Here is a 100,913-nt window from a genome sequence, read left to right as displayed (position 1 = left end):
GGACAATCTGTCGGCGCTTGGCAGCGCCCAAATCAACAAGCTGTCCAGCACCCAGGTCCAGGCCCTGACCTCGGACCAGCTGAACACGCTGACCACGGATGACGTGCGGGAGTTCACCTCAAGCCAGCTGTCGGCCCTGACCACCGATCAGTTGTCCAACCTGGCGTCGGGCAACCTATCGGCCCTGACCAGCACGCAGATCAAGGGCCTGGGTGGAGCCCAGGTGCAGTCCTTGACCAGCGGCCAGTTGAACGCCTTGAGCACTGGGGACCTGCGCGAGTTCACCTCGGCGCAAATCGGCGCGTTGACCACGGACCAGGTGTCCACGCTGGGCACCGTCAATTTCTCCGCCCTGTCGACCGCGCAGCTGGCCGGCCTCACCACCGATCAGGCAGCCGCCGTGACCACCAGCCAGGTCGGGTCGCTGAGCACCCTGCAGGTGGCGAAACTCAGCACCGCCCAGGTCCAGGCCCTGACCAGCGATCAGCTGAACGCGCTGAACACCGACGACGTGCGTGCCCTGACCACCGCCCAGGTCCAGGCGCTAACGACGTCCCAGCTGTCCACCCTGGCGTCGGCCAATCTTTCGGCGCTCGGCAGCGCGCAGATCGTCCGCCTTTCCAGCAACCAAGTGCAAGCGCTGACCAGCGACCAGCTGAACGCGCTGAGCACGGCCGACGTGCGGGAGTTCACCTCCACCCAGCTGTCCAGCCTGACGACCGACCAGCTGTCGGCGCTTGTCACCGCCAATTTCTCCGCCCTGTCGACCACCCAACTGGCGGGCCTGAGCGGAACCCAGATCACGGCACTGACCACGGACCAAACCTCCGCCCTGGGCACCGGGCAGGTGGCGAAACTGTCGACCACCCAGGTCCAGGCATTGACCAGCGACCAGCTGAACACGCTGACATCGGCCGAGATCCAGGCGCTGACCACGGTGCAGCTGGCGGCCCTGACCACCAGCCAGTTGACCCAACTGGGTACCAGCGCGCTGGCGGCGCTGACCACCCTGCAGGTCGCGAGGCTGTCCACCACCCAGGTCTCGCTGCTGAACACCGATCAGCTGAACGCGCTCAATACCGACGACATCCGGGCGCTGAGCAGCGCGCAACTGCAAGCGCTCGGCACCGATCAGCTATCGGCGCTCAACACCGCCGCCACCGCCGCCCTGACCAGCGCCCAGGTGGCCAAACTGACCACCGACCAGGCGCACGCGCTGACCAGCGACCAGCTGAACGCCTTGAACACTTTGGATATCCGCTCGCTGACCTCGGCCCAGCTGGCGGTGCTGACCAGTGATCAGTTGTCCGCCCTTGGCTCTGATAACCTGTCGGCGCTGTCCAGCGCTCAGATCGGCACCCTTTCCAGCGGCCAGGTGGGGTCGTTGACCAGCGACCAGCTGAACGCCCTGACCACGGCCGACATGCGCGAGTTCACCTCGGCGCAGCTGGGAACGCTGAGCACGGAGCAGATCTCGACGCTGGTCACCGCCAATTTGGCCGCGCTGACGACGACGCAGCTGGCCGGCCTGGGCACGGCCCAAGTGGCGGCGCTGACCACCGATCAGGTGGCCGGCCTGACCACCGCCCAAGTGGCGAAACTGTCCACGGCGCAGGTCCAGGTGCTGAACAGCGATCAGCTGAACGCCCTGACCACCGCCAATATCCGGACGCTGAGCACCACCCAGCTGTCGGTCCTCGGCACCGCCCAGCTGTCGGCGCTGACCACGGACAACACCGCGGCCCTGACCACCACGCAAGTGGCAAAGCTGAGCACCGCCCAAGTCCGGGCGCTGACCACAGACCAGCTGAACGCGCTCAACACCGCGGACGCCCGTGCCCTGACCACCGGTCAGGTCGCGGCACTCAGCACCACTCAGGTGGCCGCCTTGGGCACCGTCAGCATCGCGGCGCTGACCACGGCCCAAGTGACGACACTCGGTACGGACCAGGTGGCGGCGTTGACCTCCGACCAGCTGAACGCCCTGACCACGACCAACGTCCGCGCCCTGACAACGGCTCAGGTGAGCACGCTCAGCACCGACCAACTGTCCATGCTGGTCAGCACCAACTTGGCCGCGCTGAGCACCGCGCAGCTGAACGTGCTGACCACCAGCGAAGTGGGCGTGCTGACCACCGACCAGGTGTCGGGGCTGACCACAGCCCAGGTGGCGGGGTTCAGCACGGCGCAAATACAGGCGCTGAGCAGCGACCAGTTGAACGCCCTGACCTCAACCGCCGTCCGCGCGCTGACCAGCGTCCAGCTGGCCGCCCTGTCAACGGCGCTGGTGACCTCGCTCAGCACCGACGCCGTTGCGGCACTGACCACCGCCCAGGTTTCCAGGTTAACCACCGATCAGGTGCGGACGCTGAGCAGCGACCAGTTGAACGCCCTGCCCTCAGCCGATGTGCGCGCCCTGACCACCGCCCAGATCCAGGCCCTCGCCACAGCGCAGCTTGACGGACTGTCCACCGATACCGTGCAACGGCTGGCCACCAACCAGGTGACGGCGCTGACCACCAGCCAGCTGGTGAGCTTGAGCACCGGCACCCTGTCGGCCTTGACCAGTGCGCAAGTTGCACGTCTGTCAACAAGCCAAGTGCGGGCCCTGACCACCAGTCAAGTGCAGGCCCTGACCACCGACGACGTGCGGGAGCTCACCACCACCCAGGTGGCGGCGCTGACCACCGCCCAGGCCGCGGCGCTAACCACCGGTCAGCTTTCCACAATGGGGCATACCCTGGCGGTGGCCATCACCGCCACCCAGATCGGGGTCTTTACCACCGACCAGATGAATGCCTGGCTGAACAGCTTCCTGAGCGCGTCCAATTAGTGCCGGACGCTACCGCGCTTGACAGCAGCGGGCGGCAATCGCCGCCGATGCCAGGCGATGATGAGTTTCACCCATCGCGGCCTGACAAAACTGGTCAAGACGCATTAAAAGTGGCTGTCGTGTACGGCATAACATTAATATTGCCGCCAACCAGATCGTAAAGCACAGCGTTCCCCAAGAGGAATTGGATGCCAGTGTTGATGTATCCGGCGGGATCATTGTTCGACGGCCCTGGCGCCACGTTGACCCCGTCATAGGGAGCGCCCGGGTACGTTACCATTGTTGATCTGAGCCGCCGTCGCTGTAAGTGATTTGACGTGCGACGGCGGATCGCTCATCGCGGTTCCCGGGTGCACGGTGGTAACCGCCCCGGTATCAAAGCAAATTCCAACGCCATCATAAGGGAGCGCGCCTCAGCAGCCTCCCCACCTCCGTCGCCGGACGGACCTGAAAGCCGCCCGCGCCCTTGACCACCAGGGGCACACCGGCCAGAGGACCATTTTGCGGGAGCGTCTGCCGGGCCATTGGGGCTGTCCCAGCGAGGCAACGGCCTGGCGGAACTGGGTGGTCCGTTCCACTGCATGACGCCAAACCGGCCGAGCTGGCGGCTGGCGCCGGCCTCCACCCGCGAGAACGCGCCTATGCTGGGCGTACCAATGAAAACGGCCGCCCCTGGGGGCGGCCGTTCCATGTACTCAATCGTCTAATCCAGGCACTCAATCGCCTGGCGAACCGGGCCCGAAAGAAATCAGGCTCAAGCGGCCTTGCCGCTCTTCGCCACGATTTCGTCGGCCACGTTCTTCGGCACCGGCTCGTAGTGCGAGAACTCCATGGTGTAGGAGCCACGACCCGAGGTCATGCCGCGCAGCTGACCGATGTAACCGAACATTTCGGACAGCGGCACGTGGGATTCGACGGCGATGTTGTGGCCACGCTCAAGCTGGCCCAGCACCGTGCCGCGACGACGGTTGATGTCGCCGATCACATCACCCAGGTAGTCATCGGGAACCACGACCTCGACCTTCATCACCGGCTCCAGCAGGATCGGACCAGCGGTCCGGATGCCTTCGCGGAAGCAAGCCTTGGAGGCGATTTCGAACGTCAGGGCGTTCGAGTCCACTTCGTGGTACTTGCCGTCCAGCAGGGTGGCTTCGAAGTCCACGGTCGGGTAGCCGGCCAGGACGCCGTCTTCCTTCTGAACGGTCAGGCCCTTTTCCACCGACGGGACGTATTCGCGCGGCACGGTGCCGCCGACGACCTTGTCGGTGAACTTGAAGCCCTCGCCGCGCTCCTTCGGCTCGAAGCGGATCTTCACTTCGGCGAACTGGCCCGAACCACCGGTCTGCTTCTTGTGGGTGTAGGTGTATTCGACGGTCTTGGTGATCGTCTCACGATAGGCCACCTGCGGACGGCCCATCACGCCTTCCACGCCGAACTCCGTGCGCATACGGTCGAGCGTCACTTCCAGGTGCAGCTCGCCCATGCCGCGCAGCAGGGTCTGGCCGGTGTCGCGGTCCGTTTCCAGACGCAGCGACGGATCCGCGCGGACCATCTTGCCCAGGGCGGCGCCGAACTTGTCCTGGTCGATACGGTTCTTCGGCTCCACCGACACGCTGATGACGGGGTCGGGGAAGCGCATGCGCTCCAGCACCACCGGGGCGGTGGGGTCGGACAGGGTGTCACCGGTATCCGTCTCGGCCAGCGAGACGAAGGCCACGATGTCGCCCGCGCGCGCCTCGTCCAGGTCGTTCGCTTCCTTGGCGAACATTTCCACGATACGGCCGATGCGCTCACGCTTGCCGCGGGTGGTGTTCAGGAGCGAGGTGCCCTTGGAGACAACGCCGGAGTAGACGCGCACGAAGGTCAGGGCGCCGTACTTGTCGTTGATGACCTTGAAGGCCAGGCCGGAGAAGGGCTCGTCGTCCGACGACAGACGCTCGCCGTTCGGGTTGCCGTCCGGGTCCACGGTCTTGATCGCCTCGACTTCGGTCGGCGACGGCAGGTACCAGATCACCGCGTCCAGCAGCTGCTGCACGCCCTTGTTCTTGTACGAGGAACCGCAGAGAACCGGGGTGAAGACGGCCTGGAGGGTGCCCTTGCGCAGGCATTCCTTCAGCACGGCGGCCGACGGCTCCTCGCCGCTCTCCAGATACTGCTCCATGGCGGCATCGTCGAGCATCAGGCAGGTGTCGATCAGCTCGGCGCGGTACTCGGCGACCTTGCCCAGCAGCTCACGGTCATAGGCGTTGGTGATCTTCAGCTTGTCGGCCAGGTCGTCGGTGACGTCCCAGACTTCCCACTGGCTGTCCTTTTCCTCGGAGAACCAGACGTAAGCCTTCATCTCGACGAGGTCGATCATGCCACGGAAGTTGTCTTCCGAGCCCAGCGGCAACTGGATGATGGCCGGGGTGGCACCCAGGCGCTTGCGGATCATGTCCACGCAGCGGCCGAAGCTGGCGCCCGAACGGTCCATCTTGTTGACGTAGCACATGCGCGGAACGTTGTAGTTGTCCGCCAAGCGCCAGTTGGTCTCGGTCTGCGGCTCCACACCGGCCACACCGTCGAACACCACCACCGCACCGTCGAGCACGCGCAGGGAGCGGTTCACCTCGATGGTGAAGTCCACGTGGCCTGGGGTGTCGATCAGGTTGATCTTCTTGTTCTTCCAGAAGCAGGACACGGCCGCGGACTGGATGGTGATGCCGCGCTTCTGTTCCTGTTCCAGATAGTCGGTCGTGGTCGACGACTTCAGGTCCTTGGTGTCATGGATGTCGACGATCGTGTGCTTGCGACCCGTGTAGTACAGGATGCGCTCGGTGGTCGTCGTCTTGCCGGCATCGACGTGGGCGATGATGCCGATGTTGCGAATATCGTCCAGCGGTGTGCTGCGGGGCATAAGGGGGCTCCGTCGTCCAACGTCCGGTGCAAAGATATGAAGCCGGCGCGGGGGAAGTTCAAAAACGAGCGCGGGCCCGAAGGGACCCGCACGAAAAAAACCGGGGGGTCGACGGCACGCCGCTTTACCTCCCGGGCGGCCGGATATCTAGCGCGTTCCGCCACGTTTTCCAAGGGCTCATGCGGCATGTCACCCCTGAGCAGGGGAGATTTCGACGCATGGCGGCCCTTTCGGCCAAAGGGACCGCCGCGCGGGCCGGGGTCCACCATAAGGGCGCAGCCCGACTCCATTTGCGCGCGCCCTTGCCCACAGTTACCCTGTTACATCATTAATACCGAGGACGGCGCCCCTTCCCGCTCAGAATCCCGAGGCAGCATGGCCGAAGCACTGAACCGCATCCTCTATGTTGATGACGAGCCCGACATCCGTGCCATCGTGGAACTCAGCCTGCGCCATGTCGGCGGCTTCGACGTGCGGATGGCGGAATCCGGCGCCCGGGCGCTCGAACTCCTGGAGGACTGGACGCCGCAGCTTGTCCTGCTGGACGCCATGATGCCGGTCATGGACGGTCCCGCCACCTTGGCCGCCCTGCGCCAGCGCCCTGCCCTGGGGGCCATTCCCGTCGCGTTCATGACCGCCAAGTCGCAGCCATCGGACGTGGCGTGGTTCAAGTCGCTGGGTGCCGTGGGGGTCCTCGCGAAGCCCTTCGATCCCATGGGCCTACCCGACACCGTGCGCGAGCTATGGAACGGCATCGGCTAGACATGAGCACCGACACCTTCTCCGATATGCCGTCGACGGCATCCCTACCCGAGGAGTTGCTGGCGCGGGTGCGGAAGATCCGCCAGGACTTCACGGCCGGCCTGCCCGATCGCCTGGCGCAGATACGCCAGGCCGCGAAGGCGGTCACCGATCCGGACACTGACGCCACCCAGCGCGCGCGCATGGAAATGGCGCGCATGGCCCATGCCCTGGCGGGGTCTGGCGCCACGTTCGGCCTGCCGGAACTCACTGTAGCCGCCCGGGCGCTGGAAGGGGTGGTGAACCAACCGGGGGGCATCCCCCCCACCGCCCTGTGGGAGGCCATCGCCGGACTGGAGCGGTCGGTGACCGCCGCCGCCCCCCCCGCCCCGGTCGAATCCCTGCCCACCGCCCCAACCCCCGCCCCGCACGGCACGTTGCGCACCGTCTATCTGATGAGGGGGCATGGCGAGGAGGCTGGCGACCTGGGTGAGATCCTGGCCGCCTACGGCTATGAGATGACCATCTTCCAGGACGCCGCGGGGCTGGCGGCGGCGGCGGGCCGATCGGCGCCGGAAGCGGTGATCCTGGATGTGAACCCACATGACATGGCGCCGGGCTCCGCCCAACTGGCCGACGCCAGGGGCCGCAAGATACCGACCATCGCGCTTTCGTCGGCCACGGGCTTTGCCGCCCGCCTGGCGGCGGCGCGGGCCGGCTGCGACGCCTATGTCGTGAAGCCGCCCGACGCCAACGCCCTGGTTGATCATCTGGATCGCCTGACGGAGCGCGAACCGGACCAGCCGTTGCGCATCCTGATCGTGGACGACGACGCCACCCTGGGCGCCTATTATGAGACGGCGCTGCAGTCGGCCGGCATGCACACCCGGCTGGTGACCGATCCATTACAGGCGGTGGAGGCCTTGTACGACCACAACGCCGACCTCATGGTCACCGACCTGATCATGCCCCAATGCACGGGTTTCGAGCTGGCGTCGGTCTTGCGCCAGTATGACGCCCTGCTGGCCCTGCCCATCGTCTTCCTCACGGCGGACCTGGACGCGGAAACGCAGCGCTACGCCGTGCGCACGGGCGTCGACGCCTATCTGACCAAGCCGGTCGACCTGGGCGACCTGGCCGAAACCGTGCGCGCCCGCGCCCGCCGGGCCCGCCAGTTGAAGGCGCTGATGGTACGCGATGGCCTGACCGGCGCCTACAATCACCCCATGATCCAGGATCTGCTGGCGGCGGAGGTCGCGCGCGCTCAACGCGACGGGACGAACCTGTCCTTCGCCATGCTGGATATCGACCATTTCAAGAAAGTCAACGACAGCTATGGCCACAGTGCCGGCGATCGCGTGATCAAGGGGCTGTCCCGACTGCTGCAACAACGGCTGCGGCGCACCGACATGATCGGACGCTATGGCGGCGAGGAATTCGCCGTCTTGATGCCCCACACCAATGCCAAGGACGCGGCGGAACGGCTGGACCTGTTGCGCCAGCAGTTCAGCGAAATCCCCTACGTCCACGGCGACACCCAGTTCCAGGTGACGTTCTCCGGCGGCGTGGTGGGGTTGAGGCCCGGACTGGACGCCAAGGCCCTGAACCTGGCGGCCGACGCGGCGCTCTACCGCGCCAAGAACGCCGGCCGCAATCGCATCGAGCTGGGGTGACCGTCAGCGGACGGGTGCCGTGACCACCTTGGCCGTGGTGCTGACCGCCGTGCCGGCCACATCCGCCGCCGCGCCCACGGCCGTGCCGGCGGCATCGACCACCACGCACCCGCTCAGGGCGCCCAGCGCCAGCCCCACGGCCAGCACGGTCTTGCCCACCCGGCAAATCTTTCCCTGGAAAACCGATACCCCCGTCATGGCGGAACCCCTTGGCTTGCCTGGCCCTCACAGGGACCTGGGCGTACATGGGGACCGGCCGCCGGCCCCCTTAGCCTTATACGAAAGCAAGGGGCGGGCCAGGGTGGTCTCTGTCAGGCTATGCCTTCCGGGGCAGTCATGTCGAAACCGATGGGGGTGATGGATATCAGGCCGTGCTTCAGGGCGCCGGCGTCGGTGTCCGGGCCCAGGATGGGCATATGGCGGCGGAAGGACATCCAGTAGTAATTGCCACCGCGCAGATCGGTGCGGGCCTCGACATCGATGCGATCCAGCGTGCCCCGGCTCTGCCGCGTCACCACGACGTCGCCGACATCGGCCGCGTCCAGATCGGGGAAGTTGACGTTCAGCACGGCGTTGCCGGCCACGCGCAGGCCGAGCGCATGATCCAGCGCCCGGGGCAGCAAGGCCCGGGTCGTGTCCCAGCGCACATGCGTCCGGTCGGTGACGACCTGGCTGAAGGCGATGGCGGGGACACCCAGCAGGCGGGCGGTCAGAGCGGCCGCCACGGTGCCGGAATAAGGCACCTCGTCCCCGACATTGGCGCCTCGGTTGACACCGGACAGTACCAAATCCGGGGCTGAGTCCTTCAGCAGGTGGCGCAGGCCAAAGATGGCGCAGTCACTGGGCGTTCCGGTCACGGCGTAGCGGCGGGGCCCCCGCTCCTCCACCCGCAAGGGCGCCATCAGGGTCACGGCGCGGGACATGCCGCTCTGGTCCTTTTCCGGCGCCACCACCCAGACCTCGTCCGCGATCTCCGCCGCCAGTTCCGCCAGCAGGGCCAGACCCGGGGCGTTGATGCCATCGTCGTTGGTGAGGAGGACGCGACCGAAACGGCGGGCCGGAAGGGCGGATTGCGGCATGGGACTGGCCTCAAGGAAAGTGGGAACCTATAGATACCGGCGCACCTTCCCGGGGCAGGACGCGGATGGCAAGCCGCAATCCCCCGCTTGAAGACTTTTCCCGGCCGATTTTTCAGGAGCTTGGCCCATGTCCGACGACCGGCTGTCCACCGCCCTCTGGGTCCAGCTGCACCTGCGCCGCTGCGCCGCCGACAGCATCCCCGTCTACGTCCTGCGCAAGGGCGAGGCGGAGAGCGGACTGATCCTGCTGAAGGTGGTCATCCCCTTCCAAGGCGCCAAGGTCTACACCCAGAGCCGCGACATGGCCGGCAATCTCGGCTGGTTCCCCGGCCTGAACGGCGCCCAGGTGCCGGAATCCGAAGCCGACGCCTTCATCGAGCGCGCCACCCGCCGCGACCCCGACCTGTGGGTGATCGAGGTGGAGAGCCGCGATGGCAGCCATCCGTTCGAAGGGAAGGTTATCTGAATTTTTTGGTCACAAAAATATTAGCAGGTTAACTGCTCTCTCCAATCAGCGACTTTTCTAATATTAATAGACATTGTACGACCCTATCCTTATTTTAAAAATGCCTCACCCTCATTTATCCTTGAAATCCTCCGTTATCGCGCCTTAATCCCTTTGTATGGCAAGTCCAGAAAGGGAGGTTGGAATGCCGAAATCTGTCGGCGTCAGATGGAAAATCCTGGTCGCCGTGCTTCTGCCCATGGCCGCGATGATGATCATTGCGATCTTGAGCACTTTCCATGAGCGGGCCCTGATGCTTGATGGCCGTAAGGAACAGATGGTGCGACAGGTTGAGGCGGCGACGAGCCTTCTGGCCCATTATCACGACCTGGCGGGACAGGGGAAATTGACGGACGCGGAAGCCCTGGAACGGGCCGAGGCGGACATTCGCGCCATCCGCTTCGCCAACGGCAACTACGTTTTCGTCTATACCGATACCGGCACCGCCCTGGTCGTCGGACCGCAACCCCAGATGGAAGGCAAGGACCAGAGCAACCGGACGGACCCCAACGGCGTTCCCTTCATCCGACTGTTCATGGAGGCCGCGCGGGCCGGCGGCGGCGACGTCGCGTATTCTTTCCCCCGCAAGCAGGGCGACCCCGCCGTGGCGAAGCTGGCCTCGATCCGGCCGTACACTCCCTGGAAGCTGGTGGTCGGCGCCGGCGTCTACATCGATGACATCGATGAATTGTTTCACCAGCGGCTGATGACCTACGGCATCGGACTGGCGGCGGTCAGTCTGGCCATCCTGGCGCTGTCGCTGTATTTGGTGCGCACCATCACCCATCCGCTGGCAGCGATCACCGATGCCATGGTCCGACTGACCCATGGGGATCGGGATATCACCATCACCTATGCCACCCGGGGGGATGAGATCGGCAAATTGGCCCAGGCGCTCACCGTCTTTCGTGACAGTCTGCGCGAACTGGATCGGAAGGAAGAGGAAAGACGCGAGGCTGAAGACCGGGCCGCCGAGGCGCGGAAAGGCGAGCGGCTGGCCATCGCCGACACCTTTGAGCAAAGCGTGATGGGCCTGATCCAACGCAGCGCGGATGCCGCCGGCGAAATCCACCAGACGACGGAAACCATGAGCGCCGTGGCGGACAAGGCCAGCGTCCAGGCCCACGACGCCGCCACGGCGGCCAACCAGGCCAGCGGCAACGTGCAGACGGTCGCCGCCGCGTCGGAAGAACTGTACACGTCGATCAGCGAGATCAGCCGGCAGGTGGCGGAGGCGGCCCGCGTCTCCATCGAGGCGGCGCAACAGACCGACAAGGTCAACACCATGATGGTCAGTCTGTCACAGTCGGCGGTGCGGATCGGGGAGGTGGTCCAGTTGGTCGCCGGCATCGCCAGCCAGACCAACCTGCTGGCCTTGAACGCCACCATCGAGGCCGCCCGGGCCGGCGAGGCCGGCAAAGGGTTCGCCGTGGTCGCCAGCGAAGTGAAGAGCCTGGCGACCCAGACCGGCCGAGCCACGGAAGAGATCACCGCCCAGGTCGCCGGCGTGCAGCAGGAGACGGCGGAGGCCGTCGCCGCGATCCGCGCCGTCAGCACCGTCATCGACCAGATTCGCGACATCTCGTCCGGCATCGCCGCCGCCGTGGAGGAACAGGGGGCGGCGACGCGGGAAATCGCCCGCAACGTCACCGAGGCGGCCAGCGAGACACAGGAAATGACGGCCAACATCGGCGGTTTGACCGAAGCGGCCGCCACAACGGGGGCCGTCGCGCAGAAGCTGTTGTCGGCATCCAGCGAACTGGCCCGCAACGCTGAACGCATGCGGGGCGATGTGGACCACTTCCTGCGCGGCGTTCGCGCTGGCTGAAGGCGGAGGCCACCCAGGCCGCTCCGGACGTGCCTACTCCGCCGCGTCGGCCCGCCCGTCGGTGTTCGCCGGGACCAGGCGGCGGGCGGCGCGCCGGGCCTTGCCTTGGTGCAGTAGGCGGTCGATCCAGCGGCTGAAGTCCTCCATGTAGAGGTACAGCACCGGGGTGATGTAGAGGGTCAGCAACTGCGACACCACCAGGCCGCCGACCACGGCCACGCCCAGGGGCTGGCGCAGCTCCGCACTGGCGCCTGAGGCGAGGGCTATGGGCAGGGTGCCCATCAAGGCCGCCATGGTGGTCATCATGATGGGCCGGAAGCGCAGCAGGCAGGCGCGGTAGATGGCGTCCTGCGGGGCGGCACCGTCGCGCCGGGCCTCCAGCGCGAAGTCGATCATCATGATGGCGTTCTTCTTCACGATGCCGATCAGCATCAGCACGCCGATGATGGCGATGACGCTGAGGTCGAAGCCGAACAGCATGAGGGAGCCCACCGCCCCCACCGCCGCCGACGGCAGGCCGGACAGGATGGTCAGCGGGTGGATGAAGCTTTCATACAGCACACCCAGCACGATGTAGATCACCACCACCGCCGCCAGCAGCAGCAGTCCCTGGTTGGCCAGCGCCTGCTGGAACACCTGGGCCGTGCCCTGGAAGCTGCCAGCGATGCTGTCGGGCATGCCGATCTCGCGCTGCACACCCTCGATGGCCGTGACGGCGGCGCCCAACGACACGCCCGGGGCCAGGTTGAAGGACAGGGTGACGGCCGGCAGCTGGCCCTGGTGGTTGACGCTGATGGGGCCGGAGGTGCGGTCGATGCGGGCCACGGCGCCCAGGGGGACCAGCTTGCCGCTATCGGACCGGATGTAGATGCGGTTCAGCACGTCGGCCGACTTCTGCGCCTCCGGCGACAGTTCCAGGATCACCTCGTAATCGTTGGTGGGCGTGTAGATGGTGGAGATCTGGCGGGTGCCGAACGCGCTGTAGAGGCTGGAGCGCAGGTTCTCCGCCGTCAGGCCCAGCATGTAGGCCTTGTCCAGATCCACATGGATGGAGGCGTTCTGGCCGGACAGCTGCAAATCGCTGGTCACGTCCTGCAGTTGCGGCATCTGCGCCATCTTCCGCATCAGCCGGTCCGACCATTGATACAGCGCCGGCTGGTCCAGGCCCTGCAGCGTGTACTGATACAGGCTCTTGGACTGGCGGCCGGAGACGTTGAGGTTCTGCACCGGCTGGAAAAAGACGTTGATGCCGGCGATGCCCGCCACGTCCTGGCGCAGGCTCTGGATCACCGCCTCCATGTTGGGCCGGTGGGCGCGGTCCTTCAGCGACATGAAGATGCGGCCGGTGTTGGTGGCGTTGCCGCCGCCCCCGCCACCGACGGAGGAGATGAAGGTCTCGATATAGGGGTTCCTGGCCACGGCGGCGGCGGCCTGCCGCTGCAAGGCGATCATGGCATCGAAGGAGATGTCCTGCCGCGCCTCGGTCTGGGCGAAGATCTGGCCGTTGTCCTCCGTGGGGAAGAAGCCCTTTTGCACCTGCTGGAACAGCACGACGGTGCCCACCAGCGTGGCGAGGAACACGGCCACCACCACCCGACGGTGGCCCAGGCACCAGGTCAGGGTGCGGTCATAGCCCCGGAGCCAGGCCTCGAACCCGGCCTCCGTCACCCGTTGGAACCGGTTGGGCTTGGCGTGGCCGTCATGGTGGATGAAGCGGCTGCACAGCATGGGCGTCAGGGTCAACGAGGTCAGCGCCGAGGCGGCGATGGCCAGGGTCACCGTCACCGCGAACTCATGGAACAGCCGGCCCACCACGCCGCCCATCATGAAGATGGGGATGAACACCGCCACCAGCGACAGGGTGATGGAGACGATGGTGAAGCCGATCTCCCGGCTGCCCTTCAGCGCCGCCTCGAAAGGGCTCATCCCCTCCTCGATATAGCGGACGATGTTTTCCAGCATGACGATGGCGTCGTCCACCACCAGGCCCACCGACAGGGTCAGGGCCAGCAGCGAGATGTTGTCGATGGAAAAGCCGAAAGCCTTCATGGCGCCGGCGGCGCCGATGAGGGAGATGGGCACGGCGATGCCGGGGATGAGGGTGGCGCTGACCTTGCGCAGGAACAGGAAGATGACCATCACCACCAGGACGATGGTCAGGAGCAGGGTGAACTGCACATCTTCCACCGCCGCCCGGATGGACAGCGATCGGTCGATCAGCACGTTGATGTCGACGGAGGGTGGCAGGCTGGCCTTGAAGGTGGGGATGACCCGCCTCACCGCGTCCACCACCTCCACCGTGTTGGCGTCGGGCTGGCGCTGGATGGCCAGCACGATGGTGCGGGTGGTGCCATTGTACCAGCTGGCGGTCTTGTCGTTCTCCACCCCGTCGATGACGGTGGCGACGTCGCCCAGGCGCACCGGTGCGCCGTTGCGGGTGGCGATGACCAGGTGGGCGAAGCTCTGCGCGTCGAACAGCTGGGTGTTGGTCTCCAGGATCAGCTGCTGGGAGGCGCCGGAAACCACACCCACCGGTGTGCTGGAATTGGCGGCGGCAATGGCGTTCTGCACCTCGTCCACGCCCAGACCACGGGCGGTCAGCGCCTCCGGGTCCAAACGGATGCGCACCGCGAACTTCTGCGCCCCCCAGACCTGGACCTGCGCCACGCCCCTGAGGGTGGAGATGGCGGGGCTGAGCAGCGTCTCCGCATACTCGTCCACCTGGCTGAGCGGCAAGGTGGGGCTGCTCAAGGTCAGCAGCAGCACCGGCTGGTCGGCGGGGTTGACCTTGCGATAGCTGGGCGGGGTCGTCATCTCGATGGGCAAGCGGCGCTGCACCCGCGACAGGGCCGCCTGCACGTCCAGCGCCGCGCTGTCGATATCGCGGTCCAGCTCGAACTGGATGTTGACCGTCGTGCTGCCCTGGACGCTGGTCGAGGTGATGCTGTCGATGCCGGCGATGGTGGAGAACTCACGCTCCATCTGGATGGCAACCGACGACGCCATGGTGTCCGGGCTGGCGCCGGGCAGCGAGGCGTTGACGCTGATGACCGGGAAGTCCACCCGCGGCAACGCCGCCACCGGCAGGTATCGATAGGCCAGCACGCCGCCGAAGATGAGGGCCGCCGTCAGCAGGACGGTCATCACCGGCCGGCGGATGCAAAGCTCGGAAATGTTCACGTCCGCGCCTTTCCGTTCGCCTGCTCGGGGCTGGCGCGGCCGACGCTGGCGCCGGTGGCGGCCTCGGGCGCCGGCACGCCGTCGGCCTCAAGGCCACCCTGGCCCTGCGTTTGCCCGGCGGGAGGTTCCGTCACCTTGGCGCCCGGCACCAGGCGCAACTGCCCCTCGGTCACCACCCGCTCGCCCGCCTCCAGGCCGGTGGCGATCACGGCCCCCTGTTCGGTGAAGCGCGCCACCGTCACCGGCCGCATGTCCACGGTGTCGTCGGACTTGACGACGAAGACATAGGCGCCGGCCTGGCCGCGCTGCACCGCCACCGCCGGCACGGACAAGACGTCCGCCTCCGCCCCCAGGTGCAAGGTCACGTTCACGAACTGGCCCGGCCACAGCGCGCGATCCTTGTTCGGAAACAACCCCTTCAGCTGGATGGTGCCGGATTGCTGGTCCACTGTGTTGTCGATGAAGACCAGGCGCCCGGTGGCGCTGACCAAACCGTCGCCGGTCTTCACCGCCACCGATGGCGGGGCCGTCGACCGCAGGGCTTGGCGCACCACCGTCACATGCTTCTCCGGCACGGTGAAGGTGACGTTGATCGGGGCGACCTGCACCAGGGCGGTCAGGGTGGAGCCGCTGTCGCTGCCCTTCACCAGGTTGCCGGGCCGCAACTGGATGCTGCCCACCACCCCGTCGATGGGGGAGCGGATTTCGGTGAAGGCCAGGGTCAACCGCGCCTGGTCCACCGCCGCCTGGTCGGCCAGCACCGTGGCCTCCTGCGCCTTGGCCGTGGCGGCCGCCTGTTCGTTCTGTTGCAGGGAGACGGCACCCCGGGCGAACAGGCCGGCATTGCGCTGGGCGTCCGACCGCGCCTGGCCAAGGTTGGCCTGGTCGCGGGCCAGGTTGGCCTCCGCCTGCATCAAGGCCGCCTTGGCCGGGCGCTGGTCCAGCAGGAACAACAGGTCACCGGCCTTGACCTCCTGCCCTTCCTCCACCTTCGCTTCCATCAGCTGGCTGTCGATGCGGGCGCGCACCTGCACGGTGGAGATGGGCTGCACGGTGCCCACCGCCGTCACGTCCACCGGCATGGCGCCCCGGCGCACGCGCGCCGTCACCACCGGCACGGGGCCGTCATTGCCCCGGCGGGGCGGCTGCTTGCCCGCCGGGCCGGCGGCCTCGGCGACGGGCGGGCCCTGCCAGGACTTGGCGCCCCACACGCGGTATCCGCCGTACAGGCAGACCAGGGCAAGGGCCAGCGCGGCGATGGCCAGGGGGCGTTTCATCAGGATGGCTCCGAAGGCGGACGGATGCGGGGACGGACGGCGGCGCGATCCTGAGGAAAAACGGCGAAAGACGCGCTATTGCGGGCAGCCGGCCGAAACACCGCCGCCCCCTGGACGGCGGGCGCCCGGCCCAGCCCTGTCAGTCCACGCATCCGCATTCGCGCCCCGAACCGCACTCAGGCACCCCGACCGGCATGTCCCGCAAAGGGGGCAAAATGCCGCGGATCCCGATTCCCGCTGTCTTATAAGTTATAGCCTGAGCCCAAGCATTATCCTAAAAGTATGAGCGCCTTAGGCTGACCCCCCGCTACAGATGCGGCCTGGACATCGGCGCCGGCACCCCGCCGGCCTGGACATACCGCCCATCCCCCAGCGTGGCAGCATCATCCCTTCGCAGCGCCGCCGGGATGGGGTAAACCGGCGCCGTTTCCAACATCCTCATTTGCAAAGACCTTAAGGAGGCTTCTGTAACGATGCGCCGTCTGTTGCTGCTGTCCACCATCCTGGCGGGTTCGCCCGTCGTTCCGGCTTCGGCCGCCCTGGCCGCAGACGTGTTCGCCTCCTATACCGCCGACCATACCGACGACCGACATACCGACGACCCCCATACCACCGGCGGACAGACGTCCGCCGCGCCGGCCGCGCCGCAGGCCCCCTCCGTCACCGCCGCCGATGACACCCAGTCCCCCCTGGACCAGATCGTGGTGACCGCCACCCGCCGGGCCGAAGCCCTGCGCGACGTGCCGGCCAGCGTGTCGACGGTTTCGCGCGCCGATTTCGAGCAAAAGGGCGTGCTGTTCATTGGTGACGAACTGACGGACCTGCCGGGCGTGCTGGTGTCGAAGAACGACATGGGCACCTACACCTCGATCAGCCTGCGCGGCGTGCCCAACAAGATCCACAACGACACCCTGGTCGTGCTGATGGACGGCGTGCCCTTCGTCACCGGCGACGGGGAGGTCGACCTGGAACAGTTGCCGTTCGGTGCTGTGGGAAAGGTGGACGTGGTGCGGGGCCCGATGTCGGCCCTGTACGGCCGTGGCGCCATCAGCGGCACCATCAACTACCAGACGCGCGACGTTACCGACCAGCCGCTGCGGGAAGTCACGCTGCAGGCCGGCAGCGACGGCTGGCTGCACGCCGACGCCCTGCTGCAGACCCCAACCGTGCAGGGCGGCGCCCTGCTGGTGGATGTGGGCAGCGAGCGCGGCGATGGCTGGCGCGACCGCACCAGCCGGCGGGAGCGCAACCTGTTCCTGAAGCATGTCCTGGACATGGGGACGGCCGGCCGCCTGACCGTCACCGCCACCTGGGTCGACACGCGCCAGGGACTGGCCGGCGAACTGCCGGTGGACAGCCGGGGCGAGTTGATCGACCTGCCCGGCGGCCGCAAGGCCAACTGGAACGAGGACAACGCCGGCTTCAACAAGCGCATGGCGACCGCGACCGCCACGTACGAAGTGGATCTGGACGAGGGGCTGGTGGCCACCACCAAGCTGCATATCCGCCAGGCCTTGACGTCCGCCCTGCAAGGGGCGGCGAACGAATACGACCCGACGGCCGGCAGCGTGACCTTCACCGGATTTCGGGTCGACGGCAACACCGTGACCGGCTATGGCGAGCAGCAACTGGCCTGGACCCGCGGCCCCTGGCAGGTGCTGGGCGGGGTCAGTTTCGAACAGGTGCGCGCCCATCATACCGAGCATTGGACCGGGCAGCTGGACGACACCTATTTCTATGGCCAGCAGCGCAGCATCCAGACCGGAGCCGATCTCAACACCAGCGACTGGGTCAGCGATGTGCTGCTCAACGCCTATGGCCGCGACCGGGCCTATGCCGGCTATGTCCAGGTCGACCGCACCATCGGTCCGGTGACCCTGGACGTGGGCGGCCGCTATGATCATTTCCAGCGGCACGTCGATTTCGGCCCCACCACCAGCGGCGGCGCCGACGGCACCATCACGCCGGGCGGCACGGCGGACGACAGCAACAGCCACTTCAGCCCCAAGGCGTCCGCCACCTGGAAGGTGACGCCCCAGGTCAGCGCCTATGTCGCCTATGGCCAGGGCTTCTCTTCGGGCTTCGGCCCCCTGTGGTCGTTCCGCTCGCGGGAAAAGGGTCTGAACCCCGAGCTGGCGGACAATGTCGAGGCGGGCGTGAAGGGCGACGCCTTCGGCGGCCTGCTGTCGGGCGGCGTCACCGTTTACCGGCTGCAACGCAACGACCTGCTGCAGGTGCTGGAGGTCAACGGCGTCCAGCGCACCATCAATACCGGAAAGCAGTTGTCGCAAGGCGTTGAGCTGCAGGGAACGGCCCGGCTGGACAGCGTGGTGCCGCACCTGTCGGCCGACGTCACCTACGGCTATACCGAGGCCTACTGGCTGCGGGACAAGTTCGTGGAGGCCGACACCCTGGTGGAACATGATTTCACCGGCAAGCGTATCCAGGGGGTGCCCCGCCACACCGGCAGCATCGCCCTGAACCAGGGCCTGCCGGAGTGGGGCGTGTCGGCCAAGCTGTGGGTGGAGATGTTCGGCGACTACGCCTACGACAACCAGAACAGCCGCATCAGCGGCGGCTACGCCCTGTGGAACACCACCTGGACGTGGACGCCCAAGGGCCAGGACACGCTGGATTTGGGCCTGACGGTGCGCAACCTGCTGGATCGCAAGGTCAACCTGATCGAGGCCGACGACAACGGCCCCCTGGGCGCCTTCCCCCAGCCGCCACGCCAGTTCCTGGCCACGGCCAAGGTGCGGTTCTGATCACCTGATCCCTCTGGGGAGAACGTTGACGGCGCGCGGGAGGTACCCCGCGCGCCGTCTTTCTTTATCGCCATCGGTCCAGGTCCCGCGATCCGCCCTTCCCGTCGCCGCGGAAAACCATACGTTGTTTATGGAATGTCCCCAAAGCAACGGATCGTCATGACAAGCAGCATCGCCCTGTTCTTCCCCATGTTGGCCCTGTTCCTGTTCACCGTGCTGGTGGGCATCCGCCTGTTCGCGCTGCGGGTGCGGGCGGTCAGGCAGGGGAACGTCGGCCTGTCCTACTTCCGCAACTTCGCCGCCGGCACGCAGCCGGAGGAACTGGCCACGGGCCAGCGCGCCTTCGACAACCTCATGGAGGCGCCGCCGCTGTTCCATGTCATCTGCACGGTGTTGATGGTCCTGCATCAGGGCGACCATCTCTATGAGGCCCTGGCCTGGGCTTATGTGGCCCTACGCCTGGTCCAGGGTCTGATCCACCTGACCTATAACAACGTCATCCACCGCGCCACGGCCTACATGGCCTCCATGCTGGTCCTGGTGGTGATGTGGGTGCGGCTGGGCGTCACCTTGCTGACGGTGCCGGGGCTGATGGTCCCCGGCTAAAGCGGGCGGCTTGGCCGCACACGCCAGTAGAGGTAGGAACGGACCCAGGCGATGATCGCCACGGTCATCACCACGCTGACGCTGAGGCTGGGGCCGCGCAGAATGCCCGGGGGCAAGAACAGCGCCAGCGCCATCAGGATCAGGCCGCCGGCCACGGTCAGCCAACCGCCGAAGCGATGCGTCCGGTCCCACACCCAGTCGTCGGCCTTGGTCCAGGGCGTGCGGATGCCCAACAGATGGTTGGGCCGCACCTTGCCCAGGACATTGCCGATCACCGCCATGGCCAGGCCCAGCGCGAAGGCGTGCAGCCGTCGCAGATCCATCGGATGCCCCAAGGCCGTGACCGCCAGCCCCAGATGCGTCATCGCCAGCACGCCCAGGACGGACAGGCGGGATATGCGCCAGGCGGCGGCCGACCGCTCCAGATTCTCCGCCATCGGCAGGAGACGCGCCATCAGCGGCAACGCCACGGCCAGGACCAGCGCCATCAGCGGCCCAATCCCCAACGCCCAGGGGGCGTGGGCGAAACGGGTTGGATGACCGGCGGCATCGAAATGCACCGGCAACGACACGTCCGGCCCCAGCCGCCACAGCGTATACATGCTGGCGCCCACCATCAGCGCCAGGATCTGAACCGTGAGAATCCAATGGGTGCGCGCGGACATGACGCTATTTCTCCTGTTTCAGCAGGTCGCCCGCCGCCCCCGGCTCTCCCTGCCCTATCCCCATGCTGTCCATGAGGCCCGACAGCGCCTCCTCCAGCACCGACAGCTTCAGGCGGTAGTAGATGGTGGTGCCCTGGCGTTCCTGGTCCACCAGATCGGCCTCGCGCAGCACGGCGAAATGGCCGGACAGCGTGGGCTTGGCCAGATCGAAGTGGCGGGCGATATCACCGGCGGACAGCGGCCCATCGCGCAGCAACTGCAGGATGCGGCGGCGGCTGGGATCGGCCAGGGCTTTGAAGACGCGATTCATGGGAATGGTATTTAGCTAATCACCGAAATAAAGTCAAGGGCCGCCCGCTTCTGAATCGTTGCAATTTGCAAAAACAATGCCCCGAGCAACCCTTGTTGAATGCAACACCGCCCACCCTGGCAAAATGCGTGACGCAAATGACACACTTTCCAAGGTGTAGGAAAATTTTGCCGGGCACCCCCTGTTTCATTCCCTGAACGTTCCCAGAATCCTCGCAAACGCTGAGTCGACAGTATAGACTCCCCTGTGATTTTTCGGTGACCGCCGGCCGGGAGCGGACCTTGGAAAACCTTTTGCAGACCTTGCGTAATCTGGGCCCGGTGCGGCTGGGCGCCATCGGTGGCGTGGCCCTGCTGATCATCGCCCTGTTCGGCTTCCTGCTGTTCAACGGCTCGTCGCCCAACATGGCCCTGCTGTACAGCGACCTGTCGCCCAGCGACGGCGGCGCCATCGTGCAGCAGCTGGACCAGATGCAGCCCAAGGTGCCCTATCAGGTCAGCCCCGACAGCACCCGGATCGAGGTGCCCGCCGACCAGGTGGGGCGCATCCGCATGCTGATGGCCCAACAGGGCCTGCCCACCGGCGGCAATGTCGGCTACGAAATCTTCAACCAGCCTGAGGGCCTGGGCACCACCAGCTTCATGCAGTCCGTCCAGCAGCTGCGCGCGCTGGAGGGTGAGTTGTCGCGCACGGTGAACACGCTGGCCCCGGTGCAGCAGTCGCGCATCCACCTCGTGCTGCCCAAGCGGGAGCTGTTCAGCCGCGACACGCAGAAGGCCACCGCCAGCGTCGTCCTGCGCCTGCGCCCCGGCCAGCAGATGAAAAAGGAACAGGTCGCCAGCATCCAGCACCTGATCGCCGCGTCGGTGCCGGGGCTGCAGCCCGACATGGTGTCGGTGGTGGACGACAAGGGCAACCTGCTGGCCCGCGGCATGGGGTCCGACAGCAAGGAAGCCATGATGGCGACGGCGGAGGAAAAGCGCCTCGCTTATCAGCAGCGCCTGACCGACAAGGTCGAGGAGATCGTGGGCCGCACCGTGGGCATGGGCAAGGTGCGGGCCGAGGTGACGGTCGACATGGATTTCGACCGCATCACCACCAACAGCGAGATCTTCGACCCCGACAGCCAGGTCGTGCGCTCGACCGAGACCAACAACGAGAACTCGGAAGACATCAACAAGGAAGGCCAGGACCCGGTGACGGTGGCCAACAACCTGCCCTCCGCCAACGCCGAGAACGCCAGCAACGGCGCGTCCAGTTCCAAGAGCACCAAGGCCAACGAGCGCATCAATTACGAGATCAGCAAGACCGTGAAGGTCCATGAGCGCGAGGCGGGCCAGGTGCGCCGCTTGTCGGTCGCCGTGCTGGTCGACGGCAACTACGCGCCCGACGACAAGGGGGTCGCCCAGTACCAGCCGCGCTCGGACGACGAGTTGCAGAAGCTGGCGTCGCTGGTGCGTTCCTCCATCGGCTATGACGGCTCACGCGGGGACACGGTTGACGTCGTCAGCATGAAGTTCGCCACCCCCGAAGGCGAACTGGACGCCAAGGAAGAGACGCTGTTCGGCCTGCCCAAGCAGGACGTGTTCCGCATCGCCGAGACCATCGTGCTGGCCATCGTCGCCATCCTGGTCATCCTGCTGGTCATCCGGCCGCTGGTCGCGCGCGCCCTGGACCGCACGCCCCAGCTGGACGAGGAGCCGGACCTGCTGTCCGACAGCGGCGTGCCCCAGTTGGCGGGCCCCGGCGGCGGCGCCCTGGCCCGCGAATTGGCGCTGGAGGCGGCACAGGCCAACGAGGAACTGGAACAGATGATCGACATCAACCGGGTGGACGGCCGCGTTCGCGCGTCCTCGCTGCGCAAGGTGGGTGAGATCGTCGAGAAACATCCGGAGGAGGCCGTGTCCATCATCCGCAACTGGCTGTACCAGGAAAATTGAGCGCGGACGTGAGCCTATGACCAACATCCGCAGGTTCCTGTTCGACAATTCCTTCGACCCCGAGGGCCGCCGCGTCGAGGTGGCGGAGGATTTGCCGCCGCCGATGCCGGAGCGGCCGCCGGAACCACCGCCCCCACCCCCGCCGCCGCCGGAACCGACCTTCAGCCTGGCCGACCTGCAGCAACAGGTGCGCATGGCCCGCGAGGCGGGCTACGCCCAGGGCCACGCCGAGGGCATGGCGGCCGGCGCCGACCAGTCGGCGCAGGCGCTGGCCCACGTGCTGGGCCAGCTGCAGGGCAGTGTCGCCCAGCTGATCCAGGCGGAGACGCAGGCCCGGGCCTTGCGGTCGCAGAACACCGTGCGGATCGCGCTGGCCATCGTCCGCAAGATCTTCCCGGCGATGGTCAAGCGCCACGGCCTGGTGGAGGTGGAAGCGACGGTGTCCTCCTTCCTGGCGGAGCTGTCGGACGAACCGCGCCTATTGGTGCGGGTGCATGAGAACTGGCTGGCCCCCATCAAGGAAAAGATCGAGGACATGGCGGCGCGCCAGGGCTTCGCCGGTTCCGTCGCCGTGGTGGCCGATCCCCGCGCGGGCGAGCTGGACTGCAAGGCCGACTGGGGTGATGGCGGCGCCGAGCGCGACGTGGCGGCGCTGTGGGCGGAGATCGACCGCATCGCCGGCAATTTGGGCCGGCCGCTGGAGGATGGCCGCGCGGCGGCGGAGTGACGCCCCGACGGATATCGTCGTGCGAATAGGCCTTGTCGGGCCAGGGTGTTATGCGATGCCCCCCTTGTGTTATGGGGAACTGTGTTATGGGGAACATGGACGGGGCCTGCGGCCCCGGGGTTGAGAAACGAGGGAAGCGATGAGCCTGGACGATTTCGACGGCCAAACAGGCATGGACGCCGATGGCGCCCCGATCGTGAAAGACCTGGAGGCCGTCTACGACATCCCGGTTCAGATTTCCGCCGTGCTGGGCAAATGCACCATGCAAGTGAGCCAGCTGCTGAAGCTGGGCCGCGGCGCCGTGGTGGAATTGGACCGCAAGGTGGGTGAAGCCATCGACATCTACGTTAACAACCGCCTGGTCGCCCGTGGCGAAGTGGTGGTGGTGGAAGACCGCCTGGGCGTGACCATGACGGAAATCATCAAGTCCGAGCGCACCTGATCCCGAACCCCCGCCTAAAGCCGAAGACGCCAGCATCCAGACCAGCATCAAGAGACGAGAGCCCGGTGAACACCCGTCCCCCTTCCCCAACCTTGCGCGCCGCCGCCCCCGGCGGACGGACGGGCGCGGCAGCAGCGGCGCCGGTGCCGGCGCCGGAAGCGGCGAACGAGGCCAAGGGGGCTCCCCATCCCGCGTCCGCCCCGCTGCCGGAACCGGTGCGGATACGTCATGGGCTGGACCTGACCACCGTGCTGGGCCTGGCGGCCGGCTTCGCCCTGGTATTCTCGGCCCTGGCTTTCGGCGGGCATGCCCGCGCCTTCATCAACGTGCCGTCGCTGATGATCGTCGTGGGCGGCACCATCGCCGTCACCATCGTCTCCTTCGCGCGGGAAGACCTGACTGCCTGCCGCCGCCAGCTGACGCGGGCCCTGATGCGGCCGGTTTCCGACATGGCCGACGTTTCGGGCTATGTGCTGCAGATGGCGGAGGCCGCGCGGCGCAACGGCCCGCTGACCCTGCAGCCGCTGTTGAAGGACAAGGGTGTGGAGCCCCTACAGGCCCGCGCCATCGAACTGGTGGTGGACGGCATCGCGGCCGAGGATGTGGAACGCATCCTCCGCACGGAGATCGAGGCGCAGCAGGCCCGCTCCCGCCACGCCGCCGCCGTCCTGCGCCGCGCGTCGGAAGTGGCGCCGGCCATGGGCCTGATCGGCACGCTGGTGGGCCTGGTGCAGATGCTGGGCAACCTTCAGGACCCGGCCGCCATCGGCCCCGCCATGGCCATCGCCCTGCTGACGACGTTCTATGGCGCGTTGGTGGGCAACATGGCGCTGGCGCCGCTGGCCGGGAAGCTGGAACGCAACACCGACGCCCAGACCATCGTGGACACGCTGTTCATGCTGGGCGCCATCTCCATCGCCCGGCAGGAGAATCCGCGCCGGCTGGAAATGATGATGAACACGGTTCTGCCGCCTGAACTGCGGCTGAGCCATTACGACTGACACTAGGGGCGAATAGGGCGCCGCCCATGTGGGGCGCCCTGGTTTGAAAGGGTTGTGAGCGATGCGGTTGCTGATCGTAGGGACGCTGGAAGGCTACATCACGGCGGCGGGCAAGATCGCGCTCCAGAAGGGCGCGAAGGTCGCGCACACCGACAGCATCGGCGGGGCGCTCAACGCCCTGCGCGGCGGCCAGGGCGCCGATCTGGTGATGATCGACGTCAAGCTTGACGTCGGCATGCTGATCGAGGCGCTGAAGGCCGAGCGCATCACCGTGCCGGTGGTGGCCTGCGGTGTCGCGACGGACGCGCAGGCGGCGGTGAAGGCCATCCGCGCCGGCGCCAAGGAATACATCCCGCTACCCCCCGACGCGCAGCTGATCGCCGCCGTGCTGGAGGCGGTGGCGGAGGAAAGCCACGCCATCGTCAGCCGCGACCCGTCCATGGCCAGCGTGCTGCGCCTGGCCGACCAGATTGCCCCCAGCGACGCCAGTGTGCTGATCACCGGCGAGTCCGGCACCGGCAAGGAGCTGATGGCGCGCTACATCCACCGCAAGAGCCGCCGGGCCAACGCCGTGTTCGTCTCGGTCAATTGCGCCGCCATCCCGGAAAACCTGCTGGAGTCCGAGCTGTTCGGCCACGAGAAGGGCGCCTTCACCGGCGCCGTGGCGCGGCGCGTTGGCAAGTTCGAGGAGGCCAACGGCGGCACCCTGCTGCTGGACGAAATCTCGGAAATGGACATCCGCCTGCAGGCTAAGCTGCTGCGCGCCATCCAGGAGCGGGAGATCGACCGGGTGGGCGGGACCCAGCCGGTCAAGGTGGACATCCGCGTGCTGGCGACCAGCAACCGCCTTCTGGAAGAGGAGGTGCGGGCCGGCCGCTTCCGTGAGGATCTGTTCTTCCGCCTGAACGTGGTGAACCTGATCCTGCCGCCCTTGCGCGAACGCCCGGCCGACATCGCCGTCCTCTGCCAGCACTTCGCCACCAAGTATTCCGAGGCCAACGGCCTGCCGGAACGCACGGTGGGGCCGGAAGCCATGGCCCTGCTGAAGGGGCACCGCTGGCGCGGCAATGTGCGTGAGCTGGAGAACACCATGCACCGCGCCGTGCTGCTGTCCCGCGGGACGGAGATCGGCACCGACGCCATCCTGCTGACCGGTGCCGAACCGGCACCGGCGGCACCCGGCTACAGCGCCGTCGCCCCGGTGGCCGCCCGCGCCACCGCGGCCGCGTACCCCGCCTCGTCCGTCGACCCCGGCGCCTCGGGCACGGCCGGCCTGGTGGGCCGCAGCGTGGCGGACGTGGAGCGCGACCTGATCATCGACACCCTCAGCCACTGCCTGGGCAACCGGACGCATGCCGCCAACATCCTCGGCATCTCCATCCGCACCCTGCGCAACAAGCTGAAGCAGTATGGTGACGAGGGCGTGGCCGTTCCGCCGCCGGCGGGCGGTGAGTTGGACCGGGCGGCGATATAATCGGCCCCCTGACCGGGACCGGAAAGAGAGACCATGGCTGACCAGACCGCGGCCTCCGGCAACAATCCGCTCGCCACCTTCCTCGGGAGCGCGCGCACGGCCGGGCCAGCCTTGCTGAAGCGGACGGAGATTCTGTTCGCGCTGGGCATCGTGACCATCCTGGTCATGCTGGTCATTCCCCTGCCCACCTTCCTGCTGGATTTCGGGCTCGCCGTTTCCTTCACCTTCTCCGTCCTCATCCTGATGACGGTGCTCAGCATCCAGAAACCGCTGGAGATGAGCTCCTTCCCCACCATCCTGCTGGTGTCCACCATGTTGCGCCTGGCGCTCAACATGGCCTCGACCCGCTTGATCCTGGGCCACGGGCATGAAGGCACCCAGGCCGCCGGCCACGTCATCCAGGCGTTTGGCGGCTTCATCATGGGGGGCAACTTCATCATCGGCGTGACGGTCTTCGCTATCCTGGTGATGGTGAACTTCACCGTCATCACCAAGGGTTCCGGCCGTATCGCCGAAGTGGCGGCCCGCTTCACCCTGGACGGCATGCCCGGCAAGCAGATGGCCATCGACGCCGACCTGTCGGCCGGCCTGATCGAAGAGGGCGAGGCCAAGAAGCGCCGCCGCGAACTGGAAGAGGAAAGCCAGTTCTTCGGCGCCATGGACGGCGCGTCGAAGTTCGTGCGCGGCGACGCCGTGGCCGGCATGGTCATCACCTTCATCAACGTCGTTGTCGGCATGATCATCGGCGTCGGCCAGAAGAACATGTCGTTCCTGAAGGCCGGGGCCACCTACACCCAGCTGACCATCGGCGACGGCCTGGTCAGCCAGATCCCGGCGCTGATCGTCTCGCTGGCCGCCGGCCTGATGGTGTCGAAATCCGGTTCGTCCGGGTCGGCCGACAAGGCGCTGTTCGGGCAGCTGAGCTTCTATCCCGCCGCGATGGGCCTCAGCGCCTTCCTGCTCTGCGCCCTGGCCCTGCTGCCGGGCCTGCCCTTCCTGCCCTTCATCTCCCTGGCCATCGCCCTGTTCGCCGGCGCCTACTACCTGCCCCGCTTGCGCAAGGCGCGGGGCGACCAGCCCGCCGAGGCCATGGCCGGCGGCGCCCCGGGCGCCCCCGGGGGACCCGGGGGCCCGCCCGCCCCAGCGCCGGAGGAGCCCATCTCCTCCGCCCTGGCCATCGACCTCATCCGCCTGGAACTGGGCTATGGCCTGCTGTCGCTGATCAACACCGACGCCGGCCATCGCCTGACCGACCAGATCAAGGGCCTGCGCCGCCAGTTGGCCAGCGAGATCGGCATCATCATGCCGGCCGTGCGCATCCAGGACAATTTGCAGCTGCCGCCCAACAGCTACGTCATCCGCATCAAGGAGATCGAGGCCGGCCGGGGCGACGTGCGCCCCAACATGCTGTTGTGCATGGATCCCCGGGGCGAGCCCATCCAGTTGCCGGGCGAGGTGACGACGGAGCCGACCTTTGGCCTGCCCGCCATGTGGATCGAACCGGCGTACCGCGAGGAGGCGCTGTTCAAGGGCTTCACCGTCGTCGACCCGCCCACCGTGCTGACCACCCACCTGACCGAGGTGGTGCGCGACAACATGGCGGACCTGCTGTCCTACGCCGAGACGCAGAAGCTGCTGGACGAACTGACCAAGGAACAGCAGAAGCTGGTGGCCGACGTCATCCCCGGCCAGATCGGCGTGGGCGCCTTGCAGCGTGTGCTGCAAAGCCTGCTGGGCGAACGCATCTCCATCCGCGACCTGCCCGCCATTCTGGAAGGCGTGTCGGAGGCCACGGGTTATACCCGCAACATCACCCAGATCACGGAACACGTGCGCGCCCGCCTGGCCCGCCAAATTTCCGACAACCACACCAACGACCAGGGCTACATTCCCCTCATCACCCTGTCGCCGGAATGGGAACAGGCCTTCGCCGAGTCCATCGTGGGCGAAGGCGACGAGCGCAACCTGGCCATGGCGCCCTCGCGCCTGCAGCAGTTCATCACCGCCGTTCGCCAGACCTATGACCGCCACGCCATGATGGGTGAGTCGCCGGTGATGCTGACCAGTCCGGGCATCCGGCCCTTCGTCCGCTCCATCATCGAGCGATTCCGCCCGGCCACCGCCGTCATGTCGCAAAATGAGATCCACCCCAAGGCCAAGATCAAGACGCTGGGACAGGTCTAAGCGGGGCATGCCGCCGGCGCGGGGGACCTTAAAAGGGCATTGCCGTGCATTTTAGCTAACGTAAAATTAAGCATAAGCGGCGTAAAAAGCACGCTGGCGGGTAAGTGTTGCGCCCGCACCCTGATCGCTGATGCAACGGTACTGATAAAATGCCATCCTTACCTTGACGTATTTGTCCACTGGGCGGCAGACAGGCTCCCATCATCCGCGCCGGTTGGGCGCACGATGGGGGCATGCGCCCGAGGGGAAATCGTCAGGCGAAGCCGGCCCATCAGGTCCGGCGCCAGGGTTTCGAGAGGCCGCGACGGCGGGTGCAGCCGGCGCGGCGCCGGTGGCAGGGTCCCGCAGGGGGTGGGCCCCTGTGGGGAGGTGGAGTGGATATGGCCCCTAGGGCAGGACAATCATGCGGCTGAAGTCCTTTCACGCCCCAACCATGGGCGAGGCGATGCGCCTTGTGCGGGAGGTGCTGGGGGATGACGCCATCATCGTCGCCACGCGCGAGGAGGAAGGGGTCGGCGTCCGGGTGACGGCGGCGGTGGAGGAGTCCATCCCCGGTTCCGGCATGGCTTCCCTCAACGACCGCTATCACGACCCGATGGCCCCCAACCCGGCCGACCAGGTGACGGACATCCTGTTCCGCCACGGCCTGCCGGCCGACCTGAACCAGCGGCTGATGGACAGCATCGCCGATTTCGACGCCAAGGACGCCCAGACCCTGCTGGCCGCGGCCCTGGAATCCGTCTTCGCCTTCCAACCCCTGCCCGAGGGCCGCTTCCCCAAGCCGCTGATGCTGGTGGGGCCGCCCGGCGCCGGCAAGACGCTGACGGTGGCGAAACTGTGCGCCCGCGCGGCCTTGAAGGGCCGGCCGGTGGGGGTCATTTCGACCGACACCGTGCGCGCCGGCGGCATCGACCAGCTGGCGGCCTTCACCCGCGTCCTGAAGCTGCGCCTGATGACGGTGGAGGATCCGCTGGCCCTGGCCGACGCGCTGGACGTGCAGCGGGGGGCCGAACAGGTGCTGGTCGACAGCGCTGGGCGCAATCCCTACAATCAGGCCGACCTGAACGATTTGCGCGATTTCCTGGTGGCCGCCGACATCGAGCCGGTGTTGGTGATGCCTGCCGGCATGGATCCGGTGGAGGCCGCGGAAATGGCCCGCGCCTTCCGCGCCCTGGGTGCCCGGCGCCTGCTGACCACCCGTCTCGACATGGCCCGGCGTCTGGGCAGCATGCTGACCGCCGCGCATGAGGCGGGGCTCGCCCTGTGCGACGCCAGCGCCAGCCCGCGCGCCGCCGATGGCCTGACACCGCTTTCACCCACTTCGCTCGCCCGCCTGATGATGCCCGGCTCAGAGACCAGCGAACGCCGCGCCAAGCAAACGGGGACCCACGCATGAACGACCTACTCTCCCCGGCCGGCGTGCCCGCCGCGCTTGCCGCCGACAACGTGATGCCCTTGCGACGCCAGAACATCCTGGCGGTCGCCAGCGGCAAGGGCGGCGTGGGCAAGACCTTCTTTTCGGTCACGCTGGCGCACGCCCTGGCCCGCACCGGCAAGCGCACACTGCTGTTCGACGGTGATCTGGGCCTGGCCAACGTCGACATCCAGCTGGGCCTGATGCCCAAGCGCGACCTGGGCCAGGTGATCGACGGCATGGTGACCCTGCAGGGGGCGGCCCAGCGCTTCCCCGAGGGCGGCTTCGACATCATCGCCGGCCGCTCCGGTTCCGGCAGCCTCGCCAACCTGCCCCCGGCGCGCCTGACCCAATTGCGGACGGAACTGGCCGATGTCGCCAAGAGCTATGACTGGGTGGTCATCGATCTGGGTGCCGGCGTGGACCGCATGGTGCGCACCTTCTCCGGCCCGGCCGGCACCACCCTGGTGGTGACAACGGATGAGCCGACCTCCATCACCGACGCCTACGCCTTCCTGAAGCTCAGCTATCAGGCCAACCCCATGGCCGATCTGCGGGTGGTCATCAACATGGCTGACAGCCGCTCGCTGGGCGAGAAGACGTATGAGAAGCTGCTGACCGTCTGCCAGCGCTATCTGAAGATGTCGCCCAAGCTGGGTGGCATCGTGCGCCGCGACGCCAAGGTGCGCGAGGCCATCCGCAACCAGTCGCCCCTCTTCGTGCGCTTCCCCACCTCGGACGCCGCGCACGACATCGAGGCGGTGGCCAATCGACTGAACCTCGGCGGCTGATCCGGCGTGGCCAGCGGCGGCGGGGCGGACGGTAACGGGCGGAGGTCTCACCGTACAGGACGGAGACCGTGGCCATGAGCGGCGTCCAGACCCCATCCGTCGTTGCCCCGACCAGCGGCGCCAGCGCCGGGGCGGCGCCCACCGTCCTGGGCCAGGTGACGGTGACCCAGCTGCCCGACAAGCTGACCGGCCTGGCCCGCGCGCTGGCCGTCAGCGGCATGGTGACGGAGCAGCGGGGGGACCAGGCCACGCTGCGCACCGCCGCCGGCGACGTGCAGGTCCGCAGCGACCAGCCCTTGCCCACGGACCGGCCGGTGACACTGCAGATCCCCGCCCAAACCAGCGGCGCGGCCTTGACCGCCACCGCGCTGGCGCAGTCGGCGAGCCAAGCCACCGGCCAGACCGCCGGCGGCGCGGCCGTTCAGACGGCGGCGGCCCAGACGCAGACCGCTGGCCCGGCGGCCACCCTGCCGGTATTGCAGGTGGGCACCACCCTGGCGGCTGTGCTGCTGAGCCCAGCGCCGGCGGGCAACGCGACAGCCTCCGGCCCGGTCGCGACGGCGACGCCCCCGTCCGACGTCAGCCAGGGCCAAGGGCTGGGTCTGATCGTTCGCGCCCAGGGTGACACCGGCGACCAGCCGGACCTGACAGACGACCGTCAGCCCCCCAGCCAGCCAGCCCCCACCCAACCCGCCCCCAGCCCGACAACGGCCGCGTCACCGTCCGGCACCCAAGGCGGCGCCAGCCAGCCCACACCCACGCCCCAGCCGGGAACCGCCACGGACAATGGCGGCACGCCCGCCGTATCATCGCCCCCCACCACGGGTGGCCAAACGGCGAGCGCGGCGCCGGCCGCCCCCGGCGGCAATGCCGCGCCGTCCTTGGCCGACCTGCTGCCCGATATCGCGCCGCCGCTGGCGGCGCAAACGCAGACCGCCCGTGCCGTTCCGGCCGACCTGTCCTCCTGGATGCCAGCGCCGGACACGCCGGAACAACCGCTATCAAGTCCCACGGCGACACCCACCCCCGCACCGGCGCCAGCCGCGCCGGGCGCCCCGGGCGGCGCATCGAACCCCGCGTCCCCGCCACCGTCGGCGACACCCGGGGCGGGGGCGGCACCCGGCGGCGCCCCCCCACGGGATGGGGCGCCCGCGCCCACCGTCCCGCCATCCCCGTCTTCGGCGGCCGCCACCCCACCACCACCCGCCGCCGCCCCCCTCGGCCAGGCGGCCACACGGCTGGCCGCCCTGGGCCAACCGGGCTTCCTGCCGGACCTGGGTGCCAAGGCTGGCGGCGCGGCGCCCGCTCAAGCCCCCGGCGCACCAGCGCCGCGCATCATGCCATCCGCTGGGGATGATGCGCCCTTCGTCGCCGGGAGCCTGTTCCTGAACACCCGCCCCAGCTTTGTGCGCACGGGCCTGCCGTCGGGAACCGCCGCGCCCTTCTCCCCCCTCCCGGCCGTCACGCCACCGCCATCCGGCCAGGCATCGGGGCAAGCGGCGGCGCCCCCCCCAGCGCCCGCCGGCGCCCCCTCCACCTCACCAGCCGCCCCGGTCCCCCGGATGAACGCGCCGGTCGTTCCCGCGCTGGCCAGTTCGGTGCTGGCCAGTTCGGTGCTGGCCAGTTCGGTACCGGGCGTCTCCACCGGCCAGGCCGGCCCGCCCTCAGCCCTGGGCGGCGGCTCCCCTTCCGTCCTGGGCGTCCCGACGGCCAGGCCCACGGGTATGGCTCCAGCGGCCACCCTACTGCCTGGCGCCCTCGCTCCGCAGGCGGCCGAGTTGACATCGGCGACGGTGGGGCCGACGGCAAGCGCGGCACCGGCCGCCGTCGCTTATGCCACCCCGCTGCGCGCGGCCGCCAACCCGGCGCCCGTCCAGACCGTCAGCTTCACCCTGGTGTCCATCCAACCGCCCGACGCCGATCATCCAGGCATGGGGGAATCACCGACCCCCGGCATCCTGCCGCCGGAGGATCCGGTCACCGACCCCGCCATCCGGCCCGGCGTCGCCCCCACGGTGCCCGGCACCGTCGTGGGCCTGACACGCGCCGGCCAGCCGGTGGTGGAAACGCCCAGGGGCACCTTCCTGCTGCACGCCCGCACCGATCTGCCCCTGGGCACCAAGGTGGATTTGGCGCCCGCCGCCACGCCGGTGGCGGACCTGGACGCGCCACCGCCCCCCATTGATCCGGCGCGTGGGCGGGATTGGCCGGCCCTGCGCGAGGCCTTGGCCGTCATCGCCGCCGCCAACCCTGCCTTGGCCCGCCAGTTGATCGAAAGCATCCTGCCCCGCCCCACGCCGCAGCTGACCAAAACCCTGGTCATTTTCCTGGCGGCCCTGCGGGGTGGCGACGCCGGCGGCTGGCTGGGATCGGAGGCCATGTCCACCCTGGGCAAGGCGGGACGCGGCCGCCTGTCCGCCCGCCTGGCGGACGACTTCAGCAGCATCGCGGCCCAGGCCTCGGAACCCAACAAGGAAGGATGGCGCACCTACGCCGTGCCCTTCGGGGACGAGGTCGGGCGACTGCAAGTGCACGTCCGCGCCATCAACGACGAGGACGGGAATGAGGAGGAAGGCGGCCCCGCCCGCGCCGGCCGGGCCCGGCCCTTGCGCCGCTTCCTCATCGACCTGCACCTGTCACAGCTAGGGCCCATGCAGTTGGACGGCCTGATCTGGACCGGTCGCTTCGACCTGGTCATCCGCACCCGTCAGCTACTGCCCACCAGCCTGACGCGGGAGTTGCACGGCATCTACAGCAACAGCCTGGCCGCCGTGGGTTACAGCGGCGGCCTGTCCTTCCAGACCGGCGCCCACGGCTGGGTCGATCATGCCATCGCCCCCACTGGCGGTGCCGGCGCGGGCCCCATCACCCGCATCTAGAGCAGATCGCCCAAAGGTGAAATCGCCTTTGGGCGTGAAGCTGCTCGCGGACAGACTCAGCTATAGCCGGCTGCGGTTCCGATTTAACGCAGCCGGCTATAGGCCCCTTGTCTGAACCCGGCGGCGTCCCACTTTGGTTAATGCCCCCGGATTTCCGACAGTGGACCTGACCCATGACCGACCAGCCGACCCTGATGCTGAACGACGGCCGCGCCATGCCCCAGCTGGGCCTGGGCCTCTGGCGAACGCCGGACAGCCAAGCGGGCCCGGTGGTGGGCATGGCGCTGGAGGCCGGATACCGGCTGGTGGATACGGCCGCCCTCTACCGCAACGAGACGGGCGTGGGCCAGGGACTGCGCAGCACCGGCATTCCCCGCAGCCAGGTTTTCGTGACCACCAAGCTGTGGAACGACGGCCACGGCACCGACGCGCCGGCCGCCGCCCTGGATGCCAGCTTGACGCGGCTGGAGCTGAACGCCGTCGATCTTTATCTCATCCATTGGCCCATTCCCAACCAGGGCCGCCATCTGGAAATCTGGCGGGCCCTGATCGCGCTCCGGGAAAGCGGCAAGGCGCGCTCCATCGGCGTATCCAACTTCACCGCCGCGCAGTTGACCCAGCTGATCGAGGAGACGGGCGTCGTGCCCTCCGTGAACCAGGTGGAATTGCACCCCCGGTTCCAGCAGCGGGAATTGCGCGCCTTCCATGAGCGGCACGGCATCGTCACCCAGTCGTGGAGTCCCCTGGGTCAGGGCACCCTGCTGGACCACCCGGCGCTGGCCGAAATCGCCCGTAAGCATGAACGCACGCCGGCCCAGATCGTCATCCGCTGGCATCTGGATCTGGGATTGGGCGTCATCCCCAAATCCGTCACCCCGCATCGCATCCGCGAGAACATCGCCGTCTTCGACTTCCGCCTGGACGAGGCCGACCAGGCCGCCATCGCCGGCCTGGACGATCCCCACGGCCGGCTGGGCCCGCATCCCGACGATTTCAACTGATACCGACGACATTTTGCCGTCCCTCAATCGCCGGGCGCGACCATCCAGTCCGCTACGCTTCCCGGAAAGCTCCGGCGCCCGCAGTCGCGGGTTACAGCGGCACCAGTCAGAATCTCGTGCCGCTGGTATGAGACGGACAGCGGGCCTACTCCTCCCCTGACCCGCCCTCCCCTTGCTGGCGGGTGTGGCGTTGGGCGGCCACCTCGTCCAGCATCATGGATTCCTTGCGGGCCAGTTCGGCCTTTTCCTGCCGGATGCGCTCCTCCTCCGCCAGTTCGAAGCGCTTCAGTTCCTGGAAGGCCTGGGCCAGGTCCTCCTCCGCCCGGCGGATGGCGATGACCAGCTGCAGCCGGGCCTGCTCCAGGGCGTTGCGCTGCAGCTTGATCTGGGGAATGTAGTTGGCGAAGGCCATGGCCATGTCGACCGACGTGCCGGACAGCTGGCGCTCCATCTCCACCTGGGCCTCGAACTGCCGGCGCCGGGCGGCCAGCTGGTCGTCATGCTCACGCAACTGCGTCAGGTGGCGGCGCTTGTCGTCAACCTCGTTCTTGTGCAGGCGGATCAGGGTCTTCAGGCTCTTCATGACTTAGGATCGTGCCGGTCTCAAACCGGCCAGGGGGCGCCGTTCAGGATGGCCTGAAGCTGGGCGTAGCCGGTGGCGAGGTCGCTGCGTTCATGCCGGCCCTGGCGCAGGAAGCCCTCGATATGGGGGTTCAGCTCGATCGCGCGGTCCACCTGCGGATCGCTGCCCCGGCGGTAGGCGCCCAGGCGGATCATCTCCTCCATGTCGGCATAGGATGACATCAGGCGGCGGGCGGCGATGACCAGGGCGTTCTCCTCATCCGTGTTGCAGTCCGGCATGGTGCGCGAGACGCTGCGCAGGATGTTGATGGCGGGATAGCGCCCGCGCTCGCCAATGCGGCGTTCCATGACGATGTGGCCGTCCAGGATGCCGCGCACGGCGTCGGCGATGGGTTCGTTATGGTCGTCGCCGTCCACGAGCACGGTGAACAGGCCGGTGATGGTGCCGTCGCCCGCCCCGGGACCGGCCCGTTCCAGCAGGCGCGGCAGCTCCGCGAACACGGTGGGGGGATAGCCCTTGGTGGTGGGCGGTTCCCCCGCCGACAGGCCGATCTCGCGCTGGGCCATGGCGAAGCGGGTGACGCTGTCCATCATGCACAGCACGTCCTGGCCCTGGTCGCGGAAATGCTCCGCCACCGCGAAGGTCATGTAGGCGGCCTGGCGGCGCATCAGCGGCGGCTCATCGCTGGTGGCCACCACCACCACGCTGCGCGCCAGCCCCTCTTCCCCCAGGTCGTCCTCGATGAATTCCTGCACCTCGCGGCCGCGTTCACCGATCAGGCCGATGACGGTGACCGAGGCGGCGGTATAGCGCGCCAGCATGGACATCAGCACCGACTTGCCCACGCCGGAACCGGCGAAGATGCCCATGCGCTGCCCCCGGCAGCAGGACAGGAAGGTGTTGATGGAGCGCACGCCCAGATCGATCTTCGCCCCCACCCGCTTGCGCGTGCTGGCCTGGGGCGGGGCGGCCTTGATCGGGTTGCCGACGGGGCCGATGGGCAAGGGGCCCTTGCCATCCAGCGGTTCGCCCAGGGCGTTGATCACCCGGCCCAGCCAGGCGGGCGTCGGGCTGATCTCCGGCTGGCCCTCCGCCACCTCCGCCCTGCAGCCCAGACCGATATCCTCCAGCGTGCCGTAGGGCAGCAGCAGGGCCTTGCCGTTGCGGAAGCCCACCACCTCGCAGGGGACGGGACGGCCGCCGCGCGAGATGACACGGCAGCGCCCGCCGATGGACAGGCGGCGCTCCACCCCGCCGACCTCCACCAGCATGCCCAGCACCGAACTCACCCGTCCGAATATCTTGAACGGGGCAAGCGCCTCAATCTCGGGGATCAGTAGGCGGGGATCGTACATCATGGTCGGTGTCGTCGCCCTAACATCGGGTGTTATCAAGCCATTACCTGTGAACGCGACCCTGTCGCCCAGGGCGGACCGGTCTTGCGTCCACAACGGGTGAGATAGCTAAAGGATAGCCTTACCCGCGTAGCATAATGCCGCGGCATCTGTTAACCTAGTCGGCAGTTAACAGCCCGCGTCCTAGAGACTACACCTCTTTCAGGGAAGACGCCCATGAGAGTACTGGTCGTAGAAGACGATCCCTCGATGGCCAAGAGCATCCAATTGATGCTCAAATCCGAAGGCTTTATCGTGGACATCACCGATCTGGGCGAAGATGGCCTGGAAATCGGAAAGCTGTATGACTACGACATCATCATCCTGGATCTGATGCTGCCCGACATCGACGGGTATGAGGTGCTGCGGCGCCTGCGGTCGGCCCGGGTGACAACGCCGATTCTCATCCTTTCCGGCCTGACGGAGCTGGACGCCAAGCTCAAGGGCCTGGGCTTCGGCGCGGACGACTATTTAACCAAGCCCTTTGACAAGCGCGAACTGCTGGCCCGCATGCAGGCCATCGTCCGCCGCAGCAAGGGGCATTCGGAAAGCGTCATCCGCACCGGCCCATTGACCGTGAACCTGGATACGCGCTCGGTGGAGGTTTCCGGCCAGCCCTTGCACCTGACGGGCAAGGAATACGGCATCCTGGAATTGCTGTCGCTGCGCAAGGGCACCACCCTGACCAAGGAGATGTTCCTCAACCATCTCTACGGTGGCATGGATGAACCGGAACTGAAGATCATCGACGTCTTCGTCTGCAAGCTGCGCAAGAAGCTGGCCCAGGCGACGGATGGCACCAACTACATCGAGACCGTCTGGGGCCGTGGCTATGTTCTGCGCGATCCCAACGAGGCCCAGCAACAGGCGGCCAGCTGAGCCCGCCCCCTGCCGGAAGAGCGATCAAGGCCGCGAGCCGCCCCTTGGGGCGACGCGGCCTTTTACTTTCAGATGGTCGGCAACTTGTGGAAGCCCATGGCGCCGGGATCGGTGCCGGGCTTGGCCACCACCTCGGTCACCACGGCGTGGGTGGGGCCGCGGCGGCAACGGTCGACCATCTCGGCCACCGCCACCGGCGTGCCGGCGAATAGCGCCTCCACCGTGCCATCGCTCCGGTTACGCACCCAACCGTCCAGCCCCAGGTCCAACGCCTGCTCCACCGTCCAGCCGCGGTAGTAAACGCCCTGCACCCGCCCGTGCAGCATGACATGGGTGGCGACGCGGTTGCTGGGGTCGGCCATGGGGGCTCCGCTGGCAAGGAAGAGGAACGGCGACGGGTATAGAGCAGATCGCCCGCAGGCGGAATCGCCTTTGGGCGTGAAGCCGACTCGCGGGCAGGCTCATCCCGCCAACGGCACGATGGACAAGGCGTCCCGCCCTTCGGCATCATCGCGCGCACCGGCCCCGAGGGGCACGACCATGGGTGGAGGGAACGATGCGGCGCGCGATGCTGGAATGGGGTCGGTTCATTCTGATCTGGGCTGTCTGCGTGCTGTCCTTCCGGGCCTTCGCTTTCGGCAGCTATTACGTGCCGTCGGAAAGCATGCTGCCCACGCTGGCGGTGGGCGACCACTTCGTCACCGCCAAGTACGCCTATGGCTACAGCCGGTATTCGCCGGACTTCACCCTGCCGGAGGGCAGCATCCCCACGGCGGACGGCCGCCTGCTGCCCCAACTGCCGCGACGGGGCGACATCGTCGTGCTGAAGCCGGAAGGCGCGCCGGATGCCTTGGTCAAGCGGGTCATCGGCCTGCCGGGCGACACGGTGCAACTGGTCCACGGGCGGCTGGTGCTGAACGGCCAGGTGATAGCCCGGCATGAGACCGGCGCCTATGATTACCGCGATGACCACGGCCGCACCGTGCACGTGACGGAGTATGTGGAGGATCTGCCGGCCGCCGACGGCACCCTCGCCCGCCATGCCGTGCTTCAGCGCAGCGACAACGGCCCGGCCGACAACACCGGGGTCTACACCGTGCCCGCAGGCCATGTCTTCCTCATGGGCGACAATCGCGACAACAGCCAGGACAGCCGCTTCCCTTATCCCGAGCTGGGCTTCGTGCCGCTGGACCGGGTGGTGGCGCGCGCCCAGTTCACCGCCTATACCAATCATCTGTGCAGGGCGGATGGCGCCCTCGCCTGCCCGGGCGGCGACTGGACCAGCCGCTTCGGCCGCAGCCTGAAGCCCTGACCTGACCGCACTCCCCAACGGAAGCCCCCCTGCCCCATGGCCAAGCCGACCAAGCCGCCCGCCGCCAGCCCGTCGATTCCGCCCGAGGCCCTGTTCGCCCAAGGCGTGGAGCATCAGAACCAGGGCCGCTGGGCGGAGGCGGAGGCGGTCTACCGCGATGTCGCCCGCCTGCTGCCCCGCGCCTCGGCCGTGCACTGGAACCTGGGCACGGTGTGCAAGCATCTGGGCAAGTGGAAGGACGCGCTGGAGGCCTTCCGCAAGGCCATCAGCCTGGACCCCACCTGGCGGGGGCGTGACTTCAACATCGGACTCTGCCATCAGAAGCTGGGCCACGCCAAGGAAGCGGCGGACGCCTTCGCCCGCGCGGTGGCGGCCGAGCCGGATGACCCCATAAGCCGCTTCAACTTGGCGGCGGCGCTGCGCGACCTGGGCCGAATCGCCGAGGCGGTGGCGCATACCGAGACCGCCCTGGACCTGAAGCCGGACTTCATCGAGGCGGAATTGCAGCTGAACAAGCTGCGTACCGCGCTGATGCCCCGCTGGCACCTGCCGATGATGAACGATACGGAGCGCAACGCGGCTTACGAGGCGGCCCTCACCGCCGCCGTGCGCCCCGGGGACATCGTCTTGGAAATCGGCACCGGCTCCGGCCTGCTGGCGATGATGGCGGCCCGCGCCGGCGCCGCCCACGTGTACACCTGCGAGGCCGACCCCACCATCGCGGAAGCGGCCCGCGCCATCATCGCCGCCAACGGATATGGCGACCGCGTCACCGTCATCGCCAAACCCTCCAGCGCGGTGACCGTGGGCACGGACCTGCCGCGTCCGGCCGATCTGCTGGTCTCGGAAATCCTGTCCAGCGATCTGCTGTCCGAGCGGGTGCTGCCGGCGGTGCGCGACGCCAAGGACCGGTTGCTGGCCCCCGACGCGCGCGTCATCCCCCAGGCCGGCGGCGTGCGGGCCCTGTTGGCCGAAAGCCGGACGTTGGAGCGGAACTTCTTCGTGGAGGAGGCTTGTGGATTCGACCTCGCGGCGTTCAACCGCCTGGCTCCCCGCTCCGTCCGTCTGGAACGGGCGGTGCCGTTCCGGCCGCTGTCGGAGCCGTTCCAGGCGCTGAGCGTCGACCTGACCGATCCCTCGCCGGGCAAAAGCTGGCACGGCCACCTGTCCCTGCCGGTCACGGCCGATGGCCGCTGTGTCGGCCTGCTGCAATGGATCTGGCTGAAGCTATGGGACGGGGTGGAATTCGAGAACAGCCCGCTCAACCCCGGCGAGGCCTCCGGCTGGCAGCTGGGCCTTTACCTGCCCCGCCGCCCCCTCGACCTGATGGCCGGCGAGGCGGTGGACGTCAGCGTCTTCCACGACGGGCACAATGTGTGGCTGAGCCTGAAGCGCTGAGGCCACGGCGGGCTTTCCCTCTTAACGTAAGAGGGTGAAGGATTCCGGGAACGGCCCTCCCTTAAAGTCGATTTGGCCGGCAGTGCCAGGGGCGCGTTTGGTAAACCCCGCCTTGAAGATCTGTTTCGCCATCTCTGGCGCCTGCTGCAGGCTGACCTGGTCGCCCAGGCAAAGGTGCGCGCCGTAGCCGAAATGCATGTAGACGTAGCCAGGCCGGCCGGGAATGAAATTCCCCGGCTGGGGAACGGCGGCGGCGTCTTGCATGGCAGACGCGTTGGAACAGAAGACCAAGGTGTTGGCCGGAATGGTCGTTTCCCGCGGCGTTCCGCCGGCGATGACATAGGGCGCGACCGAAAGGCGCACCACGAAGGGATTGATGGGATTGAAGCGCAACGCCTCCCAGAAAATGGCATCGAAGGCCGTGTCATCATCAGCCAGCACCGCCTGAAGCGCGCTTGCCAACACGGCAGGCCGGTCTAGGATCTGGTCGATGGCCTGGACGGTGGCAGCCGATGTCGTCTCAATCCCACCGACCAACAGCCCCATGGTGTTTGTCATGATGCGGGCCATGTCAAAGCCGATCTGCGGCGGCGTCACCAGGCGCAACAGGCGGGCGACGACGTCATCGATTTGTGGATCGGCGGCCACCTGTCGCGCCCTTTGCGGCAGGAACGTGGACAGATAGTCCTTCATCCCCTGCCCCGCCGCCAGGTTGGCGGCATGAATGGTGGGGTCGTCGCTCAGATTGTGGAACATGTCGTACTGGGTGGCGTAGGACCACTTCAGCATCGTTGTCACGTCCGGCCCAGGGAAGCCGAAATAGGCCCCGGTCAGCCCGACCGGAACCGGGCGGGTGACCTGAGTCACCAAGTCCAGGCGCCCGTCGTACGATGCCCCGTTGGCTATGGCCTTTTGCGACAGAGCCGATACCGTCCGGCGCACCCCCGGCATGTCGATCTGTTGGATCAAGGCCCGCAGGATGCCCTTGTCGCGCTGATTATAGACGGTGTCGTCATGGTCCAGCATGAATGGCCCGACCGACGGATCGATCTTGGGCAAGTAGGGGCGGACGGTGAACACAGTGTTCCGCGACAGCGCCTCCTGCACGTCGGCGCATAGGGTCAGCAGCACCGGCCCGCCCGGAACAGCCAGAATGGGCCGCTGGTCGCGCAACTGCTGAAACAGCACCAGGGGCTTCTGGGCCACCCACAGGAGCAGTAGCTGCAACTTCTGTTGCGGGGTGGGGGCCGCGTCATAAGCGGGCAGGAACTGATCGGAGAGGGCGGTCATTGGGGGTCTCTTAGGTTTGTCGGCAAATGTTTTACCCTTAAGAAGGGCAAACTATCTTCCAATGCGTCCGATTATGATATAACACTTAAAATTGTTCTGTGCGAGTTTTTCTCTACCAAGGGCGGACGATATGAAATCCTGGTGGAAAGTGGTGCTGGCAGCGGTCGTGGCGATCGTCGTCGTGGGGGGCTACGTCTATATCCGGCCCATCTGGAACAAGCTGTCGCCAACCCTGCCGCCGGCCCAACCGGTGAAGGAGGCCCGCTGGCTGAACCAGAACTGGCGCTCGGCCGACCGGTACTGGTACCACCACGCCAGCCAAGGCACATCGACGCTGCCCATTCCATACAAGTGGTTCATTTCCCTAGCGGAACCGCGGCTATCCCTTTGGGGGCAACCCCCACTGCTGGCGCGTGACGCCTATTTGACAGGTTTCGGCTTCATCCCCAGCCCGCCATCCGGCGGCGGCCTCTCGGCCAATGGGAAAGGCGGCCAGTGGACGGACCCGCGATACGGCTACGCCCAGCCGGTCGACGGCGGTGAATACGCCAACTACGGAAAAGCGTTGGACGATGCCAACCCCGATGGCCTGCCGGTAGGCTTCGCCATCACCCGGAACGTCACCAACCCCACCACCGGCACACCCCTGCCTGACCAACTTGGCTTCACTTGCGCCGCCTGCCACACCGGGCACTTGGAATACAAGGGTGTCAGTCTGCGCATCGACGGCGCCAACGCCGGGTTGAACCTGGGCACGTTCACCGACGCGCTGGGCGGGGCCCTTCTACTGACCGATCTGCTGCCCTGGCGTTTCAATGACTTCGCAGGGCGCGTCCTGGGACCGAACGCCAGCGACGCCGACAAGAAGGTGCTGCACGAGCAACTGAGCGCCGTGCTGAAGACCCTTAAGGACGCCGCGGGCGCGGTCGCCTCCGTCAGCAAGAACGACATCCAGGAAGGTTTCAACCGACTGGACGCCCTGAACCGCATCGGCAACACCGTATTCTATCAGAACCTGGCGAACGCGCCCGGCTTCAACGCGGTCAGCAATTATGCCGCCCTGAATGCGCCGGTGAAGTTCCCGCACATCTGGGACGTCCCTTGGGTCGATTGGGCGCAATACGACGGTTCCATCCTGCAGCCGGTCATCCGCAACGCGGGAGAGGCCATGGGCGTGAACGCCCTGATGAACCTGACCACGGCCAATGATCCTGGCCGGCTGTGGAGTTCCAACGTCGCCGTCGACACCATCTCCGCGATGGAACACCTGCTGGCGGGCCCCTACCCCCTGACCCCGGCCGGTGACAACAAGGTAACGGGCTTCAACGGCCTGATGTCGCCCAAATGGCCGGAAGACGTGCTGGGCCCCATCGATGCCGCCAAGCGGGACAAGGGCCGCGCGCTGTATGCGCAGTACTGCCAGGGCTGCCATCTGCCGCCCATGGACGCGCCGGATCAGGCGATCTACGCGCCCACCCTGTGGACCACCCCGAACGAGCATGGCGAGAGCTATCTGAAGGCCGTCCTGATCGACCAGAGCGAGGTCGGCACCGACCCTGCGGAGGAGCAAGTTCTGCTCCAGCGCCAGGTGACGGTTCCAGCCTACCTGGGCGTCCAAGCCGGCAATCCGGGCTGGCAGCCGGGCACCCTCTGCTTTACCGACCCATCCGAGCCCCAGACTAAGCTGGGATTTGGCCCGGCCCTCGCCTACTCCGTCCAGATGGTGGTCAAGAAGTATCTGGACGATCAGGGAGTGACGCAGGACAAGAACACGCGCGACGCGTTGAAGGGCAACCGGCCCAATTGCATCCAGGCACGCCCGGTTTACAAGGCCCGCCCCTTGAACGGCATCTGGGCGGTGCCACCCTACCTGCACAACGGGTCGGTGCCCTCGCTGTACGCGTTGCTAGGTTCCGATCCCGCGAAGGATAGGCCCAAGAGCTTCTGCCTGGGTAACCGCGCCTATGACCCGGGAAAGGTTGGCCTGGACGTGAACGATTGCCCCGGCGGCACCTTCACGCTGGACACCACGCTCGCGGGCAACTCGAACCGCGGACATGAATTCCGCAACGGCACGGTCGGCCAGAATGGCGTTATCGGCCCGGCATTGAGCGAAGACGACAAGCTGGCCCTGATCGAGTTCCTGAAAAGCCAGTGAGTGGCTCCGGTGCCACGCAGCGGGAAAGCCCCTTGCGCCGCGCGCCGATTTGGTGGAATTAATCTCCATCCAATACACTGATAAGGGGAGATGTGCGGTGGGGGCATTCGACACGGCGACGGGGCGGCGGTCCATACTCAAGGGGTTGGGCGCCCTGGCCGTGGGGGCCAGCCTGCCGGCGCGGGCGCAGCAGATGCTGGCCAACCCGGGCGAGGAACTGCATGCGCAGCCGCACCTGCCCGGCAAGGGCGCCTGGGTGGATCTGGCGCGGGCCCTGAAGGGCGCCCTGGTGCTGCCGGACGACCCCTTCTTCGGCGACTATTCCCGACCCAACAACCTGCGCTATGCCACACGGCCAGCGGCCGTCGCCCGCTGCTCCACCGCCGATGACGTCATGGCCTGCCTGAGTTGGGCCAAGAAGACCGGCACCCGCTTCTCCGTGCGGTCCGGTGGCCACAATTACGCCGGCTATTCCACCACCCATGGGCTGCTGATCGACATGTCGCCCATGGCGGGGGTCAAGCTGGTGGACGAGAAGCGCGGTCTGGTGCGGATATCCGGCGGCACCGTCAATTCCCTGGTCTACAAGGCGCTGGAGCGCCTGGGCCGCACAGTCACCCACGGCCGCTGCGATGGCGTGGGCGCCGCCGGGTTCCTTCTGGGGGGCGGCATCGGCTTCAACATGCGGCTGCTGGGCATCGGGTCGGACCTGATGCGGGAAACCGAGTTGGTTCTGGCCGACGGCACCCTGGTCAACGCCAGCGCCGATGCCGACAAGGACCTGCTGTGGGCCTGCCAGGGCGGTGCCGGCGGCAATTTCGGCGTCAATACCAGCTTCACGCTGGAGACCTTCCCCGTCACCACCGTCGCGGTGTTCGAGGTGCACTGGTCCCTGAAGCGGGATCGACTGGAGCAGGTGCTGTTCGACCTGCTGCACCGGTTGCAGGGGGCGCCCGACGGCTTCGGCAGCAAGATATCGGTGACGGTGCCCAGCCGCCAGGCCCGGGCCGCCGGCACCGGCATCACCATATCCGCCATGGGCCAGGCCCATGCCGGCATCGACGTGCCCCAGTTGTTCGGTCCGCTGTGGGACGAGGCGGTGAAGGACAAGTATGAACCGAGCGCGCCATACTGGCAGGCCCAGGACATCCTGGCGGAGGAGACCTTCCCCTATTACTACCGGGAACAGTCGACCTTCCTGCGGACCAGCGATCTGACGCTGGAGATGGTGGCATCCATGCTGGCGTTCGCCGACGCCATGCCAGGAACCTGCATGGCATCCGCTTTCAAGTTCTTCCAGGTGGGCGGGGCCGTGAACAACCTTCAGCCCGGTGATACGGCCTTCGTCCACCGTGGATACGATTGGCTGTTTTCCAGCGAAGTCAACTGGTGGACCCTGAAGGACCCGCCCAGCCTGGTGCAGGAGAACCTGGCCTGGCAGCAAAGGTTCTATGACGATGTCCGCGCCCGGGCGAAGGGTGTCGGCGCCTACCAGAACTTCCCCGACGCATCGCTGAAGAACTGGCAGCGGGACTATTACGGCGAAAACTACGCGAAGCTGCGGGCGGTCAAGACCCAGGTCGACCCCAAGTCGCTGTTTACCTATGGCCAGGGGATCCAGCCCGTCTGACGGTGGGCTGGATCTTCACGGCCTCATACCTGCGGCATTTGATCGTGACTCCGGCGCCCGCAGTCGTGAGCTACGACGCGCTGGGATCAATCATCCAGCATGCCGGCGAGCTTCATCGCCACGCCCATATCGCCCTGGACCTTCAGCTTGCCGAAGGTGAAGGCCAGGGTCGGGCTGAGCTTGCCGTCGCTGAGCTTCACGAAATCGGCCAGCGAGATTTTCAGTGTGGTGTTCACGTCCACCGGCTCGCGCGACACGGTGGGCACCTTGGTCGCGTCCAGGAACAGGGCCCCGTCGGCGCCAAAGTCGAACTTCACCTTGGCACCCAGGCCGGTGAACTGGCTGAGCGAGGCGCGCATCTTGGCTTCAATCTGATCGAAGGTCATGGGGAACGGGGTCCTTGAAGTGCTGGGCTGAACAGTTATTGCACCGCATATAAGGGGGCGACCGCCGCCCAGTTCCAATGATTTCTGCGCCCCGCCACTCAAGCCCGCAGCAAGTCCAAGTAACGTAAACTGGCAAGCAGGTCGGCCCTCAGCGACTGGCGGCGGTCCTTGGCCTCATCATCCTCCCCCCACCGCTCGATTTGGAACGACTCGTCGAGTTCCGCCAGCTCAAAGGCCTGATGCCCATCGATACGGCCCTCGAACAAGGCGAGCCCCAGGATGAGCGACCCGGTCAGCGCCACGACGTTCTGCACCCCGGTCAGTTGCCAGTCGTCCAGCTCCTCCAGCGCGCGCTTCAGGGCGTTCAGCGCCGATGGGTCCTGGGCGCGGTGGATGATGCCGGTGGTGGTGTGCAATAGGGCGTCGTAGCGCAGGACCGCCCAGTCCAGCAGGGGCTGCCAGGCGCGGGCCTGCCGCTCCACCAGCTTCGCCGGTTCCGCCGCGCGGTAGCACAGCAGATCGGTGCCGCCGTAGGCCGCCGCGCTGTCTAGGATGACGGCGCGTTGCGGCCCCACCCGGTCGACGCAGGTGGACGCCAACTGCATCATCGGCATGCTGTCCGGCACCACGGTATCACCCTGGGCCTCCCACTCCGCCGCCACCGCCTGGGCCAACGCCTCGGTCGGCAGCACCAGGTCCGCCTTGGCCGGCGATTTCAGGACGCGGGCGTCCAGAAGCACCTGCCAGCCGCCAGCCGCGCCAGGCACCACAGCCACGGTCTTGTAAATCCGCTTCATACCCCTGTTCCCGTCTTCAGGCATTTCCGTCTTCAACCCCGGTCCGGCTTAAACCCGGATCAGGGCCGCCACCGCCGCCGGCACCTCGGCATAATCGTGACAGACATGGGCGGCCCCCGCCGCCAGCAAATCCGCTGGCGCGTGATAGCCCCAGGCCACGCCCAGCGCGGCCACGCGGGCGTGGCGCGCCATTTCCATATCATAGCTGGTGTCGCCGATGACCACGGTGGTGGCGGGATCGGCCCCCGCCTCCGCCATGGCGCGCAAGGCCATGTCGGGGGCGGGTTTGCCCGGCGCGCGATCCGCCGTCTGCAGGGTGAGGAAACGTCCGTTCAGGCCGTGATGGTCCAGCGTCGCGACCAGGCCCCGGTGCGACTTGCCGGTGGCGATTCCCAGCAGGAAGCCCGCCGCCTCCAGCGCGTCCAGCGCCTCCACCAAGCCGGGGTACAACGGTTCCACCGTCCCTCCGTGGGCGCGGTTTTGATGGAAGGCCCCTTTGTAAACGGCGGCGATGCCGGCCACCGCCCCCAAATCCGCCCCTGGCGGCAGGAGGCCCAGGATGGCCACCTCCAGCGACAGGCCCACCTGGCGCCGCACCGCCTCATCAGGCGGCGGGGCCAGACCCTGGCTGGCGAAACCGGCCGCCATGGCGGCGATGATGGCGTGCTGGCTGTCCACCAGCGTGCCGTCACAGTCGAACAGGGCCAGGCGGTTGGCGCCGGCCATGATCAGGCAAAGCTGGCGAACGGGTCGCCATCATTCATATCGAAGCCGAAATATTCCCAGGTCTGGGCCATGTGGGGCGGCAGCGGCGCGCTCACGTCGATGGGTTTGCCGCCGCGCGGGTTGGGAATGATGATGCGGCGGGCATGCAGGTGCAGCTGGCGCGGCAGCGCCGCCCCCCCGGCCAGGAAAGCCTCCTGCCCGGCATATTTGCCGTCGCCCAGGATGGGCGTGCCGATGGCCATCATGTGGGCGCGCAGCTGGTGGGTGCGCCCGGTGAGCGGCCACAGCGCCACGAAGGCGGCGTGGCGGTGCGCGTTCTCCACCACCTGGTACAGCGTGACGGCGCGGGCGCCCTCCCCCTCATCCACGGCCATGCGCTCGCCCCGGGTGCCGGCCTCCTTGGCCAGGGCGGCGTCGATCTTGCCCTGGTGCTGCTTGGGCACGCCCACGGTGACTGCCCAGTAGTATTTGCGGGCGTCGTGGCCACGGAAATATCCGGCCAGCCGGGTGGCGGCGAAGCTGGTCCGGGCCAGCACCAGGCAACCGCTGGTGTCCTTGTCCAGGCGGTGGACCAGCTTGGGCCGTTCCTTGCCGTCGAAGGTCAGCACGTCCAGCATGGCGTCCAGATGCTTGTTCTGGCCGGTGCCGCCCTGCACCGCGAGGCCGGCGGGCTTGTTGAGGACGATGACGTCGGCATCGCGGTACAGCACCGCGTCGCGCAGGGCCTTGACCTCCTTGTCCGACAGCAGGGGGCGCGGCTTGCGCGGAGCGGCGTCCGGGTTCAGGGGCGGCAGTTCGGGCATGGGTGGAATGCGCACGGACTGCCCGGCCACCAGGCGCGTGGCGCCCTTCACGCGGCCGCCATCCACCCGCACCTGGCCGGTGCGCAACAGCTTTTCCAGCTGGATATGGCCCAGCAGGGGGAAATGCCGCTTGAACCAGCGGTCCAGACGCATCTCCGCCTCATCCGCGGTCACCAATCGCGTCTCGACCTTACGGCCACCCTCTTCACTCATGACACCACCGCACGTACCAGGGCCAAGCCCACGAAAAACCCACCGACGCCGACCATCAGCGTCGCCATGACATACACCATCGCCAGCGCCCAGTCGCCCCGCGACGCCAGCGCGCCGACATCCAGCGAGAAGGAGGAGAAGGTGGTGAACCCACCCAATATCCCCACCGCCAGGAAGGCGCGCAACTCGGGCGACGGGCTCCACACCCGGCCGGCCGCCTCCACCAGCACGCCCATGAGCAGCGAGCCCACGACGTTCACGAACAGGGTGCCCCAGGGAAAGCCCTGCCCCAGCAACCGCCCCAGCCACACCTGCGCCAGATACCGCAGGACCGAGCCCAGGGCGCCGCCCAGGGCGACGACGACAAGCTGGTTCATCCCCCACCCTCGATGCCGGTGACGCCGAAAATCCATCCTTCGCGCCGCGCCGTGTCGGTGTCCAGCCCCTTGGGCGCCCATACATCGTCGCGCGCGGCCCAGCGCATCATGCCGGCGGCGGCGATCATCGCATCCCCGGCGTGGTCGTCAAAGACCGCCGGCACCTCCGGCCCCGCATGGCAGCCCACCCGCGCCAGCGCCGCCGCCATGCCGGCCCAGTCGCGAATCTTGGCCAGGCCATGCGCCTGGCGCCGGAACAGCGTGGGAAAGATTTCCGCCACCACCGAGCGCGCCCGGCCCTCCGGCCCGGCCAGCGCCTCCGCCGGCCAGACCGCCAAATCGTCGCCCAGACGGGCCTTCAGGTGGCGCAAGGCGCGCATGCCGGCAAGCGAGGCCTTGCCCACCTGCTTGGACGCGGCCGCCAGATTGAAGACCGACACGGGATTGCCAACGCCGGTGCGGGCGGCCACCAGTTCCACCAGACGCCGCTTGCCGCCCCCCTCCCTATCCGTCCAATGGGCCGGCCGTGGTCCGGCCAGCCAGTAACTGGGGCGCAAGCGCGGGTCCGACAGGGCGGGCGTGCCGCAGAAATCCTCGGCGGCCGGTCCCCCGCCCGCCGCCGCCTCCACCAAATCCCAGAGGCCGAACAGATCGTCCACGCTCGGAACACGGCCATCGAGGTAGCCTTCCCCCTCCACATAAGGCAGGGAGAAGCCGCAATCGATGCCCACCAGGGCACGGGTACCCGCTTGCCCATGGGCGATGAGCCGGCCGGCCACCCAGTCCATCGCCTGGCGACGGCTCCAATGACGGCCGGGCGGCGGGACCAGATGAACGGCATCCCCCACCAGACCGGACGCCGCCCCGCCCAGCGGCCCCCCGCCCACCGGCGCCGCATACGCGATGGCGATACCCCGCGCGGGCGAGGCACCCGTCCAGTCGATGCCGATATATTCGTCAAAGGCCGCCACCGCCGCCCCCTCCCCAGCCTCTTGATCATCCCTTATAGGCTTCAGCCACGCCCGATGTGGTACTACCGGGCATGGGCCCGCGCTTTTCAACCACCCCACCCTTGCCCTGTCTGCAAAGGACGCGCGCGAGGTGGGCGGGCAGGCAACAGTTGGCAGGACGGTCCCACGTGGTAAGCTGTATGACCGTCGCTGCGGAGTTTTTTCCCGTGTTCGCCCGTACCTGGTTCGCCCGCGCTTGCGCGCCCTCCGCCCGCCTTGTCCCTGTCCTGGGATTGGCGGCGCTCGCCGCGACGGTTCTGGCCGCCCCGCTGGCCCATGCCCAAGCCACCGCCCCGCAAGCGGCGGAGGCGCCGAACGCCGGCGCGCCCAAGCCGGGTCTGGACAAGAACGGCCTGCCCACCTCCGTGATCAAGGTGTCGGCGCCGCCCCAGGACCCGGACGCCGTGGCGCCGCCCCGCACCGAGGGGCCGGTGGATGAGATCATCATCACCGCCCCCCAGTTCGGCAGCCGGGAAGAGGTCGAGGCCTTCCACAAGGCGGAGTTCGAGCGCCTGGACAAGCTCTACGGCAAGCATGAGGAAAAGCGCAGCCGGGGTGACACCCTGACCAAGTCGCCGGAGAGCAACACGGGCACCACCCGCGACGGTCCCATCACCCTGGATCGATAAGGTCCCTGGGCGCCAGGGGCACGGAAGCGCCACCCGCTTGGGCCGCCCTCACAGCGCCAGCGTGGCCAGCGTGATATCGCTGATGTCACGCCCCTGCACATGGGCCAGCGCCGCCATGGCCAGTCCGTGGTCATCCCGTTGCGGCAGGCCGGAAACCGTCAGCGCGCCAACGCAGCCTGCCCCCTTGACCACCAGCGGCACGCTGCCGCCATGGCTGGCGTAGTCGCGAAGCGGCAGGCCGCTCTTGATCTCCAGGGTCGTGCCCTGCTGCGCCAGGTTCAGGCCGATGGCATAGGAACTGCGGACGAAATGCAGCGCGGTGTTGCGCTTGCGCCGGACCCAATCGTCATGGTCGGGCGTGGCCGCCCCCACGGTCAGGCGCAGCATCTGCTGCCGGTGCAGCGACACGTCGACCACCAGCACCGCCCCCTCTGCCAGCACCAACCCGGCCTGACGCAGCCAGCATCCGAGAGCCCAGGCCTCATCCTGCCCGAAACGGTCGAACACCAGACGCCGCTCCTGCGCGGCGATCCGGCGCAGATCTTCTTCATGGGACATGGGGCGGCTTTCCTGCTGACGGATGTAAAGCATTTCATACGCCTGGGGACGCCCCTCGCGCCATAGGTCCCCGCGCCATCGGGACGACCAGCCTCTACCGCTCCACCACGATGGTCACCCGGCGGTTGGCCGCGCGATCGTGGACGTCCAGAGGTCTGGTGTCGGCATAGCCCACGGCCCGCAGCCGTCCGGGTTCCACGCCATCGGCGATCAGTTCGCGCACCACGGCGCTGGCGCGGGCGGAGGAAAGCTCCCAGTTGGTGGGGAAACGTGCGGTGGCGATGGCGACGTCATCCGTGTGTCCCTCGATCGTGACAAGGCCGGGCAGCGTGCCAAGGCTGTGGGCCAGGGCGGCCAGCAGGCCGCGCCCCCGGGCCGCGAGGTCGGCCTTGCCGGACGCGAAGAGGATGCGGTCCTTGATGGCGATGGTCAGCCGCCGATCCGTCAGATTGATATCCAGATTGGCGCTCTGACCCGCCGCGTCGAGTTGCGCCAGCATGGTGCGCATCCCCGGGGTCAAGGGCGACGCCCCTTCCGCCCCCCCGGCCACCGGGCCCGTCTCCTCCAGCCCCGCCACCGAGGCCACCGGCCCGGTCTCCCCCGACGCGGCGGGCGCGGGACAGTCCTGATCCGCCCGGGCCACCGCGACCATAGGCGATTCGGCGGGGGCAAGCCGGCCCTTCATGCCCAGGATGGCGACCATGCCCAGGAACACGATCATCAGCAAGGTCACCATGTCCATGTAGCTGATGACCCACTCCTCCGACTCCTCCGGCGGCGGCGACACGGTGGTGAAGGGTTCCAGCTTGGGCCGACGCGGGGGAGCGGCCACCCGGGGAGCGACGGTCGCCCCACCAGCCTGGGGAGCCCCCTCCGCGGGGACTCGATTCCAAAAATCAGCCATCGACCTCTTTCACCAAAACGACATCGCTATCCATCGGCGGAGCGTAGGAACATCGCCGCCGCCTGAAACGGCGAGAGCCCTCCTTATAATTGAAATTTTGAAAACTATGTTCTTGAGCATATATTTATAAACGCCTGGCGCGTATTGACCTGAATCAATCAGCGCGGACCAAGCTCTACAATATGATGTTATCTGTCCGGACGGACCCAAAGCCCGCATAATTACACGATGGCAAGCCCGAAATGGCCAGTAAAAATCAAAATATATCGCCAGAATCTTCAGTAATATTGCAAAATAAGGACCGTTCGCGCGCGGCTATTCTTGATCTGTCGCGCGTCGTCGACGCCAACGAACCCGTCATTCAGAGAATTGTGAATACGGAACTTCATACCGTTACCGGAGGCGCGGATGACGCCCTTGGTATTAATACTTATAGGGTAGGCCGCTACGGCTGGCTTCTGATCGGTAATATGAAAAGCCTGCCGGCTTTATTGACGGCCACAGACCGTATCAGCCAGGTTTTCGCCGAAGCCCATCAAGGCAAGGTCGATGTCCATTGGTTCGATCTTCCCCGGGAGGCCAAGCCGCTGGCCGCCTGCCTGCGCATCCTGGCGGACGATCGCCCCATCACCAGTCCGTCGCCGCTTACGGAGGACGTCATCGGCTTCTTGCGCGTTGAGCGGGCGCTGCACAATGCCGACCTGTCCTCGTTGATCCGCCATCACCCCATCCATCGCGTTGAGGAGGGCGGGGCGTTGGTCCCGGTCATGCTGGAACAGACGGTCGACCTGACCGCCCTGGAAAAGATGTTCAACGTAACCATCCTGGCGTCACCCTGGATGTTGGCGCGGGTGACCGAGCTCCTGGATAGACGGATGTTGCGCCACCTCTTGCACGAGCAGACGCCGCCCCGGCTGCCCATCGCGGTCAAGCTGCATACCGGGACGATGCGTCACACGGATTTCGCCACGCTGCTGGACGAGTTGCCGGCGCATTGGCATGGCAACCTGGTGATCGAACTGCCCTACGCCGAGTGGCACGCCGCGCCGGACGCGGTGAAAGAGGCGCTGGCCATAGGGCGAAAACGTCAATGCGTGATCGCCCTGGACAACGTCCCGGTGGATCATTCCGCGGAGCCACCCCTGCCGGACGACATCCTGTTGCGTTTCACCACGGCCGCGGCACCCACCGGAACCTCGCGTAAGACACCAGCCTTGCATCCTCATGCCACCGCCCGCGGCGCGGAGTTGAAGGCCCTGATCCACAATCTCGGGGCGGACAGGTGCATCCTGACGCATTGCGACAGCCTGGCGCTGGTACGCCAGGGGCTGGATGCCGGGTTCCGCCTGCTGCAAGGGCCGGCCGTCAGTGACTTCGTGGAAATGCGGAATGAGTTGTCGCCCGCGCCGACCACCACGGCGGAAGCCAAGGCCGCCCCTGAGGAAGAAGACGGGCCGGCCGGCGAGGCCAACGCAGGCGCAGCGGCCCCGGCCAGCTTCATGACCCGCGCATTCCGCTGGCTGGGCCTGGGCTCACCGCTGGACAAGGACGCGGTTCACACGAAGACCGGGGGATGATGAGGCGGGGCCCATCATCCCGCGCAACCGGAGCCGGGGTGGCCTATCCCTTTGGGGCAGGGTATTACTAGGCCCATGGAGCAGGAACCCGTCAGGGCCCGGAGTATGCGCACCGTCGGCGAGGTCCTGGCGGTGGCGCTGGAGCATCACCGGGCCGGCCGCCTGGCGGATGCCTGCGCGCTCTATTCCTCCCTGCTGGCGCAGGAGCCGGAGCAGCCGGACGCCCTGCACCTGCTGGGCGTGGCCACCGCTCAACGTGGCGGGGCGGTCGAGGCGGAGCCGCTGATCGCCCGCGCCATCGCCCTGCATCCCGGCGTGGCCGATTTCCATGCCAACCATGCCCAGGTGCTGGACACGCTGGGCCGCACGGATGAGGCGCTGACAGCCTATACGCAAGCCCTGCGCCTGAACCCGCAGCATCCAGACGCCCTGCGCAACATGGCCCGCCTGCTGGCGCGGATGGAGCGGCTGTCCGCCGCCGCCGACGCCCTGCGCGCCTGTGTGGAGCGGGCACCGGACGACCTGCCCACGGTGGCCGAACTGGCCCGCCTGTGCGAACGGCTGGGCCGTGGGGCCGAGGCGGAGGGCTGGTATCGCCACATCCTGACGCGCGATCCCTTCCACAGCCTGGCGCTGAACAATCTGGGGGACCTGAAACGCCGGGCCGGTGATACGGCGGAGGCCGTCAGCCTGCTGGCCCGCGCCGTGGCGGCCGCCCCCGACGCCCCCCTGCCCCGCTGCGCCCTGGCGCACACCCTGACCAGCCTGTGCCGCTTCGAGGAAGCGGAAGCGCATCTGGTGGAGGCGACGCGGCGCCGACCGGACGCCATGCTGCCCCACCGCGACCTGGGTGTGCTGCTGCGCCTGCTGGGCCGGACGGAGGAGGCGCTGGCCGCCTTCCAGATGGCGGTGGCGCTGGCGCCCGATGAGCCGGCCGCCAATTTCGGCATCGCCCTGTGTCTGTTGCGCCTGGGCCGCTATCGCGAAGGCTTCGGCCTGTACCACTGGCGCTGGCCCTCGGTCGCGCGGCCGCCCCGGCACCAGGGCCTGCCCGCCTGGGGCCAAGATGCACCCGCCGCGCTGCGCCTGCTGGTGTGGCATGAGCAGGGGGTGGGCGACACGCTCATGTGCCTGCGCTTCCTGCCCTTGCTGGCCCGCGCCGGTGCCCGCTTGACCATCGAGGTCCCGGCCGGCCTGGCCCCCTTGGTGGCGGCGCAGGGCTATGGCGCGGTCGTCGTCGACGCCCAGACGACAGCCCCCGGCACCGGCTCCACATCCCCCCCGCCCTGGGATGCCCAGGCGCCCCTGATGGACCTGCCGGCCCGCTTCTGCCCCGAGCCCGCCACGGTGCCGTGGGCCGGCCCCTACCTCAAGGCCGACCCCGGCCGCAAGCTGCGCTGGACGCAGATGCTGGGACCCAAGCGGGGCCTGCGCGTGGGCCTGTTCTGGCAAGGGAACCCGGATTTTCCGGACGACCATTGGCGCTCCCCCGGCCTCATCCCCCTGCTGCCCTTGCTGAACGTGGCGGGGGTGGAGTTCGTCTCCCTGCAGATGGGCCCGGCCAAGGCGGCCCTGACCGACCCGGGCGTCCCCCCCGGCCGCATCCGCGATGCCGCCGCCTCCATCCGCGACTGGGCGGACACGGCGGCGCTGATCGCCGGGCTGGACCTGGTCATCGGGTCGGACAGCGCCTGCATCCACCTGGCCGGCGCGCTGGATGTTCCCGCCTTCCTGCTGCTGTCCTCCACCACCGATTGGCGCTGGCACGACAGGGGCGAGACCAGCCCGTGGTATCCGTCCCTGCGCCTGTTCCGGCAGAAGCGCCTGGGGGATTGGGTGGCGCCAGTGGCGGCGGTGAAGGCGGCGTTAGAGGTCTTCGCCCAACGGCAGTAAGTCTCCGTGCGATTTAAGTTATCACCCATCCCCTGGATGCAATTGCCCGCCACCGCCCCATAAACCTCACAAGCATATACTCCGAATTAGAGCGACGGCACGTGTCGCCCGCATTCTCCCTGCTGGTCGATGCGTTGCGCCGTCGCGGGCAGCACACCTGAAGGTGCCTGGAAAAGTGCAGGGCCATCGCCTTCTGGCCGGACATTGGCCTTCCGTCTGCCGTGTCACGCCATGCTGGGGACAGTGTCGCCGCGCAAGGGGGCCGCCGCGCCATCCCCATTGAGGGACGGCGCGGCGGCTGCCGGTCACATCAGCTATAGACCTGCATGTCGATGACGGTGCCTGGGCCGCTGCCCTGGGTGGCAAACAGGACGTTGTATTTGTTCTGCTGCGCGAACTGTGCAGACGCGAATTGCGCCTCGGTCACGGTCAGGTTCGGATGGAAGACCCCGTTGCTGTCCAGCGCGGCGATCATCAAGGCCGGATAGCCCGGCGTGGACATGTTGCAGGTGACGGTGACCTGTGCCCAGAAGGAGTCGCTGGTGTTGGTCGTCGCGGCCGCTTCGGAGGGCTTCTTGATCAGGGCAGTAATCGCGGACATGTTTACGCTCCATTTACTTATGGGTTGATGATGTTTTGGTCGCCCTGGCAAGTCGCCAGGACGAGAGAAATTTAGCAGGCCAAATCCACGCCTGTTCTTCTGAAATTCTTCTCGGTTGCAACATCTTGAGACAAAACATGTTTCTGGGATTACATAAACAAAACGATACATTCCTCTGCGCGTGTGCGCCCCAGCCGGCGGGCGCCTGGCGACCTCCTGCCGGGCTGCTGGAACAGGGCGGTGGCGGCCCGCGCGGTCACGGGCCACCGATCCCCGTCGGGCCGATCCCCGTCAGAACGTCTCGCGCACCACGAAGCGGATGTCCCGGCCCCGCATCACCACCAGGTCCTTGTTGAGCGCCACGGCATTCCGTTCGGTGGCGTCCGTCAGGTTGTGAGCTGGTACCAGGAAAGTGGACATATCGTTAAGCTTGGGTTTTGCTATCTGCCAACGGAGAGAGGACAGCAGAGCAATGCCGGCCCTGACCGCGCGCTGGTTCCAAATAGTCACGCCCGCCCCCCTCAAGCGTCCGTTCCGTTGATGCCCATTCTGGCGCCGTTCCCTCCACCCGCGAGACTTTTCGAGCCCCGGGGCGCAAACCTGCCCGCATGGCAATACCGCAATGCACATATCAATGCTGCATCTGCGAACGAGCCTAGGATAACGTTGCCATAACCCATTGTTCGCTTGCTTGAGTGCCCATGTCCCACGCCCACACCGTGCCCACCGACCGTTCCTCCCCGCTGGGCCGGCTTGCCCGCTGGCTACAGGCCCGGTCGTTCGCGCTGACGCCGGAGCAGATCGGTATCGCCGAGGGAGTGCGCGCCGCCACGGCGGTGGCGCTGATGGTGACGCTGGCGCTGTACCTGGACCAGCCCATCCTGTCCTGGGCGGCCTTCGCCGCCTTCTGGGCCTGCCTGGCCGATCCGGGCGGGCCGTTCGGCGTGCGTCTGCGCGCCATGGGCGGGTTCGCGTTGATCGGCACGGTGATGGCGGGCGCCATCAGCGCCGTGGCGGCCCTGGGCCATGCCTGGGCGGCGCCGGCGCTGTTCGCAGCCCTGTTCCTCTGCTGCCTCAGCCGGGTCTACGGCCCGGCCGCCACCCAGGTGGGTGTGCTGGCCTGCTGCGTCGCCGTGGTGGCCGTGGGCTATCCCAGCGCGCCCCTGGACGCGCTGCGCCTGTCTGGCGTGTTCCTGGCGGGCAGCGGCTGGGCGGTCGTCCTCTGCCTGCTGGTCTGGCGCATCCACCCCTATGCCCCCGCCCGCCGGGCCGTGGCCGCCATCTATTCGGAGCTGGGCGACATGGCGGCGGAACTGCTGGCGCTGCACAGCAGCGGCGCCACACAGGATGCGCGCTGGAAAAAGCATGCGGCGGAGCATCGCCGGGCGGTGCGCGACACCATAGAGCGGGCCCGCGCGGCGGTGGCGCGTTTCTCCGCCGGACGCGGTGCCGGCGGTGACGTTCGCCAGGCGCTGCTGGCCGCCATCGAGGCCGGGGAGCGCATCTTCGCCGGTCTGATCGCCCTGGGCTTCGACCTGGAGCCCCATGCCACCGGCACCCCCACCGACGCCGACACCCTGCCGCTGCGCCAGCTGCGCGCCGCCCTGACCCGCACCAGCCGGGAGGTGCAGCGGTCCGAACCCGACCGCGCCCTGGTCGCCTATGAGGCGGAAGTGCTGGACCGCGTCGCCCGGCCGACGCTGGACCTGGTGGGCCGGGTGGCGCAGGTCTGCGCCCAGGCGCTGCACGACCTGACGCAAGCCTGGGCCCCGGCGTCCGAGCCGGAGGCGGCCCCGTCCGCGCGGCTGGCGGAAGAAGCGCATCGTCGGCGCCTGACCCCGGCGCGGGCCCTGCGCCTCGCCCTCAGCCCATCCTCCCCCATCGCGCGCCACGCCCTGCGCGTGGCCCTGGTGGTGACGGCGACCTACACCGTCACCGCGTATCTGGACGTCGCCTACGCCTACTGGGCCACCATGGCCGCCGTGGTGGTGATGCAGCCGCAAGCGGCCACCACCTGGCCCCGCACATTGGAGCGGGTGGTGGGCAGCGTCACCGGCGGTGCCGGGGCGGCCTTCCTGGCGGTGGCCCTGCCGACACCGCTGTGGCTGCTGGCCGCCATCTTCCCCTTGGCCGCCGCCACCATCGCGCTCCGCTCCGTCAGCTACAGCCTGTTCGTCACCTTCCTCACCCCCCTGTTCGTCCTGGTGGCCGACCTGCTGCATCCGGACGTCACCGGGGGCGAAGGCATCGCGCTGGCCCGCGCCTTCAACAACACGCTGGGCAGCATCATCGGCCTGGCCGGCTGTCTGATCCTGTGGCCGGAGCGGGAGCCCAAGAGCTTTTCCCAGCGGCTGGCGGCGGCCGTGGAAGCCAACATGCGGTACGCCACCCTGGTGGTGCGGGCGGGTCAGACGCCCTATGCCGAGATCGACGCCGCCCGCCGCGCCGCCGGCCTGGCAAGCACCGCGGCCGAGGTGACACGCCAGCGCATGGTGCTGGAAGGTCGCCGCCGCCGCGCCCACCTCGATGAGGCGGCGGCCCTGCTGGAAACCCTGCGCCGCCTGGCCGGTGCCGCCACCGTCGCCTGGCTGGACGAACGCACCGACCCGGGCCCCCCCGACGCCCGACGCATCGGCTATTGCGAAGCGGCCACGCTGCGTCTGGGCGCGCTGGTGCGGGGCGTTCCAACGCCGGACAGCGCCCTGGCCCGCGAGGGCGAGCCGCCGGACGACATCGCCCGCGCCGTCACCCATGTGGTGCAGGCGGCCAAGGACTACGCGCGCGCCATGGCGGCCAACGCCAGGACCTGAATCCCCACACGGGTGGCGGTTTTCAAAGGTGGCCGTTTGCGGCACTCTGGCCCGGCCCCCTGCCGCAGCGGAGATGAGGTCGTCCATGCCCCACCCCGACCCCGTGATCGACTGGCTGCTCCAGACCGATCCGGCCATCCGCTGGCAGGTGATGCGCGACCTGCTGGACGCGCCGGAGTCGGAATGGGCGGCGGAGCGCGCCAAGGTGGAGACGGAGGGCTGGGGCGCCCGGCTGCTGGCCTGCCAGGACGCCGATGGCCAGTGGGCCGGCGGCGCCTTCTTCCCCGCCGATTTCACTCCGCTGGAATGGCATCAGCACGGCCAGCCCTGGACCGCCACCTGCTTTTCCCTGTCCCAATTGAGGGAGTTCGGCCTGGACCCCGCCTCCGATCGCGCCCGGCGCACCGTGGCGCAGGTCGGCGCCCATTCCCGCTGGGACGAGGGCGGTCAACCCTTCTGGCAGGGCGAGGTGGAGGAGTGCATCAACGGTCGCACCGTGGCCGACGGCGCCTATTTCGGCGTTGATGTCGCCCCCCTAGTCGAGCGGCTGGTGGGGGAACGGCAGGGGGACGGCGGATGGAATTGTGAGCGCGCCAGCGGTTCCGCCTGTTCCTCCTTCGCCACCACCCTCAACGTCCTGGAAGGGCTGCTGGAATATGAGCGGGCCAGCGGCGGCACGGCCGCATCGCGGGGGGCGCGACGGACCGGCGAGGAATACCTGCTGGCGCGCCACCTCTTCCGCCGCCTCAGCACCGGCGGGGCGGCCGATGCGCGGTTCCTGGATTTGTTGCACCCCAACCGCTGGCGCTACGACATCCTGCGCGCGCTGGACTATTTCCGCGCCGCGGCCCGGTTGACCGGCGCCCGCCCCGACCCCCGTCTGGCCGAGGCCATCGGGCTCCTGCGCGCCAAACGGCGGGAGGATGGCACCTGGCCCCTGGACTGGGCGCTCCGGGGGCGGGTGTGGTTCGACGTCAATGAAGGCCCGGGCAAGCCCTCGCCCTGGGTGACCTTGCGGGCGTTGCGCGTGCTGAAATGGTGGGATGGCGTGGGCGCCTAACCTTCACCGCCCTCGCCCCCTTCGCCTCCAGCCGCCCGCTGGCGCAGCTTGGCCCAGTACTCCTGGCGCTTCTTGATGTCGCGTTCAAAGCCACGCTCCACCGGCTGGTAGAACTCCCGCCGGGCCATGCCGTCGGGGAAATAGTTCTGGCCGGAGAAGCCATCCGCCGTGTCGTGGTCGTAGTTATAGCCCTTGCCGTAACCCAGTTCCTTCATCAGGCGGGTGGGCGCGTTCAGGATGTGCTTGGGCGGCATCAGGCTGCCGGTCTCCTTGGCCGCCCGCTGGGCCTGCTTGATGGCCATGTAGGCGGCGTTGGATTTGGGCGCCGTGCCCAGATAGATGACACACTGGGCGATGGCCAGTTCCCCCTCCGGGCTGCCCAGCCGCTCATACGCGTCCAAGGAGGCCAGGGCCTGGACCAGGGCCTGGGGGTCGGCCATGCCGATATCCTCGCTGGCGAAACGCACCAGGCGGCGGGCGATATAGCGCGGGTCCTCACCGCCCGCCAGCATGCGGGAATACCAGTAGAGCGCGGCGTCGGTATCGGACCCGCGCAGCGACTTGTGGAGCGCGCTGATCAGGTTGTAGTGCCCCTCCTGCGCCTTGTCGTAGAGCGGCATGCGCCGCTGCACCGCCACGGTCAGGGCGTTGGTGTCCAGCGGCTCGACGTCGCCCCCCGGCCGCTCCGGCACCACGGCGAAGATTTCCTCCACCAGGTTCAGGAAATAACGGCCATCACCGTCCGCCATGGCCTTCAGCGCCGCCCGCGCGTCCTCCGTCAATGGCAGGGGCCGGCCCTCCTCCGCCTCCGCCCGGGCGATGAGCTTCTCCAGCGCCTCCTCGCCTAAGCGGTTCAGGACGAAGACCTGGGCCCGGGACAGCAATGCGGCGTTCAGCTCGAACGACGGGTTCTCCGTCGTCGCCCCCACCAGGGTGACGGTGCCGTCCTCGACATAGGGAAGGAAGCCGTCCTGCTGCGAGCGGTTGAAGCGGTGGATCTCATCGATGAACAGCAGGGTGCCCTGGCCCGCCTGCCGCCGCTGCCGGGCCGCCTCGAACACCTTGCGCAGGTCGGCCACGCCGGAGAACACAGCGGACAGGGGCTCGAACGCCAGCGTCGTGGCCTGGGCCAGCAGCCGGGCGATGGTGGTCTTGCCACACCCCGGCGGCCCCCACAGCACCATGGAACTGAGGCGATGGGCCGCCACCATGCGGCCGATGGGACCCTTGGGGCCCAGCAGATGCTCCTGCCCCACCACCTGGTCCAAGACCGTGGGCCGCAGCCGGTCCGCCAGGGGGCGCGGCGCCTCCGCCTCGAACAGGGAACCCGATCCGCTCTTCACCGCCATGACGCCCTATCCAGGATAAACGACCCATCGGGATACAAACCCGGAACACCATGCCAGACCGGCGAGGCGCTTGGCATGGTCCTTTTGACTGGGCCGCCGCTAGCCACTTCTGCAGTCTCTCAGGCAGAGTGGTCTATAGCCGAGTCAGTCCGCGAGCAGCTCAACGCCCAAAGGCGCACGAATAAGCGGCAGACTACGCTCGTTCGCCGAATCCGACGGCGATCCGGTTGGAACAACCAGAAGCGATTCCGCCTTTAAGGGATTTATCCCGACGCGCCTGGGCGGCGATCGCGAGCCCCCTGTTTCCGACGTTCTCTTAATAGTTGGGCCGCACCAGGAGGGCCCAAAGCTTTCCGATGAATGCCTTCAGATAGGCCGATGCACACATTCCGCACCCTGCCGAGCCGCCCGTGTCCAAATCGGTCCGCCCCTGCAGCCAGCACAGATGCAATGAACAACCATAGAAGCAATTGGGGAGGTTGATGGACGACGTGGAGGATATGACCAGCAGGCACCAGATGCGATCAAAGGACTTGATCCACCCGGTGCCGCTGCCCAAGCCTCTTAGAGGAGACGAATTTCATTCAAGAGATAAGCCAGCCGGCGCTCATCATCCGTTCCGTGCAATTCCTTGGGCACGAAGTTGACATCACAGGCCAGTTCAACCTTGAAACGCGACCCCGCGCCAATAGCCAAAGGCATTTCAAGGACGAAAGATTCGTTTTTGTCCACCGTGTGAGAGTAGGCCTTCCCATCAACAGTAATCGTAAAATTACGGGGACCTATAGGAGAATTCGGCGTTATATAGCCTCCGATGGACAACAAGGACAATGGCGCCAAAGCCTCCAGCTCCACCGAAAACTGATTCCCCACCCAGTCATCGTGATAGACCGCACCAACTGCCTTGCCTACCTGCTTTGCAAAGCCGACAATTGGCAGCTTAATCCGAGAAAGAAGTTCAAGGAAATTCCTCTCAAGCCCACTGATGCGCCGCCCCGTAACCTCCTCGGCTTTCTGATAGAGCTCAATATAGTTATCACGCTGCCGAACCGCAGACTTAATCTCCACGACATCTTTTGATGTTAGAGTATACCCCTCCACAAAACGTTTCGAGAGCGGCCTTTGCACATAGAATGTACCATGATTTCCCGCAATTTCATGCGCAGGCCGTTCCTTTGTGTATAAATACACCGAAAGGCATTTACGGCTATTATTACGCTGGCTTGCTTCGGGCAGGTTGATCCTGGGGAAACCGTGCCAGCTTATCTCATTGGTTTCAAAGATTACAGCACGGTTAAAAATAGGGGAAAACGCGTTAATCTGATTATTATCAGGATCCCGCGGATTGGAATGAAGCTCGATCGCCCCGCCCCAATCGTCATTCCAATCCTTATTCAGGTACAGAAGCAGATTTGCACGTCTATGGACAACGCCATCACCCACGGCGATGGCGTTGAAATCAATGTGCGGATCCAGCTCCTGCCCGTGCAAGTTCTCGTGGGTACCGCCGCCGAACATCGTCGGATCCGCTATCAGGTTTTCGATACCCGTGATAGCGGACATCGTGTCGAGAAATTCCGCAGACAGCAAATAGCTATAAATTCCGGCATAAAATGGACTAATGTCCGCTAGCCGAGTATGAACAGCCTTCCGCCCAACGTTCCCATATTCATCAATAGCCTTAGAGGGGTCAAAAGAGGGAAAGTCCCTAAGCAGGGACTCGGCAGCTTCATCGGTAAAAAATTCATCGATGCAGACGTGCTTGAATGGCGTTGACCCAACAAAAGACTTACGAATATCCGCCGATCTTTTGATCACTTTTTCTGATATCATTCCCCACCCCGATTTCCAAGAGAATCATAGATAAGTAGACAGGCTGCAGGCGCCACCCTGTATGTACCAAAAGCAAATTAACCCGTACACTCCAATCAACTTGGGATGAACGAGCCCCCAACTCATTAGCCTGAACGTGCACGCAATCACCCTTCCGCCGGCGCAGGAAGGGGGTGACACTCCACTTCATGGTGCGGACCGACCATCAGCCCCCGACGCTCAGCGTCAGCACCTGATCGCCCCGGCGGACGGCCAGGTCCCAGCGGCGCTGCGGCTGGTCCACCACCCGCTTCAGGTCGGCCACCCGGGTGATGGGCTGGCCGTTGACCTTCACCACCACATCGCCTGGCTGGAAGCCCAGGGCCTGGGCGGTGGTGCCGGGCTGCACCTTCAGCACGATGACACCGTCCGACGTGCCGGCGTAGCCCACCTCCTCGGCGAGCGCCGGATTGATGTTGGCGACAGTGGTGCCGGCGAAGGGCTGGCGGCCCTGCAACGTCGCCTCGTCCCGGGGCGGATCCTCCGGAGGCCCCATCAGCTTCACCGGCAGCTTGGTCTCGGCCCCCTTGCGGACCAGCGTAAGGGTGGCGGTGCCGCCCACGGGCAGCAGGGCGATGCGGTAGCGCAGGCTTTCCGGATCATCGACCAGATGGCCGTTCACAGCCGTCACCACATCCCCCACCTTCACGCCGGCCTGTTCCAATGGCCCTTTGGGATTCAGCTGGTTGATCAGCACGCCCTGCGGCCGGGGCAGGCCCAGGTTGGTGGCCAGTTCCTGGGTCACCGGCTGACCGCTGGCGCCCATCCAGGGCCGCACCAGCTTGCCGCCGCTTTCCACAGCCGTCACGACGGAGCGCACCATGTCCGCCGGGATGGCGAAGCCGATACCGACCGAGCCGCCACTGCGCGAATAGATGGCTGAATTGATGCCGGCCAGCTTGCCGTCCATGGTGATCAGCGCGCCGCCGGAATTGCCGGGGTTGATGGCGGCGTCGGTCTGGATGAAGAAGTTGAAATCGGAGACGCCGACACCGGTGCGGGCGAGCGCCGAGACGATGCCGCTGGTCACCGTCTGGCCCACACCAAACGGGTTGCCGATGGCCAGGACCAGATCGCCCACCTGTATCGTATCGCTGTCGCCCAGATCCAAGGTCGGCAGCTTCTCACCCTTGGTGTCGATGCGCAGCACCGCCAGGTCGACCTTCTCATCGGCGCTCATCACCTTGGCCGGGAACTCCCGCCGGTCGGCCAGCACCACGGTGATCTGGTCGGCATCCTTGATGACGTGATCGTTGGTGACGATCAGGCCGTCGGGACGGACGATGACGCCTGAACCGAGGGAGGACTCCACCCGCTCGCGCGGGACACCGCGAAAGGCGTCACCGAAGAACTGCCGGAAGAACGGGTCCTCCATGAAGGGGGACGCGCGTTGCTTGACCACCCGGCGGCTGTAGATGTTGACCACCGCCGGCGCCGCCCGCTTCACCAGCGGCGCGTAGCTGAGCGTGATCTGTTCCCGGCTTTGGGGCACCTGCTGGGGCGCCGCCTGCTGGGTCTGGGCGGAAGCCGCCAGGGGCGAAAGGGCCAGCCCGGCGGCGACGGCCGCGTAAGCGACGCGGGAGAGGACGCGGCGGCCGGCCATGGGCCGGAACAGGGGAGCAAGCTTCACGGGAGACAACTCTGCGTCTGATCGAAACGAAGGGGGTCTGGGCTGAGATAGGGTTCAGCCCGGGTCGCCGCAACGGTTCAGGCAGGATTTTAAGTCGCGCTGGCACATGCCGTTGTTCAGCTCGGGCGTATGGTCGCTCTGCCCCGCCTTGGTGTCGCCGCAGACCTGGCTGTCGCGGTTGCAGCGGGCCACGCAGGCCGCGTGGCTATCCAGCTTGCCCTCGCGTTGCGACGGCAACGCCATGCAGCCCGACATGCCCACCAGCAACAGCATCGCCGCCGCAGCCTTCATCCCCAAGATACGCACGGTTTCATCCTCCTGTCCGTCATGCCGGTGCGCCAACCGTACCGGCGATGGACGGGCCGCAGGATGCGCGATTTGGCCCCCGCCCGTCGAGATCCGAAAACGGGGAACGGTCCTCGGCCCTGTATCCTTACACGGTCATACCCGTGCCCATGGTCGCGCCGGATGGCCAACGAACGGCCGCCGCGACCATAAGAAAAGGGGCGGACCCTCGCGGATCCGCCCCCTCCCACTTTTCCGGAACCGAAACAGCCTAAGCTCAGGCCGCCTCTTCCTCGCCCTCGACCACCTGGACCGGACCGCTGTCCTGGCCCTTGGCGGAAACGTCACGATCCACCAGCTCGATGACGGCCATGGCGGCCATGTCACCGTAGCGGAAGCCGGCCTTCAGAACGCGGGTGTAGCCACCCTGACGGTCCTTGTAACGCTCGGCGATCGTGGTGAACAGCTTGTCGACCATGACGTTGTCGCGCAGCTCGGCGAACGCCAGGCGGCGGTTGGCGAGGCCACCCTTCTTGCCCAGCGTGATCAGCTTCTCGACGATCGGCCGCAGGTCCTTGGCCTTCGGCAGGGTCGTCTTGATCTGCTCATGCTTGATCAGGGCATTGGCCATGTTGGAGAACATGGCCAGACGGTGGGTAGAGGTCTTGCTGAACTTACGTCCGGAAACGCCGTGACGCATGGTGCTTCTCCTTCATGTCCGGGTGTCGGATGCCGACACCGATGACGAACCCCGTGGCGCCCGCCTTTGCCCCCTCGGACTTGCATCCTGGAGGGGCGCCGGACGGTACGGCGGGGGTGGGCCCTATGCCCTGAAATCCCGCGCCCCGGCGTGATGCCGAGGGGCGGGAAACTCATAAACCTGAGATCAGTACGGCTCTTCCAGACGCTTGGCCAGGTCCTCGATGTTCTCAGGCGGCCAGTTCGGGATTTCCATGCCGAGGTGCAGGCCCATCTGGGACAGCACTTCCTTGATCTCGTTCAGCGACTTGCGGCCGAAGTTCGGGGTGCGGAGCATTTCCGCCTCCGTCTTCTGCACCAGGTCGCCGATGTAGACGATGTTGTCGTTCTTCAGGCAGTTGGCCGAACGGACCGACAGTTCCAGCTCGTCCACCTTGCGCAGCAGGTTCTTGTTGAACGGCACCTCGTCGGACTTCTCCGACGCGGTGACGGCCTGCGGCTCCTCGAAGTTGATGAACAGCTGCAGCTGGTCCTGCAGGATGCGGGCGGCGATGGCCACGGCATCCTCAGGCGTCACGGCGCCGTTGGTCTCGATCGACAGCGACAGCTTGTCATAGTCGGTGCGCTGGCCCAGACGGGTGTTCTCCACCTTGTACGCCACCTTGCGGATGGGGCTGTACAGGGCGTCGATCGGAATCAGGCCGATGGGCGCGTCTTCCGGACGGTTCTGGCTGGCGGGGATGTACCCCTTGCCCTTCTCGACCGTCAGTTCCATGTTCAGGCGGGCACCGGCGTCCAGGGTGCAGATCACCAGGTCCGGGTCCATCACTTCGATGTCGCCCGTCACCTCGATCATGCCGGCGGTGACTTCCTTGGGCCCCTCGGCGCGCAGGCGCAGCCGCTTCGGGCCCTCGCCCTCCATCTTCAGACCCATGTTCTTGATGTTCAGAACGATGTCGGTCACGTCCTCACGGACGCCGGGGATGGAGGAGAATTCATGCAGGACGCCATCGATGTGGATGGCGGTGACCGCCGCCCCCTGCAGGGACGACAGCAGGACGCGGCGCAGGGCGTTGCCCAGGGTCAGGCCAAAGCCACGCTCCAGCGGGCCGGCAACGATCGTGGCCTCGCGGCGCGGATCGGCACCGACGTTCACGTCGAGCTTGCTGGGCTTTTCCAGGGTCTGCCAGTTCTTCTGAATCACGGGTAGCTGCCTCTAATGCCATCAGGAGGACACGACACCCGGTTTCACCGCTGCCTGGCGTGGAGGAAGGCGCCGGCCCAAAGACCGGCGCCTTCTCCTGGTGCCAGACCACCTCCCCCATGCGTGAACGTCCGCGATGGCATGCGGACGCCCGTCCCGGGGCGGCGGGGAAACGCGGAAGCGTTGGGCCGGAAGGGCCCGCGAAGGGCCCTTCCGTAATCGGTAGAATCAGACGCGACGCTTCTTCGGCGGGCGAACGCCGTTGTGCGGGATCGGCGTCACGTCGCGGATGGACGTGATCTGGAAGCCGACCGACTGCAGGGCGCGCAGGGCGGACTCGCGGCCCGAACCCGGCCCCTTCACTTCCACTTCCAGGGTGCGCATGCCGTGTTCCTGGGCCTTGCGGCCCGCGTCTTCGGCGGCCATCTGGGCGGCGTAGGGGGTGGACTTGCGCGAACCCTTGAAGCCCATCATGCCCGACGAGGACCAGGCGATGGTGTTGCCCTGGGCATCGGTGATGGTGATCATGGTGTTGTTGAACGAGGCGTTCACATGCGCCACGCCCGAGGTGATGTTCTTGCGCTCGCGGCGACGAAGCCGGGCGGCAGAAGCATTGGGCTTTGCCATTTCTTATCAGTCCTTCAGCTTACTTCTTCTTACCGGCGATCGGCTTGGCCGGGCCCTTGCGGGTCCGCGCGTTGGTGTGGGTGCGCTGACCGCGGACCGGCAGGCCCCGACGGTGACGCAGACCACGGTAGCAAGCCATGTCCATGAGCCGCTTGATGTTCATGGCGACGGAGCGACGCAGGTCGCCTTCGACCGAATAGTCGCTGTCGATGACTTCGCGGATACGCAGGACTTCGTCGTCGGTCAGCTGATGCACGCGGCGCTCCAGGGGAATGCCAACCTTGCCGCAGATCTCCTTCGCCATGAAGGGACCGATGCCGTGAATGTACTGAAGGGCGATCTCCACCCGCTTCGCGGTGGGAATATTAACGCCAGCGATACGCGCCACGCGCTCTCTCCATCTTTCATGCCCGTCCCGGCATTGTCGCCAGGACGGTGCGATCTTCGTCCACACCCCGCCTGAACACCGGCCCCCGTGGCGGGGATGACCGACGAACTTCGAGGCATCTCATCCGAAGAAGTCCCGGAAATCCGGGATCTCCAAATGCACATACGAACCAACCCCGCCCCGCCACCTCAAAAGGCGCAGGCCGAAGCCGGTTTTCCGAATCCCTCCCAAGCCGCGAAGGCACGGGATTGATCGGATGCGGGAGTATACGCAGGCGCGACCACATGTCAACAGCGCCAGCGAGGGTACCGCCCCTCTCTAAACGCACGCGATCGAGTGGGGGGGGGCCAACGTGGAAAAGGCCGCCTCCCCTCCCGGGGAAGCGGCCCTTCCTTAGTCATCCCATCGGCATCCGCCCAGGGGACTCAGACGCCGAGGATAGCTTCCAGCTGCCGGGTGACCTCGTCGATCTCCGCCATGCCGTCGACCTGCTTCAGCACGCCCTTGCCCTTGTAATAGGGCAGGATGGGCGCCGTCAGCGCATGATACTCAGCCAGACGCTTGGTGAAGGTCTCGGCGTTGTCATCGGCGCGACGCTTGAATTCGGTCGACCCGCAGATGTCGCAGACGCCGGCGACCTTGGGCTGGTGGAAGGAGTCGTGGTAACCGGCGCCGCACTTGGCGCAGGTATAGCGCCCGGTCACGCGCTCCACCAGGGCGGCGTCGTCGACCACCATCTCAATGATGTGGTCGAGCTTCAGGCTTTTCTCCGCCAACATGCGATCCAAAGCTTCGGCCTGCGGAACCGTACGGGGAAAACCGTCCAAGATGAAACCCTTGGCGCAATCCGGCTGGGTGATGCGGTCGGCGATCATCTCGACCATCAGCGCGTCCGGCATCAGCTTGCCGGCACCCATGATCTCCTTGGCCTGAGCGCCCAGCGGGCTGCCGCCGGCGACCAGCGCCCGCAACATGTCACCCGTCGACAACTGCACCAACCCGAACTTCCGCTCTAGCCGCTGCGCCTGCGTCCCCTTGCCGGCACCCGGCGGCCCCAGAAGAATCAGGTTCATCCACGCCTCCCCTTTAGCTTCGCCTTCTTGATGAGGCCTTCATATTGATGCGCCAGCAGATGCGAATGGATCTGGGCCACCGTGTCCATGGTCACCGTTACCACAATCAGCAGGCTGGTGCCGCCAAAATAGAAAGGTATCGCGTTCTTCGCCATCAACAATTCGGGCATGAGGCAGACGATCACCAGGTAACCGGCGCCCAGCACCGTCAGGCGGGTCAGAACGAAATCCAGGTAGTCGGCGGTATTCTTGCCCGGGCGGATGCCGGGGATGAAGCCCCCGTACTTCTTCAGGTTTTCCGCCGTCTCGGTCGGGTTGAACACGACCGCCGTGTAGAAGAAACTGAAGAAAACGATCAGCGCCATGTACAGCACGATGTACAGCGGCTGGCCATGCGTGATGTAGCGGGCGACGGTCTGCAGAATCTGCGGCCCACTACCACCGGAGAACCCGGTGACGGTGGCCGGCAGCAACAGGAGCGAGCTGGCGAAAATCGGCGGAATGACGCCCGACGTGTTCAGCTTCAAGGGCAGGTGCGAGGCTTCGCCACCGTACACCTTGTTGCCGACCTGGCGCTTCGGGTACTGCACGATCAAGCGACGCTGGGCGCGTTCCATGAACACGATGAAGAAGATCACCCCCACCGCAACCAGCAGCAGCAGCCCCAGCAGGCCGAAACCGATGGCGCCGGTGCGGCCCAGTTCCAGCAACTGCATCAGCGCCTTGGGCAGGGCCGCCACGATGCCGGTGAAGATGATCAGCGACGTGCCGTTGCCCACGCCCCGGGCGGTGATCTGCTCACCCAGCCACATCAGGAACATGGTGCCGCCCACCATGGTGACCACGGTGCTGATGATGAAGAAGGGACCGGGATCGATCACCGTGCCACCCTTGGCGCCCTGCAGCGCCACGGCCAGCCCGTAGGACTGGAAGATGGCGAGGATGACGGTGCCGTAGCGGGTGTACTGGTTGATCTTCTTGCGCCCCGCCTCGCCCTCTTTCTTCATGGCCTCAAGGCTGGGGATCACGGCCGTCAGCAGCTGCACGATGATGCTGGCGGAGATGTAGGGCATGATGTTGAGCGCGAAGATGCTCATGCGCTCAATGGCGCCACCCGCGAACATGTTGAACATGCCCAGGATGCCGCCCTTGGCCTGGTTGAAAACATCGGCGAAGGCCTGGATGTTGATGCCCGGCAGGGGAACATAGGTGCCCAGGCGGAAAACGATGAGCGCTCCCAGGGTGAACCAGAGCCGCTTCTTCAGTTCCGTGGCCTTGGCGAAGGAGCCGAAATTAAGATTGGCGGCGAGCTGCTCGGCGGCTGAAGCCATGGAATCCGTTCCTATCGAGGCGCCCTATATGGCGCGGCACAGACGGTACAAAAGGACAAAAGAAAAGGGACCGTCGCCGGTCCCCCTGATGGGTCCCACCCCAGATGGGGAGACCTGCGGCAGAAAGAAAGACGGCCGACGCTCGCTTTTATCACGAACGCCGGCCGCACTTCCTTAAATCACTCGGCAGCAGCTTCGGCGGGCACCTTGACGGAACCACCAGCGGCTTCCACGGCGGCCACGGCCGCGGCGGAGGCGCCGGCGACGTCAAACGCCACCTTCGCGGTGATGCTGCCCTTGGCCAGCAGACGCACACCGTCGCGGGTAGCGCGCACCAGGCCGGCACCCACCAGGATCTCGGCGGTGATCACGTCGGCGGCGTTCAGACGGCCTTCATCGATGGCCTTCTGCACGGTGCCCACGTTCACCACCGCGTAATCGGTGCCGAACAGATTGTTGAAACCACGCTTCGGCAGACGGCGATGCAGGGGCATCTGACCGCCTTCGAAGCCATTGATCGACACGCCGGAACGCGAGGTCTGACCCTTCACGCCACGGCCGCCGGTCTTGCCCTTGCCGGAGCCGATGCCCCGACCAACCCGGGTGGGCGCCTTGCGGGCGCCCGGGTTGTCGCGAATATCCGTAAGCTTCATGACTTTATCCCTTCAAGCCGTATCGGGAAGGCCTCAGGAGGCCTTCTCGACGCGCACGAGGTGCTGCACCTTGGCGATCATACCGCGGACCGAAGGAGTATCCTCCAGCTCGCTGGTACGGTGCAGCTTGTTGAGACCAAGACCCACCAGCGTCGCCCGCTGGTCCTTCTGGCGGCCGATGGGGCTGCCGATTTGGGTCACGATGACGGTGTTCTTCTCGCTCATCACGCGCTCTCCTTCACCTCGGCACCGGCCTCGCGGCGGCCCAGGATGTCGCTGACGCGACGGCCACGGCGAGCGGCGACGGCGCGGGGGCTGACGCACTGGGACAGGGCGTCGAAGGTCGCCTTGATCATGTTGTGCGGGTTCGAGGTGCCGACCGACTTGGTCACGACGTCCTGGACGCCGAGAGCCTCGAAGATCGCGCGCATCGGACCACCGGCGATGATGCCGGTACCGGCGTCGGCGGTGCGCAGCACCACCCGGCCGGCGCCAAAGTGACCATGCACGTCATGATGCAGCGTCCGGCCCTCACGGAGCGGAACGCGGATCATGGAGCGCTTGGCCTGGTCGGTCGCCTTGCGGATGGCTTCCGGCACTTCGCGGGCCTTGCCCGAACCAACGCCGACGCGACCCTTGGCGTCACCCACCACGACCAGGGCGGCGAAGCCGAAACGACGGCCACCCTTCACCACCTTGGCGACGCGGTTAATACCAACGAGCTTTTCTACCAGCTCGCTTTCCTCGCGGTCCCGGGGCGTACGATCCCGGTCTCCGCCACGCTCGCGACCGCCGCTGTTGCCGCCGTCCCTTTCGTTACGTGCCATAATCGCTACCCCTTAGAACTGCAGGCCGGCTTCGCGCGCGGCGTCGGCCAGGGCCTTGACCCGGCCATGGAACAGGTAAGAACCGCGATCGAACACCACTTCCGTGATGCCGGCTTCCTTGGCCCGTTCGGCAATCAGCTTGCCGACGGCCTTGGCCGCCTCGATATCGGCACCGGTCTTCAGCGCCTCGCGCAGGGCCTTGTCGATGGACGAGGCAGCGGCCTTGGTCTGGCCGGCCACGTCGTCGATGACCTGGGCGTAGATGTGCTGGCTGGAACGGAACACCGAGAGGCGCGGACGCCCCTGGCCCAGCTTCCGGACCCGTGTGCGCACCCGCTGCTTGCGGCGCGCGCTCAGAACTTTCGCATTGCTCATGATCGTGCGCCTTACTTCTTCTTGCCTTCTTTGCGGATGATCACCTCGTCCGCATACTTGACGCCCTTGCCCTTGTAGGGCTCGGGCGGACGGTACGCGCGGATCTCAGCCGCGACCTGGCCGACCTTTTGCTTGTCGAACCCGGTGATGGCGATAGAGGTGGGCTTGTCGCACTTCATCGAGATGCCCGCCGGGATCTGATAGCGCACGTCATGGCTGAAGCCCAGGTTCAGGAGCAATTCCTGGCCCTGGACAGCGGCCTTATAACCCACGCCGGTGATCTCGAGGTTCTTGGTGAAGCCTGCATCGACACCCTTGACCATGTTGGCCAGCAGCGTGCGGGAGGTGGCCCAGTTCACGCGAGCCTTGCGGCTCTCCGTGCGGGGCTTCACCACCAGCGCACCGCCTTCCAGCGTGGCGGAGATGTCGTCAACCAGGGTCAAGCTGAGCTGGCCCAGCTTGCCCTTCACGGTGATGTCCTGGCCGGTGACCTGAACGGTCACGCCAGCCGGAACAGCCACCGGATGCTTGCCGATACGAGACATGTGGCCAGCTCCTTAGAACACTTTGCAGAGGACCTCGCCGCCAACATTGGCGGCACGGGCCTCGCTGTCCGACATAACGCCACGCGGCGTCGACAGGATCGAGATGCCGAGGCCATTAAAGACCCGCGGCAGATCAGCGATCTTGGAGTAAATGCGGCGGCCGGGCTTCGACACGCGCTGCACCTGCTTAATGACAGGCTCGCCTTCGTGATACTTCAGCTCGATACGCACGCTATGGACGCCCGGACGAACCGTGTCCAGGGAGTAGCCACGGATGTAACCCTCGCGCTTCAGCACCTCCAGAACGTTGGTGCGCAGCTTCGAGGCCGGGCTGGTGACAGACTGCATGCGGGCCCGCTGTCCATTACGGATGCGGGTCAGCATATCGCCCAAGGGATCGCTCAACGCCATTTCCCGAACCTCCGATTACCAGCTGGACTTCGTCATGCCCGGGATCTGGCCGGTCGAGGCCAGGTCGCGCAGGGCAATACGAGACAGCTTAAACTTACGGTAAAACGCACGCGGACGACCGCTCAACTCGCACCGGTTACGGATGCGGGTCGGGCTGGAGTTGCGCGGCAGTTCGGCGAGCTTGAGGCGGGCGGCGAACCGCTCCTCGGGCGGCAGAGTGCGATCGGAAGCGATCGCCTTCAGCGCGTTGCGCTTACCCGCGTACTGCTTAGCCAGGCGGGCACGGCGCTTGTTCTTTTCAACAGAACTGGTCTTGGCCATGGGAAGCTCCTGCCGTTCAGTTCGAGAACGGCATCTGGAAGCCCTTCAGGAGGGCCTTGGCCTCCTTGTCGGTCTTCGCCGTGGTGACGATGATGATGTCCATCCCCCGGATTTCATCGACGCGGTCGTAGTCGATTTCCGGGAAAATGATCTGCTCCTTGAGACCCATGGCGTAGTTGCCACGGCCGTCGAAGCTCGTGCCCGACACGCCGCGGAAGTCGCGGACGCGCGGCAGGGCAATCGTGATCAGACGGTCGAGGAACTCGTACATGCGCTCACGGCGCAAGGTCACCTTGCAACCAATGGCCATGCCTTCGCGCAGCTTGAACTGCGCGATGGACTTGCGGGCGCGGGTCACCACCGGCTTCTGACCGGACAGCGCGGTCAGGTCGGAGACGGCGGCGTTGATCTTCTTACCATCGGAGGTGGCTTCGCCAACGCCCATGTTAATGATGATCTTTTCGATCCGCGGCACTTCCAGATCGTTGGCGTAGTTGAATTCGCTCTTCAGCGACGCGCGGACGACGGAATCGTAATGTTCTTTGAGCCTGGCAGCCATAACGCCCCTCACAGGTCGATGACTTCACCGGACACCTTGGCGAAACGGACCTTGCGGCCGTCCTCCAGGATCCGGTAGCCGACGCGGGTCGGCTTGTTGGTCTTGGGGTCGACATGAGCGACGTTGGAGACGTCGATGAACGCCTCCAGCTCAACGATGCCGCCCTGCTGGGTCGGAGTCGGACGCTGGTGCTTCTTGACCAGGTTCACGCCGCGCACCTTGACGCGGTTCTCCTTCGGCAGGACCGCGATCACCTCGCCCTGCTTGCCCTTGTCCTTGCCGGCGATGATGATGACCTTGTCGGCCTTCTTAATCTTCGACATTTACAGGACCTCCGGCGCCAGGGAGATGATCTTCATGAACTTCTTGGCGCGCAGCTCACGCGTAACCGGCCCGAAGATACGGGTCCCGATCGGCTCACCCTGCTTGTTGATGAGCACGGCCGCGTTGCGGTCGAAGCGGATAGCGGAACCGTCGGTACGACGGATTTCCTTCGCGGTGCGAACGATGACGGCGCGATGCACGTCACCCTTCTTAACGCGGCCCCGCGGAATGGCCTCCTTGACCGAGACGACGATAACGTCGCCAACGGCCGCGACCTTCCGCATGGAGCCGCCCAGCACCTTGATGCACTGCACCCGGCGCGCGCCGCTGTTGTCAGCGACCTCCAGGTTGGTTTGCATCTGGATCATGGTTTGGCTTCCTTAAGCAAAACAGTTAGACGGCGGCGCCCGAAGGGGCGGCGCTTTCCACGACGACGGCCCACCGCTTCCGCTTGGAAATCGGACGGCATTCCTCGATGGTGACCGTGTCGCCAGCCTTATAAGCATTCTGCTCGTCATGAGCAGCATACTTCTTCGACTGCTTAATAAACTTCTTGTACACGGGGTGCATAACACGACGCTCGACCAGCACGATGACGGTCTTGTCGCCCTTGTCACTCACAACCGTGCCCTGCAAAACACGCCGGGGCATAACGCTTCCCCCTGTCAGGACACGGGCGCAGCGGTTTCCCGCTGGCCCAGGATGGTCTTTATCCGAGCGATGTCGCGCCGAACCTGGCCGACACGCGCGGTATTCTCCAGCTGCCCGGAGGCGCGCTGGAAGCGCAAATTGAACTGCTCTTTCTTCAGCTGCAAGAGCTGGTCCTGCAACTCATCCACGCTTTTGGTGCGCAGGTCGACGGCTTTGGTCATGCCTCAGCTCCCTCACCCAGGCGGGTGATGAATCGGGTCTTAATCGGCAGCTTGGCAGCCGCCAGCTCGAAGGCGCGCTTGGCGAGGTCCGCCGGCACGCCATCCAGCTCGAACATGATGCGGCCGGGGGCCACGCGGGCCGCCCAGAACTCGGGCGAACCCTTACCGGAGCCCATGCGGACTTCGGCGGGCTTGCTCGACACCGGCACGTCCGGGAATATCCGGATCCAGACCCGGCCCTGACGCTTCATGTGACGGGTGATCGCGCGGCGGGCCGCCTCGATCTGGCGCGCGGTGATGCGCGCCGGTTCGACCGCCTTCAGGCCAAAGGCGCCGAAGTTCAACTGGGTGCCGCCCTTGGAGGCGCCGTGGATGCGCCCCTTGTGCTGCTTGCGGTACTTAGTACGTTTCGGACTCAGCATGGCAATTGCCCTCTAGTATCCGTTCACCCTCAGCGCGCCGCGACGGGCTGCTGATCGGCGCGCTTGTCCTGGGCGAACGGATCGTGCGCCAGAATTTCGCCCTTAAACACCCACACCTTGACACCGCAGGTGCCGTAGGTGGTCTTAGCCGTCGCCGTGCCGTAGTCGATCTCGGCGCGCAGCGTGTGCAGCGGAACGCGACCTTCGCGATACCACTCCATACGAGCGATTTCGGCGCCGCCCAGACGGCCGCCGCAGTTGATACGGATGCCCTGGGCGCCGAGGCGCATGGCCGACTGCACGGCGCGCTTCATGGCGCGACGGAAGGCGACACGACGCTCCAGCTGGCTGGCGATGTTCTCGGCGATCAGCCGGGCGTCGAGTTCCGGCTTGCGGATCTCGACGATGTTCAGGCTGACCTCGGAACCGGTCATCCGGCTGAGATCAAGGCGCAGCTTCTCGATGTCCGCGCCCTTCTTGCCGATCACCACACCCGGACGGGCCGTGTGGATGGTGACGCGGGCCTTCTTGGCCGGACGTTCGATGATGATGCGCGAGGCGCCGGCGGCGGCCAGCTTGCCCTGCAGGTGCTTGCGCAGGCGCAGGTCCTGGTGCAGCAGCGTGGCGTAGTCGCGGTTGGCGAACCAGCGGCTGTCCCAGGTCCGGTTGATACCGACGCGGAGCCCGATGGGATTGACTTTCTGACCCATGTTACGCGGTCTCCCCCGTGGCTTGCTCGGCGCGTTCACGCACGACCACGGTCAAGTTGCTGTAAGACTTCTCGACACGGGCGCCGCGACCGCGGGCCCGGGCATGGAAGCGCTTCATCACCAGGGCGCGGCCCACGGTGGCGTAAGCGACCACCAGCCGGTCGACGTCCAGCTGGTGGTTGTTCTCGGCGTTGGCGATGGCCGACTGCAGAACCTTCTTCACTTCGCCGGCGATACGGCGCTTGGAGAAGGTCAGCATGGCCAGAGCCTGGCCGGCTTCCTTGCCGCGGATCATCTGGGCGACGAGGTTCAGCTTGCGGGCACTGGACTTGATCATCCGGCCGTGCGCCGCAGCCTCGTTGTCGGCGAAAGGCCGTTCAGATTGAGGCTTGCTCATTTTATTTCCTCTTCGCCTTCTTGTCGGCCGCGTGGCCGTAGAAAGTCCGCGTCGGGGAGAACTCACCGAACTTGTGTCCGATCATGTTCTCGGTCACGAGCACCGGCAGGAACTTATGGCCGTTGTAGACGCCAAAGGTCAGACCGACGAACTGGGGCAGGATCGTGGAACGGCGCGACCAGATCTTGATGATCTCGTTGCGGCCGGACGCGCGCGCCTTCTCTGCCTTCTTCAAAAGGTAGCCGTCGATGAACGGCCCCTTCCAGACGGAACGGGTCACGGGTCCTACTCCTTACTTAGAGCGACGACGGCGGATAATCAGCCCGTCAGTCTTCTTGTTGCTACGCGTCTTCTTGCCCTTGGTCGGCTTGCCCCATGGGGTAACCGGATGACGGCCACCAGAGGTACGGCCTTCACCACCACCGTGCGGGTGGTCGATCGGGTTCATGGCGACGCCACGGACGGACGGACGACGGCCCAGCCAACGGTTGCGACCGGCCTTGCCGATCACGGTGTTGGCCTGGTCGGGGTTGGACACGGCACCGATGGTGGCCATGCACTCGCCGCGGACCATGCGGAGCTCACCCGAAGGCAGCTTCAGCTGAGCGTAACCCTGGTCACGACCCACCAGCTGCAGGAACGTACCGGCGGAGCGGGCCAGCTGGCCGCCCTTGCCCGCACGCAGCTCCACATTGTGGACGATGGTGCCGACCGGGATGTTCTTCAGCGGCATGGCGTTGCCGGGCTTCACGTCGACCTTCTCGCCAGCGACGACGACGTCACCGGCCTTCAGGCGCTGCGGAGCCAGGATGTAGGCCAGATCGCCGTCCTGGTACCGGATCAGGGCGATGAAGCCCGTCCGGTTGGGGTCGTATTCCAGACGCTCGACGGTCGCGGGGACGTCGAACTTCCGGCGCTTGAAGTCGATGAGACGGTAGCGGCGCTTGTGGCCGCCGCCCATGCGACGCGCGGTGATGCGACCGGTGTTGTTACGACCGCCGGTGCCGCTCAGGCCCTCCGTCAGACGCTTAACCGGCTTGCCCTTGTACAGCTCCGAACGGTCGACCAGCACCAGCTGGCGGAGGCTCGGGGTAATGGGGCGGTAAGTCTTAAGTGCCATCGTTTATGCCCTCACACGCCGGTGGTGACGTCGATCGTGTGCCCTTCGGCGAGGGTCACGATGGCCTTCTTGAAGTCGGACCGACGAGCCACGATGCCCCGGAAGCGCTTGGTCTTGCCCTTCGAGACGATGGTGTTGACGGCCGTCACCTTGACCTTGAACAGGCCTTCGACGGCCTGCTTGATCTCGGGCTTCGTCGCATCCAGGGGCACCCGGAAGGTGACCTGGTTGTGCTCGGAGCCCAGGGTGGACTTTTCGGTGATGACGGGCGCGACGATCAGATCGTACATGCGCTCGGCGCTCACAAACGGCTTCGCGTTCTTGCTCATTTCAGGCGAGCCTCCAACTGCTCGACCGCGTTGCGGGTCAACACCAGGGTGTCGCGCCGCAGGATGTCGTACACGTTGGCGCCCTGCTCCGGCAGCACATCCACGTGGGGGATGTTGCCGGCGGCCCGGACGAAGTTCTCATCCAGGTTGGCGCCATCGATGATCAGCACCGAGCTGAGGCCCAGCGCGCCGAACTGCTCGACCAGCGCCTTGGTCTTGTGCGTCTCCGCACGGGCGTCGTCGATGATGACCAGCTTGCCTTCGGCGGCCTTGACCGACAGGGCGGTCTTCAGGGCCAGCTTGCGGACCTTCTTCGTCAGGTCGTGCTCATGGCTGCGCACCACCGGACCGAAGATCACCGCGCCGCCGCGGAACTGCGGCGAACGCAGGGAGCCTTGACGGGCACGGCCGGTGCCCTTCTGCTTCCACGGCTTCTTGGTCGTGCCGGAGATCTCGGAGATCCCCTTGGTCTTGTGCGAGCCCTGGCGGCGCTTGGCCAGCTGCCAGTTCACCATGCGGGCCAGCAGATCGGCGCGGGCCGGCAGGCCGAACACGGCGTCGTCCAGCTCGATCTCGCCGACTTGCTCGTTCTTCAGGTTCTTAACGGTCGTCTTCATGATGCTCAGCCCTCCTGCGCGGCAGGAGCGTCCTGCGTCGGCGCACGGAAGGCGGCCGGGAAGGGAACACCCTCCGGCAGCTTCTTCTTCACGGCGTCCTTGACGAGGATGTAACCGCCCTCGGAGCCGGGGACGGCGCCGCGGACGAGGATCAGGCCGCGCTCGACATCGACCGAGACGACCTTCAGGTTCTGGGTGGTGACCTGCTCAACGCCCAGGTGACCCGCCATCTTCTTGTTCTTGAAGGTGCGGCCCGGATCCTGGCGCTGACCGGTCGAACCGTGCGAACGGTGCGACACGGACACACCGTGCGTGGCGCGAAGGCCGCCGAAGTTCCAGCGCTTCATGCCACCGGCGAAGCCCTTACCGATGGTCGTCCCGGTGACGTCCACGAACTGGCCAGCGACGAAATGGTCGACGGTGATCTCAGCACCGACCTCGACCAGGGCGTCCGGGGTCACCCGGAACTCCACGGTCTTCTTCTTCGGCTCAACCTTCGCCTTCGCGAAGTGGCCGCGCTCAGCCTTCGTGACGTTCTTCACCTTGGCCTTGCCCACGCCGACTTCCAGGGCGGTGTACCCGTCCCGGTCTTCGGTCTTGTGGGAGACGACCTGGCAATTGTCGACTTTCAGCACAGTCACCGGCACGTGCTCACCTTCATCCGTGAAGATGCGGGTCATGCCGAGCTTCTGCGCGATCAAACCGGATCGCATTTTAGTCTCTTCTCCTAACAGGGGACATCCTCAGGGGGAGAGGTCCCACCACTCTTACTTACAGCTTAATCTCGACGTCGACGCCGGCGGCCAGGTCGAGCTTCATCAGCGCGTCCACGGTCTGCGGCGTCGGATCGACGATGTCCAGCAGGCGCTTGTGGGTGCGGATCTCGAACTGCTCGCGCGACTTCTTGTCGATGTGCGGGCTACGGTTGACCGTGAACTTCTCGATCTGGGTCGGAAGCGGGATCGGACCGCGCACCCGGGCACCGGTCCGCTTGGCCGTGTTGACGATCTCGCTGGTCGACTGGTCGAGCACGCGATGATCGAACGCCTTCAGGCGGATCCGGATATTCTGGCTTTCCATCGTCCTAAACCTTGGTTGGAAGCGGTGCCGAATAGCATCGGCACCGCACACCGGTCAATCAAATCAGTTGGTACTATCAGGCGATGATCTTGGCGACCACGCCGGCGCCGACGGTACGGCCGCCTTCACGGATGGCGAAGCGCAGGCCTTCGTCCATGGCGATCGGGGCGATCAGCTCCACGGTCACCTGCACGTTGTCGCCCGGCATCACCATCTCGGTGCCTTCCGGCAGCGAGACCATGCCCGTCACGTCCGTGGTGCGGAAGTAGAACTGGGGACGGTAGTTGGTGAAGAACGGGGTGTGACGGCCGCCTTCTTCCTTCGTCAGGATGTAGGCTTCGGCCACGAACTTGGTGTGCGGGGTGATCGAGCCGGGCTTGGCCAGAACCTGGCCGCGCTCGACGTCTTCACGCTTCGTGCCGCGCAGCAGCGCGCCGATGTTGTCGCCAGCCTGGCCCTGGTCCAGCAGCTTGCGGAACATCTCAACGCCGGTGACGGTCGTCTTCACCGTGGCCTTCAGGCCGACGATCTCGATTTCCTCACCCACCTTCACGATGCCGCGCTCGACACGGCCGGTCACCACGGTGCCACGGCCAGAGATCGAGAACACGTCTTCGATCGGCATCAGGAAGGGCTTGTCAACCGGACGCTCCGGCTGCGGGATGTAGGCGTCGACCGCCTTCATCAGCTCCAGGATGGCGTCATGGCCGATCTCCGGGCTGCGGTTCTCCAGCGCGCACAGCGCCGAGCCCTTCACGATCGGAATGTCGTCGCCAGGGAAGTCGTAGCTGCTCAGCAGCTCGCGCACTTCCAGCTCCACCAGCTCCAGCAGCTCGGGGTCGTCGACCATGTCGACCTTGTTCATGAACACCACCAGGGCGGGCACGCCGACCTGGCGGGCCAGCAGGATGTGCTCGCGAGTCTGCGGCATCGGGCCGTCGGCGGCCGACACCACCAGGATCGCGCCGTCCATCTGCGCCGCACCGGTGATCATGTTCTTCACGTAGTCGGCGTGGCCGGGGCAATCCACGTGGGCGTAGTGACGGTTGGCCGTCTCGTACTCGACGTGCGCCGTCGAGATCGTGATGCCGCGCGCCTTCTCTTCCGGCGCCTTGTCAATCTGGTCGTACGCGGTGAACGTGGCACCACCGGACTCAGCCAGCACCTTCGTGATCGCAGCCGTCAACGACGTCTTGCCATGGTCGACGTGACCAATGGTGCCGATGTTGCAATGCGGCTTGGTGCGCTCGAATTTCGCCTTCGCCATGGTTACTCTTCCTTCTCTTGACTTCTGCCAGATCAGGCCATCTTGGCGCGAACGACATCCGCGATGGCAGCCGGCACCGGCTCATAGTGGTCAAACTGCATCGAGTACTGCGCCCGGCCCTGGCTCATCGAGCGCAGGTTGTTCACATACCCAAACATATTGGCCAGCGGGACCCTGGCGATGATGACTCGCGCATTGCCCCGCTGATCCATTCCTGTCACCTGTCCCCGGCGACTGTTCAGGTCGCCGATGACGTCACCCATGTAGTCGTCGGGGGTGACCACCTCGACCGCCATCACCGGCTCAAGCAGCACGGGCTTGGCTTTCGCCATACCCTCCTTGAACGCGGCGCGAGCGGCCTGCTCGAACACTTCGGCGGAGCTGTCGACGTCGTGGAACGCCCCATCGACCAGCACCACCGTCAAATCGATCACCGGGAACCCGGCGATCACCCCACTGTCCCTGGCGGCGTCGACGCCGCCCTGGGCCCCGTGGGCGAATTCCTTGGGCAGCTTGCCGCCCACCTTGTTTTCGAACCGGAACCCGCTACCGGGCTCGGACGGTTCGAAGGCCAACGTCACCTGGGCGAACTGCCCCATGGCGCCAACCTGCCGCTTCAGCGTATGGGCGACCTCAGCCTTCTGGGCGATGGTCTCCCGGTAAGCCACCTGTGGCGCCCCGACATCAGCCTCCACCCGGTATTCCCGCCGCATGCGATCGACGATGATCTCCAGGTGCAACTCGCCCATGCCGCCGATGACGGTTTGCCCCGTCTCGGCGTCACGACCGACGCGGAAGGACGGATCCTCCGCCGCCAGGCGTTGCAAGGCCATCGCCATCCGGTCGTGATCCGCCTGCGTCTTAGGCTCGACCACCACCTCGATCACCGGCTCCGGGAATTCCATGCGTTCCAGCACCAGGGGTGCCGCCGGATCGCACAGGGTGTCACCCGTCGTCGTGTTCGCCAGCCCCGCCAGGGCGACGATGTCGCCCGCGCACGCCGCGTCGATCTCTTCCCGGGTGTTGGCGTGCATCAGCAGCATGCGGCTGACGCTCTCCTTCTCACCCTTGGTCGCGTTCAACACGCGATCGCCGACCGCCACCCGCCCCGAGTACACCCGGACGAAGGTGAGCGATCCCGCGAAAGGATCGTTCATCACCTTGAACGCCAAGCCGGCGAAAGGCGCCGCGTCGTCCGTCTGCCGGCTGGTCGGTTCCCCGTCCAGCGCCACGCCCGCGACATCGTGGATGTCCAGGGGCGAGGGCAGAAAGTCGACAACGGCGTCCAGCATCGGCTGAACGCCCTTGTTCTTGAAGGCCGAACCGCACAACACCGGAACCAGGCGCAGTGCGATCGTCCCCTTCCGGATCAGCGCCTTGAGCGCCGCCTCATCGGGTTCCTCACCCTCGAGGTAGCGCTCGGTAGCCGCTTCATCCATTTCGACCGCCTGCTCGACCAGACGGGCGCGGTACACGCTCGCCTGCTCGGCCAGGGCGGCCGGAACTTCCGCTTCGAAGAACTCGGCACCCAGCGTCTCTTCTTTCCAGACGATGGCCTTGTTCTTCACCAGGTCGACGACGCCGGTGAAACCGGCCTCCGTCTTGATGGGGAGCTGCAGGACCGCCGTATCGGCGCCCAGCCGCTCCTGGATCATCTGGACGGTGCCGAAGAAGTCGGCGCCGACCCGGTCCATCTTGTTGACGAAACACATGCGCGGCACACGGTACTTGTCCGCCTGCCGCCACACGGTTTCCGATTGGGGCTCGACCCCGGCCACGGCATCAAACAGCGCCACCGCACCATCCAGCACCCGCAAGGACCGTTCGACTTCGATGGTGAAGTCGACATGCCCCGGCGTGTCGATGATGTTCACCCGGTGGTCACGCCAAAAACATGTCGTGGCCGCCGAAGTGATGGTGATGCCGCGCTCCTGCTCCTGCTCCATCCAGTCCATCGCGGCGGTGCCCTCGTGGACCTCGCCCATGCGATACGACTTGCCGGTGTAGTACAGGATCCGCTCGGTCGTCGTCGTCTTGCCGGCATCGATGTGCGCACAGATGCCGATGTTCCGATAACGGTCGAGTGGATGGGAGCGCGCCATGATTCCTTAAGGCCTAAGCCAGTCCCAACCTTACCACCGGTAGTGCGAGAAGGCCTTGTTGGCCTCCGCCATACGGTGGGTGTCTTCACGCTTTTTCACGGCAACGCCGCGCTGGTTGGCCGCATCCAGCAGCTCACCCGACAGGCGCTCGGTCATCGTGTTTTCCGACCGGCCGCGAGCAGCGGTGATCAGCCAACGGATGGCCAGGGCCTGGGCGCGCTCCTGACGGACTTCGACGGGCACCTGATAGGTCGCACCGCCGACGCGGCGGGAACGCACTTCCAGGTAGGGACGAACGTTGTTCAGGGCATCGTGGAACAGCTGAATGGGATCAGCCTTCACCTTGCCCTCAATACGCTCCAGAGCGCCGTACACGATCTGCTCGGCGACGGACTTCTTTCCATCGTACATCAGGCAGTTCATGAACTTCGTCAGCACGGTATCGCCATACTTGGCATCCGGCAGGACTTCACGCTTCTCGGCGCGACGACGACGTGACATAGACTAACTCCTTACTTCGGCCGCTTGGCGCCGTACTTGGACCGACGCTGGCGACGGTCCTTCACGCCCTGGGTATCCAACGAACCGCGGATGATATGATAGCGCACGCCGGGAAGATCCTTCACACGGCCGCCGCGGATCATCACCACGGAGTGTTCCTGCAGGTTGTGCCCTTCGCCGGGAATGTAGCTGATGACCTCGTGGCCGTTGGTCAGCCGCACGCGGGCGACCTTACGCAGCGCCGAGTTCGGCTTCTTCGGGGTGGTCGTGTAGACGCGCGTGCAGACACCGCGCTTCTGGGGGCATTCCTGCAACGCCGGGACCTTGTCCCGCTCCGGCACGCCCTCACGGGACTTGCGGATCAACTGGTTGATCGTCGGCATCTACCGCTCTCGGTTCACAGTTCCAAACAAGAAGCACCAAAACCCGTGCTCCGAACGACGAAAGTCCCGTCACGAAGCACCACTGGCTCCGCGCGGGCCTTGCAAACGCCGTCCGAACAAGGACTCGGGTGCGGCTATACAGATTTTCGAGGGGGTCTTTTTGAGAGACAGCGTCTAGCCCGCAAGGGCGGCCTACAGCCTGCCCCTCGAAAAATGTGGGCGGACTATATGGACGTCGCCCCTGCCCGTCAAGCGCTCTGCGCGGAAAAATCCAGGGTAAGCCGTGCGTCTAGGACAACGGCCCGCCCCACATTTGCGGGCCCCTCCCCTGCGCGTCTGGCACGCGCGCCAGAGTCCGCGGGGGATGGGCAAACGGGCCCGGTATCGCTATATACCCGGCCCAGAAGAGCGGGCGCGCCCGACGGCACCACGCTCACCTTATAGTATAGAGCAAGCGCGCCTTCGAGAGAGCCCTTTGTCGCCGACCGCAAGCGGCGCCGGGTTCTTGGCCGGCGCCCTTTTTGGATTCCAGAGCGCCGCCATGAGCAAGCCCAACCTCCTTACCCCCTCCCCCGCCGCGCCCAAGGTCGGCATCGTCAGCCTGGGTTGCCCCAAGGCCCTGGTCGACAGCGAACGCATCCTGACCAAGCTGCGCTCCGAGGGGTACGAGGTTTCGCCCAGCTACGATGACGCCGACGTGGTGCTGGTCAACACCTGCGGCTTCCTCGACAGCGCCAAGCAGGAAAGCCTGGATGCCATCGGCGAGGCCATGCGCGAAAACGGCCGCGTCATCGTCACCGGCTGCATGGGTGTGGAAGAGGGCCGCATCCGCGAGATGTACCCCAACGTGCTGGCCGTCACCGGACCGCACCAGTATGAGCAGGTGGTGTCGGCGGTGCATGACCATTTGCCGCCGGTGCACAACCCCTACACTGATCTGGTCCCGCCCGAGGGCCTGCGCCTGACGCCGCGCCATTACGCCTACCTCAAGATTTCCGAGGGCTGCAACCACCGCTGCAGCTTCTGTATCATCCCCTCGCTGCGCGGCGACCTGGCCAGCCGGCCGGCCGGCAATGTCCTGCGCGAGGCGGAGCGGCTGGTGAACGCCGGGGTGCGCGAGCTGATGGTGATCTCCCAGGACACCAGCGCCTACGGCCTGGACCTGCGCCACGCCGAAAGCGAGTTCAAGGGCCGCCAGGTCCGCGCCCACATGACCGACCTGGCCCGGGAACTGGGTGGCCTGGGCGCGTGGGTCCGCCTGCACTATGTCTATCCCTATCCGCACGTCGATGAGGTCATCCCCCTGATGGCGGAGGGCCTGGTGCTGCCCTACCTGGACATCCCCTTCCAGCACGCCAGCCCCAGCGTGCTGAAGGCCATGAAGCGTCCGGGCAACCAGGAAAAGGTGCTGAACCGGATTCGCAGCTGGCGCGACATCTGCCCCGACCTGACCATCCGTTCCACCTTCATCGTCGGCTTCCCCGGTGAGACCGAGCAGGACTTCCAGTTCCTGCTGGACTGGCTGTCGGAAGCCAAGATCGATCGGCTGGGCTGCTTCAAATATGAGGCAGTGGAAGGCGCCCCGGCCAACGCCCTGGACGGGGCCGTACCGGAAGAGGTGAAGGAAGAGCGCTGGAACCGCCTGATGGCCCACCAGCAGGCCATCAGCGAGGAACGCATGCAGGCCAAGGTCGGCCGCACCATCGACGTCATCATCGACGAGGTGGACGAGGAAGGCGCCATCGGCCGTTCCGCGGCCGACGCGCCGGAGATCGACGGCAGCGTCTTCATGAACGGCGACACCAGCGTGGCGGTGGGCGATATCGTCCAGGTGACGGTGGAGCATGCCGAGGAATACGATCTGTGGGGCACGCGCGTCGAAGCCTGACCGGCGTCACCGCCAAAGCCCATATCCAATATCCAACTTTCGGCAGGGCGCATCCCCAGGCCCTTGGCTTCGCCGTCGATACCCCCGTATGCTGCCGATCAAGCGGCGCTATCGCGGGGTAACCGCCGGCGACACCGACCAAGATTATGGGGATTCATCCTAATGGGAGCCAGACTACGCACGGGGCACGCGGCGCTGATCGCCGCGGCCCTGGCGATGGACGTCGGGGCGGCCAGCCTGGGGCAGGCGAAGGACGCCAGCCCAGTGACGGCCGGCGCCTTGTCCGCCCACGTCAAAATCCTCGCCTCCGACGATTTCCAGGGCCGCAAGCCCGGAACCGCGGGTGAGGAGAAGACCATCGCCTATATCCAGGAGCAGTTCAAAAAGGTCGGGCTCAAGCCCGCCGCGGGCCAGGACGGGGGCAAGAGCTTCCTGCAGGACGTGCCCATGACCGAGATCACCAGCAAGGCCGACGGCCCCATGGTGTTCACGGCCACGGGCAAGGACGGCCAGGCCAAGGCCCTGTCGTACGAGTACTTCAGCCAGATGATGATCTGGAACCGGCAGCGCACCAATCATGCCGAGGTGAAGGACAGCGACCTAGTCTTCGTCGGCTATGGCATCACCGCCCCGGAATTCGGCTGGGACGACTATGCCGGCGTCGACGTGAAGGGCAAGACGGTGGTCATCCTGGTCAACGATCCCGGATTCGCCACCGGCGACCCCGCCCTGTTCGGCGGCGGGGCCATGACCTGGTACGGCCGCTGGCCCTACAAGTATGAGGAGGCGGCCCGCCATGGCGCCGCCGCCGCCATCATCGTGCACGAGACCCGCGCCGCCGGTTACCCCTGGGGCGTGGTCGCCAACAGCAACAGCGTGCCCAAGCTGACGCTGATGCCGGCCGACGGCGGCCTGCAGAGCCGCAGCGCCATCGAAGGCTGGGTGCAGTTGGACGTGGCCAAGGAACTGTTCCAGGCCGCCGGTCTGGACTACGGCACATTGAAGGACAGCGCCGCCCGGCGCGGCTTCAAGGCAGTCCCCATGAACGCCAAGATGTCGGTCGGCATCACCCCCGTGGTGCGCGACGTCATCTCGCACAATGTGGTCGGCATCGTCCCCGGCGCCAAACGCCCGGACGAGGTGGTGCTGGTCGGCGCGCACTGGGACCATCTGGGCATCGGCCCGGCGGTCAATGGCGACACCATCTATAACGGCGCGCTGGACAACGCCACCGGCATCGCCGGCCTGATCGAGATGGCCAAGCGCTACACCCACGGGCCGAAGCCGGACCGCACCCTGCTGTTCATCGCCTACACGGCGGAGGAGCAGGGCCTGTTGGGCTCCGAATACTATGCCCAGCATCCGCTGTACCCGGCGGGCAAGACGGTGGCCGGCTTCAATATGGATGGCCTGGGCGTGCTGGGCCCGGTGCACGACGTCGTGCTGGTGGGCGGCAAGAAGTCCGACCTGGAGGAAAGGCTGAAGGCCTGGACCGGCAAGCACAACATGGTCCTGAACCCGGAGCCCTTCCCCGAGCGCGGCTACTACTACCGCTCCGACCATTTCAACCTGGCCAAGGTGGGCATTCCCGTCATCGATGCCAGCATGGGCATCGACAGCGTTGCGCACGGCGCCGAGTGGGGCAAGGCGAAGGACGAGGAATACACCCGCCTGCACTACCACCAGCCGTCCGACGAATGGTCGCCGGAGATGGACCTGAGCGGCGGTGCCGTGGAGGTCAACATGCTCTACGACATCAGCCACGACCTGGCGTTCAGCGACGCCTGGCCCAAGTGGTACGAGAAGGCCGAGTTCAGGGCCGCCCGGGAAAAGTCCCAGGCGAAGTGAGTGTCACAGGCCGCCGGTTCCCAGGGCAGGGAATCGGCGGCAATCATTTGGTGTCCGCCCGCGATTGTTGGCGGAGGGCGCGGACAACGACAAGGAACGCAGATATCGTGCGAACCCCTATGAAAAGGGCCCTGTTGAAGGGCACGGCCGTGGCGGCACTGGCGGCGGCGTTGACCCTGCCGGCCGTGGCGGCAGAAAAAGTGACCAAGGATGTGGCGCCGGTGACGGCCGGCGCGCTGTCCGAGCACATCCGCATCCTGGCGTCCGACGAGTTCCAGGGCCGCAAGCCAGGGACGGAAGGCGAGGACAAGGCCATCGCCTACGTCCAGGACCAGTTCCGGAAGGCCGGTCTGGCCCCAGCCGTGGACGGCAGCTATCTTCAGAACGTGCCGCTGACGGAAATCATCAGCAAGGCCGATGGCCCCATGGTCATCACCGGCCCCAAGGCCGTCCCCCTGTCGCTGGAGTACTTCAGCGACATGATCGTCTGGACCCGCCAGCGCACGCCGCATGTCCAGGTGAAGGACAGCGACATGGTGTTCGTGGGCTATGGCATCACGGCGCCGGAGTTCGGCTGGGACGACTATGCCGGCGTGGACGTGCGCGGCAAGACCGTGATCATGCTGGTGAACGACCCGGGCTATGCCACCGGCGACGCTAATCTGTTCGGCGGCGGCGCCATGACCTGGTATGGCCGCTGGATGTACAAGTTTGAGGAGGCGGCCCGCCACGGGGCGACCGCAGCCATCATCGTGCACGAGACCCGGGCCGCGGGATACCCCTGGGGCGTGGTCGCCAACGGCGGCAGCATTCCCAAGCTGAGCCTGATGCCGGCCGACGGCGGCCTGAAAACCCGGTCGGCGGTTGAAGGCTGGGTGCAGTTGGACCAGGCCAAGGCCATCTTCGAGGCCGCCGGCCTGGACTACAACACGATGAAGGACAGCGCCGCCCGGCGCGGCTTCAAGGCCGTGCCCCTGCCCCTCAAGATGTCCGTCGGCATCACCCCCACGGAACGCGACGTGGTTTCCCACAACGTCATCGGTACCATCCCGGGCACCAAGCACCCGGATGAGATGGTGCTGGTCGGCGCCCATTGGGACCATCTGGGCATCGGCCCGGCCATCAACGGCGAGACCATCTATCACGGCGCCATGGACAACGCGTCCGGTGTCGCCGGCCTGATCGAACTGGCCAAGCGCTACACCAAGGGGCCGAAGCCCGACCGCACCCTGCTGTTCATCGCCTACACGGCGGAGGAGCAAGGCCTGCTGGGCTCGGAATACTATGCCCAGCATCCGCTGTTCGCGCCCAACAAGACGGTCGCGGGCTTCAACATGGATATGTTGAGCAGTGTCGGCCTGACCCGCGACATCGTGCTGGTCGGCGGCAGGAAGTCCGACCTGGAGGACAGGCTGAAGGCCTGGACCGACGCCCACATGATGGCGCTGAACCCCGAGCCCTTCCCCGAGCGCGGCTACTACTACCGTTCCGACCACTTCAACCTGGCGAAGATCGGCATCCCGGTGATCTATGCCCACAGCGGTATCGACAGCGTGGCCAACGGGGCGGAATGGGGCAAAGCCAAGGAGGACGAGTTCACCCGCCTGCGTTATCACCAGCCGTCGGACAAATGGTCGCCCGATCTGGACCTCAGCGGCGGCGCCATGGAGGTCAACATGATCTATGACCTCAGCCGCCCGCTGGCCTTCGGCACGGACTGGCCGAAATGGTACGACAAGGCGGAATTCAAGGCCGCCCGCGACAAGTCCATGGGCAAATAAGAAACGAACGCCGGGCCGCATCCCCTTCCCCGGGGGTGCGGCCTTCGCATTTCCCAGAACAGGGATCATCTCATGACGCACACGATACGGGGTGCTGCCGCCCTGTCCCTGGCGCTGCTGGCGGGCACCGCCCTGGCGGCCTCCAAGGATGGCCCGCCGGTGACGGCGGGCGCGTTGTCCGGCCACGTGAAAATCCTCGCCTCCGACGATTTCCAGGGCCGCAAGCCGGGCACCGCCGGCGAGGACAAAGCCGTCCCCTATATCGAGGGGCAGTTCAAGAAGATTGGGCTGAAGCCGGTGGCGGGCAGCTATCTTCAGAACGTGCCGATGACCGAGATCACCAGCAAGGCCGATGGCCCGCTGACGGTCACCGGAAACGGCAAGACGCTAGCCTATGAGTACTTCACCCAGATGATGCTGTGGACCCGACAGCGCACCGCGCATGCCGAGGTCAAGGACAATGACGTGGTCTTCGTCGGCTATGGCATCACCGCGCCGGAGTTCGGCTGGGACGACTATGCCGGCGTTGATGTGCGCGGCAAGACCGTCCTGATCCTGGTGAACGACCCCGGCTTCGCCACCGGCGACCCCGCCCTGTTCGGCGGCGGGGCCATGACCTGGTACGGCCGCTGGCCCTACAAGTATGAGGAGGCGGCCCGCCACGGGGCGGCGGCGGCCATCATCGTGCATGAGACCCGCGCCGCGGGATATCCCTGGGGCGTGGTCGCCAACAGCAACGGCATTCCAAAGCTGACCCTGATACCGGCCGACGGCGGCCTGGACAGCCGCAGCGCCATCGAGGGCTGGGTGCAGCTGGACGTGGCCAAGGAGATGATGCAGGCGGCCGGCCTGGACTACGCCACAGTGAAGGACAGCGCCGCCCGGCGCGGCTTCAAGGCCGTGCCCCTGCCCCTGAAGGTTTCCGTCGGCATCACCCCCACCGAGCGCGACATCATCTCCCACAACGTGGTGGGCATGATCCCCGGGACCAAGCGCCCCGATGAGGTGGTGATGGTCGGCGCCCACTGGGACCATCTGGGCGTGGGCCCGGCGGTCAACGGCGACACCATCTACAACGGGGCGCTGGACAACGCGTCGGGCGTCGCCGGCCTGATCGAGATGGCCAAGCGCTACACCCACGGCGCCAAGCCCGACCGCAGCCTGCTGTTCATCGCCTACACGGCGGAGGAACAGGGCCTGCTGGGGTCCGAATACTATGCCCTGCATCCCCTGGTCGCGCCGGCCAAAACAGTGGCGGGATTCAACATGGATGGGCTGGGCGTGCTGGGCCCGGTGCGCGACGTCGTGCTGGTGGGGGGCGGCAAGTCGGACCTGGAGGACCGCCTGAAGGCTTGGGCCGCCACCCACGGCAAGGTGGTCAACCCCGAGCCCTTCCCCGAACGCGGCGGCTATTACCGCTCCGACCATTTCAACCTGGCCAAGATCGGCATCCCCGTCGTCTACGCCAAGAGCGGCATCGACAGTGTCGCCAACGGCGCCGACTGGGGCCGGGCCAAGCTGGATGAATTCACCCGCCTGCACTATCACCAGCCGTCCGACGAATGGTCCCCCGCCATGGATTTCACCGGCGGGGCGGCGGATGTGAACATGCTCTATGACATCAGCCATGACCTGGCGTTCAGCGACGCCTGGCCCAAATGGTACGGGAAGGCGGAGTTCCGCGCGGCCCGGGAGCAGTCCCAGAGATGACGCGATAGGCCGTCGCCGTCCTCAGGAGCTGGTGGGGCGCGCGAGGAGCCCCGCCACCTCGGCGGTGATCTGGAAGGAGCGCTTGCGGGCGGCGTGGTCGTGGATGGCGGCGGTCACCATGATCTCGTCCGCCCCGGTCTGCTGGGCGATGGCCGACAGGCCATGGCGCACCGTCTCCGGCCCGCCCACCACGGAGTAGCGCAGGGCCCGGTCGGCCCAGGCGCGCTCCTCCGGGCTCCACTGGATGCCCGGCTGGGGCGGGCGCAGGGGACCGGGGTTGCCCCGGGCCAGGGCCACGAAGCGTTCCTGCAGAGAGGTGAACAGCACCTCCGCTTCGTCATCCGTATCAGCGGCGAAGACGTTCACCCCCACCATGGCGTGCGGCTTGGGATTGGCCGCCGTGGGCTTGTAGTGCTGGCGGTAGAGGTGCAGCGCCTCCATCAACTGATCGGGCGCGAAGTGGGAGGCGAAGGCGTAGGGCAACCCCAGCTCCGCCGCCAGACGGGCGCCGAAGGTGCTGGACCCCAGGATCCACAGCGGCACGTTCAGCCCGGCGCCAGGCACGGCGCGCACCGCCTGCCCGGGTTGAGCCGGGCGGAAATAGGCCTGCAACTCCTGTACATCGCGCGGGAAGTTGTCGCCGTTATCGCTGCGGTCGCGGCGCAATGCCCAGGCGGTGCGCTGGTCACTGCCGGGCGCGCGACCCAGCCCCAGATCGATACGGCCGGGGTAGAGCGACTCCAGGGTCCCGAACTGCTCGGCGATCACCAGCGGCGCGTGGTTGGGCAGCATGATGCCCCCCGCCCCCACCCTGATATGGCTGGTGCCGCCCGCGATATAGCCGATGACCACGGAGGTGGCCGCACTGGCGATGCCGGTCATGTTGTGGTGTTCCGCCACCCAGAAACGGCGGTAGCCCAGGGCCTCGGCATGGCGGGCCAGGTCCAGGGTATTGCGCAGGGCCTGGGCGGCCGTGCCGCCCTCGACGATGGGGGAAAGGTCCAAAACGGACAGGGGAATGGTGAGCGACACGGGGGGACCGGTCCTTTCTGCGAACCGCGACGGAACTGCCACCGTTAGCTAGGCACGCCGCCGCGGCTTTGCGAGATGAGGCCGGTCACAGCCCCTCGCGCCGCATGGCCCCCTGGCCGCTAAACGCCAAGATAGGCATGGCGCACCAGCACCAGACCGTGCATCAGCACCAGCACCATGCCCGCACAGGCCAATGCTGCCATGCCTTCCCGCACGTATTCCACCCACCGGCCGCGCATCAACCGGGCACCGGCAAAAGCAACGGGCAGCGACGGCAACGCCAGGACGCCCATCGAAAAAAGCGGACTGAAATAACGTCCCTGCATTCCCAACACCCTGGAGGCCCCCACAGGCGTCCAGGTGACGTAAAGGGCTAAGGCGATACCACCGCATACTGTGAGGATGATCGGCCAAGCCGCCCCCGCTACCCGGAAGGAGGCACCGGATCGATGCAACAGCACGGCTATAGCCGCCAACGCTATAGCCCACCATCCCACCGCATACGCCCAAGAATGGAGCACGATGCTGAGCCAGCCCAGCACGCCAATGATATGCGATGCGACATCTTCGATGGCGGAGCCGCTGTTGGCGATGATGAGCGGGATACGCCAGGGCTGGGTAAGGATCAGTTTTAATTGCGCACCGGCATCGATGGTCGGGTCGAGGGCAAGCCGTGTCCCCGGGACGTGCGCCCAGAAAAGCCAAAGGATAGCGGAAGCTATAGTAACGGCAGGCGCCAGAAGCGGGGTCGCCAGACCCTTGAGGAAATTGCGCCGGCGCAGCAGAGCCTGGACACCCGGCCCTCTCGGATGAACCAGCAAAAGGGCAAGCAGCATGTATGGCGGACGCGCCAAGGCGAGCATCCAAGCGCATGCCAGCGCCACCAGAAAGGTCCGATCCACGGTCAGCCAGCCCGTCTCGGGAGTTCGGGACCAGAGCCTGGTAAGCAACGCGGCATAGAGCGCCGCCACCGAAATAAGCAGGCCGTCCTGGGACACCGATACTGTCAGAAATAGATACATGGGCGTAAGGAGCATGACGACCAGCAGCGGCCGCCCCCAACTGGCCAGCGCAATGGCGGCGGAAGCAAGCAGTATGCTGGTCAACGCCCCCGCTACCCGGGCCAGACGGTAGGACTCATCGACCGACAGGTCGATCAGGCGCCCCAGGACCAACGTCACCGCCTGCGGCAAATAGAAAAAGGGACCGTATTGTGCCGTGTTGGAGAAGGTGACCTGCGCGTGGTCGTTCGACCACCGTACCGCCGCCGCGTCATCGGCCACGGCGGGCGAAACCGGTGACAGCTTAGTGATGTGGGGCTGATAGGTGTGGATCAGCCTGAGGATGGCCCCGTCGACCTCTCCTCCCCGCTCATCCCCAATGACCCGGGGCCTGACCTGCCCCCTGGCGATAGAGTCGGCCTTGAGAAAATGGGCCGGCTCGTCCGGCGCCTCAAATGGCGGCACGACCGAGCTAAGCGTCAGTACCGAAGCCAGGGCCACCAGAAAATAGAGCGCCGCCACCAGCACGCCGCGGCGGGATAAACCCAAGCCTGCAAGCCGGCACCCGCCCGCCGGTGGATCCAGCGCCCCCCCCTCACTCAGCACTTGCCCCACCCCGGACCTCATCGGAAGCTAAATAGGGGTCAATATGTGCAGTCCCTTCCCCTATTTTTGCAATCGTTGATCAACGCGGGACCTGCGGCGCGGCGCCTCAAGGTCCGGCCAAAGCCTCCACCGCCACCTTGAACGCCGCCAACTCCAGCGCGTCCAGATCCCCATCCCACAGCGACTGGTGCAGACGCCCCCCGTCATTGACCAGGCGGTCGGAGCCCACGACGATGCTGGCGGCCTTCAGACCCATGAGGGTGGCCAGGGTGAAGAACGACCCTTCCTCCATCTCCACGAAGGTGGGCTTGTCCGGCCCCCGAATCGCCAGCAGGTCGCGCAGGATGCTGCCCGGCTGGAAATAATAGATGGGCATGGTGTAGCCCACACCCCGGGCGCTGGGCAGGCCGGACCGGGCCGCCGCCGCCCGCACCTGGGCGGTGAACGCGGCATCCGGCCGGGCCACCTGTCCCTTTGCATCGGGTGCCAGCAGGAAGCCGCCGCCGTCGCGGTAGGACCCATCGGACACGATGATCTGGCCATAGGGCACGTCGGGCGACAGCAGCCCGGCCGTACCGACATGGATGACGCGGCGCGCGCCCATGGCCTGCAGTTCCGCCACCTGGGTGGTGATGCCGCCGGCGCCGGGCAGGCCGCGCGCCACGACGAAAGGTCGCGCACCCTCCTTGCGCACCACCCACAGGTCGGTGGGATCGGTGAAGCCATAGGACAGGTGGGTGTAGTGGCCCTTGTAGCCCAGCTGGTCCAGATAACCCTCGATGTCCACCCGGTGCAGCACGATGGCGTCGGCGGGGAAATCGTCCAGTTCGCCATGGACGAAGCGGTTCTTCCTCAGCCAGTCGATCTCATCGCCGGGGGTGTTCAGCCGCTCCTGGTGGCCATGGCGGGCATAGCCGTCCAGGACCTTGTAGGGTTCCGCCGCCAGCGCCCCCGCCGCCGCCCCCGCCGCTGCCAAGACCACACCGAAAGCCAACACCGCCGCCCGCGCCCACATCATGCCCGCCCCCTTTGGTCATTGGGGCCGCACCGACGCGGCCCATGGGTAAAGGGTCCGCAAAAACAATGGGCTGCGCAATGGCTTCGATGCCACCGCGCAGCCCCGGAGAGCGGATTTCCGTCCGGCCTTACTTCGGCTTGCGGAACTTGAAGACGAATTGGTCGGTATGCCCCCGCAGGCTGGGGTCGAAGACCTTGAGGCTGTGGTTGTCGGCGGAATTGCGCAGGGCGTCATCCTCGCCATCCAGCACGAAGCCGGCGGCCTCAACCTCCTTCTTCACTGTTTCGGGATCGATACGATGCAGGGTTTCCGTATCGCGCAGACCAGAGCCCTTGTCGCCCGCATGGTCCAGGACGATATAGACGCCACCCGGCTTCAGCGCGTCGAAGATGGCCTTGTTGACGGCCGCCACGTCGGCCGGGCCCAGGAAGGCGTCATGCAGGTCGTGATAGTTCTGCGAGGTCCAGACCACGTCCACCTTTTCGGGGAAGACGGGGGCGTTGACCGGCTGGACCAGCGGCACGATGTTGCCATAGGCCTTGTCCTGGGCCAGGGCCTTCTGCCCATCCACCGCCTTCTGCGAGCGGGTGGCCAATTCCCCCGGCAGCAGGGTGTAGACCCGGCCCTTGGGGCCCACCGCCTTGGCGAACAGGCGGGTGAAATAGCCGGCGCCCGGCATGAAATCCACCACCTTGTCGCCCGGCTTCACCCCGGCGAAGGCCAGCATCTCGGCGGGCTTGCGGTCGCCATCGCGATCCCTGTCGGCCTGGGGCCGATTGACGTCGGCGATCGCGGCCGTGATGGCGGCCGATGGGGTGTTGGCCGATGGGGTGGCGGCGCTGGCCGTGAGCGCCAGGCTGGACGCGGCCAGCCCGAGGGCCAGCGCGAGGATGGAGACACGAGACATTTTACCCTTCCCTCCCTGGGTGTCAGCATTCGGCCGAAGAAAGAAGCCCCCAACAGGTTCCGCGCGGCCGGCTGCCGCTAGAAGGTGCGGAGCCGCGGCCATAAATCAATCCCATCGCCCGGAAAAAGCGGCGACCGGGCCGCCGCCGGGTCATTGGGCCGCAGGAGCGGGGCCGCCCTCAGCCGAAGGCCGGCGGAGGGAACAGGCCGGCGATGGTGCGCACCGCCTGCTCCGCCAGCGGCCGATCCGGTTCCACAGTGTCGTCGCCATAGCCGTAATAGTCATCCGGCCCGATGACCTGAAAGACGAAGCCGTCGCGCCGCGGCACGAAGGACACGCCGTTGTAGAACAGGCCGTAATGGACATCGTCCTGCGGGATCATGCGCGCCAGCTGGCCCCGCACCGGAATGATCGAGCTATCGCCCATCAGCGCCCGGGCGCCATAGCCGGTGCAATTGACCAGCACCTTCTGCGGCAGGCGGGCGAAATCGGCCGGCGTGTGGAACTCCTGCATCTCGATGCGGCCGCCATTGGCGTGGAAATCGGCCAGCAGCAGACGGGCGTAGGTCGAGATGTTGAACACCATGTTGGCGCCGCGCCGAACGTACCGCGCGCCGAAGGGATGCAGGCCCGCCGGCACCTCGGCGGAATGGGGCGTCAGGGTGGGCAGCAGCTCATGCTGCAGATCATCGGCGAAGGGCGGGCGGCCATCGGTCACCGCCTCATGACGATCACGGTTGGCCTGGTCGGCCACGAAATAATTGTCCACCCACTCGACGGGCGTGCCGGGCAGGCCCAGCAGGTTCTGATAGGCCTGGAAGGAGGTCAGGCACATCCGCGCCCACGCCGCCTTGAATTCGGGCGTGGCGTGCTGTTCCAGGCAGATGCGCGAATCCGGCGACCACACGCCGGTGGCGAAGCTGGATCGGGTGTCCGGCGGCAGGTCCTTGGCGTAGATGGTGACCTTGGCACCCGCCCGTTGCAGCTGTAGGGCGGTGGTGAGGCCGATGGCGCCACAGCCGATGACGGCGATGTCGCGCTCGCCCAGCGCCATGGCCTTTTCCGTGGCGGCCAGGCCCGTGCCCCAGGACAGGGACCAGCCGCTGCCGCCATGGCCATAGTGATGCACCACCCGCTTCTCGCCGATGCGCTCCACCTCCAGCCGGGGGCCCTGGGCGCGGAAGGGGCGGGTGCAGACGGTGACGCGGGTGATGCGGTCCGGCGTGGCGCGAATGGGCACCAGGCTCAGGGGTAGGTGCCGTTCCTCCAGCACCGCCGGTTTGCCGCCGCGCTCCACGGATACGGCGCAACCCGCCAGCATCAGGCTGGCGCCGGCCCCCACCAACAGCTTGCGCCGGCCCAACCGGTTCGCCGCCAGCCCAAGCCCCTCGTGCATCCGCTCCGCCGCCATCTGTCCCCCTGCCTAATCCCGGACGGAACCGCGCCGCCACCATGCCGGTTAACCATAAAGCAAAAAATTAAGGTGAAAACCTGAGTCTCGTCAGGGCGTCCCGAAACGGACGGCGTGAAGCACGCGCCCACCTGCGCCATCCATCCGGCGTTCTTTAGAATATGTGGGAAAAATCAAGGAAATGGTGGGCCCGGCAGGACTCGAACCTGCAACCAGACCGTTATGAGCGGCCGGCTCTAACCGTTGAGCTACAGGCCCACGCGGCCCGCACTTTGCCGGGTGCGGTCCCCGGTTGCAACACCCTTCATCAAATTTTTACGACAGCCCCCAAACCGTTGGAACGACGGCGCTATCCCTATGATTTGTTGGGACTTGGCGCGCGATTGCCATGTTGCCCGCTCAAGACTGAGATGCTACCTTCGCAGGGCTTGGGACGGTACCGGTACCTCTTGTCCACGTGGCAAATGGCCGCGCGGACAGGGAAATCCGGTGCGGAACCCAGGCGAACGCGGGCCCCGCACCGGGGACCCGCATGAGGCTCCGGCCAACGGGGCCCACCAAGCGGTTGAGTGTCAGGCCCGGGGCCCTGCCCCGGGTGAGGGGACGGACGCGAAGGGGGCCAGCGGCGAACAGATCCGACATCCATGCCCGACATCCGGGCTCGTCTTTTGGGTCCCTTTTGAGGGCCCGGGGGGAGCCACCAACGGTGCGCGGCGTCACCGCCCGCCCCCTAGGAGTTTCCGGGATCGGGAAGGCCAGCCGACCCGCCTTTCGCCGCAGCCATATCAGAACATCCATGGGAGGAAGTCACGATGGCGAACATCGCCAGCAGCGCAACGGCCAGTGGGGCCTCGACCCGCATGACGAAGGAGGAGCGCAAGGTCATCTTCGCCTCGTCCCTCGGCACGGTGTTCGAGTGGTACGATTTCTATCTTTACGGCGCGCTCGCCACCATCATCGGCGCCCGGTTCTTCTCGGGCCTGCCGACGCAGGGCGCCAAGGACGTGTTCACGCTGCTGGGCTTCGCCGCCGGCTTCTTCGTCCGCCCCTTCGGCGCCCTGGTCTTCGGCCGGTTGGGCGATCTGGTGGGCCGCAAGTACACCTTCCTGGTCACCATCGTCATCATGGGCCTGTCGACAGCCGTCATCGGCTTCCTGCCCAGCTATGAGGCGGTGGGCGTGCTGTCGCCCATCCTGCTGATCTCGCTCCGCCTGCTGCAAGGCCTGGCGCTGGGCGGCGAGTATGGCGGGGCCGCGACCTACGTGGCCGAGCATGCCCCGCACGGCAAGCGCGGCGCCTACACCGCCTGGATCCAGATCACCGCCACCGGCGGCCTGTTCCTGTCGCTGCTGGTCATCCTGGCCTGCCGCACCAGCCTGTCCAAGACGGACTTCGAAACCTGGGGCTGGCGCATCCCCTTCCTGGTGTCGCTGCTGCTGCTGGCCGTGTCGCTGTGGATCCGCCTGCAGTTGGACGAATCGCCGTTGTTCAAGAAGATGAAGGAGGAGGGCAAGACCTCCAGCTCCCCCATCCTGGATAGCTTCGGCAACCTCTATAACCTGAAGTTCGTGCTGCTGGCCCTGTTCGGCGTCGTCGCCGGCCAGGCCGTCGTCTGGTACTGCGGCCAGTTCTACGCCCAGATTTTCCTGAAGAGCACGCTGAAGATCGACCCCAACACCGCCGACACCCTGGCGGCCATCGCCCTGCTGTTCGCCACCCCGTTCTTCGTGGTGTTCGGTTCCCTGTCCGACCGCATCGGCCGCAAGAAGGTCATCCTGGCCGGCTTGGCCCTGGCCATCCTGACCTACTTCCCCATCTTCCGGGGCATCACCCACTTCGGCAACCCGGCGCTGGAGGCGGCCATGGCGGCGGCACCCGCGACCGTCACGTCCGACCCGGCGGAATGCACCTGGCAGCTGAACGTCACCGGCACATCCAAGTTCACGTCCAGCTGCGACGTGGCCAAGGCGGCGCTGGTAGCCAAGAGCGTGCCCTACACCGCGGTTGACGGCGGTGCCGGCAGCGTGGCGCAGATCAAGATCGGTGACACCGTCATCGACAGCTATGACGGCACCGCGCCGGATGTGAAGGAAAAGAAGGCTGCCTTCGACAAGGCGGTGGCGGAGGCGGTGAAGGCCGCGGGCTACCCGGCCAAGGCCGACGAGGCCGCCATCAACAAGCCGATGCTGACCTTCCTGCTGTGGATCCTGGTCATCTACGTCACCCTGGTCTACGGCCCCATCGCCGCCATGCTGGTGGAGATGTTCCCGTCGCGCATCCGCTACACCTCCATGTCCCTGCCCTACCACATCGGCAACGGCTGGTTCGGTGGCTTCCTGCCCGCCATCTCGCTGGCCATCGTGGTCACCACCGGCCAGATGTACGCCGGCCTGTGGTACCCGATCATCATCGCCGCCATCACCTTCGTGATCGGCCTGCTGTTCGTGAAGGAAACCAAGGACGTGGAAGTCAGCCACGACAACTGAGCGCCGCTAACGCGGGCGCCCATGACGAAAGGCCCGGACACACCGTCCGGGCCTTTCTTGTAAGCGCGTGACTCAAATGGCGGTCGGCACCGCCCGCCGGTCAGCGGCCGTAATCCAGGCCGCCCGATCAGGGCCGCTGGCGCAAATGGCGGGAAAAGCGGAGGGGCGATGGCATGAGGCTGGCCAGCCCCTTCAGCGACGCCGCCTTGGGCAGGGACAGCGTGGCCAAGCCCTTGCCGAGAGCCATCACATTTTCGATGCGGCGGTCCAGAAAGGCCCAGGTGTCGGCATGCTCCGTCGACCGGTCGCTCAGCCAGTACAGCACGGTGGCCGTCTGCACCCCGGCCAGCAGGGCCCGCTTGGTGTAGTAGTTGAAATCCGTCGACTGATCGCCGGCGGCGTACCAGACGGCGTCGACCGTGCGGTACAGCAGCCGGGCGCCCAAGGCCATCTGGGTGGGCATGGCCAGGAAGGAGGTGGCGCGCTGCACCGCCTCACTCCATGGGGCCAGCACCTCCAGCCGGACGCGCACGGCCAAGGCCACCCTGGCCCGCACCTTCATCGCCGACAGGTCCCGGCCCGCCAGTCGCACCATCATGGTACGGTCGGCCCAATCGCTGAGTTGCGCCACCACGTCCGCCACGCCCCCGGGGAACAAGGCCGCCACCTGGGCGTCATCCATGCCGGCATCCGCCGCCCCCTGGCGCAGCGCCACCACCGACCAGCCGTCGAACGCCACATGGGGCAGCACCGCCAGCATCAGCCGGTCGCGCAAGCCCAGCCGCGCATCCGGGATCGGCGGGGAGTCGGGAATGGAATCGGACGGGGGGGCGGCGGCAACCATGGGATGTCCCTTCTGGGTCGGCGGCCCTCTGAGCGGCCGCGCGGATGGCGTGTAGTATAGGCTGGCGCCCATCCCGCCTCCAGTTCCCCGTCAGCGGTCAGCCGGGCAGCTTGGGCACAGGCTCGGCACCGAAATACTTCATTTCCTCGGTGAAGCTCAGGAAGCGCAGGTCATTCATGCGGTCCAGGTACAGGACGCCATCCAGGTGGTCGCACTCATGCTGCACCACGCGGGCGTGGAAGCCCCGGGCCTCCCGCTCCACCACCGTGCCGTCCAGCGCCAGACCGCGATACCGGATATGATTGTACCGGGGCACGGCGCCACGCAGACCGGGAATGGACAAACACCCCTCCCAGCCGAACTGCATGTCTTCCGACAGCGGCTCGACCACCGGGTTGACCAGCACCTGGGCCTCGACGTTCTCCCCGGCGGCGCGGTCGGCCGGAACGCGGAAGACAATGACCCGCCAGCCGACATGCACCTGTGGGGCGGCCAGGCCCACGCCCGACGAATCGACCATGGTTTCGATCATGTCCTGGGCCAGTTGGCGCACCACGGCGGGTATCGGCTCGTCCACCGGCACGGCCGGCCGCCGCAACACTGGGTGCCCCATACGGGCGATCTTCAGGATGGCCAATGCTCCCCCTTTCCCTGCGTCAGGCGTGTCGGGCGCGGGATCCGCACCCGGTGGCGGCACCCATGCTATATAAGTGGAATCCTGTCAGTTTCCACGGACGCCCCCCGGCTGTCATCCCATGCCGTTTGCCCTGTCCTTTTGGTCAAGCGAAGCCAGGGGACACAGGCGCCAAGGCGGGCACATCCCCGGCGGATGCATGGGGGGCCCGCGCCATTGCGGCGGGAAAGGCTTCACAGGGCAGGAGGCCTGTGTTATATCACCGTCCTCCGATC

95 protein-coding genes and 1 tRNA gene are annotated in these 100,913 nt (G+C 66.5%); 32 read left to right on the top strand and 64 right to left on the bottom strand.

What is annotated here, in order from left to right; all coding sequences use genetic code 11:
• The coding region (locus FHS74_RS03010) for a beta strand repeat-containing protein (protein WP_184797232.1) at window positions 1-2,833 on the top strand (2,833 nt) is incomplete at its 5' end.
• Window positions 2,834-3,587: 754 nt separating this feature from the next.
• Here FHS74_RS03010 and fusA (FHS74_RS03005) read toward each other — a convergent pair.
• Window positions 3,588-5,729 (bottom strand): elongation factor G, encoded by a 2,142-nt coding sequence (fusA, locus tag FHS74_RS03005; protein ID WP_184797231.1) that lies wholly within the window; start codon window positions 5,727-5,729, stop codon window positions 3,588-3,590.
• Window positions 5,730-6,104: 375 nt separating this feature from the next.
• Between fusA (FHS74_RS03005) and FHS74_RS03000 the strand changes: the two genes are divergently transcribed.
• Window positions 6,105-6,491, top strand: a complete 387-nt coding sequence (locus tag FHS74_RS03000; RefSeq protein WP_184797230.1) for a response regulator — start codon at window positions 6,105-6,107, stop codon at window positions 6,489-6,491.
• A 2-nt stretch (window positions 6,492-6,493) separates the two neighbouring features.
• Complete coding sequence (locus FHS74_RS02995) at window positions 6,494-8,143, top strand: diguanylate cyclase (RefSeq protein ID WP_184797229.1); 1,650 nt, start codon at window positions 6,494-6,496, stop codon at window positions 8,141-8,143.
• Window positions 8,144-8,146: 3 nt separating this feature from the next.
• Here the strand turns inward: FHS74_RS02995 and FHS74_RS02990 are convergent, their stop codons facing one another.
• The gene (locus tag FHS74_RS02990) at window positions 8,147-8,341 is read right to left on the bottom strand and encodes a hypothetical protein (RefSeq protein ID WP_184797228.1); all 195 of its coding nucleotides are present in this window, start codon (window positions 8,339-8,341) and stop codon (window positions 8,147-8,149) included.
• A gap of 113 nt (window positions 8,342-8,454) precedes the next feature.
• On the bottom strand, window positions 8,455-9,222 hold the full coding sequence (gene surE, locus FHS74_RS02985; protein WP_184797227.1) for a 5'/3'-nucleotidase SurE: 768 nt from the start codon (window positions 9,220-9,222) through the stop codon (window positions 8,455-8,457).
• A 127-nt stretch (window positions 9,223-9,349) separates the two neighbouring features.
• On the opposite strand from surE, the gene FHS74_RS02980 reads away from it, so the two are divergent.
• Window positions 9,350-9,688, top strand: coding sequence for a DUF1491 family protein (locus FHS74_RS02980; protein WP_184797226.1), 339 nt, complete (start codon window positions 9,350-9,352; stop codon window positions 9,686-9,688).
• A 184-nt stretch (window positions 9,689-9,872) separates the two neighbouring features.
• Window positions 9,873-11,555, top strand: a complete 1,683-nt coding sequence (locus FHS74_RS02975) for a methyl-accepting chemotaxis protein (protein ID WP_184797224.1) — start codon at window positions 9,873-9,875, stop codon at window positions 11,553-11,555.
• A gap of 33 nt (window positions 11,556-11,588) precedes the next feature.
• Here the strand turns inward: FHS74_RS02975 and FHS74_RS02970 are convergent, their stop codons facing one another.
• Together FHS74_RS02970 and FHS74_RS02965 are read right to left on the bottom strand one after the other, a co-directional pair.
• Window positions 11,589-14,735, bottom strand: a complete 3,147-nt coding sequence (locus tag FHS74_RS02970; RefSeq protein WP_184797222.1) for an efflux RND transporter permease subunit — start codon at window positions 14,733-14,735, stop codon at window positions 11,589-11,591.
• The gene (locus FHS74_RS02965; RefSeq protein ID WP_184797220.1) at window positions 14,732-16,012 is read right to left on the bottom strand and encodes an efflux RND transporter periplasmic adaptor subunit; all 1,281 of its coding nucleotides are present in this window, start codon (window positions 16,010-16,012) and stop codon (window positions 14,732-14,734) included. Before FHS74_RS02965 ends, FHS74_RS02970 begins: the two co-directional genes overlap by 4 nt.
• A gap of 473 nt (window positions 16,013-16,485) precedes the next feature.
• Between FHS74_RS02965 and FHS74_RS02960 the strand changes: the two genes are divergently transcribed.
• Both FHS74_RS02960 and FHS74_RS02955 read left to right on the top strand, forming a co-directional pair.
• Complete coding sequence (locus tag FHS74_RS02960) at window positions 16,486-18,777, top strand: TonB-dependent receptor (protein WP_184797218.1); 2,292 nt, start codon at window positions 16,486-16,488, stop codon at window positions 18,775-18,777.
• A 159-nt stretch (window positions 18,778-18,936) separates the two neighbouring features.
• Window positions 18,937-19,383: an MAPEG family protein gene (locus FHS74_RS02955; RefSeq protein ID WP_184797216.1), complete on the top strand. Its 447-nt coding sequence runs from the start codon at window positions 18,937-18,939 to the stop codon at window positions 19,381-19,383.
• Here FHS74_RS02955 and FHS74_RS02950 read toward each other — a convergent pair.
• Both FHS74_RS02950 and FHS74_RS02945 read right to left on the bottom strand, forming a co-directional pair.
• Window positions 19,380-20,048, bottom strand: coding sequence for an SdpI family protein (locus tag FHS74_RS02950; protein WP_184797214.1), 669 nt, complete (start codon window positions 20,046-20,048; stop codon window positions 19,380-19,382). The genes FHS74_RS02955 and FHS74_RS02950 overlap by 4 nt on opposite strands.
• Window positions 20,049-20,052: 4 nt before the next feature.
• Window positions 20,053-20,358 (bottom strand): autorepressor SdpR family transcription factor, encoded by a 306-nt coding sequence (locus FHS74_RS02945; protein WP_184797212.1) that lies wholly within the window; start codon window positions 20,356-20,358, stop codon window positions 20,053-20,055.
• Window positions 20,359-20,639: 281 nt separating this feature from the next.
• Here FHS74_RS02945 and fliF point away from each other — a divergent pair, with 281 nt between their 5' ends.
• The 10 genes from fliF to FHS74_RS02895 all read left to right on the top strand — a co-directional run bounded on the left by fliF (window position 20,640) and on the right by FHS74_RS02895 (window position 34,211).
• Window positions 20,640-22,298 carry a flagellar basal-body MS-ring/collar protein FliF gene (gene fliF, locus FHS74_RS02940; RefSeq protein ID WP_184797210.1) on the top strand — a complete coding sequence of 553 codons (1,659 nt, stop codon included), beginning with the start codon at window positions 20,640-20,642 and terminating at the stop codon, window positions 22,296-22,298.
• Between the two features lie 16 nt (window positions 22,299-22,314).
• Window positions 22,315-23,025: a FliH/SctL family protein gene (locus FHS74_RS02935; protein WP_184797208.1), complete on the top strand. Its 711-nt coding sequence runs from the start codon at window positions 22,315-22,317 to the stop codon at window positions 23,023-23,025.
• A gap of 139 nt (window positions 23,026-23,164) precedes the next feature.
• Window positions 23,165-23,467 carry a flagellar motor switch protein FliN gene (gene fliN, locus FHS74_RS02930; RefSeq protein WP_184797206.1) on the top strand — a complete coding sequence of 101 codons (303 nt, stop codon included), beginning with the start codon at window positions 23,165-23,167 and terminating at the stop codon, window positions 23,465-23,467.
• A gap of 65 nt (window positions 23,468-23,532) precedes the next feature.
• Window positions 23,533-24,468: a motility protein A gene (locus FHS74_RS02925; RefSeq protein ID WP_343066841.1), complete on the top strand. Its 936-nt coding sequence runs from the start codon at window positions 23,533-23,535 to the stop codon at window positions 24,466-24,468.
• A gap of 61 nt (window positions 24,469-24,529) precedes the next feature.
• Window positions 24,530-25,942 (top strand): sigma-54-dependent transcriptional regulator FlbD, encoded by a 1,413-nt coding sequence (flbD, locus tag FHS74_RS02920; protein WP_184797204.1) that lies wholly within the window; start codon window positions 24,530-24,532, stop codon window positions 25,940-25,942.
• A gap of 33 nt (window positions 25,943-25,975) precedes the next feature.
• Complete coding sequence (gene flhA / locus FHS74_RS02915; RefSeq protein WP_184797202.1) at window positions 25,976-28,126, top strand: flagellar biosynthesis protein FlhA; 2,151 nt, start codon at window positions 25,976-25,978, stop codon at window positions 28,124-28,126.
• A 403-nt stretch (window positions 28,127-28,529) separates the two neighbouring features.
• Window positions 28,530-29,522, top strand: coding sequence for a flagellar biosynthesis protein FlhF (locus FHS74_RS02910; protein WP_184797200.1), 993 nt, complete (start codon window positions 28,530-28,532; stop codon window positions 29,520-29,522).
• Window positions 29,519-30,331, top strand: coding sequence for a MinD/ParA family protein (locus FHS74_RS02905; RefSeq protein WP_246462863.1), 813 nt, complete (start codon window positions 29,519-29,521; stop codon window positions 30,329-30,331). Before FHS74_RS02910 ends, FHS74_RS02905 begins: the two co-directional genes overlap by 4 nt.
• A gap of 74 nt (window positions 30,332-30,405) precedes the next feature.
• A complete protein-coding gene (locus FHS74_RS02900; protein WP_184797198.1) occupies window positions 30,406-33,210 on the top strand; it encodes a hypothetical protein in 2,805 nt (934 codons plus the stop codon).
• 173 nt (window positions 33,211-33,383) lie between these two features.
• Window positions 33,384-34,211: an aldo/keto reductase gene (locus FHS74_RS02895; RefSeq protein WP_184797196.1), complete on the top strand. Its 828-nt coding sequence runs from the start codon at window positions 33,384-33,386 to the stop codon at window positions 34,209-34,211.
• A gap of 145 nt (window positions 34,212-34,356) precedes the next feature.
• Here FHS74_RS02895 and FHS74_RS02890 read toward each other — a convergent pair whose 3' ends face one another.
• Together FHS74_RS02890 and fliI are read right to left on the bottom strand one after the other, a co-directional pair.
• Entirely contained in the window at window positions 34,357-34,794 is a 438-nt protein-coding gene (locus FHS74_RS02890) for a flagellar FliJ family protein (RefSeq protein WP_184797194.1), read from the bottom strand.
• A 20-nt stretch (window positions 34,795-34,814) separates the two neighbouring features.
• Entirely contained in the window at window positions 34,815-36,152 is a 1,338-nt protein-coding gene (fliI, locus tag FHS74_RS02885) for a flagellar protein export ATPase FliI (protein WP_184797192.1), read from the bottom strand.
• Between the two features lie 213 nt (window positions 36,153-36,365).
• Between fliI and ctrA the strand changes: the two genes are divergently transcribed.
• Complete coding sequence (gene ctrA / locus FHS74_RS02880) at window positions 36,366-37,067, top strand: response regulator transcription factor CtrA (protein WP_184797190.1); 702 nt, start codon at window positions 36,366-36,368, stop codon at window positions 37,065-37,067.
• 68 nt (window positions 37,068-37,135) lie between these two features.
• Here ctrA and FHS74_RS02875 read toward each other — a convergent pair whose 3' ends face one another.
• A complete protein-coding gene (locus FHS74_RS02875) occupies window positions 37,136-37,429 on the bottom strand; it encodes an acylphosphatase (protein WP_184797189.1) in 294 nt (97 codons plus the stop codon).
• A 194-nt stretch (window positions 37,430-37,623) separates the two neighbouring features.
• Here FHS74_RS02875 and lepB point away from each other — a divergent pair, with 194 nt between their 5' ends.
• On the top strand, window positions 37,624-38,379 hold the full coding sequence (lepB, locus tag FHS74_RS02870) for a signal peptidase I (protein ID WP_184797187.1): 756 nt from the start codon (window positions 37,624-37,626) through the stop codon (window positions 38,377-38,379).
• Window positions 38,380-38,415: 36 nt separating this feature from the next.
• Window positions 38,416-39,777 carry a tetratricopeptide repeat protein gene (locus tag FHS74_RS02865; RefSeq protein WP_184797185.1) on the top strand — a complete coding sequence of 454 codons (1,362 nt, stop codon included), beginning with the start codon at window positions 38,416-38,418 and terminating at the stop codon, window positions 39,775-39,777.
• 21 nt (window positions 39,778-39,798) lie between these two features.
• Here the strand turns inward: FHS74_RS02865 and FHS74_RS02860 are convergent, their stop codons facing one another.
• On the bottom strand, window positions 39,799-41,067 hold the full coding sequence (locus FHS74_RS02860; protein WP_184797182.1) for a cytochrome P450: 1,269 nt from the start codon (window positions 41,065-41,067) through the stop codon (window positions 39,799-39,801).
• 130 nt (window positions 41,068-41,197) lie between these two features.
• On the opposite strand from FHS74_RS02860, the gene FHS74_RS02855 reads away from it, so the two are divergent.
• Both FHS74_RS02855 and FHS74_RS02850 read left to right on the top strand, forming a co-directional pair.
• A complete protein-coding gene (locus FHS74_RS02855; protein WP_184797181.1) occupies window positions 41,198-43,225 on the top strand; it encodes a di-heme-cytochrome C peroxidase in 2,028 nt (675 codons plus the stop codon).
• Between the two features lie 97 nt (window positions 43,226-43,322).
• Window positions 43,323-44,855: an FAD-binding protein gene (locus FHS74_RS02850; RefSeq protein ID WP_184797180.1), complete on the top strand. Its 1,533-nt coding sequence runs from the start codon at window positions 43,323-43,325 to the stop codon at window positions 44,853-44,855.
• Window positions 44,856-44,941: 86 nt separating this feature from the next.
• On the opposite strand, the gene FHS74_RS02845 is transcribed toward FHS74_RS02850, so the two are convergent.
• The 6 genes from FHS74_RS02845 to FHS74_RS30865 all read right to left on the bottom strand — a co-directional run bounded on the left by FHS74_RS02845 (window position 44,942) and on the right by FHS74_RS30865 (window position 49,128).
• Window positions 44,942-45,241, bottom strand: coding sequence for an SCP2 sterol-binding domain-containing protein (locus FHS74_RS02845; protein ID WP_184797179.1), 300 nt, complete (start codon window positions 45,239-45,241; stop codon window positions 44,942-44,944).
• A 98-nt stretch (window positions 45,242-45,339) separates the two neighbouring features.
• Window positions 45,340-46,038, bottom strand: a complete 699-nt coding sequence (locus FHS74_RS02840; protein WP_184797178.1) for an ATP12 family chaperone protein — start codon at window positions 46,036-46,038, stop codon at window positions 45,340-45,342.
• 48 nt (window positions 46,039-46,086) lie between these two features.
• Complete coding sequence (locus tag FHS74_RS02835; protein WP_184797177.1) at window positions 46,087-46,764, bottom strand: HAD-IA family hydrolase; 678 nt, start codon at window positions 46,762-46,764, stop codon at window positions 46,087-46,089.
• Between the two features lie 2 nt (window positions 46,765-46,766).
• Window positions 46,767-47,780, bottom strand: coding sequence for an RluA family pseudouridine synthase (locus tag FHS74_RS02830; RefSeq protein ID WP_184797176.1), 1,014 nt, complete (start codon window positions 47,778-47,780; stop codon window positions 46,767-46,769).
• On the bottom strand, window positions 47,777-48,157 hold the full coding sequence (gene crcB / locus FHS74_RS02825) for a fluoride efflux transporter CrcB (protein ID WP_184797175.1): 381 nt from the start codon (window positions 48,155-48,157) through the stop codon (window positions 47,777-47,779). The genes FHS74_RS02830 and crcB overlap by 4 nt, the downstream gene beginning before the upstream one ends.
• A complete protein-coding gene (locus tag FHS74_RS30865; RefSeq protein WP_184797174.1) occupies window positions 48,154-49,128 on the bottom strand; it encodes a hypothetical protein in 975 nt (324 codons plus the stop codon). Before FHS74_RS30865 ends, crcB begins: the two co-directional genes overlap by 4 nt.
• A 206-nt stretch (window positions 49,129-49,334) precedes the next feature.
• Between FHS74_RS30865 and FHS74_RS02815 the strand changes: the two genes are divergently transcribed.
• On the top strand, window positions 49,335-49,796 hold the full coding sequence (locus FHS74_RS02815) for a hypothetical protein (protein ID WP_211106039.1): 462 nt from the start codon (window positions 49,335-49,337) through the stop codon (window positions 49,794-49,796).
• A 48-nt stretch (window positions 49,797-49,844) separates the two neighbouring features.
• On the opposite strand, the gene FHS74_RS02810 is transcribed toward FHS74_RS02815, so the two are convergent.
• Both FHS74_RS02810 and FHS74_RS02805 read right to left on the bottom strand, forming a co-directional pair.
• Entirely contained in the window at window positions 49,845-50,354 is a 510-nt protein-coding gene (locus tag FHS74_RS02810) for a heme-degrading domain-containing protein (RefSeq protein ID WP_184797172.1), read from the bottom strand.
• A gap of 94 nt (window positions 50,355-50,448) precedes the next feature.
• Window positions 50,449-51,258, bottom strand: a complete 810-nt coding sequence (locus FHS74_RS02805) for an OmpA/MotB family protein (RefSeq protein WP_184797171.1) — start codon at window positions 51,256-51,258, stop codon at window positions 50,449-50,451.
• 242 nt (window positions 51,259-51,500) lie between these two features.
• Here FHS74_RS02805 and FHS74_RS02800 point away from each other — a divergent pair, with 242 nt between their 5' ends.
• Window positions 51,501-52,835: an EAL domain-containing protein gene (locus FHS74_RS02800; protein WP_184797170.1), complete on the top strand. Its 1,335-nt coding sequence runs from the start codon at window positions 51,501-51,503 to the stop codon at window positions 52,833-52,835.
• A gap of 105 nt (window positions 52,836-52,940) precedes the next feature.
• Complete coding sequence (locus FHS74_RS02795; RefSeq protein WP_184797169.1) at window positions 52,941-54,728, top strand: tetratricopeptide repeat protein; 1,788 nt, start codon at window positions 52,941-52,943, stop codon at window positions 54,726-54,728.
• A 310-nt stretch (window positions 54,729-55,038) separates the two neighbouring features.
• Here the strand turns inward: FHS74_RS02795 and FHS74_RS02790 are convergent, their stop codons facing one another.
• Window positions 55,039-55,329, bottom strand: coding sequence for a hypothetical protein (locus tag FHS74_RS02790; protein WP_184797168.1), 291 nt, complete (start codon window positions 55,327-55,329; stop codon window positions 55,039-55,041).
• 291 nt (window positions 55,330-55,620) lie between these two features.
• Entirely contained in the window at window positions 55,621-55,749 is a 129-nt protein-coding gene (locus FHS74_RS30860) for a hypothetical protein (RefSeq protein WP_281384598.1), read from the bottom strand.
• A 281-nt stretch (window positions 55,750-56,030) separates the two neighbouring features.
• Between FHS74_RS30860 and FHS74_RS02785 the strand changes: the two genes are divergently transcribed.
• The gene (locus FHS74_RS02785; RefSeq protein ID WP_184797167.1) at window positions 56,031-58,139 is read left to right on the top strand and encodes an FUSC family protein; all 2,109 of its coding nucleotides are present in this window, start codon (window positions 56,031-56,033) and stop codon (window positions 58,137-58,139) included.
• Window positions 58,140-58,224: 85 nt separating this feature from the next.
• The gene (locus FHS74_RS02780) at window positions 58,225-59,199 is read left to right on the top strand and encodes a squalene cyclase (protein WP_184797165.1); all 975 of its coding nucleotides are present in this window, start codon (window positions 58,225-58,227) and stop codon (window positions 59,197-59,199) included.
• Here FHS74_RS02780 and FHS74_RS02775 read toward each other — a convergent pair.
• The 35 genes from FHS74_RS02775 to rpsL all read right to left on the bottom strand — a co-directional run bounded on the left by FHS74_RS02775 (window position 59,196) and on the right by rpsL (window position 83,472).
• Window positions 59,196-60,548, bottom strand: a complete 1,353-nt coding sequence (locus tag FHS74_RS02775; protein ID WP_184797163.1) for a replication-associated recombination protein A — start codon at window positions 60,546-60,548, stop codon at window positions 59,196-59,198. The two genes, FHS74_RS02780 and FHS74_RS02775, sit on opposite strands and share 4 nt — an antisense overlap.
• 564 nt (window positions 60,549-61,112) lie before the next feature.
• Window positions 61,113-62,381 carry a 2OG-Fe(II) oxygenase gene (locus FHS74_RS02770; protein ID WP_184797161.1) on the bottom strand — a complete coding sequence of 423 codons (1,269 nt, stop codon included), beginning with the start codon at window positions 62,379-62,381 and terminating at the stop codon, window positions 61,113-61,115.
• Window positions 62,382-62,586: 205 nt separating this feature from the next.
• The gene (locus FHS74_RS02765; protein ID WP_184797352.1) at window positions 62,587-64,023 is read right to left on the bottom strand and encodes a DegQ family serine endoprotease; all 1,437 of its coding nucleotides are present in this window, start codon (window positions 64,021-64,023) and stop codon (window positions 62,587-62,589) included.
• An 81-nt stretch (window positions 64,024-64,104) separates the two neighbouring features.
• Window positions 64,105-64,356 carry a hypothetical protein gene (locus tag FHS74_RS02760; RefSeq protein WP_184797159.1) on the bottom strand — a complete coding sequence of 84 codons (252 nt, stop codon included), beginning with the start codon at window positions 64,354-64,356 and terminating at the stop codon, window positions 64,105-64,107.
• Window positions 64,357-64,612: 256 nt separating this feature from the next.
• Complete coding sequence (gene rplQ, locus FHS74_RS02755) at window positions 64,613-65,035, bottom strand: 50S ribosomal protein L17 (RefSeq protein WP_184797157.1); 423 nt, start codon at window positions 65,033-65,035, stop codon at window positions 64,613-64,615.
• Window positions 65,036-65,221: 186 nt separating this feature from the next.
• Window positions 65,222-66,238 carry a DNA-directed RNA polymerase subunit alpha gene (locus FHS74_RS02750; RefSeq protein WP_184797156.1) on the bottom strand — a complete coding sequence of 339 codons (1,017 nt, stop codon included), beginning with the start codon at window positions 66,236-66,238 and terminating at the stop codon, window positions 65,222-65,224.
• Between the two features lie 228 nt (window positions 66,239-66,466).
• Entirely contained in the window at window positions 66,467-66,865 is a 399-nt protein-coding gene (gene rpsK / locus FHS74_RS02745; RefSeq protein ID WP_004273656.1) for a 30S ribosomal protein S11, read from the bottom strand.
• 19 nt (window positions 66,866-66,884) lie between these two features.
• Window positions 66,885-67,253: a 30S ribosomal protein S13 gene (rpsM, locus tag FHS74_RS02740; RefSeq protein ID WP_184797155.1), complete on the bottom strand. Its 369-nt coding sequence runs from the start codon at window positions 67,251-67,253 to the stop codon at window positions 66,885-66,887.
• 425 nt (window positions 67,254-67,678) lie between these two features.
• Window positions 67,679-68,326: an adenylate kinase gene (locus tag FHS74_RS02735; RefSeq protein ID WP_184797154.1), complete on the bottom strand. Its 648-nt coding sequence runs from the start codon at window positions 68,324-68,326 to the stop codon at window positions 67,679-67,681.
• Window positions 68,323-69,657, bottom strand: a complete 1,335-nt coding sequence (gene secY / locus FHS74_RS02730; protein ID WP_184797153.1) for a preprotein translocase subunit SecY — start codon at window positions 69,655-69,657, stop codon at window positions 68,323-68,325. Before secY ends, FHS74_RS02735 begins: the two co-directional genes overlap by 4 nt.
• A 179-nt stretch (window positions 69,658-69,836) precedes the next feature.
• Window positions 69,837-70,310 (bottom strand): 50S ribosomal protein L15, encoded by a 474-nt coding sequence (gene rplO / locus FHS74_RS02725; RefSeq protein ID WP_184797152.1) that lies wholly within the window; start codon window positions 70,308-70,310, stop codon window positions 69,837-69,839.
• A 33-nt stretch (window positions 70,311-70,343) separates the two neighbouring features.
• Entirely contained in the window at window positions 70,344-70,535 is a 192-nt protein-coding gene (gene rpmD, locus FHS74_RS02720) for a 50S ribosomal protein L30 (protein WP_040848399.1), read from the bottom strand.
• A complete protein-coding gene (gene rpsE / locus FHS74_RS02715) occupies window positions 70,535-71,137 on the bottom strand; it encodes a 30S ribosomal protein S5 (protein WP_145729964.1) in 603 nt (200 codons plus the stop codon). The genes rpmD and rpsE overlap by 1 nt, the downstream gene beginning before the upstream one ends.
• Before the next feature lie 12 nt (window positions 71,138-71,149).
• On the bottom strand, window positions 71,150-71,512 hold the full coding sequence (rplR, locus tag FHS74_RS02710) for a 50S ribosomal protein L18 (RefSeq protein ID WP_184797151.1): 363 nt from the start codon (window positions 71,510-71,512) through the stop codon (window positions 71,150-71,152).
• 11 nt (window positions 71,513-71,523) lie between these two features.
• On the bottom strand, window positions 71,524-72,057 hold the full coding sequence (gene rplF, locus FHS74_RS02705; RefSeq protein ID WP_184797150.1) for a 50S ribosomal protein L6: 534 nt from the start codon (window positions 72,055-72,057) through the stop codon (window positions 71,524-71,526).
• A 12-nt stretch (window positions 72,058-72,069) separates the two neighbouring features.
• Entirely contained in the window at window positions 72,070-72,468 is a 399-nt protein-coding gene (rpsH, locus tag FHS74_RS02700; RefSeq protein WP_004273660.1) for a 30S ribosomal protein S8, read from the bottom strand.
• A 15-nt stretch (window positions 72,469-72,483) separates the two neighbouring features.
• The gene (gene rpsN, locus FHS74_RS02695; protein WP_184797149.1) at window positions 72,484-72,789 is read right to left on the bottom strand and encodes a 30S ribosomal protein S14; all 306 of its coding nucleotides are present in this window, start codon (window positions 72,787-72,789) and stop codon (window positions 72,484-72,486) included.
• A gap of 16 nt (window positions 72,790-72,805) precedes the next feature.
• Window positions 72,806-73,348 (bottom strand): 50S ribosomal protein L5, encoded by a 543-nt coding sequence (gene rplE / locus FHS74_RS02690; RefSeq protein WP_184797147.1) that lies wholly within the window; start codon window positions 73,346-73,348, stop codon window positions 72,806-72,808.
• An 8-nt stretch (window positions 73,349-73,356) separates the two neighbouring features.
• Window positions 73,357-73,671, bottom strand: a complete 315-nt coding sequence (gene rplX, locus FHS74_RS02685; RefSeq protein ID WP_145729962.1) for a 50S ribosomal protein L24 — start codon at window positions 73,669-73,671, stop codon at window positions 73,357-73,359.
• Window positions 73,672-74,040, bottom strand: coding sequence for a 50S ribosomal protein L14 (gene rplN, locus FHS74_RS02680; protein ID WP_004273662.1), 369 nt, complete (start codon window positions 74,038-74,040; stop codon window positions 73,672-73,674). It lies immediately after the preceding gene.
• 25 nt (window positions 74,041-74,065) lie between these two features.
• A complete protein-coding gene (gene rpsQ / locus FHS74_RS02675) occupies window positions 74,066-74,323 on the bottom strand; it encodes a 30S ribosomal protein S17 (protein ID WP_004273663.1) in 258 nt (85 codons plus the stop codon).
• Between the two features lie 14 nt (window positions 74,324-74,337).
• Entirely contained in the window at window positions 74,338-74,544 is a 207-nt protein-coding gene (gene rpmC, locus FHS74_RS02670) for a 50S ribosomal protein L29 (RefSeq protein ID WP_040848404.1), read from the bottom strand.
• A complete protein-coding gene (gene rplP, locus FHS74_RS02665) occupies window positions 74,541-74,966 on the bottom strand; it encodes a 50S ribosomal protein L16 (RefSeq protein WP_044564203.1) in 426 nt (141 codons plus the stop codon). Before rplP ends, rpmC begins: the two co-directional genes overlap by 4 nt.
• Before the next feature lie 29 nt (window positions 74,967-74,995).
• Window positions 74,996-75,676: a 30S ribosomal protein S3 gene (rpsC, locus tag FHS74_RS02660; RefSeq protein ID WP_184797145.1), complete on the bottom strand. Its 681-nt coding sequence runs from the start codon at window positions 75,674-75,676 to the stop codon at window positions 74,996-74,998.
• 1 nt (window position 75,677) lies between these two features.
• A complete protein-coding gene (rplV, locus tag FHS74_RS02655; RefSeq protein ID WP_184797143.1) occupies window positions 75,678-76,073 on the bottom strand; it encodes a 50S ribosomal protein L22 in 396 nt (131 codons plus the stop codon).
• A 1-nt stretch (window position 76,074) separates the two neighbouring features.
• Window positions 76,075-76,353 (bottom strand): 30S ribosomal protein S19, encoded by a 279-nt coding sequence (rpsS, locus tag FHS74_RS02650; RefSeq protein ID WP_004273665.1) that lies wholly within the window; start codon window positions 76,351-76,353, stop codon window positions 76,075-76,077.
• A 12-nt stretch (window positions 76,354-76,365) separates the two neighbouring features.
• A complete protein-coding gene (gene rplB, locus FHS74_RS02645; protein ID WP_184797141.1) occupies window positions 76,366-77,193 on the bottom strand; it encodes a 50S ribosomal protein L2 in 828 nt (275 codons plus the stop codon).
• A gap of 11 nt (window positions 77,194-77,204) precedes the next feature.
• Window positions 77,205-77,522 carry a 50S ribosomal protein L23 gene (locus FHS74_RS02640; protein WP_088871757.1) on the bottom strand — a complete coding sequence of 106 codons (318 nt, stop codon included), beginning with the start codon at window positions 77,520-77,522 and terminating at the stop codon, window positions 77,205-77,207.
• Window positions 77,519-78,139 (bottom strand): 50S ribosomal protein L4, encoded by a 621-nt coding sequence (gene rplD / locus FHS74_RS02635; protein WP_184797139.1) that lies wholly within the window; start codon window positions 78,137-78,139, stop codon window positions 77,519-77,521. Before rplD ends, FHS74_RS02640 begins: the two co-directional genes overlap by 4 nt.
• 5 nt (window positions 78,140-78,144) lie before the next feature.
• Complete coding sequence (rplC, locus tag FHS74_RS02630; protein ID WP_145751461.1) at window positions 78,145-78,852, bottom strand: 50S ribosomal protein L3; 708 nt, start codon at window positions 78,850-78,852, stop codon at window positions 78,145-78,147.
• A 58-nt stretch (window positions 78,853-78,910) separates the two neighbouring features.
• Window positions 78,911-79,219 (bottom strand): 30S ribosomal protein S10, encoded by a 309-nt coding sequence (gene rpsJ, locus FHS74_RS02625; RefSeq protein WP_184797137.1) that lies wholly within the window; start codon window positions 79,217-79,219, stop codon window positions 78,911-78,913.
• A 76-nt stretch (window positions 79,220-79,295) separates the two neighbouring features.
• Complete coding sequence (tuf, locus tag FHS74_RS02620; RefSeq protein WP_184797135.1) at window positions 79,296-80,486, bottom strand: elongation factor Tu; 1,191 nt, start codon at window positions 80,484-80,486, stop codon at window positions 79,296-79,298.
• 32 nt (window positions 80,487-80,518) lie between these two features.
• A complete protein-coding gene (gene fusA / locus FHS74_RS02615; protein WP_184797133.1) occupies window positions 80,519-82,588 on the bottom strand; it encodes an elongation factor G in 2,070 nt (689 codons plus the stop codon).
• 30 nt (window positions 82,589-82,618) lie between these two features.
• Window positions 82,619-83,089 carry a 30S ribosomal protein S7 gene (rpsG, locus tag FHS74_RS02610; protein ID WP_184797131.1) on the bottom strand — a complete coding sequence of 157 codons (471 nt, stop codon included), beginning with the start codon at window positions 83,087-83,089 and terminating at the stop codon, window positions 82,619-82,621.
• 11 nt (window positions 83,090-83,100) lie between these two features.
• Entirely contained in the window at window positions 83,101-83,472 is a 372-nt protein-coding gene (gene rpsL, locus FHS74_RS02605) for a 30S ribosomal protein S12 (protein WP_004274236.1), read from the bottom strand.
• A gap of 541 nt (window positions 83,473-84,013) precedes the next feature.
• On the opposite strand from rpsL, the gene rimO reads away from it, so the two are divergent.
• The 4 genes from rimO (at window position 84,014) to FHS74_RS02585 (ending at window position 90,699) form a co-directional block, all read left to right on the top strand.
• Entirely contained in the window at window positions 84,014-85,360 is a 1,347-nt protein-coding gene (gene rimO / locus FHS74_RS02600) for a 30S ribosomal protein S12 methylthiotransferase RimO (protein ID WP_184797129.1), read from the top strand.
• A 162-nt stretch (window positions 85,361-85,522) separates the two neighbouring features.
• Window positions 85,523-87,208, top strand: a complete 1,686-nt coding sequence (locus tag FHS74_RS02595) for a M28 family peptidase (protein WP_246462862.1) — start codon at window positions 85,523-85,525, stop codon at window positions 87,206-87,208.
• A gap of 119 nt (window positions 87,209-87,327) precedes the next feature.
• Window positions 87,328-88,989: a M28 family metallopeptidase gene (locus FHS74_RS02590; RefSeq protein WP_184797127.1), complete on the top strand. Its 1,662-nt coding sequence runs from the start codon at window positions 87,328-87,330 to the stop codon at window positions 88,987-88,989.
• 72 nt (window positions 88,990-89,061) lie between these two features.
• Window positions 89,062-90,699, top strand: a complete 1,638-nt coding sequence (locus FHS74_RS02585; RefSeq protein ID WP_184797125.1) for a M28 family metallopeptidase — start codon at window positions 89,062-89,064, stop codon at window positions 90,697-90,699.
• Window positions 90,700-90,720: 21 nt separating this feature from the next.
• Here FHS74_RS02585 and FHS74_RS02580 read toward each other — a convergent pair whose 3' ends face one another.
• The 6 genes from FHS74_RS02580 to FHS74_RS02555 all read right to left on the bottom strand — a co-directional run bounded on the left by FHS74_RS02580 (window position 90,721) and on the right by FHS74_RS02555 (window position 96,932).
• Window positions 90,721-91,731, bottom strand: coding sequence for an MsnO8 family LLM class oxidoreductase (locus FHS74_RS02580; RefSeq protein WP_184797123.1), 1,011 nt, complete (start codon window positions 91,729-91,731; stop codon window positions 90,721-90,723).
• 119 nt (window positions 91,732-91,850) lie between these two features.
• The gene (locus tag FHS74_RS02575; RefSeq protein WP_184797121.1) at window positions 91,851-93,281 is read right to left on the bottom strand and encodes a DUF2142 domain-containing protein; all 1,431 of its coding nucleotides are present in this window, start codon (window positions 93,279-93,281) and stop codon (window positions 91,851-91,853) included.
• Between the two features lie 163 nt (window positions 93,282-93,444).
• Window positions 93,445-94,356 (bottom strand): phosphorylase family protein, encoded by a 912-nt coding sequence (locus tag FHS74_RS02570; protein ID WP_184797119.1) that lies wholly within the window; start codon window positions 94,354-94,356, stop codon window positions 93,445-93,447.
• A 127-nt stretch (window positions 94,357-94,483) separates the two neighbouring features.
• Window positions 94,484-95,263, bottom strand: a complete 780-nt coding sequence (locus tag FHS74_RS02565; protein WP_184797117.1) for a class I SAM-dependent methyltransferase — start codon at window positions 95,261-95,263, stop codon at window positions 94,484-94,486.
• Between the two features lie 178 nt (window positions 95,264-95,441).
• Entirely contained in the window at window positions 95,442-96,674 is a 1,233-nt protein-coding gene (locus FHS74_RS02560) for an FAD-dependent oxidoreductase (RefSeq protein WP_246462861.1), read from the bottom strand.
• Window positions 96,675-96,856: 182 nt separating this feature from the next.
• Window positions 96,857-96,932: transfer RNA gene (locus FHS74_RS02555), tRNA-Ile, on the bottom strand.
• Window positions 96,933-97,486: 554 nt separating this feature from the next.
• Between FHS74_RS02555 and FHS74_RS02550 the strand changes: the two genes are divergently transcribed.
• Window positions 97,487-99,160 (top strand): MFS transporter, encoded by a 1,674-nt coding sequence (locus FHS74_RS02550; RefSeq protein ID WP_184797116.1) that lies wholly within the window; start codon window positions 97,487-97,489, stop codon window positions 99,158-99,160.
• Between the two features lie 127 nt (window positions 99,161-99,287).
• On the opposite strand, the gene FHS74_RS02545 is transcribed toward FHS74_RS02550, so the two are convergent.
• Window positions 99,288-100,004: a COQ9 family protein gene (locus FHS74_RS02545; protein ID WP_184797114.1), complete on the bottom strand. Its 717-nt coding sequence runs from the start codon at window positions 100,002-100,004 to the stop codon at window positions 99,288-99,290.
• A 97-nt stretch (window positions 100,005-100,101) separates the two neighbouring features.
• Window positions 100,102-100,641: a peptide deformylase gene (gene def, locus FHS74_RS02540; protein ID WP_184797112.1), complete on the bottom strand. Its 540-nt coding sequence runs from the start codon at window positions 100,639-100,641 to the stop codon at window positions 100,102-100,104.
• Window positions 100,642-100,913: the final 272 nt, after the last annotated feature.

The organism is Nitrospirillum iridis (assembly GCF_014205765.1).
Taxonomy (GTDB): Bacteria; Pseudomonadota; Alphaproteobacteria; order Azospirillales; family Azospirillaceae; genus Nitrospirillum; species Nitrospirillum iridis.
This window is presented reverse-complemented; position numbering and strand designations above follow the sequence as displayed.

Coding starts and splice junctions, on each gene's coding strand:
- rpsK (WP_004273656.1), bottom strand. CDS start 66,865: ATGGCAAAGCCCAATGCTTCTGCCGCCCGGCTTCGTCGCCGCGAGCGC.
- rplE (WP_184797147.1), bottom strand. CDS start 73,348: ATGGCTGCCAGGCTCAAAGAACATTACGATTCCGTCGTCCGCGCGTCG.
- FHS74_RS02995 (WP_184797229.1), top strand. CDS start 6,494: ATGAGCACCGACACCTTCTCCGATATGCCGTCGACGGCATCCCTACCC.
- rplB (WP_184797141.1), bottom strand. CDS start 77,193: ATGGCACTTAAGACTTACCGCCCCATTACCCCGAGCCTCCGCCAGCTG.
- FHS74_RS02785 (WP_184797167.1), top strand. CDS start 56,031: ATGTCCCACGCCCACACCGTGCCCACCGACCGTTCCTCCCCGCTGGGC.
- FHS74_RS02595 (WP_246462862.1), top strand. CDS start 85,523: ATGGGAGCCAGACTACGCACGGGGCACGCGGCGCTGATCGCCGCGGCC.
- fusA (WP_184797231.1), bottom strand. CDS start 5,729: ATGCCCCGCAGCACACCGCTGGACGATATTCGCAACATCGGCATCATC.
- FHS74_RS02975 (WP_184797224.1), top strand. CDS start 9,873: ATGCCGAAATCTGTCGGCGTCAGATGGAAAATCCTGGTCGCCGTGCTT.
- FHS74_RS03000 (WP_184797230.1), top strand. CDS start 6,105: ATGGCCGAAGCACTGAACCGCATCCTCTATGTTGATGACGAGCCCGAC.
- FHS74_RS02800 (WP_184797170.1), top strand. CDS start 51,501: ATGGCCAGTAAAAATCAAAATATATCGCCAGAATCTTCAGTAATATTG.
- flbD (WP_184797204.1), top strand. CDS start 24,530: ATGCGGTTGCTGATCGTAGGGACGCTGGAAGGCTACATCACGGCGGCG.
- rplR (WP_184797151.1), bottom strand. CDS start 71,512: ATGAGCAATGCGAAAGTTCTGAGCGCGCGCCGCAAGCAGCGGGTGCGC.
- FHS74_RS02860 (WP_184797182.1), bottom strand. CDS start 41,067: ATGACCGCCCTCTCCGATCAGTTCCTGCCCGCTTATGACGCGGCCCCC.
- rimO (WP_184797129.1), top strand. CDS start 84,014: ATGAGCAAGCCCAACCTCCTTACCCCCTCCCCCGCCGCGCCCAAGGTC.
- FHS74_RS02910 (WP_184797200.1), top strand. CDS start 28,530: ATGCGGCTGAAGTCCTTTCACGCCCCAACCATGGGCGAGGCGATGCGC.
- rplD (WP_184797139.1), bottom strand. CDS start 78,139: ATGAAGACGACCGTTAAGAACCTGAAGAACGAGCAAGTCGGCGAGATC.
- rpsG (WP_184797131.1), bottom strand. CDS start 83,089: ATGTCACGTCGTCGTCGCGCCGAGAAGCGTGAAGTCCTGCCGGATGCC.
- FHS74_RS30860 (WP_281384598.1), bottom strand. CDS start 55,749: ATGTCCACTTTCCTGGTACCAGCTCACAACCTGACGGACGCCACCGAA.
- FHS74_RS02550 (WP_184797116.1), top strand. CDS start 97,487: ATGGCGAACATCGCCAGCAGCGCAACGGCCAGTGGGGCCTCGACCCGC.
- FHS74_RS02840 (WP_184797178.1), bottom strand. CDS start 46,038: ATGAAGCGGATTTACAAGACCGTGGCTGTGGTGCCTGGCGCGGCTGGC.
- fusA (WP_184797133.1), bottom strand. CDS start 82,588: ATGGCGCGCTCCCATCCACTCGACCGTTATCGGAACATCGGCATCTGT.
- FHS74_RS02560 (WP_246462861.1), bottom strand. CDS start 96,674: ATGGCGGCGGAGCGGATGCACGAGGGGCTTGGGCTGGCGGCGAACCGG.
- rplF (WP_184797150.1), bottom strand. CDS start 72,057: ATGTCTCGTATCGGCAAGCATCCGGTGGCTGTTCCGGCTGGCGTGACC.
- FHS74_RS02640 (WP_088871757.1), bottom strand. CDS start 77,522: ATGAGCAAGAACGCGAAGCCGTTTGTGAGCGCCGAGCGCATGTACGAT.
- FHS74_RS02990 (WP_184797228.1), bottom strand. CDS start 8,341: ATGACGGGGGTATCGGTTTTCCAGGGAAAGATTTGCCGGGTGGGCAAG.
- rplN (WP_004273662.1), bottom strand. CDS start 74,040: ATGATCCAGATGCAAACCAACCTGGAGGTCGCTGACAACAGCGGCGCG.
- FHS74_RS02890 (WP_184797194.1), bottom strand. CDS start 34,794: ATGAAGAGCCTGAAGACCCTGATCCGCCTGCACAAGAACGAGGTTGAC.
- FHS74_RS02780 (WP_184797165.1), top strand. CDS start 58,225: ATGCCCCACCCCGACCCCGTGATCGACTGGCTGCTCCAGACCGATCCG.
- FHS74_RS02770 (WP_184797161.1), bottom strand. CDS start 62,381: ATGATATCAGAAAAAGTGATCAAAAGATCGGCGGATATTCGTAAGTCT.
- rpmC (WP_040848404.1), bottom strand. CDS start 74,544: ATGACCAAAGCCGTCGACCTGCGCACCAAAAGCGTGGATGAGTTGCAG.
- FHS74_RS02895 (WP_184797196.1), top strand. CDS start 33,384: ATGACCGACCAGCCGACCCTGATGCTGAACGACGGCCGCGCCATGCCC.
- rpmD (WP_040848399.1), bottom strand. CDS start 70,535: ATGAGCGAGAAGAACACCGTCATCGTGACCCAAATCGGCAGCCCCATC.
- FHS74_RS02845 (WP_184797179.1), bottom strand. CDS start 45,241: ATGACCTTCGATCAGATTGAAGCCAAGATGCGCGCCTCGCTCAGCCAG.
- FHS74_RS02735 (WP_184797154.1), bottom strand. CDS start 68,326: ATGAACCTGATTCTTCTGGGGCCGCCGGGTGCCGGCAAGGGGACGCAG.
- FHS74_RS02545 (WP_184797114.1), bottom strand. CDS start 100,004: ATGGTTGCCGCCGCCCCCCCGTCCGATTCCATTCCCGACTCCCCGCCG.
- fliI (WP_184797192.1), bottom strand. CDS start 36,152: ATGATGTACGATCCCCGCCTACTGATCCCCGAGATTGAGGCGCTTGCC.
- FHS74_RS02795 (WP_184797169.1), top strand. CDS start 52,941: ATGCGCACCGTCGGCGAGGTCCTGGCGGTGGCGCTGGAGCATCACCGG.
- FHS74_RS02855 (WP_184797181.1), top strand. CDS start 41,198: ATGAAATCCTGGTGGAAAGTGGTGCTGGCAGCGGTCGTGGCGATCGTC.
- rpsJ (WP_184797137.1), bottom strand. CDS start 79,219: ATGGAAAGCCAGAATATCCGGATCCGCCTGAAGGCGTTCGATCATCGC.
- FHS74_RS02875 (WP_184797189.1), bottom strand. CDS start 37,429: ATGGCCGACCCCAGCAACCGCGTCGCCACCCATGTCATGCTGCACGGG.
- rpsC (WP_184797145.1), bottom strand. CDS start 75,676: ATGGGTCAGAAAGTCAATCCCATCGGGCTCCGCGTCGGTATCAACCGG.
- FHS74_RS02835 (WP_184797177.1), bottom strand. CDS start 46,764: ATGGCCGGCGCCAACCGCCTGGCCCTGTTCGACTGTGACGGCACGCTG.
- FHS74_RS02565 (WP_184797117.1), bottom strand. CDS start 95,263: ATGTCTCGTGTCTCCATCCTCGCGCTGGCCCTCGGGCTGGCCGCGTCC.
- FHS74_RS02865 (WP_184797185.1), top strand. CDS start 38,416: ATGGCCAAGCCGACCAAGCCGCCCGCCGCCAGCCCGTCGATTCCGCCC.
- FHS74_RS02810 (WP_184797172.1), bottom strand. CDS start 50,354: ATGTCCCATGAAGAAGATCTGCGCCGGATCGCCGCGCAGGAGCGGCGT.
- FHS74_RS02935 (WP_184797208.1), top strand. CDS start 22,315: ATGACCAACATCCGCAGGTTCCTGTTCGACAATTCCTTCGACCCCGAG.
- rplX (WP_145729962.1), bottom strand. CDS start 73,671: ATGTCGAAGATTAAGAAGGCCGACAAGGTCATCATCATCGCCGGCAAG.
- FHS74_RS02590 (WP_184797127.1), top strand. CDS start 87,328: ATGAAAAGGGCCCTGTTGAAGGGCACGGCCGTGGCGGCACTGGCGGCG.
- flhA (WP_184797202.1), top strand. CDS start 25,976: ATGGCTGACCAGACCGCGGCCTCCGGCAACAATCCGCTCGCCACCTTC.
- secY (WP_184797153.1), bottom strand. CDS start 69,657: ATGGCTTCAGCCGCCGAGCAGCTCGCCGCCAATCTTAATTTCGGCTCC.
- rpsL (WP_004274236.1), bottom strand. CDS start 83,472: ATGCCGACGATCAACCAGTTGATCCGCAAGTCCCGTGAGGGCGTGCCG.
- rplP (WP_044564203.1), bottom strand. CDS start 74,966: ATGCTGAGTCCGAAACGTACTAAGTACCGCAAGCAGCACAAGGGGCGC.
- ctrA (WP_184797190.1), top strand. CDS start 36,366: ATGAGAGTACTGGTCGTAGAAGACGATCCCTCGATGGCCAAGAGCATC.
- FHS74_RS02905 (WP_246462863.1), top strand. CDS start 29,519: ATGAACGACCTACTCTCCCCGGCCGGCGTGCCCGCCGCGCTTGCCGCC.
- FHS74_RS02775 (WP_184797163.1), bottom strand. CDS start 60,548: ATGGCGGTGAAGAGCGGATCGGGTTCCCTGTTCGAGGCGGAGGCGCCG.
- FHS74_RS02900 (WP_184797198.1), top strand. CDS start 30,406: ATGAGCGGCGTCCAGACCCCATCCGTCGTTGCCCCGACCAGCGGCGCC.
- rpsN (WP_184797149.1), bottom strand. CDS start 72,789: ATGGCCAAGACCAGTTCTGTTGAAAAGAACAAGCGCCGTGCCCGCCTG.
- FHS74_RS02965 (WP_184797220.1), bottom strand. CDS start 16,012: ATGAAACGCCCCCTGGCCATCGCCGCGCTGGCCCTTGCCCTGGTCTGC.
- FHS74_RS02950 (WP_184797214.1), bottom strand. CDS start 20,048: ATGTCCGCGCGCACCCATTGGATTCTCACGGTTCAGATCCTGGCGCTG.
- FHS74_RS02585 (WP_184797125.1), top strand. CDS start 89,062: ATGACGCACACGATACGGGGTGCTGCCGCCCTGTCCCTGGCGCTGCTG.
- FHS74_RS02570 (WP_184797119.1), bottom strand. CDS start 94,356: ATGATGTGGGCGCGGGCGGCGGTGTTGGCTTTCGGTGTGGTCTTGGCA.
- crcB (WP_184797175.1), bottom strand. CDS start 48,157: ATGAACCAGCTTGTCGTCGTCGCCCTGGGCGGCGCCCTGGGCTCGGTC.
- rpsH (WP_004273660.1), bottom strand. CDS start 72,468: ATGGCGTTGAGCGATCCCTTGGGCGATATGCTGACCCGCATCCGTAAT.
- FHS74_RS02830 (WP_184797176.1), bottom strand. CDS start 47,780: ATGAGTGAAGAGGGTGGCCGTAAGGTCGAGACGCGATTGGTGACCGCG.
- surE (WP_184797227.1), bottom strand. CDS start 9,222: ATGCCGCAATCCGCCCTTCCGGCCCGCCGTTTCGGTCGCGTCCTCCTC.
- FHS74_RS02960 (WP_184797218.1), top strand. CDS start 16,486: ATGCGCCGTCTGTTGCTGCTGTCCACCATCCTGGCGGGTTCGCCCGTC.
- fliN (WP_184797206.1), top strand. CDS start 23,165: ATGAGCCTGGACGATTTCGACGGCCAAACAGGCATGGACGCCGATGGC.
- FHS74_RS02980 (WP_184797226.1), top strand. CDS start 9,350: ATGTCCGACGACCGGCTGTCCACCGCCCTCTGGGTCCAGCTGCACCTG.
- rplC (WP_145751461.1), bottom strand. CDS start 78,852: ATGCGATCCGGTTTGATCGCGCAGAAGCTCGGCATGACCCGCATCTTC.
- FHS74_RS02790 (WP_184797168.1), bottom strand. CDS start 55,329: ATGTCCGCGATTACTGCCCTGATCAAGAAGCCCTCCGAAGCGGCCGCG.
- rpsE (WP_145729964.1), bottom strand. CDS start 71,137: ATGGCACGTAACGAAAGGGACGGCGGCAACAGCGGCGGTCGCGAGCGT.
- tuf (WP_184797135.1), bottom strand. CDS start 80,486: ATGGCGAAGGCGAAATTCGAGCGCACCAAGCCGCATTGCAACATCGGC.
- lepB (WP_184797187.1), top strand. CDS start 37,624: ATGCGGCGCGCGATGCTGGAATGGGGTCGGTTCATTCTGATCTGGGCT.
- rplQ (WP_184797157.1), bottom strand. CDS start 65,035: ATGCGTCACGGCGTTTCCGGACGTAAGTTCAGCAAGACCTCTACCCAC.
- FHS74_RS02945 (WP_184797212.1), bottom strand. CDS start 20,358: ATGAATCGCGTCTTCAAAGCCCTGGCCGATCCCAGCCGCCGCCGCATC.
- rpsQ (WP_004273663.1), bottom strand. CDS start 74,323: ATGCCCCGGCGTGTTTTGCAGGGCACGGTTGTGAGTGACAAGGGCGAC.
- FHS74_RS02805 (WP_184797171.1), bottom strand. CDS start 51,258: ATGGCTGATTTTTGGAATCGAGTCCCCGCGGAGGGGGCTCCCCAGGCT.
- rplV (WP_184797143.1), bottom strand. CDS start 76,073: ATGAGCAAGCCTCAATCTGAACGGCCTTTCGCCGACAACGAGGCTGCG.
- FHS74_RS02765 (WP_184797352.1), bottom strand. CDS start 64,023: ATGGCCGGCCGCCGCGTCCTCTCCCGCGTCGCTTACGCGGCCGTCGCC.
- FHS74_RS02955 (WP_184797216.1), top strand. CDS start 18,937: ATGACAAGCAGCATCGCCCTGTTCTTCCCCATGTTGGCCCTGTTCCTG.
- rplO (WP_184797152.1), bottom strand. CDS start 70,310: ATGAAGCTTACGGATATTCGCGACAACCCGGGCGCCCGCAAGGCGCCC.